Genomic DNA, 115343 nt, shown 5'->3' on the forward strand with positions numbered 1-115343 from the left:
GCCTATTTTGAAAAAAATCAAAAAACACATAACTGTTTGATTCTTATGTAACTTTTATGAACATCCCGATGGACGTCCTAAAACCCCCCCCGGAACACCTTTAGATACCCACCGGAGAGCATCCGACATGGCCGCAAAACGATGGAACCGGCTCAAAAGCTGCATCTCGGCACTAGAACCCAGTGCCACCGTTCCTGGCATTTATGGGAAACAGGGCACGGAATGACTCAAAAAGCGGCTGGTTGATTTGACACTTCTGTCATAAATATGCACATCTTCGCCCCCAGCCTGCGGGCTCGCATGAAGGAAGCGGATCACGATCGGCATGATGACGGACAAGATGATGCTCCGATCCCTCGGCAACGAGCCGCCAATCCTGGCGGATGGCCGGCGGGCACCGGATCGGCGCGAGGTCTCTCTCCGTTGGCTTTCCGGCACCTTTCTGACCGGTGTCACGTCAAGCATCCTTATGGGCGTAGCATTGTTTGCCGCACTCGACGGCCGGCAGCAGCTCGCAATCCCTGCGGAAGCCTATGCGACGGTCGATAATCATAATGCTGCCGATGATCAGGTCACGCGCGGCGGCCGACTGATTTCCACGGCGATCGCCTCGAAGCCTTCCGACCGCAATGTTCTTGAAGTGTCGACCGTTGTACGCGATGGCGACAAGGAGGTGGTGCGCCGCCAACCCTTCGCCCATGTGAAGATCGCCCTCGCCACCAACCGGATCGCCAGCGAGAGCTACCCGCCCTTCGATCCTTTGGCGATCTTTTCGACGGACGACAACATACCGCAGCCAGCCAACAAGACCGGTGCCATTTATGGATCGGACGTCGAATCCGAAGTCAGCCTGAAGACGATAGCCTTTCCTGCCAAGGACATTCCATTCCAGCTTGCCGGCTCCATGTCGCTTGATGAGGTCGAAGAGAATGTCCGTTCCAATGGCTCGGTACTGGCCGACGGCAATGCCCAGCTTTCGGCGCTCTACTATGTCGACCCGCGTCGTTTCGCCAATGACGATTCCGACGTCGACCTGACAGCGGGCCTTGCAGCTCGCATCGTAGAAGAGAACATGTCCGTCTCGGCTCCGGAAGCGGTGACTGCGCAGACGGAAGAATTTGCCGACGATATTATTCCCGTCCGCGAGAACATGCCGATTGCCGCGGCACTCATAGGCGCCGGCTACCTCAAAGCCGACGCGAATGATGTCGCAACCAAGATCCAGCCGCTCTTCGGGTCGTCCGATGTCTCCGCCGGCGACGTGCTGCGCATCGGCATCCTGCAGAAGGGCGAGCAGGCAAAAATCATCCGCGCCAGCATCTATCGCGGCACGAAACATCTGCTGACCGTTGCGCAGAACGATCATGGCGACTTCGTTGCCGGCAGCGCGCCGCCAATGCTCGATGCCATCTCGACGGCTTTCGACAATGACGCGCCCGCCCTGGCGGCCGGCCGTGACCTGCCGAGCGTCTATGACGGCATCTATCGCGCCGCCCTTTCCTACGGCATGACCAAGGAGATGGTGGCGCAGATCGTCAAGCTGCTGGCGAGCAATGTCGATTTCCAGGCACAGCTAAAGCCGACGGATTCACTGGAAGCCTTCTTCTCCGTCACTGACGACAAGGGACAGGCGACGGCCGATTCCGAGCTGCTCTACGTCAACGCCCGTTTCGGCGATAACATCACCCGTTTCTACCGCTTCGAGGATCCGACGGATCACTCGATCGATTACTTCGACGAGGCCGGCAAGAGCATCCGGCAATTCCTGCTGCGCAATCCTGTTCCCACCGGCGTCTTCAAATCCGGCTTCGGCATGCGCCGCCACCCGATCCTAGGCTTTGCCCGCATGCATACCGGCGTCGACTGGTCAGCACCGCGCGGCACGCCGATCATCGCTGCCGGCAACGGCATCGTCGAAAAGGCCAGCTGGGATTCCGGCGGTTTCGGCAATCAGACCTTGATCCGGCATGCGAACGGCTACGTCTCCTCCTACAATCACCAGAGTGCCATCGCCAAGGGCATCGTCCCTGGCGCGAAGGTCGTGCAGGGACAGGTGATCGGCTTCATCGGCTCGACAGGTCTCGCGACCGGCCCTCACCTGCACTATGAGCTGATCGTCAACGGTACGAAGGTCGACCCGCTGCGCATCCGCCTTCCCGGCGGCAAATCGCTTGAAGGCGACGCGCTCGCCAAATTCCAGGAAGAGCGCAAGCGCATCGATACACTGCTGACCGACGAGAAGACGAAGCAGATCGCCAGCAAATAGCCCGAGCCGCTCGGCCATTTCACATTGGGGCCGCGCCGCGGCCGATGGCAAAATGGCGGCCCGAAGACCGCCATCCGCATTTATTCACAGGCTATAGCTTAGGCCGCTTCGTTTACCGCCTGGCGCGGACGAAACAACAGCCGGTCTGAACCGCTGGTGACCTTGACGAGCGAACCATCCGGAATTTGACCCGAAAGGATCTGTTCGGCGAGCGGATCCTGGACGTATTTCTGGATCACCCGCTTCAGCGGCCTTGCACCATAGACCGGATCGTAACCCTTGTTGGCGAGCCAGTTGCGGGCATCGTCATCGAGTTCGAGCGTGATCTTACGTTCCGACAGCAGCTTCAGCAGCCGCTCGAGCTGAATGTCGACGATCGCGCCCATCTCATCGCGCTTCAGGCGATGGAACAGGATGATCTCGTCGATACGGTTCAGGAATTCCGGCCGGAAATGCGACCGGACGACTTCCATCACCTGCTCGCGCACCAGATCGCTATCATCGCCATCCTTCAGCTGGGTCAGATATTCGGCGCCCAGATTGGAAGTCATGATGATCATCGTGTTGCGGAAATCGACCGTGCGGCCCTGTCCGTCCGTCAACCGTCCGTCATCCAGAACCTGGAGCAGGATGTTAAAGACATCGGGATGCGCCTTTTCGATCTCGTCGAACAGCACGACCTGATAGGGCCGACGGCGGACGGCTTCGGTCAGCGCGCCGCCTTCCTCATAGCCGACATAGCCGGGAGGAGCACCGATCAGCCGGGCCACGGAGTGCTTTTCCATGTACTCGGACATGTCGATGCGCACCATCGCAGTGTCGTCGTCGAAGAGGAAGCGGGCAAGCGCCTTGGTCAGCTCCGTCTTGCCGACACCGGTCGGGCCGAGGAAGATGAACGAGCCGATCGGCCGGTTCGGATCCTGCAGGCCGGCGCGAGAGCGGCGAACGGCGCGCGAGACGGCCTGAACGGCATCGCCCTGGCCGACGACCCACTTTGCCAACTCGTCTTCCATCCTGAGCAGCTTGTCGCGCTCGCCTTCCAGCATCTTGTCCACGGGAATCCCGGTCCAGCGGGAAACGACTTGGGCGATATTGTCGGCGGTGACGACCTCCTGCACCATGGAATCACGGGCACTATCCTGCTCTTCCGCGGCGTGGAGTTCCTTCTCGAGATTGGGGATCACGCCATAGGCAAGCTCGCCGGCGCGCTGGAACTCACCCTTGCGCTGGGCAATGGCAAGTTCGTTGCGGGCATCGTCGAGCTGCTTCTTCAGGTCGGCGGCAAGACCAAGCTTCTGCTTTTCGGCCTGCCAGCGCGCAGTCAGCGCATCGGCTTCCTCTTCCAGAGACGTAAGATCTGTCTCCAGCCGCTTCAGCCGGTCAGCCGAGGCCTGGTCGGTTTCCTTCTTCAATGCCTCGCGTTCGATCTTCAGCTGAATGATGCGGCGATCGAGTTCGTCGAGCTCTTCCGGCTTGGAATCCACCTGCATGCGCAGACGCGCCGCGGCTTCGTCCATCAGGTCGATGGCCTTATCCGGCAGGAAGCGGTCGGTGATGTAGCGGTTCGATAGGGTTGCGGCAGCCACCAGCGCGGCATCGGCGATGCGCACCTTGTGATGCTGCTCATACTTTTCCTTCAAGCCGCGCAGGATCGAGATCGTGTCTTCAACCGTCGGCTCCTCGACCATGACGGGCTGGAAACGACGCGCAAGGGCCGGATCCTTCTCGACATGCTTGCGATATTCATCGAGCGTGGTTGCGCCGACGCAGTGCAGCTCGCCGCGCGCAAGCGCAGGCTTCAGCAGGTTGGACGCATCCATGGCGCCGTCAGCCTTGCCGGCACCGACGAGGGTGTGCATCTCATCGATGAACAGGATGATCTCGCCGTTTTCCGACTGCACCTCGTTGAGCACGGCTTTCAGCCGCTCTTCGAACTCGCCGCGGAATTTTGCACCGGCAATCAGCGCCCCCATGTCGAGCGCCATCAGCTTCTTATCTTTCAGCGATTCCGGCACGTCGCCATTGACGATGCGCAACGCCAGGCCTTCGACGATGGCCGTCTTGCCGACGCCAGGCTCGCCGATCAGCACAGGATTGTTCTTCGTGCGGCGCGACAGGACCTGGATCGTGCGACGGATTTCGTCGTCACGGCCGATCACAGGGTCGAGCTTACCTTCGCGGGCCTCGGCGGTGAGGTCGCGGGCATATTTCTTCAAGGAATCGAAGCCTTGCTCCGCATTGGCCGAGTCGGCCGTGCGGCCCTTGCGGATATCGTTGATGACCTGATTGAGGGCGACAGGTGTAACGCCGGCCTTCTTCAGGCTCGCCGAAGTGGAAGCCGAGGGTTCGATGGCCAAAGCCTGCAAGAGACGCTCGACGGTGACGAAACTATCGCCAGCCTTCTTTGCGGCATCTTCAGCAGTGGTAAAGACCTTGGCGAGCGGCTGTGAGAGATAGACCTGACCGTCGCCGCCGGAAACCTTCGGTAGCTTGGCAAGCGCGGCATCATTGGCAAGACGCGCAGCCTTGGCGTCACCGCCGGCGCGTTCGATCAACGAGGCAGCCATGCCCTGGTCGTCGTCCAGAAGCACCTTGAGAACATGTTCGGGGGTGAACTGCTGATTTCCTTGCGCAAGCGCATTGGTTTGGGCGGATTGCAGGAAACCGCGTACCCGCTCGGAGTATTTTTCAATATTCATATGAGACCTCCATGAATCGCTCTGCCCGGACCCGGCACAGACCGATGATTGAGATTGAGCCCCCTCTAGAGGCAGGCCCCGCCTTTCCGCCATTGAGATTTGCGGCAAGACAACTGGAGAGAATATGGGAGGATATTCGAAGAGTTTAAAGGGTCGCGGAATGGAAAAACCGGACGGAGTGGCTCCATTTGCTTCGGCAATCGAAGAAGCGCCGGTTAGTCCAGAAAGGGACTACCCGCCATACAAAAAGGAATGGCGGCTTTCGCCGCCATTCCTGCATTCTCGCTTTATTAACTCGTTCACTCCAGCGGAGCGACTTATTCCGAGGTAGCGTCCGCCAAAGCCGGAGCTTCGCTCGACCCGGCTTCACCCTGGTCTTCGCCCTCGGCTGCAGCACTGCGGCGCGGCTGGCGGCGCGGACGATTGCCGCCTGCACTGCGACGGCGCGGCTGGCGCTCGGTGGCAGCGACTGCCGGAGTTTCCTCTTCGATCGCCACTTCGGCCGGAATGCCTTCGATCACCGGCTGCGGGCCGGTACCGTTGATGGCTTCGGGCTCACTGGCCGGAGCAGCAGCAACGGCTGGAGCAGCCTGCTGCTGGCGAACGTGAGGTTGAGCCATCTGCGGCTGATCGTCGATTTCCTGCGCGTCCATATCGTCGATGTCACGCTCGGCATTATCGCGGTCATTGTAGTTGTGATGATCGTCGCGCTGGTAGCGCTCCTGCATCTGCGCCTGAGCGCTGGCAATGATCCGATTGTAGTGTTCGGCATGCTGCAGGTAATTTTCCGCCATGACGCGGTCGCCGGAGCTTTGAGCATCGCGAGCCAAGGCCGCGTACTTCTCGGCGATATGCTGTGCGGTTCCGCGGATTTTCACGTCGGGACCAGAGCTGTCGTAAGTCCTGGTCAGCGGGTTCGAGCCCTTGCGGTTGAAATTGTTGTTGTTATTTCCGCCGCCGCCGTTGTTGTTACCACGCCCCCGACCGCGCTTGTTCTGCTGTCCTGGCCTCATAGATCCTTCACCTGAATTCTCTTCGTTGGGATAAAATTATACACGACACCTGCCGCCGCGGTTCGGACACTGCCAAACCAGGGCTTTCGTGCCGCAAGCAAACTGCGCTTTAGCGCCGGTCTGCCGCTCGACTACGTCAGATTAAACTGATCACGCATTGGGTTATCTTCAACCTTTGACACTCTTACCAGAGAGCGGTTCCCCGAGGCTGTCCAAGATAAGCGAATCGTCTCGCTCATTCCCAGCCGCCCAACGCGTGAGCGCAACCTATATTGCTTCCTCAGGAAATCCAAGCTTTTTCTTTGCGATAGCAACGGGGTCTCACAAATCCGCTGAAAACGTCGCATTAATGTTGAAATTCAAACACAAGAACCCGGTCATTCTGCCCGTAGTCACGGACCGCCTCGACGAGGGAAAATCCTGCTCCTTCAAAAATTGAAGTCACCGTTTCACGCTGATCGTAGCCGATCTCCACCCCTATCATACCGTCCGGATGCAGGAACCGAGCCGCGTCCTTCGCGATCGCCCTGTAAGCATCCAGCCCATCAAGGCCCCCGTCAAGGGCCGCGGGAGGATCGAAATCCTTTACTTCTGGAGCGAGAATGGAAATGACATTGGACGCAATATAGGGCGGATTTGAGACAATCACATGAAAACATTCGTGGATGGCGTCAAACCAGCTTCCATGCGCGGTCATGAACCGCTCTGCCAGGCCATTTCGCTCAGCATTCCCGCGAGCCGTTTCCAGCGCTTCGCTGGAAATATCGGAACCGACACCCGTCGCCTGCGGGCTTTCATGGAGCAGAGCCAAACAGATGGCCCCGGTACCCGTTCCAATGTCCAGTATATGGATATTGCCGATCTTGGATTCAAGACGCCTGATATGCGGCAGCATCGTATCGACGAGAATTTCCGTATCAGGCCGTGGCTCGAGCGTCGCCGGCGACAGCCGCAGGGAGAGACCATAAAACTCGCGTTCGCCGAGAATGCGATGGACCGGCTCATGATTGAGCCGCCGGGCAATCGCAGCCCGTACCGTCGCGGCATCATCTGCGGACACAGGCTCGGAACCGCGCGTCACCAGCCCGGCCGCGGAAAGGCGAAGAAGGCCACCGACAAGAATGCGGGCTTCCGTGGCGGGATCGTCGAGATCGACCTCGGCAAAACGCGAGCGCACCTCTTGCAGGAGCCCGGATATGGTCGGCCCCTGCTCGCCGCTCATGCCTGTTCGCCGAGCTGGGCGAGCTGGCTCGCCTGATAATCCGCCAAAAGCGCATCGACCACCTCGTCGATCTCGCCTTCCATCATCCGGTCGAGCTTGTAGAGCGTCAGGTTGATGCGGTGATCGGTGACGCGCCCTTGCGGGAAGTTATAGGTGCGGATGCGCTCGGAGCGATCGCCGGAGCCAACCTGGCTTTTGCGGTCGGCGGAACGCTCACTGTCGGCGCGTTGGCGCTCCATGTCAAAGAGGCGCGACCGCAGGACCTGCATGGCCTTGGCGCGGTTCTGGTGCTGCGACTTTTCCGAGCTCGTGACGACGATGCCGGAGGGAAGATGCGTGATGCGCACGGCCGAGTCCGTCGTGTTGACGTGCTGGCCGCCGGCGCCGGATGAGCGCATGGTGTCGATGCGGATATCCTCGGGCCGGATTTCGATATCGATCTCCTCGGCCTCCGGCAGAACGGCAACGGTCGCCGCCGAGGTGTGGATGCGCCCGCCCGCCTCGGTTTCCGGCACGCGCTGCACGCGATGGACGCCGGATTCGAACTTCAGCCGGGAAAACACGCCCTTGCCGCTGATGGTGGCGATGATTTCCTTGAAACCACCGGCTTCGCCGTCACTCGCCGAAAGCACCTCCACCTTCCAGCCGTTGCTGGCGGCGAAACGCTCATACATCCGGAAGAGGTCACCGGCAAAAAGCGCCGCCTCGGAACCGCCGGTGCCAGCGCGGATTTCCAGGATCGCGCTTTTCTCGTCGGCCGCGTCCTTCGGCAAAAGCTCGACCTGGATATCCTTTTCCAGCGCCTCGATGCGCTCCTTAACCTCGGGCAGCTCCATCTCGGCAAGATCGCGCATCTCGCGATCGACCGATTTGTCGGAGAGCATGGCTTCAAGATCGGCAGCCTCGGCTAGAGCGCGCTCATAATCGCGGATCTTGGTCACGACCGGCTGCAATTCGGAATATTCAGAAGCAAGCTTCACATAGACATCCGCGGCCGGGCCAGCGGACATGCGCGCCTCGATCTCGCCGAAGCGACGTTCCAACTCGCGCATTTTTTCAACGGGGAGCTTCGCCACCCTCTACTCCAATTCTTCTTATTATCTCTGCTTTGATGTTGTGATGCGCATGATCCTGCCTGCAAACCGCTTCGTGCTTTTCAGGATCGGGCGCTAAAGCGGAATATTGTGGCTCTCGGCAAAGCGCACAAGGATATCCCGCATGGAACTCGTCGGCTGCCTGTCATCGAGCGCGGCCTCCATGACCTCGGATAAGGCCTTGAGGTCGAGCCCGAGCAGCATTGCCTTGACCGGGCCGATCGAGGCCGGCGACATCGAAACCGAGCGGAAACCGATTCCGAGCAGGGCCATAGCCGAAACCGTCTTGCCCGCCAGTTCGCCGCAAAGCGTCACCGGCGTCTTGTTGCGTTCGCCAGCGCGCACAATATCGCGCAGGATACGCAGGAACGGCCGCTCGAGCGGATCGAAACGATCCGAAACGCGGGCATTGCCGCGATCGACCGCCATCGAGAACTGGAACAGGTCGTTGGAGCCGACCGAGACGAAATCGACTTCCGCCATCAGCTCGTCCAGCTGCCACAGCAGCGCGGGCACCTCGAGCATTGCGCCGAACTGCAGCTTGCGCGGCAGGCTGTGCCCGAAGCGCGAGAGGTGCTGCACTTCCTTCTGCAGAAGCTCGCGCACGGCCCTGATCTCGGAGACTTCCGTGACCATCGGCACCATCATCTTCAATTCGTTGTCGGCCGCCGCCTTGAGCATTGCCCTGAGCTGCGTGCGCAATAGGCCGGGACGATCGAGCGAGAGGCGGATGGCACGCCAGCCGAGCGCGGGGTTTTCTTCCTCATGCGCGCGGAAATAAGGAACCACCTTATCGCCGCCGATGTCGAGCGTGCGGAACGTGACGACACGGCCGCCCGCCTGCTTCAGAACATTGCGATAGAAGGCTTCCTGCTCATCCGCCTTCGGCATGGTCGAGGCGATCATGAACTGCAGCTCGGTGCGGAACAGGCCGATACCCTCGGCCCCTGATTCCGCAAGTTGCGGCAGGTCCACCAGTAGGCCGGCATTCATCAACAGCGAAATGCGCTGCCCGTCCTTGGTGACCGGCTCGACGGAGCGCAGAGCCCGGAACTGCTCCTGCCTGCGGGCACGAAACCGGACCTTCTCCTCATAGGAGCGCTGATGATCGGCCATAGGCCGAAGGTGAACATGGCCGCCATCGCCATCGATGATGACCGAATCGCCGTTTTCCGCCAGCGCGACGATGCCTGCCGCCTGCCCGACGACCGGAATGCCCATGGCGCGCGCCACGATGACGACATGACTCGTGACAGCGCCCTCTTCCAGCACCAGGCCGCGAATATTGGCGCGCGGATAATCGAGCAGTTCCGCCGCACCCATCGCACGCGCAAAGATGACCGCGTCGTTCGGAAAGCCTTCAGCACTGGTACGCCCGGAATGTCCGATGAGCTGCCGCAAAAGCCGGTTGGCCAGATCCTCGAAATCATGCATGCGTTCGCGCAGATAGGGATCTGTCAGGCGCATCATGCGCGCCTTGGTGTCGCTCTGCACCTTTTCGACGGCGGCTTCAGCGGTCAAGCCATTGCGGACGGCTTCCTCCAGCTTGCGCACCCAGCCCTGATCGTGCGCGAACATGCGGTAGGTTTCAAGAACCTCGCGATGTTCGCCTTCCATGGAAACGTCGCGGCGCGAGAGCATGTCGTCGATCGAAATGCGCAGCGATCCCATCGCTTCAGCGAGACGGCCGATTTCCTTGTCGGTATCCTCGTTCAAGAGGTTGGTGACGACGATGCGCGGCTCGTGCAGCACGACATAGCCGAGACCGATCCCTTCATTGTAGCTGTCGCCATCAATCGTGACGGAGCGTGTGAGGTCAAGCTCCAGACCCGGCTTGGTGATCTTCTTCAGCTCGCCGGTGGCGATCATCTCGGCCAGCACCATGGCCGTCGTTTCGAGCGCCTCCAGCTCTTCCTCGCGATAATTGCGGCTCGCCTTGTTCTGGACGACGAGAACGCCGAGCGAACGGCCGGTGCGCAGAATCGGCACGCCGAGGAAGGAATGATAAATCTCTTCGCCGGTTTCCGGCAGGTAGCGATAGGCGGGATGCGATTGCGCGTCTGAAAGATTGAGCGGCTGGGCGGAGGCGGCAATCGTGCCGACGAGGCCTTGCCCCATCTTCAATTGCGAAAGGTGGACGGCCTCTTTATTCAGGCCCTCGGTGGCATAAAGCTCGAGGACACCGTCGGCGCGCAGCACATAGACCGAGCAAACCTCGGCAACCATGTTGCTGGCAATCTGGCGGACGATCCGGTCAAGGCGCTCCTGCGGCTCCAGCGGCTCCGCCATCAATTCGCGTAGCCGCTTGAGCAGAACGCGTGGACCGCCGGATAGGTCTCTCATTGCGCCACTAGCTCCCGAATCAAGATGTCATGCTCGTCTTGCCCACGTCAGGGCCGGCCGAAACTCGCCTCCGTCACGGTCCGTCGTCAGCAGTCGTGACTCAACTCTTATCCAGACCGTAGCAGGAATGCAAAGTCCTGACTGCGAGTTCTGCATAAGGACCGTCGATCAGGATGGAAATCTTGATTTCTGACGTCGTAATAGCCTTGATGTTGATGCCTTTTTCGGCAAGTGCCCTGAAAGCGGTCGCGGCCACGCCTGCATGCGAGCGCATGCCGATGCCGATGACCGAAACCTTGACCAGACCTGATTCGCTCTGGACGACATCGTAGCCGATCTTTTCCTTGTTCTCGCCAAGGACGCGCAGCGCCTTCTCGACATCGCCGGACGGAACCGTGAAGGTCATGTCGGTCTTCGAGCCGTCCTCGGAAATGTTCTGGACGATCATGTCGACATTGATGTGGTTTTCGGCCAGCGGCCCGAAGATCGCGGCGGAAACACCCGGCCGGTCGGCAAGACGGCGCAGCGAGATCTGGGCCTCATCCTTGGCATAGGCAATGCCGGTGACTACTTCCTGTTCCACGATTTCTTCCTCGTCACAAATCAGCGTTCCGGGCGGGTTAAGCAGATCGCCCATGCCCGGAGCATCGGGATCCTCGAAAGAAGAGCGTACGAAGGTGCGAACCTTGAACACCATGGCGAGCTCGACCGAACGCACCTGCAGCACCTTCGCGCCGAGAGAGGCCATTTCGAGCATTTCTTCGAAGGCGATCTTCTTCAGGCGACGTGCCTTGGGCTCGATGCGCGGGTCTGTCGTATAGACGCCATCGACGTCGGTATAGATGTCGCAGCGGTCGGCCTTCACGGCGGCGGCGATCGCAACGGCCGAGGTGTCGGAACCGCCGCGGCCGAGCGTCGAGAGGCGGTTGTCGGGGCCGAGCCCCTGAAAGCCGGCGATGACGGCGACCTGGCCCTCACCCATGCGGCGGATGATGTCCTCGCCCTCGATCTCGAGAATGCGGGCCGCGCCATGGGCGTTGTCGGTGCGGATCGGGATCTGCCAGCCCTGCCAGGAACGGGCGTTGATGCCCATGGCCTGCAGCGCAATTGCCAGAAGGCCTGATGTGACCTGCTCGCCCGAAGCCACGACGGCATCATATTCGCGCGCATCATAGATCGAGTGGTTGGCGCCGGAGACTTTCGGCATGTTCTGGACCCAGCCGACCAGTTCGTTGGTCTTGCCGGACATGGCGGAAACGACCACAGCCACTTCGTGTCCGGCATCGACCTCGCGTTTCACATGGCGTGCGACATTCTTGATACGGTCCAGATCCGCGACGGAGGTCCCGCCGAATTTCATCACGATGCGTGCCATGTGCCTCTACCAGTACCCTGCGCCGGGCGGCTGAACGCGATAAGCCCGACATGCAAAATCGCCCTCCCGGTTCGGTAGCCGGAAAAGCGTGATCTCAATGGGGCCGTCTCTTAGCGAGTTTGTCGGGCAGGTGCAATAGCGCTGGATACCTCGGCAGCTAAAAGCTTACTCTAAAAATCAACTTTTAAGGTCGACCAGAGCTTGTCGAGAATGCCCTCTTCCCTGGGCAGGTTTTCCCTGTTGAGGAAGGTGGCGACAAGCACCCCGCCTTCCGGCCGGCCGGTCGCGACGATCTCATACTCCATGACGTCGCCGTCCGTGGTCGTCTCAGCCTTGATGCCCTTCAATACGGTACCGCTCGGCAATGTGCGCTGGGTTGGCCGCTTGCTGATCTTGGCGCCGCCATTGAGGCTCTCCTGCACCATCTGCTGCAGGACGACATCGGTATAGCTCGACGGATTGAGACCTTTATAGACCTGCACGATGATGCCCGTGCCGATCGGCGTCATCAGCGCATATTGCTGCACGCCGTCTCCGAGATCCGTCTTTGCGACCGTGAATTTGCCATCATGATCGAAGGAGAATTTGCCGCCCGTGAACGTCACCGTTTCGCTGCGCTGCAGCTCCACCGGCACCTTGCTGCCGTCCTTCATGGTAACTTCGAGCGTATCGCCGGGATTGATGCCGACGCTAATGCCGTCGATCGTCAGGCGAAACCCCTTGCCGTCCCCGGCATTTGCATGGCTGGCCGCAAGCCAGCCCATGGCGATGGCCGTCGCGAGACGGAATGGTCTCATGAGGAACTCCTCTACAAGCCGGTCGACCGCAATCGATCCCGGTCCCGAAAGTCCATTTCACAGCCCCGCGGATTGATCGGCCATAAGATACCTCCATGTCAACCTTCGCATCGCAATTCGCGACTCCTGATCGGGATAGCCCACAGCTGATCGAAGGTCGCAGGCCCTTGACATCGCGCATCGATCGTCCGACTTCACCCTACGGGATAGAATTATTGCGTGCGGTCGTCCGAACCTTCGAACGACGCAAATCACGGAGCAAGCCATGAACGAAACGGCAAAGAGCACGATCGACCAGAGCGAAGTGGACCGTTTCTCCGCCATGGCGGCCGAGTGGTGGAGCCCCACTGGCAAGTTCAAGCCGCTGCACAAGTTCAATCCTGTGCGCCTTGCCTATATCCGCGACCGCGCCTGCGAGAATTTCGACCGCGACCCGAAGAGCAGCAGGCCGCTTGAGGGTCTGCGTGTGCTCGACATCGGCTGCGGCGGCGGCCTCCTGTCCGAGCCGGTCGCGCGCATGGGCGCCACCGTCATTGGCGCCGACCCTTCCGAAAAGAATATCGGCATCGCCTCGACGCACGCAAAAGCCTCCGGCGTTCCCGTCGACTACCGCGCCGTCACGGCCGAGCAACTGGCCGAAGCCGGCGAAACCTTCGATATCGTACTGAACATGGAAGTGGTGGAGCATGTCGCCGACGTCGAATTCTTCCTATCGACCTGCGCGAAAATGGTGCGCCCCGGCGGCCTGATGTTCGTCGCGACCATCAATCGCACCATGAAGGCAGCAGCGCTTGCCATTTTCGCGGCGGAAAACGTGCTGCGCTGGCTGCCGCGCGGCACCCATCAATACGAAAAGCTCGTACGTCCTGAAGAGATCGAAAAGCCGCTTGCCGCAAGCGGTCTCGAGATCACCGCCCGCACGGGCGTCTTCTATTCGCCGCTGCAGGACCGCTGGAACCTATCGAAAGATATGGACGTCAATTATATGCTGTTGGCCAAGCGGGTCGCGTGAGATCTTCACGCCCACAGCACCGCGAATGCTGAAGCTCCGATACCCCCCTCTGTCACTTCGTGACATCTCCCCCACAAGGGGGGAGATCGGTAGCGCGTGGTAACTTCTCGCACCAAACAAGTATCGCATCCACTTATGCTTGAATTTATCGGCTTAGCAGAGAGCGCCGCAAACTCCCAACAATCTCCCCCCTTGTGGGGGAGATGTCCCGAAAGGGACAGAGGGGGGTGAAAAGGTTCTCCGCCCGTACCGGCATCAGTTGATATCGTCGGGGAGTATGGGAATGGCGGCGATCTCGATGCCTTCCTCGACGAGTGCCTGTGCCTCGTCCGGCGTCGCTTTACCGATGATCCCGCGCGCATCTGCTTCGCCGTAATGAATCTTGCGGGCTTCCTCGGGAAACTTCGTGCCAACATCCTCGGCATTGGCCTTGATGGCGTCGACCGCTTCCTTGAGTTTCACCAAGGCCTGCTTGCGCGCTGCGTCCATCGCGAGCGTCTGCAACTCATCCTTCTTGCGCGCCGTCGAAACCGAAGGCGCCATCAGGAGCTTGGAGATCGCACCCGAATTGCAGACAGGACAGGTAAGGAAACCGCTTGCGACCTGGCGATCGAAATCGGCGCTTTCGGAAAACCAGCCCTCGAACTCATGGGCATTGTCACAGGTAAGCGAATAACGGATCAAGCAGCGACGCCTCCAGCCGCCGGCGTCGCGATCTTCTCCAGCGAAAATTCACGCGCATTCTTCAGGTTCGGTATCTTGTCATGGGCTGATTTGACGGCAGCAGTATCAATCTCGGCGATGACGACGGCCTCGCCCGTGCCGCCGGCGGATGCCAGCACCTTGCCCCAAGGATCGATGATCATCGAATGGCCGAAGGTCTCGCGGCCGTCCTCATGCTTGCCGGCCTGGGCGGCGGCGATGACGAACATGCCGTTTTCGATGGCGCGGGCGCGCAGCAGGATTTCCCAATGCGCTTCGCCGGTCTGTTTTGTGAAGGCGGCAGGCACCGTCATCACCTCGGCGCCGGCAACGGCCTGGGCGCGGAAGAGCTGCGGAAAGCGGACATCGTAGCAGATAGAAAAGCCGAGTTGAGCAAACGGCAGCGACGCGATGCGCGCTTCCGATCCCGGCCGGTAGACGGCGCTTTCACGCCAACTCTCGCCATTGTCGAGATCGACATCGAACATATGGATCTTGTCGTAGCGATTGATGAGCTTGCCGTCAGGACCGAAGAGGAAACCGCGATTGGCGATCTTGCCGTCATCGAGCGCAATGGCCGTCGAGCCGATGTGAAGATAGATGCCGAGTTCCTTCGCCAGCTCGGAGGCCGTCTTGACGATGATATCGTTCGGCTCGTCTCGCAGCACAGCGCGCAGACCCGGGCGATCCTTTTGTACGGCACCGGTCATCTCCGGCGTCTGCACGTAGATTGCCCCCTGCGAGGCGGCGTCACGCACCAGACGGGCCATATCAGCCGCGTTCTTCACCGGATCGACGCCGGAACACATCTGGATGGCAGCGGCCTTGAAGCTCATCGGTCTCTCCCTCGTCATATGGATCAGGCAGCCAGCATCGGATCGAGCTTGCCGGCCCGGTCGAGTGCGTGGATGTCGTCACAGCCGCCGACATGCTGACCATTGATGAAAATCTGCGGGAAGGTCGAGGCGCCATTCGCCTTGGCGATCATCTCCTGCCGCATCTCGGGCGAATAGGTGGCGTTATGCTCGACATAATCGACGCCCTTGGATTCGAGCAGGGATTTCGCGCGGGCGCAATAGCCGCAGAATTCACGTGTATAGATAACGACGGATGCCATGATCCACTCCGGAAAAGCCTATATTGACTGTCATATAAGATGGCCGACGACCCTTGCAAAGGTCAAAACAGTGACATCGGCAGCACCTGCTTTCTTCAGCGCGCGCGTGGCCGCGGCAACCGTGGCGCCGGTCGTATAAACGTCGTCGACAAGAACGATGCGCCGCCCGAATATATCGGCGGCCCGATGCTCGGAAACGGCGAATGCGCCGCGCACATTATCCTGCCGCGCCTTGGCTCCGAGGCCCACCTGCTGGCTCGTGCGTTTGACGCGCAAAAGCGTTGCTGCCAGCAACGGCTTGCCCGAAAGGCGGGCGATATGTCGGGCAAGCTCGGCGGCCTGATTGTACTTGCGCGCAAACAGCCGCGCCCGGTGCAGCGGCACCGGAATGATTGCATCGCAATCCGCAATCGTGCCGTCGCTGGCGCGCAGCATCCAGCCCGCCATCATCGGCGCGAGATCGGTGCGATCGCGATATTTCAGGCTGAGAACGAGATCGCGCACGATCCCGTCGTGAACGGCGGCGGAGCGCAGACGGTCGAAGACAGGCGGATCGGCGATTGCCTCGGCACTCAGAATGCCGGCCCCAAGATCATGAGAAAATGGGCTGCCCAGAACCTCGCAATAAGGTCGCTCGATGAAGCGAATACCGGACCAGCATGCGGGGCAAAGACCACGATGCGCGCCGACCGAAACCCCACAGCCCGGACATGCGGGCGGATAGACCAGATCCGCGAGCGCCACCCACGGCCTTTTCAGCCCGGCGCCCAGCATCGATAAGGTGATTTCGCGTCCCATCATTCCCATATGATTGAGACTAGCAATTCCAGGAAAAGTGTATAGCGGTTTTCCGCCCGGAATTGCGCGAGAAAAACGCGCGTGCCCGGCATGCCCAGCCGAATTGATGATAGTGCAGGAAACCACCATGGAAATCGTATTCGACCAATCGCTGCTTTCGGCCCGCAAACGCCGGGCGCTAAAACAAGGTGATACGAAAGCGGCTTTCCTGCTCGATATTGCCGCCAGCGAACTAGCGGAACGGCTCGCCGTCACCGAACGCCATTTCGACGACGCGGTCGAGCTGCACGGCGCGACAGGCATTGCCGCGCGCCTCGCTCTGGCGACAGGCAAGATCGGTCACCTGAAACGGATTGAAAGCGAGAAGGGTTTTGCCGCTCCCGGCGAGACCATTATCGAGGCGCCGCCGGAGGAGCTGCCGCTCGCGCCGGAATCGGTTAACCTCGTGCTTTCCCCGCTCAGCCTGCATGTCACCAACGACACGCCCGGCGTCTTCATCCAGATCCGCCGGGCGCTGAAAGCTGACGGTCTTTTTCTGGCGGCGATCCCCGGCTCGGGAACCCTGCAGGAACTGCGTGACGTGCTGCTCGCGACCGAAATAGAGCTGACGGGCGGCGCAAGCCCACGCGTCATCCCCTTTGCCGATGTCCGCGATGTCGGCGGTCTCCTTCAGCGTGCAGGCTTTACACTGCCCGTCATCGACGCCGAAAACTACACCGTGCGCTACGACAATCTGTTTGCCTTGATGCGCGATCTGCGCGCCATGGGCATGACCAATCCGCTGGTCGATCGCAGCCGCAAGCCGCTGACGCGTGCCTTCTTTCTGCGTGCGGCGGAGCTTTACGCCGAACGCTATTCCGATCCGGACGGGCGGATCAGGGCGACATTTTCGATCATCTACGTCTCAGGCTGGACGCCGCACGAAAGCCAGCAGAAGCCACTGCGACCGGGCTCCGCCAAGGCGCGCTTGGCGGATGCGCTCAAGGTTGAGGAGCACAAGCTCAAACAATAGCCAAAGATTTTCCGACCGCGTCAGTTCTGGGATGCCGCCGAATTCTGGATCGTATCGGACAGAAGATTGAATGTGTTTGAAAGGCTGCCGCCGAAGGCGCCGACACCGCTGATGATTGCGGCTGACAACAAGGCAGCAATCAGACCGTATTCAATGACCGTGGCACCGGTCTTATCAGTGAAAATACGCCGAACGGAACGCATAAGCTCGAAGCTCCCAGCATTGGAAAACTGAAGAATCCGATGCTCGTCATGGCATCCGGCAGGCTATGCTCATGCACTATAGCATTTCCGCTTTTCTTCGATGCGCGAAAACGCTCTATTTTTTTCCTTACGCATTCCGGACGGAAAACCGCTGCGCACTTTTCCTGGAAATGCGCTATTGGCAGCCGGTATCGGCACCATAACCCTGGACGATGCAGACCGAACCCGGTTCCTGCTGCAGAACGCTACGGCGGATCGTATACCGCTTGCCATTTTCCGTCTGCGGGATCGAACCCGTAGCAATATTGTCGATATCCGGCGCGCTTGCAAGCACGCGCGACTTGGATTTGTCAGAGAGCATGGGGGTCAGAATAAGCGAAAGCGCGACCGCCGCCGTACCGAACAGCAAAGCGATATTCAACGCGCCCGTCCTGCGCGACGTGGAATAGGACTGCTCTTTTTCCTGAACAGCTTTCCAGAAATCGTCGTCCATTATGTCAAGCCTTCTCTAACGCACCCAACAACCCGCTTGATTGAGAGAATTGAATGCCAGAAGGTCATAAACGATCCCTTAATATCCACATGCAAATTAATGAGACGTAAAATTCCGGGACAATGGCCGAATCAGGCTATAGATCTGATTTTAAATGGCTAATTATCGTTAACCATAAATTCGATGCGCCGCCTTAACGCATTCCAAACCGTCTCTGCGTAAACGCGAAAGAGATCCGCCCCGCTACGGGACATCAAATTCGCTGCGCAGATGCACGTATTGACAGAATATTTCTTCGATACACCAAATAATAGAGATTGACATTTGCGCTATGATATAGCGCCAAGCTATCTTTTATTATCTTGGGTTGCGGGAATTTACACATGGCAGGTTTGCTCAAGGCGGTTGGCGGTTTGGTGATTGGTATTGCGATCCTGTTCGGGATTGCGACGTTGTTTAGTGGAAGTGCAGCCGGCGTAGCGGCTGGGCTGATAGGCGCCCTTTCCTACGCTTTTAGCGGCGCCGTGATTTTTGCCCTTGGACTGATGCTCGAACATCTTGAGGCAATTCGCCACGAATGTAACAGGCAATCTGACATGCTGACGGATTTGCTCCGCAAAATGCCGAAGACGGATGCGTCCCCTAGAGGACCGGGCGTCTCCCAGCTCGATCAGCTCGCAAAATCAACTTTCAAATTCAAGGATATCTAGACATGGCACGACGCCGCCGGAAGGCAGCGCTGTCTCAGCCCTTGCCATAGAAGCTAAAGCAGATCCTGCAGGAACGGGATCAGCGGCTCGTCGGCCGGCGGCATGGGATAGTCACGCAGGGCTTGCGGCCGCACCCATTTGATCGCCTGCCCTTCCCGGCCATGCGGGATTCCCTCATAGCGCCGGCAGATGTAAAGCGGCATCAGTAGATGAAAGGTTTCATAGGTGTGGCTGGCGAAGGTCAGCGGCGCAAGACAGGCGATCTTCGTCTGGATGCCAAGCTCTTCCTGAAGCTCGCGCACCAGGGTCTCCTCCGGCGTCTCGCCGGCCTCGACTTTGCCGCCGGGAAATTCCCAAAGGCCGGCGAGGGATTTCCCTTCGGGACGCTGCGCCAACAGGATGCGGCCATCCGTGTCGATAAGCGCGCAGGCGGCGACGAGAACGATCTTGCGGCCAGCCTCGCTCATGCAGCCCCCGGCGGTTGCCAATAGCAATAGCGATAGGCTTCGCGGAAGCCGAAACGGACGTAGAGCGCCAGAGCCGGAGCATTGTCGGCGCTGACCTGAAGCCAGGCAGTCTTGGCGCTGCGCATGCGTGCCCAGCGGAGCGCCGATGTCAGAATCTCGGCTCCTAGACCCTTGCGCCGATGCTGTACGGAAACGGCGACAGACATGATGCCGGCAAGATCATTATCCTGCACGCACAGCGTGGTCGCCACCGGTCCGGCATTGTCATTTTCGATGACGAAGAGTCCCGATGGCGGCTTGATGCTGCTCACCACCTCCGCCAGCGCAGGCTTCAGGGCGGGATCAGCCCCATCAACCAGCAGGCTGGCATCAACATAGCGGCCGACATCGTGGCTCGGAAGATGATCCAGCATGTCAGGCAGTTCGAGATCGACGAGATTGGCGGTCATGACGATCGTCTCGTCGAAGCACGTCCAGCCGCGCTCCCGAAGGAGATCGATGAGCTTCGGCGAGGCAAGAGGGGTCTCACGCACGACCATCGGCCTGCCATAGGCCTCGAATTTGCGCTGCGCCTTCGTCAACCGTATTTCGAGATCGCGATGATCAGAAGGATCGAGCGGCACGACAGAATTCAGCCGCTTGGACGGATGACCCGCCGTTAGCCGGATCTGCCAGCTGCCATCATATTGCACCGACGAGGCAGGCCAGGCCCTAAAGCCAACGGCTTCGAGCCTGCGCACCAGGGGCAGCTTGTTTATCGTGGACTGCGCATGCATCAGCGAGGTATCAGCTCCGGTAGTCGCCATTGATGGCAACATATTCCTTGGTGAGGTCGCAGGTCCAGACCGTTGCGCGGCCATTGCCGAGGCCGAGATCGACCTTCACGGGAATATCCTGCTGCTTCATGACATTCGAGGCGGCGTCTTCCGAATAGGAAGCGTCACGCTCGCCGTTGACGGCAACGCGGACATCGCCGAACCAGATGGCGAGCTTGTCGCGATCCGCCATTTCGCCGGCCTTGCCGACCGCCATGACGACGCGGCCCCAATTGGCGTCTTCGCCGGCGGCCGCGGTCTTGACCAGCGGCGAATTGGCGATCGAAAGGGCGATGCGCTTGGCAGCTGCGTCATTTTCGGCGCCGGTCACGGTGATTTCGAGCATCTTGGTCGCGCCTTCGCCATCACGCACGACCTGGATGGCAAGATCCTTCAGCAGCTCGTTGAGTGCTACGCGGAAACCGGCAAGCTTCGGATCGTCGGCCCGATCGATATGCGCCTGTCCGTCGGCAGCAGCAGCGCCAGTGGCAAAGAGCATCAGCGTGTCCGAGGTCGAAGTATCGCTGTCGACGGTCATGGAGTTGAAGCTCGGACCGACCCCCTCGGACAGCAGCGTCTGCAACGCGGCAGAGGAAATATCGGCATCGGTGACCACGAAGGAGAGCATCGTCGCCATGTCGGGCGCGATCATGCCGGCGCCCTTGGCAATGCCGTTGATGGTCACCTTGACGCCGCCGATCTCGGCGATACGGGTCGCGACCTTCGGATAAGTATCCGTAGTCATGATCGCCTTGGCGGCTTCGAACCAGAAATCGCTTGTCGCATCCTTCGCCATCGTGTCGAGCACCCCGGCAAACTTGGTGGCGTCGAGCGGCTCGCCGATGACGCCGGTGGAGGCAAGATAGACTTCGTTTTCACCGCAGCCGACGGCGGCCGCCGCGGACTTGGCGGTCAGTTCCGTCGCCTGGCGTCCCTTCAGACCGGTGAAGGCATTGGCATTGCCTGAATTGACGACGACGGCGCGCGCGCTGCCGTGTGCAAGGTTCTTGCGGCAGAAATCGACCGGAGCCGAAGGGCACTTCGAACGCGTAAAGACGCCGGCAACGGCGGCCGGCTTGTCGAAGACCATCAACAGGACATCGGTCCGGTTCTTGTACTTGATGCCGGCGGATGCCGTGGTCATGCGCACGCCGCGAAGGGCGGGCATGGACGCAAAGGATTTGGGAGCGAGCGGAGAGACGGAACCGGACATGAGACCCACCTGGACGAGCATGATGCCGAAAAGTGTAGGCAGTTTTCGGATTACATCATGCTCTGCTTTTTAATTCTGGAGCGGATTCAGATTCTAGGTCGTATCGACCTAAAATCATCCGGCTCTAGTGAAGAGCCCGGAAAAAACCGGGCCCCGATTGTTTGACTGCTGTGACTTACTGCTGCGGCTGCGCGTCGGGCGCTGCTGCACCATCAGCAGGCGCAACGGCATCATCGGCCGGTGCCGCGTCCTGCTGCTTCTGCGCATCGTCATAGGCCTTGCTGAGCGCCGGGTCGTTGATGACGACCTTGGTATCCTGCTTGGCCTTGTTCAGAAGCTCAAGATACTTGTCGCGCATGACGAGCTGACGAACCTGGTCCTTGACCTGATCGAACGGCGGAGGAGGAGCATTGCGCTTGTCCTCGACCTTGATGATGTGCCAGCCGAAATCGGTCTTGACCGGGGTCTTCGTATAGGTGCCGACCGGCAGCGCGAAAGCCGCGTCTTCGAATTCCTTGACCATACGGCCATGGCCGAAATAACCCAGATCGCCGCCGTCAGCCTTATTCGGATCGGTCGACTTTTCCTTGGCAAGTGCGGCAAAATCCTTGCCGGCATCGAGTTCCTTGATGATCGCCTTGGCTTCATCCTCGGTCTTCACGAGAATGTGGCGGGCATGAACTTCTTCCTGCTTCGGCAGGGCTGCGACTTCCTTGTCGTAGCGAGCCTTGACTTCATCATCCTTGATGGCGTCGGCGACATGTGCCTTGAAGAAAGCATTGTGCAGCTCGCGGTCGCGCAGATAGGCCATATGAGCCTGGAAATCCGGCGTCTGGTCGAGCTTCTCGGCAGCGGCCTTCTGCGACAAGAGCTTCACATCGACCGAGGCCGAAAGTGCCGCGACCTTCTTCTGGTCATCCGGAAGCTGGCCGAGCTGCGGATCGAGATTGGCGATCGCGAGATTGAGTTCGGATTGATGGATTTCGACATCGCCGACCTTGGCGACAACGGGATCCTTGGCATCGGCCGCGAAGACCGGAGCCTGGAAGGTAACGATTGTCGCGAAAGCAACCGCAGCAAGCTTGTTATACTTCAACATAAAATAACCCTTCGGTGATCTCAACCGGCTCGACAGATGTGAATCCGGCGTGAAAAAGCCTTCAGCAGGAGAATGTGGCCTTTCTGTATCGGCCAAATCCCGTTGACATCAATCGACCCCCCTCTTATCTGTCACGCAACCTCGCGTCCAGAACAGTTTCCGGCCGTTTTGTGCTATACTCCCGTTTTTTTCGGGAAGGGATAAAGCAGGAAACGGCGGGATGAAATCTCAGAAAGGACCAGTCACATGGTCAGCCTAGGTGGAATTGCCCGCAAGTTGTTCGGCTCGTCCAACGACCGCCGGGTCAAATCGTTCCAGCCGCAAGTAGCCGCAATCAATGCGCTCGAGCCGGAGATGCGCGCGCTGTCCGATGAAGCTCTGGCCGCCAAGACGGTTGAGTTCCGCCAGCAGCTCGCGGAGGGCAAGACGCTGGATGATATCCTCGTGCCAGCCTTCGCTGTTGCGCGTGAAGCGTCGCGCCGCGTTCTCGGCATGCGACCTTTCGATGTGCAGCTCATCGGCGGCATGATCCTTCATTCCAATGCGATCGCCGAAATGAAGACCGGCGAAGGTAAAACCCTGGTCGCAACCCTGCCGGTCTATTTGAACGCGCTGGCCGGCAAGGGCGTGCATGTCGTTACAGTCAACGATTACCTGGCGCAGCGCGACAGCGGCACCATGGGACGCCTGTATAGCTTCCTCGGCCTGACGACTGGTGTCATCGTCCACGGCCTGTCCGATGAACAGCGCCATGACGCCTATGCCTGCGATATCACATACGCCACCAACAACGAGCTCGGTTTCGACTATCTGCGCGACAACATGAAGTATGAGCGCGCCCAGATGGTTCAGCGCGGTCATAGCTTCGCGATCGTCGACGAAGTGGACTCGATCCTCGTCGACGAAGCGCGCACGCCGCTGATCATCTCCGGTCCGCTCGACGACCGCTCTGATCTTTATGTCACCATCGACGCCTTCATTCCCCGCCTGGCGAAGGAAGACTACGAAATCGATGAAAAACAGCGCTCGGCAAACTTCTCCGAAGAAGGCACCGAGAAGCTGGAAAACATGCTGCGCGAAGCCGGCCTGTTGAAGGGTGAATCGCTCTACGACGTCGAGAACGTCGCGATCGTCCACCACATCAACAATGCGCTCAAGGCGCATAAGCTGTTCCAGCGCGACAAGGACTATATCGTCCGCAACGGCGAAGTCGTCATCATCGACGAATTCACCGGCCGCATGATGCCGGGCCGCCGTTATTCGGACGGTCAGCACCAGGCACTGGAAGCCAAGGAACATGTGCAGATCCAGCCGGAAAACCAGACACTGGCGCAGATCACCTTCCAGAACTACTTCCGCATGTACGACAAGCTCGCCGGCATGACCGGTACGGCTTCGACGGAAGCGGAGGAATTCGGCAACATCTACGGCCTTGACGTGATCGAGGTGCCGACCAATCTGCCGATCCAGCGTATCGATGAGGACGACGAGGTCTATCGTACGCATGCCGAGAAATATAACGCCATCATCAACGAGATCCTCGACGCGCACAAGCGCGGCCAGCCCGTGCTGGTCGGCACGACGTCTATCGAGAAGTCCGAACTTCTCGCCGATCTCATGCGCAAGCGCGGCTTTTCCAATTTCCAGGTTCTGAACGCCCGCTATCACGAGCAGGAAGCCTACATCGTCGCCCAGGCCGGCGTTCCCGGCGCGGTGACAATCGCCACCAACATGGCCGGCCGCGGCACCGACATCCAGCTCGGCGGTAATCTGGAAATGCGGGTCGAGCGCGATTTGGACGAGATGGAGCCAGGTCCGGAACGCGACGCGGCCATTGCCCGCATTGCCGAAGAGATCAAGGAGCTCAAGCAGAAATCGATCGCTGCCGGCGGCCTCTACGTCATCGCCTCGGAGCGCCATGAAAGCCGCCGTATCGACAACCAGCTGCGTGGCCGTTCCGGCCGCCAGGGCGACCCTGGCCGCTCGAAATTCTACCTGTCGCTCCAGGACGACCTGATGCGCATCTTCGGCTCCGACCGCATGGACGGCATGCTGCAGAAGCTCGGCCTCAAGGAAGGCGAAGCGATCGTCCACCCCTGGATCAACAAGGCGGTTGAACGCGCTCAGAAGAAGGTCGAGGCCCGCAACTTCGACATCCGCAAGAACGTTCTGAAGTACGACGACGTGCTGAACGATCAGCGCAAGGTCATCTTCGACCAGCGCGTCGAACTGATGGAATCGAAGGACCTCTCCGAATTCGTCGGTGATATGCGCCACGACGTCATCGAGGATCTCGTCGCCAGACATATTCCCGAACGCGCCTATGCCGAACAGTGGGATGCTGACGGCCTGAAGACGGCTGTTGCCAACTTCTTCGATCTCGACCTGCCCATTCATGACTGGGTCAAGGAAGAAGGCATCGCTGAAGACGATATCCGCGCCCGCCTGACGGAAGCGGCGGAAAAGGCTGCGGCCGAAAAGGCCGAACGCTTCGGCCCCGAGATCATGACCTATGTCGAGCGCTCCATCGTGCTGCAGACGCTGGACAATCTCTGGCGCGAGCACATCGTCAACCTCGATCATCTGCGCTCGGTCATCGGCTTCCGCGGCTATGCGCAGCGCGATCCGCTGCAGGAATACAAGGCCGAGGCTTTCGAGCTGTTCCAGGCGCTGTTGAACAATCTGCGCCAGGCCGTGACCGCGCAGCTTTCGCGCGTCGAACTGGTGCAGCAGCCGGCCGAACCGGAAACACCGCCGATGCAGGCCCGTCATATCGACGCGACGACCGGCGAGGACGAATTCGCCCCGTTCGCGCTTGCAAGCGAAAGCTTCATATCTCCGGAAAATCGCGATCCACTCAATCCGGCAACGTGGGGCCGCGTCGGCCGTAACGAGGCCTGCCCCTGCGGCTCCGGCAAGAAGTACAAGCACTGCCACGGCGCCTTCGAAAGCAGCGAAGTGGTCTAAGCCTCGCAAACCGATAGCAACGAACAGAATGCCGCCTTTAGGGCGGCATTTTTGTTTGCAACGATCGGAGATCACAGCAATTGTCGTCGACACGCGCAGCCGGCAAGCGTCACCAGCACGTCTACCGTATTCAAATAGCGGAATGCGGATCCTCACTGTAGAGATGGACCGGGTAGCCTGGCCCGATGACATCAAGCACCCGATCGAACCAGGCCGTAAGCGCCGGGTAATCAGCGAGATCGAAGCCGCAATCCGCTGCCTTATGGGCATAGGCGTAAACGGCTATGTCCGCGATCGAAAACTCGCCACCGACGAGAAATGGCGTATTCTTCAGCCCACGCTCAAGCGCTGCAAGGGCACGAAGGCCGGCTGAGCGCTTGGCCTCGGCCATAACTGCATTGAGCTCGAGCCGTCCCGTCAGCGTCCAGAAGCGCAGCGTGCCGATGACCGGTTCGACATGATACTGCTCGAAGAACAGCCATTGCATGACCTTGGCGTGCAAATAGCGATCCGCCGGAAGAAACCGAGTGCCTTCGGCCACATAGATGAGAATAGCGTTCGATTCCGCTATCGTTCGCCCATCCTCCAGTTCGAGAACGGGAATGCCGCCTGCCGGATTGAGATCGAGAAAGGCGTCCGTGCGCCCCTCACCCTCGAAGATGGACACCAGGCGAGTCTGGTAGGGAATATCGAGCAATCCGAACAGAACCCTGGCCTTCCAGCCATTCTGCGACGGCAAATAATCGTGAAGTGTGAGCATGAAATCCTCCTCCGATAGACCCTGGATTCTACATACCGACCGAACCGTCGCCACCCGTTTCCTGTGCAGCGGCATGGCGCAGCAGCCCAAGGGCAACTTGCGTCTCATGGTTGCTTTCCGGCATGCTTGATAAGCAACCCTCCATTTCGGCAAAGCCACTTTTACGTGTCGCAAGAACCGATTCTTAACTCTCCTCTGCCAAGACTAACGCGAGTTTGGGATCATACTTAAAGTATTGCGTATCGATCATGGCGGTCTTTCAAACAGCGGAAAGAATGTTGCCGTCCGCCTTGCGGGCCGCCCTATCACCGTATCTGCGCAAGATTAGCATCCTGCTTGCCGGTCACGACGAGAGAGCTGCGTCGCAGCGCATGGCGCTGATCGCCTTCACGATCCGCGTTGCAGGCGCCGCGCTCGCCTTTCTCTCGCAGATCATTCTTGCTCGCCTGATGGGCCGGTTCGAATACGGCATTTTCGTCTTCGTCTGGGTGCTGATGATCCTGTTCGGCAATCTTGCCTGCCTGGGCTTCCCCACGGCCATCATCCGCTTCCTGCCGCAGTATGATGCCAGCGGCAATCATGATGCCATTCGCGGTCTGAACACGACGGCACGCCTGTTCGTGGTTGCCGTCTCGGGCACGCTGGCGCTGATTGGGGCGCTCCTGCTTTTTGCCTTTCGCGGCATGATCGAGCACTATTACGTCATGCCGGTTTTCCTTGGCCTGATTGCGGTGCCGATGATTGCGCTCGGAGACGTTCTGGACGGTACGGCCCGCGCCAAGCACTGGCCGGTCATGGCACTCAGCCCGACCTTCCTCATCCGCCCGACGCTGATCCTTCTCTTCATGCTGGCCGCGATCCTCGCCGGCGCACCGCGTGATGCCGTCACCGCTATGGCCGCAGCTCTCGCCGGCGCTTTCACCAGTGTCCTGCTGCAATATCTCGCGGTGACGCTCCGTCTGCGCCGCCATTATCCAAGCGGCCCGAAAGCCACTGAATTCCGCGCCTGGACAGCCGTCGCCCTGCCGATCTTCCTGGTCGAAGGCGTGGGCTACCTACTCACCAATTCGGACGTCATCGTCGTCGGCATTTTCCTCGATCCGGATGAAGTCGCCGTCTATTTCGCAGCGGCAAAAACGATGGCCCTGGTGCTCTTCGTCTCCTTCGCCGTCAGGGCGGCCATCGGACCGCGCTTTGCCGCCATTCTTGCCGAAGGCGACCGGAGCAAGCTCGCGGCCTTTGCCACAGAGGCCACACGCTGGTCCTTCTTTCCAGCACTTGCCCTCGGCCTCGTGGTGCTGGCGGCGGGGCAGCTCCTGCTTTCGCTGTTCGGCGCCGCCTTCACGGAGGGACAGATCGTGATGGCGATCCTGCTTGCCGGCATTCTTGCGAGAGCGCTCGTCGGCCCTGCCGAAGTGCTCCTGACCATGGCGGACAAGCAGATGCTCTGCGTCTATCTCTATGCTGTAGCGCTCGTTGCCAATGTCGGGCTCAATGTCGCGCTCATCCCGCATTTCGGCATCGAAGGAGCGGCGATTGCCGGCGCCACTGCCATGGCAATCGAGGCCTTGCTCCTGCACGTGGCCGTCCGCCGCGCGCTTGGCATCAAACTATTCGCCCTCCTCCGGCGTTCGTCGGCGTCATCGGCAACGAGGGTCTTCTGATCATGGCACGTCCCCCCTACACCGAAACCACCGACAGCCAAGTGAACGCTCTGACCCATACGCTCGCAGCACTGCATTTCGAAACGCCGAAAGCGGAAGCCCGGGTCGAGGTCGGCCGCGCCGGACGCGAACTCTGCCTCTATCCAGGCAAGCTCGGCTATGAGCTGCAGGACGAACTGGACTTCCTGTCCAATCGCGCCATGGAGCCGAATGTCTTCTTCTCGGGCCGCTTCCTGGCGCCCGCCATGCCGCGCCTTGAGGATCGGCAGGTGCGTCTGGCGCTGATGCGCGATATCAACAGCACGCGCAGCCGCATGCGTCTGCTGATGCCCTTCACGGTCGACAAGCCGGGCTTCGCCATCGGCCCGTCGATCATCCGCGTCTGGTCGAACTCCTTCGGCCCGCTCGGCACGCCCCTGCTAGACGCCGAGGATGCCGGCGAAACGCTCGATAACCTCTTCGAGGCACTCTCCCGGCCGGAGCTGCATCTCCCGACCACGCTCGTATTGCCGGATGTCCGGCTCAACGGCCGTTTCGTCCAGATGGCCAAGGTCATTGCGATCGGCCGAAACCTGCCGATCGCCATCGCCAACCCATTCCAGCGCCCGATGCTCCAAAGCAACGACGACGCGCTCACCTATCTCAGGCGAACGATTTCCAACGCGCATTTGCGCGAAATGCGCCGCCAATGGCGACTTTTGGAAAACCACGGCGAGGTCAGCTACAACGTCGCCCGTCAGCCCCGCGATATTCACGGGCGCATGGAAGAATTCCTGGCGCTGGAGGCAAGCGGCTGGAAGGGCAAGAAGCGCTCGGCGCTCGTCACCGATCGCCATCATGCCGCCTTTGCCCGCGAAGCGATTTCCAACCTTGCCGCCATCGACGCGGTGCGCATTCACTCAATCGATCTTAATGGCAAGGCCGTCGCCTCGATGATCGTGTTGATCATGGGCGGGGAGGCCTATACGTGGAAGACGGCCTTTGACGAAGCCTATGCCCGCTATTCGCCAGGCAAGCTCTTGATGGGCGAACTGACGGAATGGCATCTCGACGACGCCAACGTCGTCCGCTCCGATTCCTGCGCCGTACCCGATCATCCGATCATGAGCCGCTTCTGGCACGAGCGCGAGGACATGGGCACGCTCATCATCGGCCTGACCCCGAACGGCGACCGCGACGTCCGTCAGGTCACCACCCAGCTGCACATGTATCGCAGCACCCGCAACATGGCGAAGCTGCTGCGAGAAAAGATCCTGTCGCTTACGAAGCGCTAGAACCGCGAGTTTCGGCGATCGCCCGCTCGCGCAGCAGGCGACGAATCACCTTGCCCGAGGTCGTCAGTGGCAGAGCGTCGACGAATTCGATCTCGCGCGGATATTCGTGCATGGAAAGCCGCGTCTTGACCCATTCTCGGATCTCGATCGCCAGTTTGTCACTCGGCTCGCGACCGGGCACGAGGACGACATAGGCCTTGACGATTTCCGTTCGGACCGCATCCGGCTTTCCCACCGCCGCAGCAAGCTGCACGGCCGGATGGCCGCCGAGGCAATCCTCGATCTCGCTCGGCCCGATGCGATAGCCCGACGAGGTGATGACGTCGTCGTCGCGGCCGACGAAGGAAATATAGTCATCCGCGTCCTGCCGGCCGATATCGCCGGTCAGCAGCCAGTCATTGGCGAATTTCGCCTCCGTCGCCGCCTCGTTCCGCCAATAGCCGAGAAACATCACCGGATCGGGCCGCTTGATGGCAATTTGCCCGCTCTCGCCTACGGGAACCTCGATACCCTCGGCATCGACGATCGCGACGCGATGGCCAGGAACAGGCTTGCCGGTTGCGCCTGCACGGCTGACGCCAAAGGCTTCACTGGAGGAGAGCACGAAATTGCATTCCGTCTGGCCGAAGAATTCGTTGACGCTGACACCAAGCGCGGATCGCGCCCATTCAAAGGTTTCGCGGCCGAGCGCCTCGCCGGCCGAACCGATGGTGCGAAGCTTGAGATCATAATGGGCGCGCGGATTGTCCACGGCCTTCAAAAGCCGCAGCGCCGTCGGCGGGATGAAGGCATTGCGCACCTCCATCTCGGCCATGATGCGGAAGGCCATATGCGGATCGAATTTTTGCGCCGGCGAGGAAACGACGGGAACGCCGAGCATCAGGCTCGGCAAAAGCGCGTTCAGAAGGCCGCCGGCCCAGGCCCAGTCCGACGGCGTCCAGAGCCGGTCACCGGCCTTGGGAAAGCCTTCATGGGCGAATTGCATGCCCGGAATATGTCCGGGCAACACGCGATGGCCATGCAGCGCGCCCTTGGGCGGCCCGGTCGTGCCCGAGGTGAAGATCATCAGAGCCGGATCGTCCGGACCAGTATCCGCCACCTCGAACAGCGGCGGGTGCGCGGCCTCCAGATCGGCAAAGCCTGCAACGCCCTCCTCAGCACCATCGATGCTGATCACCTGCGCCAGTTCCGGCAGCCGGTCCCGGATCGGACGCAGCCGCTCGAGACCGAACCGATTGGTGACGATTGCCGACGCACCTGATGTCTTCAGCCGATATTCCAGCGCCTCGGCGCCGAACAGCAAGGCCAACGGCAGGGCGATCGCCCCCATCTTGTAGATCGCCACATGCGCGACGACCGTCTCGAAACCCTGCGGCAATAGTAGCGCCACCCGATCTCCCGCTTGCACGCCGAGCGAAACAAGCGCGTTGGCAAAGGAGGCGGAACGATCGCGCAACTCACCATAGGTCATGGAAAAGTGATTGCCGTCCGGATTGAAATGCTGAAGGCAGATCCGGTCGGGCTCGCGTTCGGCCCAGGCATCGCAAACAGCATGTCCCATGTTGAATCTCGCCGGAATCTCCCAACGAAAGTCGCGATAGAGGGCTTCATAAGTATCAAGCGGGGGCAATTTCATGCGCAGTTCCAGAAAATTGTGCAGTGCAGCTAACACCTGTCGCCTCTGGGGTTCAAGGAAACATTTGAAATCGCCGTCTTCTCTGCCGGACGAATTGCCTTATTTATTGAAGAATACTTCGAAGCTCTTCACGAACTGATGCGTCGTCCGGCGACGATCTTGCCCGCCGATTTGCTTTCGCGACGCACATATTCCACCGCTCTTCCGGCGGTGGTCCTCATTGCGCCGAACAATCGAATGGACGGAGAATAGCGATGGAATACGTAAAGCTCGGCAGGACCGGCCTTGAAGTCTCACGCATCTGCCTGGGTTGCATGACCTATGGCGACCCCAACAAAGGCACGCATGCTTGGTCGCTGAAAGAGGACGAGAGTCGCCCGCTGCTGCGGCAGGCGATCGAGGCCGGCATCAACTTCCTCGATACGGCCAATACCTACTCCAACGGCTCGTCGGAAGAGATCGTCGGCCGCGCCATCAAGGATTTCGCCAAGCGCGACGATATCGTGCTCGCCACCAAGGTTTTCAACCGCATGCGCCCAGGCCCGAATGGCGCCGGTCTGTCGCGCAAGGCGATCTTCGACGAGATCGACAACAGCCTGCGCCGCCTCGGCACCGATTACGTCGATCTCTACCAGATCCACCGCTGGGACTATACGACGCCGATCGAGGAAACGCTGGAAGCGCTGCATGATGTCGTCAAGGCCGGCAAGGCCCGCTACATCGGCGCTTCCTCCATGTATGCCTGGCAATTCGCGAAGGCGATTTATACCTCCCGCCTCAACGGCTGGACGGAGTTCGTCAGCATGCAGGACCACCTGAACCTGCTCTACCGCGAGGAAGAGCGCGAGATGCTGCCCTTCTGCGAGGATCAGAAGATCGCCGTCATCCCCTGGAGCCCGCTCGCCCGCGGCCGGCTTACCCGCGATTGGGACGAGGCGACGGCCCGCACCGAGTCCGACGAATTCGGCAAGACGCTCTATACCCAGGCGCTCGAAGCCGACCGCAAGATCGTCGATGCCGTCGGAACGATCGCCAAGGCGCGCGGCATCCCGCGCGCGCAGGTCGCGACCGCCTGGATCCTGCAGAAGAGCGCCGTCACCGCCCCGATCATCGGCGCCTCCAAGCCCGGCCACATCACCGATGCGGTCGCCTCCCTGGAGGTCAAATTGACGCCGGAGGAAATCGAGACGCTGGAAAGCCCCTATGTTCCGCATGGGGTTGCGGGGTTTAAGTGATCGCGGATTTTACGGCTGATCAGGTTACGCTGGTGATGCCGCACCAGCTTGCCTGGCCCCTCACCCCGACCCTCTCCCCGCTTGCGGGGAGAGGGGGTTTTCCTGCCGAATCCAAGTTCCGTCCATACGGTGACCGCCAGTGTTTTGTTCGATCGTCCCCTCTCCCCGCGAGCGGGGAGAGGGCTAGGGTGAGGGGCATTCACACCCTCTGAAGTCGATTGACCATACGGCAAATCGCGCAAAAGTGACTTCACGAGCAGGTCATAGTTGGGGCTTAACAGATCGAGGTTCCTTTCCCCCGAGGATGATATCCAATGATTACAGTTCCCTTCGAGGCGCGGCGCTTTCAATCGACCGCGGCCTATTACCTGCGCTACCGCATCCCCTATCCGGATAGGCTGATTACCCGCGTCGCGGAGCGCAGCGGCCTCAAGCCCGGCGACCATGTGCTCGATCTCGGCTGCGGTCCCGGCCAGCTCGGCATCGCCTTCGCCCGGCTGCAGGGCGCCGCCGTCACCGCTATGGATCCGGAGCCGGAAATGCTTGCCGAAGCCGCGCTCGGTGCGAAGACAGCCGGCGTCGATATCAACATCCGGCAAGGGTCTTCCTATGATCTCGCCCCTGATATCGGCAGGCTGCACCTCTGCGTCATGGGCCGCTCCTTCCACTGGATGGACAGGCCGGCAACGCTTCAAGCACTTGATAAGCTCATCGAGCCGGGCGGCGCCGTCGTGCTCTTCCACGATAAAGGCATTCTGGCGGAGCCGAACTGGCGCGGCATCCTAGAACCACTGATGGAAACCTATTCACCCGAGCGTAGCGCGGAACGGCAGATGCGCCGGAGCAAGGAATGGGCGCCGCATGAAGCCATGCTGCTCGCCTCCCCCTTCCGCAATCTCGAACGGATCGGCATCATCTCGGAATATACAAGGGATATCGAAGAGATCGTCGGCCGCATCTTCTCGATGTCGTCGACCTCGCCGCAGGCACTCGGAGACAAGGCAGCCGATTTCGAAGCGGCTCTGCGCGCCGAGCTGCTGGCGGTCGCGCCCGACGGCAAATTCAGGGAGGTCGTCGAGGCGAACGGGCTGCTCGCCTTCCGCGATTAGACGAAGGTCAACCGTTGCTTTCACCCGGCAGCGGCGACAGCTCCTGCCGGGTCGCCGACAGGAATTCCTGCGACAGCTCAGCGCTATCCATTGCGCGCGCCAGAATAACGGCACCGACCATGGCCGAGAGGCTGGCAAAGGCCCTGCGCCGGCGATCCTCCGGCGTTTCGCCGGGAACGATTTCTTCCAGCACCTCGACCAGCCCCATCAGGCCGCCGGTGAAGGTGGACTGCATCTTGGGGCCATGGCGGCTGACCTCCTGCGTCAGCGCCGCGAAGACGCAGCCGGTCGCATGCTCAACAACGTTGCGATGCGAGAGATAATGGGCGAGCAGCGCTTCCAGCGGCTGTTCGGGCGAGCTTGCCGCCACCTCTTTCCAGCGCTCCAGCGAGCGGGCCACCAACGCCTTGCTCGCCTCGCAGGCAAGCTCGTCCTTCGAATCGAAATGGCCGTAGAAGCCGCCATGCGTCAGGCCCGCCGCCTTCATGATCTCGGCGACGCCGATGCCGTCGAAACCCTTCTCGCGAAAGAGCTCGCCCGCCACGGCAAGGATCTTCTCGCGATTCTCGGCGAATTTCTCCCGGCTCACTCTCATCAATAAACTCCATCAGAGCATCAATAAATCTGTATTGACAATTTATATGATGGCCATCATCAATAAGCAACAAATATGATAACAATCATGTAAATGCCTTTGCACAAACGTTCAAGCCCGGAGAACGGCAGGGCGCTAGACGTGGTACGGTACCCCCGACTGTCCGCGATCCGGCGTTTTCGCAAGTCCGGCCTGGCGGCACGATACCCAACCTGATTGGAACGCAGCTCATGGTTTCCACTACCCTTGCCTCGACGCTCGCCCGGCGCAACATCCATTACGGATGGGTCGTCGTCGCCGCCACCTTTCTCACCATGCTGGTCACGGCCGGCGCCATGGGCGCGCCCGGCGTGCTTATCAAGCCGCTGGAGGACGAATTCGGCTGGAGCACCTCCTCGATTTCGTCCGCGCTTGCCGTCCGGTTGGTGCTGTTCGGCCTGATGGGTCCTTTCGCTGCAGCCTTCATGAACCATTTCGGCGTGCGCAAGGTCATCGTCTTCGCGCTGGGCACCATATGCGTCGGCTTCATCGGCTCGCTCTATATGACGCAGGTCTGGCAACTGCTTTTGTGCTGGGGCATCATCATCGGCTTCGGCACCGGCCTCACCGCCATGGTGCTGGCGGCGACCGTATCGACGCGCTGGTTCACCAAGCATCGCGGCCTCGTCATCGGCATGCTTTCGGCAAGCTCAGCCACGGGACAGCTGGTCTTCCTCCCGCTGATGGCGGAGCTGACGACGCGCTACGGCTGGCGCACCACCGTGCTCTTCGTCTGCGGCATGATCGTCGTCGCCGCCTTCATCGTGCTGCTGCTGATGCGCGACCGTCCCTCGGACGTCAATCTGCCGCTGGTCGGCGAGGTCCACATCACGCCCCCGCCGGCGGCCACCAGGAACCTGAAGGCAGCGCTCGCCTCGCCGATCGCGATCCTGCGGGAAGTCTCCACCACCTCGACCTTCTGGATCCTGTTCGCCACCTTCTTCATCTGCGGCCTGTCCACCAACGGCCTGATACAGACGCATTTCGTCACCCTCTGCGGCGATTTCGGCATCGTGCCTGTCGCGGCCGCCAGCGTACTCGCCGTCATGGGCATCTTCGATTTCTTCGGCACGATCGGCTCCGGCTGGCTCTCCGACCGTTTCGACAATCGCTGGCTGCTTTTCTGGTATTACGGCCTGCGCGGCCTGTCGCTGGTCTATCTGCCCTTCAGCGATTTCACCTTCTACGGCCTGTCGATCTTCGCCGTTTTTTATGGCCTCGACTGGATCGCCACCGTACCGCCGACCGTCAAGATCGCCGCCGACCGCTTCGGCCGCGAGAAGGCCGGCCTCGTCTTCGGCTGGGTCTTCGCCGGCCACCAGCTCGGTGCCGCCACCGCCGCCTATGGCGCTGGCCTCACCCGAACCGAACTCAACACCTACCTGCCCGCCTTCTTCGTCGCCGGCGCCTTCTGCCTGCTCGCCGCAATCCTGGCAATCACCTTGCAAAAATCCGGCTCCACCAGCAAAGGCCCGGCCATGGCTCACTGAGCCTCAAACGACAAAAAGCCCATGGCGTCCACCCACGCCATGGGCCAAACCGCAACCCTGCGGAAACGCTCGCAATATCTGCCGCACCCGGCTTGCGCGCCGAGCCGATCACATGCTAGACAGCCGCCTCGTCAGTACCCCGTTGCCCCATTGGCGGAATTGGTAGACGCGCTCGACTCAAAATCGAGTTTCGAAAGAAGTGCTGGTTCGACTCCGGCATGGGGCACCACAAAATCTCATGACCATTGTTTTTCATGCATTAATCAATATTTCCTCTTGATTGCTACTTTTGCGCGATCATTAATAATGATACATCCTGTTCGAATTGTTCTTCCAGCAAAATATTGGTCACCATAAAATTTAAAAGGCGAAAAATTGTCTGAGATTGCCACCACTTCCACCCGCATCGGTCGGCTCAAATGCTCGTTCAGCGTGGCTGAATCGATCGGCAGCGTGATTCTCTGGATCATATTGACGATCGTGACGCTCGGCCTCGCACTGATCGTCTTCCCCTACTACCTCAACCGCGCCGTATTGAACAAAACCGAGCTGCTGGATGGCTCCGGCCGCCCCGTCGGCCGCCTCAATTGCACCTTCAATATCGGTCACTCGATAGGACATGTAGTTCTCTGGGTCCTTCTGATTATCGTGACCCTTGGCCTTGCCAGCTTCCTCTATGCTTATCGCGTGATCCGCGTCGTCCTGAACGAAACGCGAGTTGAATATTACTGAGAAGGTCTGGTGACGGCTTCGACATCGCCACATCACCCCACACCATCACGAAAAATTTTGCCTTTCCGCCACTTCCGTCAGTCCCCGACCATTTACAGCCATAATCCTGCCCCCTAAAGGTTTGCAACGCAGCAAAAAGGGGCCCTCATGCTTCGTAGACTTTACGACTGGACCATGTCGCTTGCCGGCCGCAAATCGGCGGAAATCTGGTTGGCCGTTATCGCCTTCGTCGAAAGCTCGATCTTTCTCGTTCCGGCCGACGTACTTTTCCTGCCGATGTCGCTGGCGAAGCCTGAGCGCGCCTGGCGCTATGCGCTGACGGCGACGGTTGCCTCCGTGCTTGGCGGCATTGCCGGTTGGGCGCTCGGCTATTATGCCTTCGAGACCATCGCCAAGCCGATCCTCGAATTCTACGGCAAGCTTGACGCCTTCAACCAGATGAGCGCCGGCGTCACCTATGAATGGATCCTGCTCCTGCTGGTCACATCGGGTCTCGCGCATCTGCCGCCGATCAAGGTGGTGACGATCCTCTCCGGCGTCGCGCATATCGATCTCGGCCTGTTTATCGTCTCGGCCATCGTCGCCCGTGGCGCCCGCTTTTTCCTCCTGGCCTTCCTGCTTCGCCGCTATGGCGAATCCATCCGCCATTTCATCGAGAAGCGCCTCGGCCAGATCACAATGGCCGCTGCCGCCGTTCTCATCGCCCTCTATGCCGTCTTCCATTTTGCCCTGGCGAGCTGACCAAGGAGCCCCCAACGCATGTCCACGACTTCGCCTTCCTCCCGCGCCGGCCTCGGCTATGGCGCCCTGCTGACGATCGGTATGATCGTCGTCATCGGCTCGGCACTCGGCTTTCAATATATCGGCGGCTATATCCCCTGCGCGCTCTGCCTGGAGCAGCGCCAACCCTATTATTATGGCATCCCGGTCGCCATCATTGCCGTGCTGACGGCAGTTGCCGGCCTGCCCTCCTGGATCACCCGCGGGCTCCTCATCATCGCCGGCCTGATGATGTTGGTCGGCGGCGGTATCGGCGTCTATCACGCCGGCGTCGAATGGCATTTCTGGGAAGGCCCGACCACCTGCTCGACGACGGCAAGCAGCGTCACGCAGAATGCGGGCGACCTGCTCGGCCAGCTGAACACCATCAAGGGGCCGTCCTGCACGGAAGCGGCGCTGCGCATCCTCGGCCTATCCATGGCCGGCTGGAATGTAATCGCAAGCGTGATATTGGCGGCTATTGCTTTTGTAGGGGCGAAGAAGGCGGGTTGAATCTTTGGGCGAGCGGCCGTGATCTCTCGTATGTCGCGGCTCTGATACCCCCCTCTGTCACTTCGTGACATCTCCCCCACAAGGGGGGAGATTGGTGGGAGTATGCCGCTGGCCATCCCCATAAAGCAACAAACGGTAATAGCAGCTCACTCGACGCCCGCCTGGAGTGAGGAAGTGCAGCGGGTTACCGATCTCCCCCCTTGTGGGGGAGATGTCCCGAAAGGGACAGAGGGGGGTGCCGCACTTACCTCAAACTCAGACCCAAAGAAGCGCGCCCTTACGGCTGCAGTTCCGAATCCCAGTAGAGATAGTCGAGCCAGCTGTCATGCAGATAGTTCGGCGGGAACAGGCGGCCGTTATTGTGCAGGTCCTGCACGGTCGGCTGGTATGGTTTCTGCGCCGGAAACATGCCGGCCTGCTTCGGCAGCTTGCTGCCTTTGCGCAGGTTGCACGGCGAACAGGCGGCCACGACGTTCTCCCAGGTGGTCTCGCCGCCATGGGCGCGCGGGATGACGTGGTCGAAGGTCAGGTCGTCATGGGAGCCGCAATACTGGCATTCGAACTTGTCGCGCAGGAAGACGTTGAAGCGGGTGAAGGCGGGATTGCGGGACGGCTGCACATATGTCTTCAGACACACGACGCTCGGCAGCCGCATCGAGAAGCTCGGTGACGACACGCACTGATCGTATTCTGCGATGATGTTCACACGGTCAAGAAAAACCGCCTTGATCGCGTCCTGCCAGGACCAGAGCGACAAGGGATAGTAACTCAGCGGTCTGTAGTCAGCGTTCAGCACGAGCGCCGGCAAGGACTGCGGGGAAACTGCAATCGTCAAGGAACCCTCCTGATCGATTCGGCATCTGCACCTGTATATTAGGCCGGTTGTTACAGGATTGTGAAGTCCAATAAATTCAGTGCATAAAGGCAATTTCAGGGAGACGGCCGATTAAACGATAGGCAGCGCGTCCCGGCGTGTTTTCACGGCATAATAGGCCCAGAAGAGTCGGGCCGCGACCGAGCGCCAGGGCGCCCAAACCGCGGCTTCCCGGGCAATTGCCTTGGCCAAGGGCCTGACTTCATGGCCGAAAGCCATCCCGACGGCCGCCTGCAGCGCCACATCGCCCGCCGGAAACACATCTGCGTGACCGCCGCAGAACATCAGATAGACTTCCGCCGTCCAGGGGCCGATTCCCTTGATGGAGGTCAGTTCGGCAAGCGCCTTTTCATGTGATTCGGCGCTGAGCGCATGGAGATCGAGGCTGCCGCCGGCAACGGCATCCGCCACGCGGGCCAATGTGTCGTGCTTGATTCGCGACAGGCCGAAGCTCCGCCATGCCTCCGGCTCCAGCCCGGCATAGCCCTCAGCGGTCACCTGCCCCATTCCGGCAATCATCTTCCCCCAGATCGCATCGGCGCTGGCGCGCGAGACGACCTGCGACACGATGATATGGGCAAGCCCTTCGAAGCCCGGCTCGCGCAGGCGTAGCGGCAAGGTGCCCGCCTCTGCGGCAACGGGCCGCAGGCGCGGATCGAGTTCCAGCAGGGCAGCAAGCCCCCGTTCGATATCGCGCTCGTCGCGAATGATCTGCATGACGTCTCGTAGTCCCCGGTTAAAATTCGTGGCAGAAGAAAGCATGATCGAGATTCCCCGTCAAAAGCCGAAATTCCGTTTTGCCCCGAGCCCGAACGGCCCGCTGCATCTCGGCCATGCGCTGTCGGCCATCCTCAATTACGACATGGCGCAGAAAACCGGCGGCGATTTCCTGCTGCGCATCGAAGACATAGATCAGGCGCGCTGCACACCCGATTTCGAAGAGGGCATCTATAGAGATCTCTTCTGGCTCGGCCTCAGCTGGCAGCAGCCGGTGCGCCGGCAGTCCGAGCACTTTCCGGCCTATCAGCAGGCGTTGCAGACGCTTATCAAGCGCGGCCTCGTTTATCCCGCCTTCCTGACCCGCGGCGAGGTCAAATCGCGCGTCGCCGCTTTCGAGGCGGGTGGCAAATCCTGGCCACGCGACCCGGACGGCACGCCGCTATATCCACCCGACGATCGCGAGCGCAGCGATGCCGAGCGGCAGCGCCTGCTGGCATCGGGCATGAAACATGCCTGGCGTCTCGACATGGAGAGGGCATTGGCGGCTTCGGACCAACCATTGCACTGGCGGGAGAGCGGCGACGGCGAGAGGGGTATTATTTCGGCCGATTCCGCCGCCTGGGGCGATGTCGTGCTATCGCGCTCCGATGCGCCTTCGAGCTACCATCTTTCCGTTGTGGTCGACGATGCCGTGCAAGGCATCACCCATGTGGTGCGTGGGCTCGATCTCTTCCATGCTACGTCGATCCACCGCCTGCTGCAGACGCTGCTCGGCCTGCCGGAGCCGCTCTATCATCATCACTGCCTCGTCCTCGGAGAGGACGGCAAAAAACTCTCCAAGAGCATGGGCGATACCGGCATTGCCGAATGGCGCCGGCGGGGCCTCTCACCGGCGGAGCTTCGCCGCCGCATCGGCCTCTGATTTTGCTCCTGGTTCGGCCCGTGGTTCAGAGAGCATCTTTTCCGAAGCTACCTCGGCGGCCGCGCGGCTCGCCACCTTGCCGAACAGCAGCCGTCGCACGCGGAATTTCATCAGCGCCGCATTGACCTCCGCCCCCATGATGAAGATCACGGCGAGCATATAGAGAAAAATCAGCACGATCATCACGGACGCCAGACCGGCATAGGTGGCGGTATAGTTCGCGAAGGTCGAGAGATAATAAGCAAAGAGCACTGCGCCGATCGACCAGAAGACCAGCGTCAGGATCACGCCGGGGATCACGTCGAACACCCGCCTGCGCCCAGCCGCCAGCCACAGATGCAGGATCATCAGGCCCGCCAGCAGTAGAAAGATCGTGCCGTAGATCCGCCAGCTGAAGACGATGTCGAGGATATCGGCGAGCTTGGGCAGCCACTGCCTGGTGTAATTCAGCGCGAGCGGCACGGCGACAAGCAGGATGCTGAGAATGGCGAAGATCAGCACAGCAATGAGCACATAGCCGAGGCTGGCGAGACGGTTGAAATACCACGGCCGTGTCTCAGGCACGCGATAGGCGCGGTTCAGCGATATGCGCAGCGCCTCGACACCATTCGACGCGAAATAGGCCGCCGCAAGCACGGAAATCGTCAAAAGCCCGCCGCGCGGAATGGTCAGCACCTGCACGACCTGGTCGGCGAGCGGCTTGGCGATCGCCTCCGGCCAGGTATCGAAAATCAGGTGTACAGCCGTCGATGAAAACTGGCTGGCACCAAGAAAGCTCGCGAGCGCCGTGCCAAAGATCAGGAAGGGAAAAACCGCCAGCAGCGTCGACAGTGCCACATGGCTTGCCATGGCAAACCCGTCATCCTCGACGAAATGGAACACTGCGTCGTAGATCACCTTGTAAATCGTCCGCAGGGCTGTCGGCATTCCATCTCCGCTCGGCGTCGACATTCATCCCGGCGATACCGCCGGTTGTCGATTGTATCGGGTTCCTGAATATGGGAAACGAGTTTCGGTTTGTACAGGAATCATCTTCCCATGACGGAACAACGCACGATACTCGTCACTGGTTGCTCCTCCGGCATCGGCGCTTATTGCGCGCGGGCACTGAAGGCCGACGGATGGCGCGTATTTGCAACCGTGCGTAAACAGGAAGATCTCGCTTCGCTCGAAGCCGACGGCATCGAAGCGCTACTCCTTGACTACACAAAGCCCGAGACCATTTCCGCGACGGTGGCGACACTACGCGAGCGCACAGGCGACCGCATCGATGCCCTCTTCAACAATGGCGCCTACGGGCAGCCGGGCGCCGTCGAGGACCTGACGACCGATGTGCTGCGCGAACAGTTCGAAACCAACTTCTTCGGCTGGCACGAGCTGACGCGCCAGATCCTGCCGCTAATGCGCAAACAGGGCCATGGCCGCATCGTCAATTGCTCCTCCATTCTGGGACTCATCCCCTACCGTTTCCGCGGCGCCTACACGGCCTCGAAATTTGCGCTGGAAGGGCTGACGATCACGCTCAGAATGGAACTGCAGGATAGCGGCATCCATGTAAGCCTCATCGAGCCCGGCCCAATCGCGACGAAGTTTACCGCCAATGCACTCGCCAAGATCAACGAGCATATCGACCTCGAAGGCTCGCCCCATGCGGTGGAATACCGCAGGCAGCTCAGGCGGCTTGATGGATCAGGCCCGATCAGTAAACATAAATTAGGCCCGGAAGCGGTCTATGATGTGCTAAAATCAGCTTTGAACGTTAGAAATCCGCGCCCGCACTATTTGGTAACGACACCGGCCAAGCAGGGCGTGCTTTTGAAAAGGCTATTGCCGGCTAACCTTTTCTATCGTCTGATGCGCCGGCTGGATTAGAGCAATCCCACGAAAGGGCAAAGCGCCTTTTCCGCTTGAGAGTGCTTAAAAGAAGACAAGGATGGAGGAGCCATGTCTACCGTTACTTATGTTGCCGCCATCATTGTCATGGGACTTGTCGCGATCGTTCTCATTCGCGGCCTGCTGAACATGATGAAAGGCGACAACCCGAACCTTTCGAACCGGCTGATGCAGCTGCGTGTGCTGCTGCAGGCAGTGGCGGTGATCCTGATCATGCTGACGCTCTGGCTGACCGGCGGCGGCCGCCCGGCCTAGAGCCGGATGATTTTAGGTCTGTTCGACCTAAAATCTGAAACCGCTCACACTTTTCGGCATCATGCTCGAAAGCTATTCTGAGAAAAGTGCGAAGCGGTTTTCCGTCCGGAATTGCGTAAAACAAAGGGTTAGAGCATTTCGCGATCCCAAGAAAAGCGAAAGGCTCTAACCACAGGAACACGATGGTCAAGCTCAACAAGATCTATACCAAGACCGGCGACGATGGCACGACGGGCCTTGCCGCAGGTCCCAGGCGGCTCAAACACGATCTGCGCGTCGAAAGTTATGGCACTGTCGACGAAACCAATTCCGCCATCGGCGTCGCCCGGCTGCACATGTCAGACATGCCCGAGATCGACGCGATGCTGATGCGCATCCAGAACGATCTCTTCGATCTGGGCGCCGATCTTTCGACGCCCGAAACGGACGAGCCCCTACCCTATGAACCCTTGCGCATCACCGACCATCAGGTCGAAGGCCTGGAACATGATATCGATTTGCTCAATGCCGATCTCGAGCCGCTGAAATCCTTCGTTCTGCCGGCCGGAAACGCCGCATCTGCGCATCTGCACCTCGCCCGCACCATTGCCAGACGTGCCGAGCGACTGATGGTGGCACTGTCACGTGAGCAAGGCGAACGCGTCAGCCCGGCGGCGCTGAAATACGTCAACCGCCTCTCCGATTTGCTTTTCGTTACGGCGCGCTACGCGAACGATAAGGGCCGAGGCGATGTGCTCTGGGTTCCCGGCAAGAATCGATAGCGGCCCATGCCAATCGCCGGGGCACACATATTGACGTTAACGTAAACGTTATTTATGCCTTTCAAGCAATTCGTCTCTCGGCGGCCTGGAAGCGTTGTAATTGGGAAAAAAACGCGTATCCATGTCGCCATTCGACAAATGGAATGGCGCTAAACAGCGCATGTTCTCGGGCGATCATGTTGAAGGAAGGATTCCATGAAGATTCTCGTCCCCGTCAAGCGGGTTGTTGACTACAACGTCAAGATTCGCGTGAAGCCGGATGGTTCCGGCGTTGAGCTTTCGAACGTGAAGATGTCGATGAACCCGTTCGACGAGATCTCGGTCGAGGAGGCGCTGCGCCTGAAGGAAGCCGGCAAGGCCGAGGAAGTGGTGGTCGTATCGATCGGACCTGCCAAGGCTGAAGAAACGCTGCGCACGGCGCTCGCCATGGGCGCGGATCGCGCCATCCTGGTCGAGACCGACGATGCGGTGGAGCCGCTCGCCGTCGCCAAGATCCTGAAAGGCGTGGCCGAGGCCGAACAGCCGGGCCTCATCATCGTCGGCAAGCAGGCGATCGATGACGACTCGAACCAGACCGGCCAGATGCTGGCAGCCTTGTTGGGCGCCGCCCAGGCCACCTTCGCCTCGAAGATCGAGATCGGCGATGGCAAAGCCCAGGTCACCCGCGAAGTCGATGGCGGCCTGCAGACGATCGAGGTCAAGCTGCCGGCGGTCGTCACATCAGACCTGCGTCTGAACGAACCGCGCTATGCCTCGCTGCCGAACATCATGAAGGCCAAGAAGAAGCCGCTCGACAAGAAATCGCCTGCCGATTTCGGCGTCTCGACCGAGCCGCGCCTGAAGGTGCTGAAGACGGAAGAGCCCGGCGGTCGTAAGGCAGGCGTCAAGGTCGGCTCGGTTGCCGAGCTGGTCGAAAAGCTCAAGACCGAAGCCGGCGTGCTTTAACCCAGTCCGAACGAGGAGTTAGACATATGGCCATTCTTCTTCTGGCTGATCACGACAATGCCCACCTCTCCGACCAGACCGCCAAGGCGCTGACGGCGGCCGCAAAGATCGGCGGCGACATTCATGTGCTGGTCGCCGGCGCCGGCGCCAAGGCTGCGGCCGAACAGGCCGCCAAACTGGCCGGCGTCTCCAAGGTGCTGGTTGCCGAGGATGCAAGCCTCGCCAACAATCTCGCAGAACCGCTGGCAGCCCTCATCGTATCGCTTTCCGGCTCCTACGACGTGATCATCGGCGCTGCGACCTCGGTCGGCAAGAACGTGCTGCCGCGCGTTGCCGCCCTGCTCGATGTCGCCCAGGTCTCCGAAATCATCGAAGTGGTCTCCGCAGACACCTTCAAGCGCCCAATCTATGCCGGCAATGCCATCCAGACGGTGCAGTCGACCGACGCCAAGAAGGTGATCACCGTGCGAACGGCTTCGTTCGCGTCTGCTGCCGAAGGAGGCTCGGCGGCGATCGAGACGGTGTCAGCCGCAGCCAATCCCGGCCTTTCCACCTTCGTCGGCGATGCGCTGTCGAGCTCGGATCGTCCGGAGCTAACCTCCGCCAAGATCATCATCTCGGGCGGCCGTGCACTCGGCTCTGCCGAGAAGTTCCGCGAAGTCATCCTGCCGGTTGCCGACAAGCTCGGTGCTGCCGTCGGCGCCTCCCGCGCTGCCGTCGATGCCGGCTATGCGCCGAACGACTGGCAGGTCGGACAGACCGGCAAGGTGGTCGCACCGCAGCTCTATATCGCCTGCGGCATTTCCGGTGCCATTCAGCATCTGGCCGGCATGAAGGATTCGAAGGTCATCGTCGCCATCAACAAGGACGAGGAAGCCCCGATCTTCCAGATCGCCGACTACGGCCTCGTCGCCGACCTCTTCGAGGCACTGCCGGAACTCCAGAAGGCGCTTTGATCGCACCCACCGGCCTTCTCGCAGTTGCGAGAGACTGGAAAATCGTCTCTTATAGGTCTATCAATCTTTGCCGGGCTAGAAATGGCCCGGCAAATTTGAGTTAAAAGCATAGCGCATCGCCAGGAGCGCGCCGGGGAGTTGGCAATGAGTTCGCTGAAGACGATCGGTATTATCGGCGCGGGCCAGATGGGCTGCGGCATTGCCCATGTGTCCGCCATGGCCGGCTACAAGGTTCATATCTATGATCTCGCGCAGGACCGCATCGAAAGCGGGCTAGCCACCATCAACGGCAACCTCGCCCGCCAGGTCGCATCCGGCAAGACGACCGACGAGGAACGCAAGGCAGCCCTTGCCCGCATCACCGGCTCCGCCGATCTCAACGATCTCGCCCAGGTCGATCTCGCCATTGAGGCTGCGACGGAAGACGAAAGCGTCAAGCGCAAGATCTATGCGCAGGTGTGTCCGGTGCTGAAGCCCGAAGCGCTGCTCGCAACGAATACCTCGTCGCTGTCGATCACCCGCCTTGCCTCCGCCACCGACCGTCCCGAGCGCTTCATGGGCATCCACTTCATGAATCCGGTTCCGGTCATGAAGCTGGTGGAACTGGTGCGCGGTATCGCCACAGACGAATCGACCTTCTCCACCGCCAAGGACTATGTTTCTTCGCTGGAAAAGACGATCACCGTCGCCGAGGATTTCCCCGCCTTCATCGTCAATCGCATCCTGCTGCCGATGATCAACGAGGCGATCTATACGCTCTATGAAGGCGTCGGCACCGTCGATGCCATCGATACCGCCATGCGGCTGGGCGCCAACCATCCGATGGGCCCGCTGCAGCTTGCCGATTTCATCGGCCTCGACACCTGCCTTTCGATCATGCAGGTGCTGCATGATGGGCTCGCCGACTCCAAGTATCGCCCCTGCCCGCTACTGGTGAAATATGTCGAAGCCGGCTGGCTCGGCCGCAAATCGGGCCGCGGCTTCTATGACTACCGCGGCGAAACGCCAATTCCGACTCGATAAAGCACCTTCTCCCCGAGGGGAGAAGGAGGAAAATCAAATCCCCGCAGCCGCCTTCACCAGGTTCTTCGCATCCTCGCTGTCCCAAGCCGCCGGACCGTTCATCGCTGACAGCAGGCAGCCCTTGTCGTCGATGAGCAGCGTCACCGGCAGGCCAAAGGCCAGGCCTTGTTTCTTCAGCGCATTGAACACGCCCATGGTGTTGTCGCGGTAGTAGCCGAGCTTGTCGATCGCATATTCCGCACGAAAGGCCTTGGTCTTTTCATCGTCGCCGGTATCGATATTGACGGCAACCACTTCGAACTTGTCGCTGCCGGCGCTCTTCTCAAGCGCGTTCAGTGCCGGCATTTCCTCGCGGCACGGCACGCACCATGTCGCCCAGACGTTCAAGAGCACGGTCTTGCCGGCGAAATTGCTGATCGACAGCGACTGCCCGTCAGCCCCCTTGAAGGAAACACCCTGGAGCGAGATCGGCGCCGGCGGCACGCTCATGGCGGCGACCTGCCCCTTGGTGAAAGGCGTCAGGGCAGCGGCACGATCCCTGGCAGTCCCGCATTGATCGGCCGAGGCCGTTTCACCAATGCCATTGCCATACCCCGCCTCCTTCACGTATACCGCTGCCGCACCGGCAATAACCCCGGCGACGGCGGCAAGCATAACAAGTTTCATGGACGGCAGACCGAACGGCTTCTTTGCTGTCATTACATTCTCCAGGTGGGCATCTCATGACTGACGGCACGGACACCAAATCCTCCAACCAGATGTGGGGCGGGCGTTTCGCTTCCGGCCCCGCGGCAATCATGGAGGAGATAAATGCCTCGATCGATTTCGACAAGAAGCTGTTTGCCCAGGACATCCGCGGCTCAATCGCGCATGCGAGCATGCTCGCCAATCAAGGCATCATTTCAACCGAGGATAAAGACAAGATCGTTCACGGGTTGAACACGATCCTGTCAGAGATCGAAAGCGGCAATTTCGAATTCTCACGCCGCCTCGAAGACATCCACATGAACGTCGAGGCGCGGCTTGCGACCTTGATCGGCCCGGCTGCCGGCCGTCTGCACACCGCCCGCTCGCGCAACGACCAGGTGGCGCTCGATTTCCGCCTCTGGGTGAAGGAAGAGCTGCAGAAGTGCGAGCAGGCGCTGACCGAGCTCATCTCTGCCTTCCTCGACCGTGCCGAGGAACATGCTGACAGCGTCATGCCTGGCTTTACGCATCTGCAAACGGCACAGCCCGTCACCTTCGGCCATCACTGCATGGCCTATGTCGAGATGTTCGGCCGCGACCGCTCGCGCGTGCGTCACGCCATCGAGCACATGGACGAATCGCCGATCGGCGCCGCAGCCCTTGCCGGCACCGGCTTTCCGATCGATCGCCACATGACAGCCAAGGCGCTCGGCTTCCGCGAGCCGACCCGCAACTCGATCGATACGGTCTCCGACCGCGATTTTGCCCTGGAATTCCTTTCGATTGCAGCGATCGCCGGCATGCATCTATCGCGCCTTGCCGAAGAGATCGTCATCTGGTCCACGCCGCAATTCGGCTTCGTGCGCCTCTCCGATGCCTTCTCCACCGGTTCCTCCATCATGCCGCAGAAGAAGAACCCGGATGCCGCCGAACTCGTGCGCGCCAAGACCGGCCGCATCAACGGCTCGCTGGTGGCGCTGCTGACGATCATGAAGGGCCTGCCCCTCGCCTATTCCAAGGACATGCAGGAAGACAAGGAACAGGTCTTCGACGCTGCCGAAAGCCTGGAACTCGCCATTGCCGCCATGACCGGCATGATGCGCGACATGACGATCAACACCGCCCGCATGAAGGCCGCCGCCGGATCCGGCTATTCCACCGCCACCGATCTCGCCGATTGGCTGGTGCGCGAAGCCGGCCTGCCGTTCCGCGATGCCCACCATGTGACGGGCCGCGCCGTGGCGCTTGCCGAAAGCAAATCCTGCGAGCTGGCAGAACTCTCGCTTGCAGACCTGCAGGCGATCCACCCGGATATCACCGACAAGATCTTCGATGTCTTGACGGTCGAGGCCTCGGTCGCCAGCCGCAAGAGCTTCGGCGGCACGGCGCCTTCGGAAGTGCGCAAGCAGATCGCCTTCTGGCGTGCTCGCAACTGAGAAAATCGCCGAAAGTCATAACCAACAATCAGGGTGCACAAGGCTCGGAAACTTCGCTATGAAGGACTGCTTTCGCGTTTGCCGCCCAAGAGGATTTCGATGCAGATCAACATGCCGCACATCATCCGCCTGACCGTCGTGCTTTCGGTCATCGGCCTAGCCGTTGTCGGATGTGGCCGCAAAGGCCCTCTCGATCCGCCGAGTGCGCACGCGACCAAGGGCGGCGACGTCTCCAAGCCGACGAAGGAGCCGGGCACGGAGGACAAGAAGTTCTTCCTCGACCCGCTTCTCTAATTAGGCAACGACCGTGAACCACTTTGAGTATCGCGACGGCATCCTCTACGCCGAGGATGTACCGGTTTCGGAGATCGCCAAGGCGGTCGGTACCCCCTTCTACGTCTATTCGACGGCTACGTTGGAACGCCACTACCGCGTCTTCGCGGAAGCTTTCGGCGATGTCGATGCCATGGTCTGCTATGCCATGAAGGCCAATTCCAACCAGGCGGTGCTGAAGACGCTCGGCCATCTCGGCGCCGGCGTCGATGTCGTCTCTGTCGGTGAGCTGCGTCGAGCACTGGCCGCAGGCATTCCCGCAAGCCGCATCATGTTCTCCGGCGTCGGCAAGACGGCGCAGGAAATGGACGCGGCGCTCGAAGCCGGCATCTACTGCTTCAACGTCGAATCCGAACCGGAGCTGGAAGTGCTGAACCAGCGCGCCGTCCGCGCCGGCAAGGTGGCGCCCGTCTCCTTCCGCATCAACCCGGATGTCGATGCGCGCACGCATGCGAAAATCTCGACGGGCAAGAAGGAAAACAAGTTCGGCATTTCATGGCAGCGCGCTCGCGCTGTCTATGAACGCGCCGCCAGCCTGCCTGGGATCAAGGTCACCGGCATCGATATGCACATTGGCAGCCAGATCATCGAGCTGCAGCCCTTCGACGACGCTTTCAAGCTGCTGCGCGACCTCGTGGAAACGCTGCGCGGCGATGGTCACGATATCCATCATGTCGATATCGGCGGCGGCCTCGGCATTCCCTATCGCGACGACAACAATCCGCCGCCGCTGCCGGATGCCTATGCCGAGATCGTCAAGAACCAGCTGCGTGGCCTCAACTGCCGGATCGTCACCGAGCCCGGCCGCCTGATCGTCGGCAATGCCGGCATTCTGGTGACCGAAGTCATCTATGTGAAGGATGGCGGCGACAAGAGCTTCGTCATCGTCGACGGCGCCATGAACGACCTCATTCGTCCGACGCTCTACGAAGCCTATCACGAGATCAGGCCGGTTGCTGTCGGCGATGTGAGCACGCCGCGCATCAAGGCCGATGTCGTCGGCCCGGTCTGCGAAACCGGCGATTATCTGGCGCTCGACCGCGAGATGGCGCTGCCGAAACCCGGCGATCTCCTCGCGGTCGGCTCGGCCGGTGCCTATGGTGCCGTGCAGGCCGGCACCTACAACAGCCGGCTTCTGGTTCCCGAAGTGCTGGTCAAGGGCAACGAATTCCACGTCATCCGCCCGCGCGCGACCTACGAAGAGCTGATCGGCCTGGATTCGATCCCGGCCTGGCTTGAGGGATAATCGGCCTCAATCCATGATTTCGGGGGGCAGTGGAATAGCCGTCCTGCCCGATCACGTTTCGGCGAAGTCCGGTGAAAAAACAGCCTTTCATGCCCGTTGCCCTCGTCTTCGCCACAAAGAATGTTATCTTTGATTGAATGGTGTCTCGCCGGGCACCGCGTGCGCGAGCGTGTGGGACGCCGCGCCACCCAAACGGGCTACTAGCCAACGTCAGATCGGGAGAAGACCGGACCGATGACCAGCCCCAGCAACCCTAAGAAGGGCGCTTTCGCCACCCATCCGGCGCTGGCGCGCATGGTTGCGGTCAAGCGTCTCTTTGCTCGGCTGGTTCTGGTCAGCGAACAGCTTCTGCCACGGCTGCTGTTGCCGGCATCCATTCTGGCCCTTTTCCTCTCCGTCGCCTGGTTCGGCATTTTTCGCATGGCGCCGGATACTCTGCGCTTTCTGCTGCTTGCCGTCTTCGCGGTCGGCTTCGCCATCTCCCTCTATCCGCTGCGCCGCCTGCACTGGCCGAACACCACAGCGGCGGACCGACTGCTGGAAGAGCGCAACGGCCTCGCCCACCAGCCCGTTACGGTGCAGGAAGAAGAGCCGGCGCTCGACACCCCCTTTGCCCGCGCGCTCTGGCGCGAGCACCAGACGCGTATGGCCGAACGCATCGCCGCCCTGGATGCCGGCCTGCCCAGGCCGGATATCACACGTTACGACCGCTTTGCATTGCGCGCAGTCCCTGCATTGCTGCTGGTAACGGCCTTCAGCTTCTCCATGTCCAACAGCGGCGGCTCGCTCAGTGATGCCTTCACGGCATCGACCTCCACCTCGAGCAATCCGGATGTCCGCGTCGATGCCTGGGTCACCCCGCCCTATTACACCGGCGAGCCTCCAGTCTATCTGACCAGCAATGTCGATAATGCCGGCAATAGCCTGAGCGTGCCGCAATTCTCCGAACTCACCGTGCGTGTTTCGGGTGCTGCGACGGATGAGAAAGTGCTGTTCCAGGCGACTGGCGCGGAAAAAGGCGCCGAAATTCCCGAGCAGGCCGCTGATGCCGACAAGCAGGGTCCGGCGGGCGCGAGACCTGCAACGCCTCCCGCCGTGCCGCCTGCAGCAAACGGCACCGGCAATATCCCGGCCGCGGACGGGATGGTCGCCCGCACGCACGTCCTGAAGCTTGAAAAGGGTGGCGAACTCACCGTCAACGGCAAGTCCTGGTCCTTCAATGTGGTCGTCGATAAGCCGCCGGAGATCACCTTCGACGGCGTTCCGCATGCGACGGCCAGCGGTGCGCTGGAACTCGGCTTCAAGGTTAGGGATGATTACGGCGTCGAGGAAGCCCGTGCCGAGATCGTGCCCGTGGAATCCGATCCTGCCGCGACGCCGCTTTATGGCTTGCCGGAATTCAAGCTCGAAATGCCGCGTCGCGACCGCCGCAATGGCAAGGGTCTGGCAAGCCATGATCTGACTCAGGATCCGCTGGCCGGTAAGCGCGTGCGCATCACCCTCGTCGCCAAGGACGGTGCCGGCCAGACGGGACGCAGCTCACCTTACGAGATGGTATTGCCGTCCCGCAATTTCAGCCAGCCGCTCGCTGCCGCCGTGGCCGAAGAACGTCAGGTCTTCGCGCTCGATACGCGCAAGATGCCGGAAGCGATCGAACTCAACAAGTCTCTGACCATACGGCCCGAAGAAACAATCCCCGATCTTGGCAACTATCTAGCGCTCAAGTCGGCGCTCACGCGCATGAAGCTCGCGAGCAACGAGACCTCGCTGAAGGATACGGCCGATTATCTCTGGCAGATCGCGCTCGGCATGGAAGATGCGCAGCTGACGGACGCGGAAAAGGCCCTGCGCGACGCCCAGCAGAAGCTCTCCGATGCGCTTCAGCGCAACGCCCCCGACGCCGAGATCAAGAAGCTGACTGACGAGCTGCGCAAGGCGATGGACGCCTATATGAAGGAGCTGGCCGAGCGCATGCGCAACATGCCGGCCCAGCCAAACCAGCGTTCCGCCAATATCCTGCGCCAGCAGGATCTGCAGCGCATGATGGATCAGATCGAGAATCTCGCCCGCTCTGGCAATCGCCAGGCCGCACAGCAGATGCTTTCCGAACTGCAGCAGCTGATGAACAGCCTGCAGGCCGGCAAACCGCAGCAGGGGCAGCAGCAGAACCAGGCCAACGACAAGATGCGCGAGCAGATGGACAAGCTCGGCCGCATCATGCGCGATCAGCAGAAGCTGATGGATCAGACCTTCAAGCTCGATCAGGCCATGCGTGACCGCATGCAGCGCGGCGATTCCAATGAGGATGGCGACGGCTTGATGGATCAGCCCATGCCCGGCCTCAACGACCCGATGCGCCCGGATATGGGCCAGCGCAGCCAAGGCCAGCAGGATCAGCAGCAAGGCCAGAACCAGCAGAGCGACAAGGGCAAGGATCCCACCGATGGCATGACGGCCGATCAGCTCCGCGACGCGCTGAAGCAACTGCGCCAGCAGCAGGAGGATCTCGGCAAACAGCTTGGCGAACTCCAGAAAAACCTTGGCTCACTGGGCATGAAGCCGAATCAGAATTACGGCAAGGCACAGCAGGAAATGAAGGGCGCGTCCGGTCAGCTTGCCGAGGGCAACGGTGAAGGCGCGGTGCAGGGCCAGGGACGCGCGCTGGACGCCCTGCGCAAGGGCACGCGCGAAATGATGAACCAGCTTATGGCCCAGATGCAGCAGGGACAAGGCCAGGGGCAGGGTCAGGGACAGATGCCGGGGCAGATGGGACAAGGCGGTCAAAACGGCCGCGATCCGCTCGGCCGGTCGCGCAACGAGGGTGGTTTCTCGGACAACCCTAACGACAACATGGTGCCTGATATCATCAACGCAGAGCGCGCCCGCCAAATTCTCGACGCCATTCGCGAGCGGCTGAGCAACAATCCCACGCTCAGCGAAGAACGGCGCTATCTGGAACGTCTGCTGAATTTGGGTCAGTGAGGCAGCTTCGGGCTACCGTCCATCACGAGAATGGAGCCAGCACGAGGACGCCCGTGCTGACCAGAAATCAACGTCAGGCAGCCAAAGCCCGCGCGACAGCCTTTCGGATGTCTGGCAGCGCAAATGGCTTGGCAACGACGTCGACGATCTTTTCCATAAGATCGTCAGCGCGCTCGCGCTGCTCCGCATAGCCGGTCATCAGCAGGATTTTCATCCCCGGGCACGTCGAATGTGCCTGATGCGCGAGCTCAATGCCGTCCATCACCGGCATGCGGATATCGGAGAGAAGCAGATCATAGCCGCCCTCTTTCAGCTTTTCCAAGCCTTCCGCGCCGTCTGCCGCCTCTTCGGTCTCGTGGCCGTCCAAGCGCAGCGCGCGGGCGACGAAGCTGCGCAGCGAGTCCTCGTCTTCCGTGATCAGAATTTTTGCCATGGTCCGTGCTCCTGGTCCGTCATGTTCCGCGACCGAAATCACCAGAATTCCGTTTGCGATAGGTAAACAGCGGACAGGCGATCAAGCTCCGTGGTTAACGGTTCGTCATCGCTGGAGCAGAATGGCACAGGCGGACATGCCGCCTGCATTAACTCAAGATCAGGCCTCGGCGTCGCCCGTGACGACACCGACGAAGGGCAATTCGCGGAAGGCGTAGGCGACATCCATGCCGTAGCCGACAACGAAATAATCGGGGCATTCGAAGCCGACATAATCGGCCTCCAGCTCTTCCTGGCGCTTGACGCTCTTATCGAGCAGGACGGCCAGCGTGACATTACGGGCGCCGCGCTCATAGAGCAGCTCCTTGGCGAAACGCAGCGTGCGGCCCGATTCCAGAATGTCGTCGATAAGCAGCACGTCCCGATCCTTGACGTCGCTATCGATGTCCTTGACGATGCGCACGCCCTGCGACGTCGTGCCGGCGCCGTAGCTCGAAAGCGTGATGAACTCGACCTCCGGGGCAAGCCCGGTCTCATGCAGAGCACGGAGCAAATCGGCTGCGAAGATAAATGAGCCCTTGAGGATGGCTATGACGAGGAGGTCCTTCGTCGGCCCCTTGGCGATTTCCTTCGCCAAGGCATGATTGCGCTCGGCAATCTGCTCGGCAGTGAAAAGCGGCTCGATATTCTTCCCGCGTACGACAGGCATTGATTGGCATGCTCCATGGCTAAGCGGCCCCTGGCCGCCGATCAAGCTCTACAGCGCCGCGTGTCACATAGGACGCGCAAAGGTCGCTGTAGCACTCTAAAGCAGTAGCCCCTAGCACAATCGGCAAGCCCGACACACCCCCTACGGCATGAAGGAAAGCCGGACATCCGGCGTTTTTCCACCGGGATGCTGCAATCGCGTCGAAAATCCGCGGCTTTCATGCGGCCCGAGGCGATCGACGGGCGTATCCACAACGATGCTCCTGACCAGCTGGCCGCCTGCAAAAAGATCGGCGCGCACCTGCGGAACCGAAAGCGTGGCACCGCTGACATTCTCGATGACGCCGTTCAATCTCAAGACGGGCAGCCCGCTCTCATCCCGTGGCGTCAGTGTCACATGCGAGAACTGCAGCGGATCGGACGTCGCCTTGGCGGGCGCGTTGGAGAGACCGGAAAAACCGCCGGAAAGACCGAAAATCAAGATTGCGAGGCAAACGATGAGCGCGACGAAGCTGCGCCGCGATGCCTGCTGCAGAACCTCCTCGACACCGCGCAAGACGGACAGGATGCGTGAGAAGGTGGTCTTGCGCGTCACGGGTTGCGGTTTTGGTCTGGTATGCCCGCCATAGCGCATGTTAACGCCGGACACAGTCCGTCCGCGTGCAGCGGCAACGGTCACGAATTCGGCATCGACGATATCGGGCTTCGGCATGACGTAATGCGCCTGGCCCGACCCCGCTCCTCGTTCGGGCGGAATGAGGTCATAAACCAGCCCCGCCTGCTGTTGACGGTGGCGAAAAGCGCCCATGATGGCCTCCCGTTGCGGTGATCCACATGGTTTCGACGCCCATTGCCAATCTGGGCATTGAAACGAATCCTGCCCAGTCGTAAATTTTATTGGTTAATGCTTCGCAAAGATCGCCATGAATAGGGCGCCTTTCCAGAAAAATTTACCGGCTGTTAATGCCATTGGTTAACAAGTCGCCTGATTGAACCCTGCGGAAGACTGGACTGCCCGTTGATTCATTTTGAGAACGTCGGTTTGCGCTATGGCATGGGTCCGGAAATCCTCCGCGACCTGAGCTTCGACATACCGAGGAAATCGTTCCAGTTCCTGACCGGCCCCTCCGGCGCCGGCAAGACGACACTGTTGCGGCTGCTCTTCATGTCGCTGCAGCCGACGCGTGGGCTGATCCGCATGTTCGACCGGGAGATCTCCTCGATCCCGCGCAACGAACTGCCGCTGCTGCGCCGCCGTGTCGGCATCGTCTTCCAGGATTTCCGGCTGCTCGAGCATCTGACGACCTATGAAAATGTCGCCCTACCGCTCCGCGTGCGCGGCAAGGACGAAAGCTCCTATCGCACCGACGTCCTCGAACTTTTGAAATGGGTGGGGCTCGGCGAGCGCATCAACGTGCTGCCGCCCGTGCTTTCGGGCGGCGAGAAACAGCGCGCGGCCATCGCGCGAGCCCTCATCGACCGCCCGGAAATCCTGCTTGCCGACGAGCCCACGGGCAATGTCGATCCGCCGATGGCGCGCCGCCTGCTCAATCTCTTTCTCGAGCTTAACCGGCTCGGGACTGCTGTGGTCATTGCTACGCACGATCTCGCTTTGATGGACCAGATCGAGGCGAGACGCATGATCCTATCGGGGGGGCATCTCGATATCTATGACTGACCCCCGCCCCCGCAGGACAGCCCCGAATGCCCGGGCACCGCAGGCACGGCAAGCGCCCGCGGCACCGATAGAACGCAAGCGCCCGGAGATGCGCGTTCGCCCGACGGGACCGATCGTGCCGTCCTCCAACATTCAGGGCAATGCGCTCATCGTCGTCATTGCCATCATGGCCTTTCTCGCCTGCCTGACGCTCGGTGCGGTCAGCATGGTGCGCTCGACGGCGGCAAGTTGGGAAAGCCAGATTTCCCGCGAGATCACCATACAGATCAAGCCGGATGACAATCTCGACATGGAAAAGGCGCTCGCGAGCGCCCGCGATATCGCGCTCAGCTTCGTCGGCACCAAATCGGGCCAGATTGTCGACGAGGCGGCGACCGCGCGCCTGCTCGAACCGTGGCTCGGCGCCGGCCTCGATATCAAGGAATTGCCCATTCCGCGCCTGGTCATCATCACCATCGACGAGACGCATCCGCCTGACTTCGAGGCGATGCGCGCATTGCTCAAGGCGCAGATCCCGCAGGCAACGCTCGACGACCATCGCACCTGGGTCGACCGGCTCGTGTCGATGGCGCATACCACCGTTCTCATCGGTACCGGCGTCCTGCTGCTGGTCTTCACCGCTATGGTTCTGACTGTGGTTTTCGCTACGCGCGGCGCATTGTCGGGCAACCGCCATATTGTCGAAGTCCTGCATTTCGTCGGCGCCGAAAGCACCTTCGTCGCCAATGAATTCCAGAAGCATTTCCTGAAGATCAGCCTCAAAGGCTCGGGAGCGGGCAGCGCCCTTGCCGCGCTTTTCTTCGCGACAGCCGGCCTCCTGCAGAGCCATACGATCGCTACACCGCAGACCGATCAGGCAACCGCATTGTTCGGGACTTTCTCCGTCGGCGCGCTCGGCTATATCGGCATTCTCGCCACCATGATCATCATCGCGCTGCTGACGACGCTGACGGCACGTTTCACCGTCATGCACACGATCTATGAGATCGATCTGGTTCGTTCCGATCCCGGGCGGACGGATAGCGTACCGAATTGACGCTTCAGCGATGTTTTTTTACCGTGTGCCAGCCCGTTCCTTGCCGCAATTGGCGTATAATAGCGAATCATGAGCATGGATCTGACGACTCGCAAGACCATAAGTTTGCAGTCGCTGCGGACACGCCCCAGCGGCGATAGACCCGTGCGCCGTAGCCTGTTCCGGCGTCTCTTGCGCTGGGGCGGCTTCGCCTTCATCTTCCTCGCGGCCATCGTTTTCGGCGGCTTCCTGCATTTTGCCGATTCGATCACTACCTTGAAACCGCCGCTCGAGCCGAAGGCCGATGCCATCGTCGTGCTGACCGGCGGCTATCAGCGGATCGATCAGGCGGTGGAGCTGCTACGGACCGGCGCCGGAAACCGTCTCCTGATCTCGGGCGCACATCCGACCACCACGCCGACGCAGATTCGCAAATTGACGCAGAGTTCCGCCAGCCTGTTCAGCTGCTGTGTCGACATCGGCTACGACGCGCTCGATACGATCGGCAATGCCCGCGAAGCGGCAAAGTGGATTCACGCCAGGGGCTACAAGAGCGTTCTCGTTGTCACGAACAACTACCATATGCCCCGCAGCCTCGCCGAACTGAAATATGTCGACCCCTCGACCGATTTCATTCCCTATCCGGTCGTCAACTCGGATCTGAAGAGCAAGAACTGGTTCACGGACCCGAATGCGCTGCGGACGATGATCTCCGAATATGCGAAGGTCCTCCTCGCCGGTGCCCGCAACCTGACCGGCCTCGGCCGGCCGGTAGGCTTGCGCTCGCGGCAGCCGGCTGAAGACGACGACTGAGGCTCGCAGCAAAGGGCGAATCTCGGAGGGGCAACGCGCTTGAAGGCGCGAAACCATGCAAAGACCGACTTTTTATTGACGCTGTAATCGTGTAGGCAAACCTTCGGATGCCGGCGCAAGCCGGTGCATTGGAAAAGCCTCGATGATTATCTTGCGTTCGATCCTGTTCAACACGGCCTTTTATGCCAATCTGATCATTCGCATGATCGTGTTGACGCCGATTTACTTCCTCATGCCGCGCAAGGCGGCCTACGCGATCCCGAAGGCATGGGCGAAATCCAGCACCTGGCTGATGGAGAAGATCGTCGGCACCACCTTCGAGATCGAGGGCCTTGAAAATCTCCCCAAGGGCAGCTTCATCTTCGCGCCAAAGCACCAATCCTTCTGGGATACATTCGCGCTGCTGCCCTATCTCGACGATCCGGTCTATATCCTGAAGCGCGAGCTTTTGTGGATCCCGCTGTTCGGCTGGTATGCGAAGAAGCAACGCATGATCCCCGTGGATCGCAGCGCCCGCGGCAAGGTGATGTTCGACGTCCTGAAGCGCACGCGCGAAGAGCTCGCCACCGGCCGCCAGCTCATCATCTATCCCGAGGGTACACGCCGCCCGCCGGGCGCCGAGCCAGTCTACAAATACGGCATTGCCCGCATGTATCGCGATCTTGGAATTCCCGTGGTCTCGGTCGCCATGCATCCCGGCCTTTTCTGGCCGCGCCGCACCTTCCGCAAGTATCCCGGCCATCTCAAGGTGCGCATCCTGCCGCCGATCGAGCCCGGCATGGACCCGGATGCCTTCTTCGCGCGCCTGATCGAGGAAACGGAAAGAGCAAGCGACGAGTTGCTGGTCGAAACCGTCGCCAACAATCCGCATCTGCCGCTTCCTCCGACCGCAGTCCAGCGCCTGGCCGAAATCGGCAAGACAAAGCCGGTCACCGCCGCGGTCTGAGCGAGCTCTCGATTCTATGCGATAGGTTCAGGATACCTTTCGCATCCGCTCCACCTCGCCGGCGACCTGTTCGAGCCAGTGATCGCGAATACCCATGTCCCGCAGATGCGTCAGCGTATTGAAGAGATAGGCATCGTTCGGGCCGGAGCGGCCGTTGGCAGCTTCCACCACATTCGCTGCCTCGACGGCATCCAGCGAGCCGGCATATTGCCTGTGGTTGCGATCGACGACATAGGCTACGGCGTTTACGCGCCGCCCGTCAGCGAGCCGAATCGGCAGGGTCTTTTCCAGATAGACGTTGGTGACGAGCTCGCGTTCGCGCAGATAGGTCAGCACCTCGTCCCACTCGGAGGCGGGGACCCGGAAGGCCATGCCGCGGCAGGAACCGCCGCGATCGAGGCCGAGGACGAGGCCAGGGTTTTCTTCCGTGCCGCGATGGACCCAGGAACGGACGCAGAGCGAGCGACGATAACCGAAAATCAGGGCCTCGGCCCGCTCGTCATAACCAAAGCCCGGATTCCACATGAGGGATCCGTAGCCAAACACCCAAAATTCGTCCATATCCAACGCCAAATCACTGTGAAGCTTCAGTTCAACCATTGGAGAACAACATGGCAGCGTCAAGCCAGAGCGTAACGACCAGTCGAGGCAAACGTCTGTGGCTCATCCTTTTTGGGCTGGTGGTGGTTCTGGCCGGTCTTTACACCGGCGGTTGGTACTATGCGACCGGTTTCGTCAGGAGCAATGTCCTGAAGGCGCTCGGCCAGCAGAACAGCGCCGGCGTTGCTGGCAAATGCGAGAACATGGCCTTCAACGGCTTTCCGTTCTCCATCGGCCTGACCTGCGACACCGTGACGGTCGACAACCAGACGCGGGGCGTCTCCACCAGTTTCGACAGGCTCAGCGCCTCCGCGCCGGTCTTCCAGCCCAACCATGTGAGCTGGAGCCTGAAATCTCCTGCCGCGTTGCGGACGACGGAGGGCCTGGCCGTATCGGCAGAATGGGCCGACCTGCAATCGAACCTCGTCGCCAAGGGCCGCGGCGTGGCGCAGACCCAGACTGTTATCAATGGGCTGAAGGCAGGCATCGTCTCCTCCGTCACCGGCCAGAGTGTCAATGTCACAGCCGCCCGCACGGAGATGCATGCTAGCCAGAACGGCAGCGATCTGGATTTCGCGATCGGCGTCGAAAATGCCAATGCCGTGATCAAGGATTTCCCCCAGGTCCTGCCGACCGCATCCACGAGCGCTAATGTCACACTATCAGGCAAGGCCGGCCTGCTCGATGGCAGCGACCGGGAGGGGCTTCGCGGCTCGGCGGGCGTGTTGCATCAGGCCGTCATCGACATCGGCGACGGCCGCATCATGACGCTTTCCGGCCCCTTCAATTTCGACGATGAGGGTTTTCTATCCGGCCAGTTCAAGCTGGAGATCAATCAGATCGGGCCTTGGGGCGATAGCCTGACCACGACGCTTCCCGCCGCCAAGAACATCATCAAGACGGCCACGAAGATGCTGAAGGCGCTTGCCAATGGCGGCGATAAGGTTTCCGTCGATCTCACCGCCGATCGCGGCCGCCTCTCGCTCAGCGGCTTCATCCCGCTCGGCAAGATCCCGCCGATCTGAGAGCCTATCCTTTGCGGATGCCGGAGATATCCTTCACAAAGAATATCTCCGGGCTCGGCTGGACGATGCGGAGGTCTATGCTGCCGGCCGCCTTGAAGCCGTTGCGGCGATGCCACGCCTGCGGCTCGGCTTCCGCCCATTCGCTCGATGTCATCAGATGCCCGGCGCCCTCTTCGATCATGGCGCGTTCCCAGGCGTGGAACATGGCTGTCCCAACGCCCTCGCGTCGGTATGATGGCAGTACGCGGATCATGTCCATATAGGGGATTTTGCCCCAGAAACGGCTGAAGCGCAGGAAGCCGACAAGCTCCCCATTCTGCTCGGCGACAAAATACTCGCCAAACTCAATGCAACGCTTGATCCAAGCTTCACTCGCGTCATCATGATGGGCGAGCCAGGGTAGATCCTCGGAGCGTCCACATCTGACGATCACGAACGCCCCTCCCTCGCGCAAGAATGCCTATTCCTTCACATCCAGCGCATGACGGCCGAAATCCGGCACGTCGACATCCTGGCCGGCTTCGACGATCGAGCGACGAATGGCGCGCGTACGGGTGAAAAGTTCGAAGATCTTGTCGCCGTCACCCCAGCGGATCGCACGCTGCAGCGATGCGAGATCCTCGGAGAAGCGCGACAGCATTTCGAGAATCGCATCGCGATTGTGCAAGCAAACGTCGCGCCACATGGTCGGATCGGACGCGGCAAGGCGGGTGAAATCGCGGAAACCGGATGCCGAATATTTGATGACTTCCGACTCGGTCACCGTCTCCAGATCATCAGCGGTGCCGACGATGTTGTAGGCGATGAGATGCGGCAGATGCGAGACGATCGCCAGCACCTTGTCGTGATGCTCAGGGTCCATCTCGTCGACACGGGAGCCCAGAGTTTCCCAGAAGGTGCGAAGCGTCTTGATCGCGGCCTCGTCGGTACCCGGAACGGGCGTGAAGATGCACCAGCGCCCTTTGAACAGCCCCGGAAAGCCCGCATCCGGGCCGGATTTCTCCGTGCCTGCCAACGGATGGCCCGGAATGAAATGCACGTTGGCGGGCATGTGCGGCTGCATCTGCGCGATGACGGAGGCCTTGGTCGAACCGACATCGGTAACGATGGCGCCCGGCTTCAGATGCGCGGCGATTTCCTTGGCGACGCTCTCCGAAGCGCCCACAGGCACGGAAACGATGACGAGATCGGCGTCTTTCACGGCTTCGGCTGAGGACGGCGTATAGCGGTCGCCCAACTTCAGCTCTTCGGCACGCTTCAGCGTCTCGGCGCTGCGTGTCGAGATCACCACTTCCTTGGCCAGTCCGAGGCGCTTGATGTCATGGGCGATGGAGGAGCCGATCAGGCCGATGCCGATCAGCGCAGCGCGATCGAACTGAATGTTGCTCATACCTTGCGTCCCATAAATTCGGCCAGAGCGTCGATGACGCCGAGATTGGCCTCTTCGGTGCCGATGCTCAAGCGCAGCGAATTCGGGAAGCCGTAGGCTCGAACGGCGCGCAGGATATAGCCGCGGCTCGTCAGGAAATCATCGGCCTCCACGGCGCGCTTGCCGTCGCTGTCAGGGAAGTGGAACAGGACGAAATTCGCAACCGACGGCGTCACCTTGAGGCCGAGAGCCTCGAGCGCAGCCGTCATCTTCTCGATCCAGAGCGTGTTATGCGCGACCGCCTTTTCCGTGAAAGCCTGATCGCGAATGGCAGCGGCTCCGGCAGCAATAGCCGCGCTGTTCAGGTTGAACGGAGCACGCACGCGGTTGATCGCATCGACGATATCGACCGGGGCATACATCCAGCCGATACGAAGGGCTGCCAGGCCGTAAACCTTGGAGAAGGTACGTGTCATGACGACATTCTGGTTTGCCGAAACGAGTTCAAGGCCAGCCTCGTAGTCGTTGCGGCGGACATATTCGGCATAGGCAGCGTCGAGAATGAGGATGACGTGCTTGGGTAGGCTCGCCTGCAGGCGGCGGATCTCGCTGACCGGCACGTAGGTACCTGTCGGATTGGCCGGATTGGCAATGAAGACCATTTTGGTCTTCTCCGTGACCGCCGCGAGGATCGCGTCGACATCGACGGTGCAATCCTTCTCCTTGACGGTGATCGGCGTCGCGCCGGCGGCCATGATCTGGATCTTGTAAACCAGGAAGCCGTGCTCGGTGATGATGCCTTCGTCACCGGTGCCGAGATAAGTGTGGCAGAGCAGCCCGAGCAGCTCGTCGGAGCCGGCGCCGCAAAGGATATTGGCCACATTCAGCCCATGCACATCGGCGATCGCCTGGCGCAATTCCTTGGCCTGTCCGTCCGGATAGCGCTCGAGATTGCCGGCAGCACCGCGGAAGGCTTCGATGGCCTTCGGGCTGGCGCCAAGCGGCGTCTCGTTCGAGGAGAGCTTGAACACGCGCGCAACGCCCGGCGCATGCTCCTTGCCCGGCACATAGGCAGCGATATCGAGAATGCCGGAACGCGGGACGGGCTTGCTCATTTCCATGCTCATGGGATCGACCTTGGGAAAGACCGGAAAATTCCGGTTTATGACATCCCGTCGCATTAAAGCGGATTGATAAATTTGTCGAGTGTCGGCGCTACGGCGAAAGCGTCACGCGCCATCGCGCGTCGTCGGTATGCCGCGCGGCGCTAGCACCGGCACGAAGACACGGCGCGAGGCGCGGACGGCAACGGGCAGGCCCTGATAAAGCCGCTTCTGCGCCTCGACGATGATGACGCCGGAAAAAGCCGGCCATAGGGTTCGGCCGATCCGCTCGAAGGCGCGGCGCAGCCGCAGCACGGTTCGCAGCTTCGAAGGCGGGAAGAACAGCGCCTCCGCGGTCGCACCGGGGGTGAAATTGGTTTCGCGCAGCAGCGAGGTGAGCTGGCCGCGCGAATAGGGCCGGCCTGAACCGAATGGCGTGTGCTCCATGCGCGCCCATACGCCGGTACGGTTCGGCACGACGATGACCAGCCGGCCGCCGGGCGCCAGAACGCGCCAAAGCTCCTTCAGCGTCTCGCGCGGGCTTTCGGCAAACTCCAGCGAATGCACCATCAGCACACGATCGATCGAACTGTCCGGCAACGGCAGTTCTTCGTCGAAGATCAGGGCCGTCGCCGAGGCTGAGCCCATAGGCCAGTTCACGGCCCCCTGTCCCGCCGGCATGAAGGCGAAGGTGCGTTCGGTATCGGCCCGAAAACGGTCGAGATAAGGAACGGCATAGCCAAGGCCGACAAGCCGCTCCTCCGGCATGCGCGCCCAGATGGAGGACAGCGCCATGGCAATCGACTGCTCCGCCAAGCGACCAAGCTCGGAATGATAAAACTGGCGAAGATCGACAATATCGGTATGCATCGAAACAAATGTTATCAGCCGAACGTTGGACTTCAAGGCCGAACGGCTTACATTCTCTACTCACGGAAAAGATGAGGAAGATTTCGATCATGAAACCATTGGAATTAGAGATTTTTATCTGCCGTTCCGACAATTACGGCGTCTTGGTCCATGATCCTGAAACCGGATTGACGGCATCGATCGACGCTCCGGAAGCAGATGCGATCCTGAATGCCGCCGATCGTCGTGGCTGGACCATCAGCCATATCCTGACCACGCATCACCATACCGATCATGTCGAGGGCAATCTGGCGTTGAAGGAACAGTTCGGCTTGGAGATCATCGGCCCCATCAACGAGGCGGTCGCCATCCCGGGCCTTGATCGCGCCGTCGCTGATGGGGATACGTTCGAGTTTGCGGGCCATACGGTCAATGTCATCGAAACGCCCGGCCACACCGCCGGACACGTCTGCTATCATTTTGCCGACGACAAGCTGCTCTTTGCCGCCGACACGCTGTTTGCGCTCGGTTGCGGCCGCCTGTTCGAACGGCCGGCAATCGATATGTGGGCCTCCCTTCAGAAGCTTGCGGTCCTGCCGGACGAAACGGCCGTCTATTTCGGCCATGAATATACGCTCTCCAACGCCCGCTTCGCACTGACCATCGACCCCGACAACGAGCGGCTGAAGGCACGCGCGGCGGATATCGAAGCCCTGCGGGCGGAAGGCAAGTTCACCATCCCGACCACATTGGCGCTGGAGAAGGAAACGAACCCGTTCCTGCGCGCTGCCGATCCCGCGATCCGCCGCAACCTGCTGATGGAAAGCCGCAGCAACGACGAGGTCTTTGCCGAGATCCGCAAGCGCAAGGATAATTTCTGATGCAGGCAAAGGAGATCATCGAAACGCTCTCCATGCAGCGGCATCCGGAAGGCGGCTGGTACGTGCAGACCTTTCGCGACGAAAATGGCGGCGCCCGCGGCCATTCCACGGCGATCTACTATCTGCTCGAAACCGGCGAACGCTCGCACTGGCACCGGGTGCAGGATGCCGCCGAAGTCTGGCACTACTATGCCGGTGCCCCGCTTGCCCTACATCGTTCCGCCGACGGCAAGACCAGCGAAACCCTTGTGCTGGGCCTCGACCTGGCAAAGGGCGAGCGTCCGCAGGCGATCATTCCGGCCAACTGGTGGCAATCAGCCGAAAGCCTCGGGCAATTCACGCTTGTCGGATGTACGGTGGCACCCGGCTTCGAATTTTCGAGCTTCGAGATGGCACCGCCAGACTGGAAGCCGGCCTCAGACTGAACCTCTTTTTACCTTTCATTGACATCACACAGGATGCGGCCAGACAGCGCGTAGCGATGGTCTTGAAAAAGCTGTGCGCTGTGTCAGCTTTACACGGGGAGAGTGAAAATTGATTCATCTGGAGGAGATTTTTTCGTGCGTTTATTGTTTCCTTTGCTCATCATGGCAGGCTGTGTCATGAGCGCCCCTGTCTTTGCCCTTGATGCACCGGCCTCGCCGCCAGCCGCCCAGCCCCTGAAAAACTTCGTGACCTCTGTCGAGAAGGATGGCTCGATCACCTTCCGCCTTTATGCTCCGGGTGCAAAAGCAGTTTCCGTCACCTTGGGCTCGCGCGATCCCATCGCCATGCAACGCGGCGACGACGGCACATGGAGTGCGAAGACGGAGGTGCTGAAGTCGGATCTCTACGAATATTACTTCAACATCGACGGTTTCCGCAGCATCGATCCCGGCACCAATGCGCCCAAGCCGCAGCGACAGGTCAATACCAGCCTGATCCTGGTGCCCGGCAGCATTCTCGATATCCGCAACGTGCCCCATGGCGACCTGCGGCTGGTGACCCTGCATTCCAAGGCGCTCGATTCGGAACGGCAGATGTATGTCTACACACCGCCCGGCTACACCGATTCCTCCAAGCCGCTGCCCGTGCTCTACCTCTATCACGGCTTCGGCGATACTGTGGGATCTTGGGTCCTCCAGGGCCGCGCACCGCAGATCCTCGACAACCTCCTTGCTGACAAGAAGATCGAGCCGATGATCGTCGTCATTCCGGATACGGAAACCGACGTGCCGAACGCGATCGCCGAGAATTTCCCCGCCGCCGATCGTCGCGCGAATTTCTATCCAGCGAACGCCGAGGCGGCAGATCGCGAACTGACCGAAGACCTTATCCCGTACATCAAGAAGCATTATCGGGTGCGGAACGAGGCGAGCGGCCGCGCCGTGGCCGGCCTGTCTCAGGGCGGCTATCAGGCTCTCGTATCCGGTCTTTCACATCTGGATACCTTCGGCTGGGTCGCCACCTTCAGCGGTGTCAGCACGACGACCGTTCCGAACAAGACCGTCGATGCCGTGCTGAACGAACCGGAGAAGATCAACAAGGCCTTGCACAACTTCACGGTAACGGTCGGAAGCAAGGACCAGGTCGTCGGCAAGGATGTCGCGGGCTTGAAGGCGACGCTCGACGACAAGAAGATCAAGCACGAATACCACCAATATCCGGATCTCCAGCATGAAATGGATGTCTGGCGGCCGTCGCTCGTGGCCTTCCTGCAAGAAGTCTTCAAGAAATAAATGGGGCAGCGAGGGCGGCGGAACTATTCCGCCGCTTCCGCCCGCGTTTGCTCTGCGTCACCCCGGCGCAGGATCATGCGATGGGCGGCCAGCACCGCACCTCCAGTCACGAGCAGGCAGGCAAGCGCTATGCCCCAACTCGGCTCGGCAAAACCGAACAGCGTCAGGATCAGCGTCGAGAGCAGCGGTGCGGCATAGCTTGCCGCGCCGAGGATCTGGATATCGCCGTTCTTGACGCCGAAGTCCCAGGCATAGAAGGCGGCCCCGACCGGGAAAAGGCCAAGACCGAGCACGGCGATCCACTGGGCCGGGTTCTCCGGCCAGATGGTTTCCTCCAGCCCCAGATGGCAAAAGAAGGAAAGGATCGAGGTCGCAAGGCAAAATATGGTGACCACATCGGTGGAAACGGCCTCGAAACGACGCGTGATCAGCGAATAACCGGACCAGGTGAAGGCGCAAAGAAATGCCGCGCCATAGCCGACAGCATAGGCGCCTTCGAAATGAAAGCCGTTGCGGCCAACAATCAAGATCGTGCCCGCAAGCCCCATCAGCGCGCCGACGATATGATACCAGCGCAGCCGCTCTCCCGGCAGCAGCGCCGAGCCGACCACGATCAGCAGCGGCCAGAGGTAGGCGATCAGCCCAGCCTCCACCGCAGGCGCGTGGCGCAATGCGGTGAAATAGAGAAAATGATAGCCGAACAGGCCGGCAATGCCTGTGATCCAGACCTGGGCGGGCTGGCGTAGAAGCTGCAAACGCTCCGGCCGTAGCAACAGCACGACGATGCCGGGAATACTGCCGATGGCAAAGCAGATGGCGAGCAGCTGAAAGGGCTGCATCTTGCCGGAGGCCACCGTCAAAAGCGCCAGGAACGACCACATCACAATGGCCGAAAAGCCCGTCAATGTCGCACGAAATTTCATCCCAGCCCCTAGCCCGTTGCTGCGGACGTCCCCTGCCCGCGAAATACCCAGCAATTTTCGTGGAATTGCGTAGAAACAACGACGGGAAGCGTCAAGCGTTCTGTGAAACAGTGGCGCGTCTAGCTGCCGTATTTTACGGCCGTGATCGTCACCGTTCCGTATTGCGTCGGGATACGGACGTACACAGGAGCGTAGACATTCATGGTATCCGCCTTGGCGAACCAGATCTCCATATCGTCGCTCTTGGCAAGATAGAGATAGTCCTTGCGCGTGCTCTTATAGCCGCTCTTCGGTGTGAAGCGCACGCCGCAGGCGATGGTCTTGCCCTTGAAACCTTCCGTCGAAAAGGGGTGGGATCCCTTCGGCGACAGCTTCAGATCCATCCGCATCTCGCCATCGAAGACGGCCAGCGTCTGATTGCAGAGATTGAGGCTGGGCGTAATCGGAAAGATCATACCCGATATAGGGTCGAGCACGGATTTCAGGTCGTTCCCCGTGACCGGGACCCAGGTGTCCGGCCGTTTCGGTTCGGGTGTGATCGTGTTCGACGTCACGTTGCCGTTGGTATAGGCAACGTCATAGGTGCGCTCCCTCTTGCCGCTCTTGTAGAAGAGCGTGTAATGAGTCGCCTGCAGCTTGCTGTCGTCGACGACGCCGGTCACGTCGGTCTTCGCATCGATAGAGGTAACGAGATCCGCAAGGCCCGCAGAGGTGATATCGCCGCGGATAGTAAACTGCTTTCCGGTAACTTCGGTCTTGAAATCCGCCCTGGCGATCGGCAGGCCGGCCAGCGAAACGCGATACCGCGTTTCATGCCGCAGCACATCGGCCATTGCCAGCGACGGCATCGACGCAACGATCGCTGAAATGAGAAGCCACTTCCGAATTTGAACCATGATCAAGGCCTTCAACGAGGATCAGGCAAGTTATATAGTTGCTTTGCTCGCCTGCTGCGAGCGTCAGACAACAGCAGCTTTTTGACGGAATTGCGGGAAAACACAAGGTTTGGCTTGACGCGGCCAGCCTCTCTGACTATAGAACCGCAACTTTCCAATTATGGCCTGTTGGATTGCGCGTCGGGTTTTGCCCGGCATGTCTATTCGATGGCCGAGAAAAACAAAAGTAGGTGTACCATGTCCCGCATGTGCGAATTGACCGGCAAGGCCGTCCTCGTGGGCAACAACGTTAGCCACGCCAACAACAAGACCAAGCGTCGGTTCCTGCCGAACCTCTGCCAGGTCACGCTGATCTCCGACGTTCTCGGCCAGCGCTACCGTCTGCGCGTTTCCGCTGCAGCGCTGCGTTCGGTCGAGCATCGCGGTGGTCTGGACGCTTTCCTTATCAAGGCAAGCGAAAACGAACTCAGCATGCGCGCTCGCCTGCTGCGTCGCCAGATCGTCAAGAAGTCCGCTGAAGCTGCCGTTGCTGCCTAAGCAGCACTAGCACTTCGCGATTTCATACCGGCTAAGAGGCTTGCACGGATCATCTCCGGACAAGCCTTTTTCCATGTCCGGTTTCTTTCAACTGGTGGCATCTCCCAGGATAAAAAAATGCTGACGATACGTCATACCCTTGTCTACGTTCTGCTGATGACGCTTGTCGTCGTCGCTTCCAACATCCTTGTGCAGTATCCGCTGCAGGCGACGCTCGCCGGCATCAATCTCGCGGATATCCTCACCTGGGGAGCCTTCACCTATCCGGTCGCCTTCCTCATCACCGATCTGACCAACCGCCAGTTCGGCCCGAAGGCCGCGCGCAAGGTCGTCTTTGCCGGCTTCGTCGTTGGTGTCGCCCTGTCGTTTTACACGGCACAGCCGCGCATCGCGATCGCCTCCGGATCGGCCTATCTCGCCGGTCAGCTTCTCGATATCTCGGTCTTCAACCGCCTGCGCCGCCTGGCCTGGTGGCGCGCGCCGCTGTTCGGCTCGCTCATCGGCTCGATGCTGGACACGCTGATCTTCTTCTCCTTCGCTTTCGCGCCCTTCTTCGTCTTCTTCGGGCCAAACGATCCCTTCGCGATCGAATGGGCACCGATCCTTGGCGCGTTCTCCACCTCGGCACCGCGCTGGATTTCCTGGGCGATCGGCGATTTCTCGGTCAAGGTGACCGTCGGCCTCGTCATGCTGCTGCCCTACGGCGCGCTGATGAACATGTTGAAGCCGATGCCTCAGGCTCCGACGGCTTGACGGCCAAATGATCCGCCGCGCGACTCAATGTGACGCGCGGCACCATTTCCCGACAAAGAAGGATGGCAGCAGCCGAGAATCAGACCGCTCGCCACTCTCAATTCTGGCTGACGATATTGTCGTCATGCAGCTTGAACTCCAGCATCAAGCTGCGTTGCAGAATGGAATGATTGTCGTCCGAGACCATGACGAGATGCAGGGAGCCGTCGGCTGCCCGGAAGACATCCAGCCCTTCCATATTGTCGATCTGATCTCCGGGCCCTGCCTCGAAGATCACCTCGCCATCTACGACCGCACCTGGCTTGATATTCGCACCGGCGATGCGGCGGATACGCACGCCGAGACCATGGATCAGCCCGAAGCGCCGCTCCAGCAGCAATAGATCCCCATCGGGCAGAAAGACGCCGTCGCTGACATTGAAGCCGCCATGGCGCCGGACGGTGAAGCAGCCATTCAACGACCCGTCCAGAATTGCGGCGAGTAGGTTGCCTTGATCGTCCAGGCTGTCTTCGGCAACGATCACCGCACTGCCGGCAAGCGGGCTCGACTGAGGCGCGATCATCAGTGCCTCGAGGCTGCGATTGGAACGCAGCTCTGATCTCGGGATGGGAATGGGCATTGTGCCATCGGGCGGGGAAATTTCAAAACCCGGATCGGGATAGGCATCGACACGGTGATATTGTTCATAGCTGACAAGGACGTGATTGCCGCGCAGCGCCAAGCCTTCGGCATCCATATCTCCTTTGCCGGCATCCGTGCCGCCATGACGGTCGATCATCGGAGTAATGCGGGCGTCGCTGACACCCTTCAGCCGGCCCTCCTTGTCGCGCTCAATGGCGCCGGTCAACCAGTGGCCGGTATCCAGCACGGAAACGAAATGCCGCTGATCGGGACGGAAGCGAATAGCGGAGATGGCGCCGAGAAGCACATTGTCCGAGCTGAGTTCAAGGCCACCGACAAATTCCAGCGCGCCGAACCGTGTTTCATTCGAACCGGGGTGAAAGGTGGAAATCACGGTCGCGCGGATATCTGCCGGGCCACCTTTCTCGCCATTATCGCCGGGGCTGCAGCCGGCAAGCAGCATTGCGAAAACTGCCGCCAATAGGACCGTCTTCGGCCGGCGCAGATCAAGGCCGAAGGAAACAGTCCCTTCCGGCAGAAAAGGCACCGGCCGCAAGGCCGATGCCAAGGGAAACCTGAGCGGGCTCAGCTGGCGCGGCGCATGCGCGAGCGCGGCATGCTCGTCTGATCCTCGAACAGCGAGGCAAGCTGCTCCGTCATGGCGCCAGCAAGCTCGTCGGCATCGACGATGGTAACGGCGCGGCGATAGTAGCGCGTCACATCATGGCCGATACCGATGGCCAGCAGTTCCACCGGCGAGCGCGTCTCGATCTGGTCGATCACGGCGCGCAAATGCCGCTCCAGATAATTGCCCGGATTGACCGACAGCGTGGAATCATCGACCGGCGCACCGTCCGAGATCATCATCAGGATGCGGCGCTGTTCGCGGCGACCGAGCAGGCGGTTATGCGCCCAGATCAGAGCCTCGCCGTCGATATTCTCCTTGAGCAGGCCTTCGCGCATCATCAGGCCAAGATTGCTGCGAGACCGCCTATAGGGCTCGTCGGCGGACTTGTAGATGATGTGGCGCAGGTCGTTCAGACGGCCCGGCGTCTGCGGCTTGCCGCTAGCGAGCCACTTCTCGCGCGCCTGTCCACCCTTCCAGGCCTTGGTGGTGAAGCCGAGGATCTCGACCTTCACGCCGCAGCGCTCGAGCGTGCGGGCCAGGATGTCGGCGCAGGAGGCGGCAACCGTGATCGGACGGCCGCGCATCGAGCCGGAATTGTCGATCAGCAGCGTCACGACCGTATCGCGGAACTGCGTGTCGCGCTCCATCTTGAAGGACAGCGCCTGCGTCGGGTCGATGATCAGGCGTGGCAGGCGGGCTGGATCAAGATAGCCCTCTTCCAGATCGAAGTCCCAGGAGCGGTTCTGCTGCGCCATCAGGCGACGCTGCAGACGGTTAGCGAGCCGGCCAACGGCGCCCTGCAGATGCGCAAGCTGCTTGTCGAGGAAGGCACGCAAACGCTCAAGCTCGGCCACATCGCACAGCTCCTGTGCGGTCGTGGTCTCGTCGAACTCCTCCGTATAGACGTGATAGTCAACCTTCTCGTTGAAATCGGCGAAGGGCGTGTTCGGGCGGCGGGTTTCGCCCGGCGTTTCCGAATCTTCCTCGCCTTCTTCGCTCATGTCATCGTCGGAAATCTCGCCACCGTCTTCGGTCGCGCCGTCTTCCATCTGCTCGTCGGAAGCTTCGCTATCCTCAGCCGGCGCGGCATCGGAGCCTTCGTCTTCCTTGACGTCGTCGTTATCCTGGTCTTCGCCGTTCGGCTTGTCCTCTTCGCTCGGCTGCTCTTCGCTGTCGGGCTCGGATTGCTCGTCGCCATATTCCTCGGCCATTTCCATGGCCGTCAGAATGTTGCGGACGACACGGGCAAAGCTTTGCTGGTCGTTGATCGACGACAACAGGTTCTCGAGCTGACCGCCGGTCTTTTCTTCGATGAAGGGGCGCCAAAGGTCGAGCACCTTGCCGGCGCTTTCCGGCGGTTTCTGACCGGTCAGCTTCTCGCGCACAATCATCGCCATGGCCTCACCGATCGGCGCATCCTCGCGCCGTTCGATGCCGGAAAAATTCGCCTTGGCGTATTTTTCCGTATTCATGGAATTGAGGTTGGCGGCAACGCCGCTCATGCGCAACGAGCCGATCGATTCGACACGCGCCTGCTCGACGGCATCGAAGATGCTGCGAGCATCGGCACCCTGGGGCGACATCACGGCGTGGACACGGGCATCATGACAGGCAAGCCGCAGGGCCATCGAATCACCGAGGCCGCGTGTCACCGCCAGCTCATGCGCCGTCGGCCGTTTTGAAAGTTCCGGCAGGCGAATGCGCTCGCCGGTCATTCCCGGGCGTTCGTTGGCAAAGGCCACCTCGACCTCGGCATCGCCGGCGATCGAACGGACACAGCCGGTGATCGCCCGGCGCAACGGCTCCATGTCCACCGGTGCACCCGGCTTCGCTTTGGAATTATCTCCGCGACCTGACATGATGTATCGGCTTTTCCCTAAAGCAATTCCAGGAAAAATGCATAGCAGTTTTCTATCCGGAATTGCGTCAAAACAAAAAGATAGAACGTTTTCGCGATTCGAAGAAAAGCGGAAATGTTCTAGGCTTCGAGCACGATGTTGGCGGCACTTTCCTTCAGCTCGACGCCAAAAGCGCGCTGATAGTGCTCGGCGACCAGCGGCCGCTCCAGCTCGTCACACTTGTTGAGGAAGGTGACGCGGAAGGCAAAGGCGACGTCGCCGAAGATTTCCGCATTTTCGGCCCAGGTGATGACGGTACGCGGGCTCATGACGGTCGACAGATCGCCGTTCATGAAGGCCGCACGCGTCAGATCGGCAACGCGAACCATCTTGGAGACAGTGTCGCGACCCTTGTCGTTGCGGAAGGACTTCACCTTCGCCAGCACGATATCGACTTCATTGTTATGCGGCAGGTAGTTCAGCGTCGTCACGATCGACCAGCGGTCCATCTGTGCCTGGTTGATCTGCTGCGTGCCGTGATAGAGGCCAGTCGTGTCGCCGAGACCGATGGTGTTGGCCGTTGCGAACAGGCGGAAGGCCGGGTGAGGACGGATGACGCGGCTCTGGTCGAGCAGCGTCAGGCGGCCCGAGGATTCCAGCACGCGCTGAATGACGAACATCACGTCCGGACGGCCGGCATCATATTCGTCGAAGACGAGCGCGACATTGTGCTGATAGGCCCAGGGCAGGATGCCGTCCTTGAATTCGGTGACCTGCAGGCCATCCTTGACGACGATGGCATCCTTGCCGACGAGGTCGATACGGCTGACATGGCTGTCGAGGTTGATACGCACGCACGGCCAGTTGAGGCGCGCAGCGACCTGCTCGATGTGGGAGGACTTGCCGGTACCGTGATAGCCCGAGATCATCACGCGGCGGTTATGAGCAAAGCCCGCGAGAATGGCGAGCGTGGTCTCGCGGTCGAAGAGGTAGTCCGTATCCAGATCGGGTACGTAGGCGCCGCCCTGGCTGTAGGCCGGAACGCGGATGTCGGAATCAATGCCGAAGACTTCACGGACCGAAACGGTGGTATCGGGGATCTCGGAAATATCAAGGTCAATCTTGCTCATCATGTCTCCAGGGCGGGTGGCTCTCACCCTGCCATATCAAACTCAGCCGATTTTTCCGAAACGCCGCAGCTTGTTGCCCGCATCCGTTCGGTCGGAACAGCGGCGATACTTCTCCGGGACTAAAGCAAAATCTCGGCGCGATATATGATCGCTTGCGAGCATCCTTGAACAGAGTCCCCGGACAAGAAACGCCGCGTCCGGAAAGTTGACCGAGGTGCAGCCAGCCAAATGCGCACCCTGCCGCGGTTGCCCGCAGCTTCAGCCGATTTGGACCATACCTGATTGAAGGCGGAGAGCAAGGACGGGAATTAACAAAAACCGTTCTGTTTCAATAATTGATAGGCCTGAATGACCGCGCGAAAACGCTCTTCCGAGCCGCGGTCGCCGCCATTGGCATCGGGATGGTGCATTTTCACCAATTCCTTGTAGCGGCGCTTGATTTCCGGGGCCGCGGCATTGGCGTCAAGGCCCATCGTATCGAAGGCCTTCGCCTCCAGCGTTTTCAGCTTGCGCTGCTGCGGGAAACGCGGTCCCCGCCCCTGCCCCTCACCTTCCCTAACGAAGCCGAATGGGTCGCGAACGCGGGAATAGGAGCCGGAGCGGATATCCGATTGAAGCGGACTGTTCTTGGCAGCCTTGTTGACACCGACCGTCCAGGTCGGACGGTGGCCGGTGATGGCTTCCTTCTGATAACGCGCAATCTCGCCATCCGAGAGGCCGGAGAAATAATTGTAGCCCTTGTTGTATTCCTTGACGTGCTCGAAGCAGAACAAAAAGAACTGCCCTTCCGCATTGCGCCCCACCGGGGCGCGATGCGTGCCGTGTTTGTCGCAGCCGTCCCACTGGCACGTCGGCGGCCCCTGTTCGGGTTCCTGCGCGCGCTTGCGGCGGGTGCGAATGCGATCGAAATATTTTGAATCAAGTCTCATGGCGTCCTAATTATGGGGCCTTGGATACCCCACAACAAGAATTGACAAACAGGAATGTTATAGGCTTTGTGGGAGCCTTTTTTCGCAAGCGAGGTCGATGCGGGAATATGGAAACGACACTGCAATCCCGCATTGAGCGGAAGCTCATCGACGCCTTCGCGCCCGAGCGCCTTGCCGTCATCAATGAAAGCCACCTTCATGCGGGCCATCAGCCTGACATGACCGGAACCGGCGAAACCCATATAAGAATTCGAATCGTATCCGCCAAGTTCTCGGGCATGCCGCGTCTTGCGCGCCACAGGGCGATCAATGAATTGCTGAAGCCCGAGCTGGATGCCGGGCTGCATGCGCTGGCGGTGGAGCCCGCCGCTCCAGGAGAGGCGGTCCGTTGGTAGGTTGGCTGCAAGCCGGAATTACTCCGGCTTTGCCTCTTCCGTTTCGGCAGGGCGGATGCGCAGCTTGGTGATGCGGTTCTTTTCCCGCTTCATGACGATGAAGCGCTTGCCATAAAAGGTGAAGGCCTGACGCTCTTCCGGGATGGTCATCGATTCGTGGATGACGAGACCCGCAATCGTCGTCGCCTCCTCGTCGGGCAAGTGCCAGTCGAGCGCGCGGTTCAAGTCGCGAATCGGTACGACGCCGTCAACGACGATCGAGCCGTCGGCCTCCTGTCGCACGCCCTGGATATCGAGGTCGTGCTCATCGGCGATATCGCCGACGATCTCCTCCAGAATGTCTTCCAGGGTGACGATGCCCTGCACCTCGCCATATTCGTCGACGACGACGGCGAAATGCTGCTTGCGGCGCAGGAAGGCGTTGAGCTGGTCTTCGAGGTTGGTACTGTCGGGCACGAACCAGGGCTTTTGCGCGATCTTGACGATATCGAGATTTTCCGGCTCGACATTGCGCTCCGCCAAGGCTCGCAGCAGGTCCTTGGCATGCACGACGCCGATGATGTTGTCGATCGTGCCGCGCCAGAGCGGCATGCGCGTATAGGGACTGTCAAGGATCGCGCGCACTACCACCTCGGGCGGGTCATCGGCATTGATGGCTCGCATCGCCGTGCGGTGCACCATGATGTCGGACAGTTCCAGCTCGCCGAGATCGAGGACGCCGCCCAGGCGATCGCGGTCGGCTTTGACGACCGAACCCTCGCGGTGGAGCAGATCGACGGCACCGCGCAGCTCCTCGTGCGCCGACAGCATCGACACCTCCTTGGAGAGGTTGATGCCGAACAGGCCAAGGATCCAGCGCACGATGGCGTTGACGAAACTCGATACGGGGCCGACGATCGCGACAAACAGCCGCACCGGCGCTGCCACATTGAGCGCAAAGCGATCCGGAGTCGAAATCGCCCAGCTCTTCGGCAGGACTTCAGCGAAGATGACGAGGATGACGGTCATGGCTGCCGTTGCCAGCGCCACGCCCGAATTGCCGAACAGACCGAGGAAAACGCTGGTCGCCAGCGAAGACGCCAAGATATTCGCGAGATTGTTGCCGATGAGCAAGGTGCCGATCAGCCGATCCCGACGCTCGATGAGGTGGCGCACGATACCGGCGCTTTCATCACCGTTGGCCTCCAGCGTATGAATGCGGGTGCGCGAGACGGCGGTGAGTGCCGTCTCCGAACCGGAAAAAAACGCCGACACCAACACGAGCACGATGATCGAGATGATCTCGGGCCAATATTCGAGCAATACAGCCAGCGTGCCCTCGACGGTCATTAGGGATGTTTTTCCTTCAGGAAACTCAGGACTTCGGAAGACGGCACATCGTCGGCAACGAAGGACTGGCCGATACCACGCGTAAGGATGAAGGTAAGCTTGCCACTCTTGACCTTCTTGTCCTGCGCGATCGCATCCATCAGCACTTCGGCCGGCGGCAGCTCGCTCGGAATATCGCCCATCCGCGTCGGCAGGCCCACGGCCCTCAGATGCGTCTCGACGCGCTTGGCATCATCCGGGCTTGCCAGATTGAGGCGCGCGGAAAATTCATGTGCCAGCACCATGCCGATCGCAACACCCTCGCCATGCACCAGCCGGCGGCTGTCATAGGCGGTTGCCGCTTCGAGCGCATGGCCGAAGGTGTGGCCGAGATTGAGCAAGGCACGCGCCCCGTTTTCACGTTCGTCCGCAACGACGACATCGGACTTTGCCTGGCAGCTTGCAGCGATAGCCTCGATGCGGGCCGCGCCACCGGCAAAAACATCCTTCCAGTTGGCCTCGAGCCAGGCGAAGAAATCCGGCTTGTCGATCAAGCCGTATTTGGCGACTTCGGCATAGCCGGCGCGGAATTCGCGCTCGCTTAGCGTATTCAGCACATCGGTATCGGCCAGCACGAGGTCGGGCTGATGGAAGACGCCGACGAGGTTCTTGCCGTGATGAGTGTTGATGCCGGTCTTGCCGCCGACGGACGAATCCACCTGCGACAGCAGCGATGTCGGCACTTGAACGAAACGGACGCCGCGGCGCACGATGCCGGCGGCAAAGCCCGAGAGATCGCCGATGACGCCACCGCCAAGCGCGATCACCGCATCATTGCGCTCCACACGCGCAGTGAGCACCGCGTCGCAAACGGTGATCAGGTGCTCGAAACTCTTGGTCTTCTCGCCGGCCGGCAAAACGAGGCTGGAAGCCTGGATGCCTGCAGCTTCCAGGCTGGCGACCAACGCACCGAGATAAAGCGGCGCCACATTTTCATCGGTGATGATGGCGGCCTTGCGGCCTTTCAGCCGCGCGGCAATCTCTTGGCCCGCACGCGCGATCAGGCCGGGACCGATCAGGATGTCATAGGCACGTTCACCGAGAGGCACGCGCACAAGACGCTCTGCGGAAGCCGGTGTCATCGCATTCATGGCATTTTGCTTTCTGTTTTCTTTCCCTCGGCGATGGCAGCAAGGACTTCCCTGACCATGATATCCTTGTTTACGTCGCGGGAGAGAACCGTGATATCGGCTTCCGCATAGATCGGATAGCGCGCATTCATCAGGTTCTCGAGGGTCTGTTTCGGATTCTCGGTCTTGAGCAGAGGGCGCGTATCGCGCTTGTTCACCCGATCCCAGAGCACATCGAGATCGGCCTTCAGCCAGACGGAAAGGCTGCCGCGCTTGACATGCAGCCGCGTGCTTTCGTTGATGAACGCACCGCCGCCCGTCGAGACGACGCGCGGGCCGCCCTTGAGCAGCCGCTTGATGACGCGCGTCTCCAACGCTCGGAACTCTTGTTCGCCGTAAGCGGCGAACAGTTCGGCGATCGTCATGCGCGACACGCGCTCGATTTCGGCATCCGTATCGACGAAGGGGAGGCCGAGCTGCTGCGCAACGGGCCGGCCAATCGAGGATTTTCCTGCTCCCATCAATCCTATAAAGACAAGATTGCGCTGACCCAGCGCTGCGCGCGCCTTGTCTCTCAAGCTCTCGGCAAGGGTCAGGACTTGTTCACTCATCGGCCCATTCACAATTTCTTTGGAAACGGTATCGTCAAATGCGCCGGTAGCGTCAAGACGCCGCTGCCGTAAACATGTCTGCAATATCCTTCGGCTAACTCTTGAAGGAATATAATTATAGCGCATCGCCGCGCCACTGAACGGCGAAGGAGAGTTTTCGAATGCCCACCCTGTTTCGCTTCCTTGTCATCTGCGCGGTCATCGCCGGATCGATATATGGAGCGATGTGGGCTCTCGTGCTCTTCGTCGATCCCCAGCCGCGCGATGTGACGATCCGCATTGCCCCCGAGCGCCTCAATCCACCGACGACGGGCGCGCTGAAACCATGAGCGCGCCAGCTGAGAATGTACGAGCGAGCAAAAGGGATCTGGGGCGAGTGCATCTGGAAGCCTTTCTGGAGATGATGAGCGCCGAGCGGGGTGCTGCCGTCAACACGCTGCAATCCTACGAGCGCGATCTCGACGATCTCCATTCATTTCTTTCCGGGCAGGGCGTCCGCTTGACGGAGGCAAGCCCCGGTGATCTGGCCGCCTATCTTTCCAACCTGTCGAGCCAGGGCTTCAAGCCATCCTCCCAGGCACGCCGCCTCTCCGCCATGCGGCAGTTCTACAAGTTCCTCTATGCCGAAGGTCTGCGCACGGACGATCCCACCGGAATTCTCGATGCGCCGAAGAAAGGCCGCGCCCTTCCGAAGACGATGGGCGTCGATGAGGTGACGAAGCTTCTGACCCAGGCGGAGCGGGAAGCGGCGGTCGAAGGGCCCGATCAGCTGCAGCGCCTGCGCATGCTGGTGCTTCTGGAAATGCTTTACGCCACCGGCATGCGCGTCAGCGAGCTCGTCTCCCTGCCGGCGAAAGTCCTGGATCAGGAAGGACGCTTCCTGATGATCCGCGGCAAAGGCAACAAGGAGCGGCTGGTGCCGCTATCGCAGACTGCCATTTCGGCCATGAAGGCATATGGGCGTCTGCAGGCCGCCATTTCAGCCAACGCCAAGCAGCCGCTACCGGAAAGCCCTTGGCTTTTCCCCGCGGCGTCCAAGCAGGGGTATCTGCCGCGGCAGGTCTTTGCACGCGATCTCAAGGATCTTGCCATCCGGGCCGGCCTGACGCCTTCGATAATCTCGCCGCATGTGATGCGCCATGCCTTCGCGAGCCATCTTCTCGCCAACGGCGCAGACCTGCGCGTGGTGCAGGAACTTCTCGGTCATTCGGACATTTCGACGACACAAATCTACACACATGTGCTGGAAGAACGCCTTCATCAGCTGGTCCAAACGCATCACCCCCTTGCCAAACAGGCAAAAAAACAGGATTAGGACCGGCATACAGGCTCAAGCCGCCATCTCTCGTCACGGGCAAAAGGATCGGAAACGCACCTCATGCACAATTATCTGGACTTCGAAAAACCCATCTCGGATCTCGAAGGCAAGATTCACGAGCTCAAGAAACTGGCGAGCGAAGACGAAAGCATCGATACGTCCGAAGAAGTCGGACGGCTTGAAGGCCGCGTCCGCGAGGCGATGGTCGACATCTATTCCAAGCTTAACGCTTGGCAGAAGACACAGGTCGCCCGCCACCCGCAGCGCCCGCATTTCGTCGACTATGCCAGTACGCTGTTTACGGAATTCACGCCGCTGGCCGGCGATCGCCAATTTTCCGAGGATGCCGCCATCCAAGCAGGTTTTGCCCGCTTCCGCGGTCAGCCGGTCGCCCTCATCGGCCAGGAAAAAGGCAACGACACCAAGAGCCGTCTGAAGCATAATTTCGGCAGCGCCCGGCCGGAAGGTTACCGCAAGGCGATCCGTATCCTCGAAATGGCCGACCGCTTCCAGTTGCCCGTCATCACCCTGGTCGACACGGCCGGCGCTTATCCGGGCGTCGGGGCGGAAGAACGCGGCCAAGCCGAAGCGATTGCGCGCTCGACCGAGATGTGTCTTGGCGTGAAGGTGCCGATCGTCTCCATCGTGATCGGTGAAGGCGGTTCGGGCGGCGCCATCGCGATTGCCGTCGGCAACCGCGTCTATATGCTCGAACACTCGATCTACAGCGTGATTTCGCCGGAAGGTGCGGCCTCGATCCTCTGGCGCGATTCAACGCGCGCCAAGGAAGCCGCCACCAACATGAAGATAACCGCCGATGATCTGAAAAGTCTCGGCGTGATCGACGGCATCATCTCCGAGCCCGTCGGCGGCGCGCATCGCGATCCGAACGCGGTGATAAGCGCGGCCGGCGAGACGATTGCGAACGCGCTTGCAGAGCTTTCCAGCCGTTCAGGTGAACAATTGCGCAACGACCGCCGCCAGAAATTCCTCAACATCGGCCGCAATCTCTAAGCTCTTTTCGGAAAAAGTGATCGCGAAAAACGGGAATGAGGCCAAACCTTGGCCACATTTCCGTTATCGAAGCTATTTATGGCAAAGAAAAGCTTGCCGACGCGCTGCGGGCACGTCATAGGCTGGTAAGGAATTTTCAAGTATAAGCCGTCTATGATTCCGTTTCATGCTTCGAGGGGAGTGGCGAAACAGATCGAGCTGCCACTCTTCGCATTTATGGACCAAGTCAGAATGCGCATTCGTCACCTTGCCTATGTTTCCCTGATGGCGCTGGCACTCGCCGGCTGCAACGACGCACTGGACACCGCGTCGATCGACCTGTCGAAGGTGAAGAACAAGGTCGAACAGCCGCTTCCGAGCCATATCCTCGCCGACATGGCAAAGAAGGGTATGGACCGCAACTCGCCGATCATGATCCGCATCTTCAAGGAAGAAGGCGTGATGGAGATCCTGAAGGCGAACCAGAGCAACCGCTTCGAAGTCATCGCGGATTACAAGATCTGCGCCTGGTCCGGCCGTCTCGGCCCGAAAGTGAAGGAAGGCGACCGGCAAGCACCGGAAGGCTTCTATATGCTGACGCCGGCCAACCTGAACCCGAATTCGAAATACTACCTCGCGATCAACACCGGCTTCCCGAACCGCTACGATGCCGCCAATGGCCGCACCGGCAACAATTTGATGATTCATGGCGCCTGCTCGTCGTCTGGTTGCTATTCGATGACTGACCAGCAGGTGCTGGAAATCTATGCCTTTGCGCGCGACGCCTTCAAGGGCGGCCAGAAGGCCGTCCAGCTCGAAGCCTTCCCCTTCCGCATGACGGCGGAAAACATGTGGAAGCACCGCCTCAGCCCCAATATCGAATTCTGGAAGATGCTGAAGGTCGGCTACGACAATTTCGAAGTCACCAAGCGCCCGCCCGAGGTCGAGGTCTGCGAGAAGAAATACGTCTTCAACCAGCAGGCCAGCGGCCCCTTCAACGCCGGCGGCAAATGCCCTGTCATGACCACCCCGCCTGCTCTGCAGATGGCGCTTGCGACCTATGACAAGCAGTACCAGGCGGATTACGCCATGGCCTCCAAGAAATTCGACGGCATGGCCTGGTACGATCCGACCGAGGCCGAGCGCAAGGCCGTCGTCGCCAAGCAGCGCAAGGGCCATGATCTCGCCTACGCTCCCACAGGCACCGCCCTTGCCGCCGGCAAGATGATGAAGGTTGCCGACCTTGAATCGATGATGTCCAACCAGTCGGCGCAACAGATTGCGCGCGGCGGCACTGTTGCCAGCCCGACTGGCAATCCGACGACGGCAAGTATCCGGGTGGCGGCAGCAAGCCCTGCGGCAGGCGCCCCGTTGGCGACCGCGCAGCAGCCCGCGGCCGGCCCGATCGTTGCTGCCAATGTTCCCGCGAACGTGCCGATCCCGGCGGCAAACCCGATGAACCCCGGCCTCAATGCGCTCGCCTACGCACCGAACCCCGCCGTCGAAACCGCACAGACCGAGGCCAAGAAGCCGCCTTTCTGGAAGTTCTGGGCGAAGAGTGAATAGCCCGGATACCGAGATCTATGATCTGCGCGGCCTGAAATGCCCCTATCCGGCGATCAAGACGGAAAAGCGCCTGCGCGCCATGGCAAGCGGCACGACCTTGACCGTGGAAACCACGGATCCGCTTGCTGTCATCGACATTCCCCATCTCTGCAATGAAAAAGGCCATGCGCTTCTCGCAAGCGAGAAGACGGAAAGCGGCCATCGCTTCGTGATCCGCAAGGGGTGATCGGCTAAATCGAGGCCATCAGCGTAAATCTAAAACTTCATCCCCGGCACGGCCAGCGGATTGTCCTCCAGGGCCGCCCTATCAGGCGTATCGACGCGCGGCTTGCTGAGAAAGGCGTCGAACAGGCCCTTCACGAAATCCTCAGGCAGATCCTTGGTGATGATGACCATGCGCGTGCGCCGGTCTTCTGGATCGGGCCAGGCTGGCAATCGCACCGGAGCATGGAAGATATTCTGCACGCCATGCAGCACGACGGGACGCTCCGGCCGGTCGGACACGGCAACGATCGCCTTCATGCGCAGGAGCTTCTCGCCATGGGCCGAACGAAGGAGATCGATGAACATTTCCAGCGCCATCGGATCGATGGGCTGCGTCTCGACGATCGAGAAGGAGCGGATCGACCCGTCATGGCGGGTGACATCATGAGCGTGCTGATGCCGGTGGCCGTGATGGTGCCCATGATGGTGATGGTGGTGCCCATGATCGCCGTGATGGTGATCATGGTCGTGGTGATCGTGTTCATCATGGTGATGGTGATGATGATCATCATCCGCTTCCAGCTCGTCCTGCAGCCAGCGGCCGACATCGGCGATCTTGGATGCGGGATCGTAAAGGCCATTGACGAGAATACTTGCGCGGCCGGCTTCATCGCTATCAGCGTTCAGGATCTGCGCGCGCGGATTGAGCGCCCTCAGCCTGCTCCCCAGCTGCGCTTCCGGCACAGCGCCGGCAATCCCGGTCTTGGAAACGATCAACCGGTCGGCAACCGCCACCTGCTTGCGCGCCTCTTCGTGATTGTCGAGCGTCTGCAGGCCATTGACCGCATCGACGACGGTGATGACACCATCGAGATCGAAATTGTTGGCGATGATCGGATTGCCCATGATCGACTGCATGACGGGAGCAGGATCGGCAAGGCCGGTCGTTTCGATGACGACGCGCTTCAGCGGCCGGATACGCCCGGTCTGCATGGCGTCCATGAGATTTGCCAGCGTATCCACCAGCTCGCCGCGCACCGTGCAGCATAGGCAGCCATCGGAAAGCTCGATGATGGAATCGCCGGAGCTTTCCACCAGCAGATGATCGATGCCGACATCGCCGAACTCATTGATGATGACGGCCGCGTCGCGCATGTCCTCGTCCTTGAGGATGCGGTTGAGCAGGGTCGATTTACCCGCACCGAGAAAACCGGTCAGGATGGCAACCGGTACTCTTTGCTGCGAAACGCTCATGATTCCTGTCCGATATTAGAAAGTGGGCCGCGGCACCGGGACCGGCACATTGGACGCGCCGCCGGAGATGGCGATCTTATTGTCCCTGGTCGCCTTGTCGCCTCTGGCCGTCGCATCGTCCTTGTCGCCCTTTACGGCCGTTGCGATGTCCTGGCCGCCGATCAGGCCGGCATAGACGAAATTGGGCTCATGATCCATTTCGTGGATATAAGGCGACTGTACCTTGGTGCGGCCGAACGGATCGCGGGTTTCGCTGCGCGCCTGCGCGCCCTTGGCGCTGCAGATCTCAGCGGTGACATCGGCGACATCGGCCGCAAGCGGCGCGTCGGGTCTCAAGGTTGCGAGCGTGTCACGGGTAGACAGCTGGTTCTGGAAGCCCTTTTCCAGAAGATTGGCAGAATCGTCGGCACGCGCCGCCAGGCTGTCGGTGCCGAGGACGACCGAGATCAGCGTGCGGCCGTTGCGCGTTGCCGAGGCGATCTGATTGAAGCCGGCCGCGCAGATGAAACCGGTCTTCATGCCGTCGGCGCCGTCGAAGCGGCCGATGAGCATATTGATGTTCGGCACCTGCTTGACGCCGTTGGTAAAGCCCTCGAGCGAGAAATAGCCGGCATATTGCGGAAACTCGCGGCGCAGCGCCACGCTGAGGATCGCAAGATCGCGCGCCGTCGTATATTGCCCCTTGCCGGGCAGGCCGTTCGGATTGATGAAATGCGAATCGCGCATGCCGAGGCGCGCGGCTTCCGCATTCATCCGCGCCACGAAGCCCTGCTGCGAGCCGCCGACGGTCTCGGCAACGGCCATGGCAAGATCGTTTGCCGATTTGACCAGCATCATCTTCAAGGCATTGTCGAGCGTCATCTTCTGCCCGGGCTTGAAGTACATCTTCGCCGGCGGCTGCGCGGCGGAGAGCTTCGACATGACGACAGGCGTATCAAGCTTGATCTGGCCGGACTGGATGGCTCGGAAAGTCACATAGGTCGTCATCAGCTTGGTGAGCGAGGCAGGATACCAGCGGCGAAACGCCTCCTGCTGGTCGAGAACGCGGCCGGTGCTGACATCGACGAGAATATGCGGATTGGCTCCGGCCGTTTGCGCGGTCGACAGGAAAAGCATGGATGCTGCTGCGGCCATAGGAACGAGCCGCAGGGCGGCATACAAACGATTCTGCTTCGTCGGCACGATCTATCCTTCAGAAGTCCGGAATTTTCTCGAAAGCTTCGTCTATTTAACCTATATGGCTAGGAGAAGGCAAAGGCGATTGACGACTTTATTTCCCGATGGCACGCCGCAAGGGCCGCGATAAGCTGGCCAAGGCTGCGCCAAGGACCCGCAGGTTGAACCAGAATCGATATTGAGCAGCAGGAAAATCAGCATATGCCGATCTTGAACAGAGCCGCAGAACTCCAGGGCGAAGTGACCGAGTGGCGCCGCCATATCCATGCGCATCCCGAACTCCTCTATGCCGTTGAGAATACGGCCGCCTTCGTGGCCGAGAAGCTGCGCGCCTTCGGCGTCGACGAAGTCGTGACCGGCATTGGCCGCACCGGCGTCGTCGGCCTGATCCGCGGCAAGGGAGAGGGCCGCACGGTCGGCCTGCGTGCCGACATGGACGCCCTGCCGCTGACAGAAATCACCGGCAAGCCTTATGCATCCCGGACTGCCGGGAAGATGCATGCCTGCGGCCATGACGGGCACACCGCCATGCTGCTGGGTGCTGCGAAATACCTCGCCGAAAACCGCAATTTCAACGGCAACATAGCCGTCATCTTCCAGCCGGCAGAAGAAGGCGGCGCCGGCGGCGACGCCATGGTCAAGGACGGCATGATGGAGCGCTTCCAGATCGCCGAGGTCTATGGCATGCACAACATGCCGGGCCTGCCGGTCGGCCACTTCGCCATCCGCAAGGGCGCGATCATGGCGGCGACGGATGAATTCACCGTCTCCATCAAGGGTGTCGGCGGCCATGCCGCCATGCCGCACAAGACGATCGACCCGATCGCCATCGGCGCGCAGATCGTCTCCAACCTGCAGCTCATCGCCTCGCGCAGCGCTAACCCGCTGAAATCGGTGGTGGTTTCCGTCACCAAGTTCAACGGCGGCAACGCGCATAACGTCATCCCGAACGATGCAAGCTTCGGCGGCACGGTGCGCACGCTTGACCCCGAAATACGCGACCTTGCCGAGCAGCGCTTCAAACAGATTGTGACAGGCATCGCGACGAGCCACGGCGCGGAAGTCGAGATCGAATTCCACCGAAACTACCCGGTCACCTTCAATCATGCCGACGAGACCGACCACGCGATCGCTGTCGCGGAGGAGATCGCCGGCGCAGGCAATGTCATCCCGAATATCGACCCGATGATGGGCGGCGAGGATTTCTCCTACATGCTGCTAGCCCGCCCCGGCGCCTTCATCTTCGTCGGCAACGGCGACAGCGCCGGCCTGCACAACCCGGCCTACGACTTCAACGACGAAGCCATCGCCCACGGCATCTCCTATTGGGTGCGCCTCGCCGAACAGCGCCTCAACGCCTGAGACTTCTCAATGATGTCCCGCGCAGCCTTCAAAGCCGCGCGGGGCACACGCTCAAGACAGATTGTCTCCACGACGCAAAAGGGCTTGGCTTCGAGCCTTTGCTTTTGTATGGATCATGCCAAGTGGTCTCGTAGCTCAGCAGGATAGAGCATCAGATTCCTAATCTGAGGGTCACGCGTTCGAATCGCGTCGAGATCACCATTTTCCCTTATCCACGATTCCAGCGTCCTAGCGTGGGCGAGTGACTGACGGCGAGCTGAATATCCTTCAGCTTTGCAAGACCTTGAAAAAAGATCGACTTATCAATTCCAAAAGCAGGCCAGTATATTGATAATTATGTACTTGGATATGGAATTTGCAGAGCGAATGTCTTAGCTTCAAATTCTCTACGCTATCAATACAATTGAACGCAAAGTAATCATGGACTTGAGCGAACAAAAATTAGAGAAGAAATCGATGTTTAACGTCTCTCTTGCGACCGCTAATTTCTGGTTTGACGCTTCAAATCTTTCGCTTTTGGTAGGAGCGATTTTTGTATGCTTGGGCACATTCGGCGTATTTAAGTTTGGCGCAATAAAGGAAAAATTCGCTGACGAGCGTATATCCTACAATGAAAGTGAAACAGCCAAGGCTAACGAAAACGCCGAGATCGTCCGGAAATCGAATTTGGTGCTTCAATCGGATCTTGAGCGAGAGAGGGCAGCTCGATTGAAGCTTGAGAACAAGGTAGCTCCTCGCCACCTTCGGGCAGAGCAAGCTAAGGTTATCATCGACACGCTCAAACCCTTCCAAGGTCAGCAGATACTAGTAACATCTCCAATGGGCGACGCGGAAGCGGAAACATATGCCATCGAATTTATCCGCATGTTTCGGGAGGCGGGCTGGAACCCAGGAGCTTCCAATCAACCTGATTTGGCTTTATTTACCCCTAGCCCAGTCGGAGTTTTACTCTTCATTAACAGTGAAGATGCAGCCACACCTCCCCCAGGCGCAAATCCACTATTCGATGTATTCAAAAGCCTTGGCATCTTAACCGCTGGCACAACAGACTCGAAGGTAGCTAAAGGATCAATATCGTTAATAGTCGGCACCAAACCGAATGGCGACTAGCAGACATTTCTCGATCTATCTGCCAACTCACTTGTAATCAAACGCATCTGGATGGTTCCCCAAGCTGCCCGTCAGCGCCGCATATAAAATCGCCCTCCCATCGACCGATTCAATGCCGCCGCCGAGGTTCATCCATGTCAGCCTTTCGGCCCTGGTCTCGGAATTGGCGACCAGCAGCAAACCGTACATAACCTTCTTGCCGGGATCGTACATCACGGCGATCTGTTCCGAGCCGCAGTCGTGCTGCTTGCAGGCGCTCATGACATAGACCTTGTCTCCGCCGAACATGACCTCGTGACCCCGGGACTCAACCGTCTTGCCGTGGATCCAATCCGGTAGCCGATGCCCTTGTGCCATTGCCTTGAAGGCGGCGCTTGCGGCCGGGTGCGAGGCTATTTCGCGAAATGTCGTGGGATGATCTTGCGCGGATGCGATTGTTGCGGCCGAAAAGAGGCTGGCGAAGGCTGCCGCGATCAGGAGCTTTTTCATGCGTCTCCCCAAAGATGGAAATGCAGGTTGACCCCTGTCGAACGCAGCAGGAACGAGGGCTGAAGCTTGTGCTCACCCCACCGCAATCCTGTTCCTCACCAACCGCACACCGGGAATGGACTCGGCGACCGCGGTTGCCCGCTTCACCTCCTGATAGGTCGCGACCGAACCGTGCAGGCGGATTTCTTGGCCTGCCGCGATCACGGTGACATCGGAAGCATCGATTCCGCCGGCAACGGCGAGCGCATTGGCAACCGCGGATTCCAGCGCCGAGCGCCTGGCCTGCTCGTTTTCCAGATAGAGCTCCATGCCGTGAAACGTTGCCGCCTTGAAAACCATTCGTCACCCTCCGCACTCAGGTGGTCGGGAAACGCAGCAGTTTGCATTTGGTTCAATGGAGATTGAAAAAAATATGACTAATTGCACGCTCGCTTTTCGCGTGCGCCGCCAGCGGTGCGGTTGCATGGCTCCGGACTTGCCGCTCCCGGCAATCCCCTGTAGAGCCATGGGAAGCAGCAGCAAATGCGGATACCTGAATGAACACCGCCAGCAAGGCGCGCCGGCGCCTGACGATATTGGGTTCGACCGGCTCCATCGGCCAGAATACGCTCGACGTCATCGCCCAGCTTGGCGGACGAGACGCCTTCGATATCGCCGCCATCACCGGGCATGACAATATCGAGCTTTTGGCCGAGCAGGCCAAGGCCTGCGGCGCCGCTTTTGCGGTGACGGCCAAGGAAGAGCGCTATCAGGATTTGAAGGATGCGCTTGCAGGCACCGGCATTGCCGTCGGCGCCGGCAAGAATGCCTTGATCGAAGCCGCTTCCATGCCTTCGGACTGGGCGATGGCGGCGATCGTTGGCACCGCCGGTCTTGCGCCGACGCTGGCAGCCGCCCGCCGTGGCGCCGATATCGCGCTTGCCAACAAGGAATGCCTCGTCTCCGCCGGCGATCTCTTCGTGCGCGCCGTTACTGAGGGCGGCGGCCGGCTGATCCCCGTCGACAGTGAACACAGCGCCATTTTCCAGGCATTGGAAGACGACCAGCAGCATGCGGTCGAACGCATTATCCTGACCGCATCCGGCGGCCCCTTCCGCACCTGGACGCGGGAGCAGATGGCCAATGTCACGCCGGCGATCGCGCGCGCCCATCCCAACTGGTCGATGGGCTTCAAGATCTCGATCGGCAGCGCCTCCATGTTCAACAAGGCGCTGGAGATGATCGAGGCCAAGCACCTGTTCAACGTGCGCCCCGATCAGATCGAAGTCGTGGTCCACCCGCAATCCGTCATTCATTCCATGGTCGGTTACACGGATGGCTCCATTCTGGCGCAGCTCGGCTGTCCCGACATGCGTACCGCCATCGGCTATGCGCTGACCTACCCCGCCCGCACGAAGCTCAGCGTCGACCGGCTGGATTTCGCCAAGCTCGCCCGGCTCGATTTCGAGGCGCCGGACGAGGTTCGCTTCCCGGCACTGCGCCTTGCCCGCACCGCGCTGGAACGCGGCGGCCTTCAGGGCGCGATCATGAATGCGGCCGAGGAAATCGCCTTCCACGCCTTCGTGGATGGCCGCATCGGCTTCCTCGAAATGGCCGATATCGCCGAAGCCGTCATGGACGAGATGATCGCAACCGGCAGCGCCGACACCATGGATGCCGTCTTTGCCGCCGACGCCGAGGCGCGCAGCCGCGCCGCAGTGCTCGTCGCCCAGCGAGAGAAAGCAGCGTAAAACGTAAGTAGAAACTTACAATATTGAGCGGCTTGGCAGTAGGTCTGACTCAGCAGCTGTTCGATTCTTGGCATAAGGCCATAATGGCCTGGCCGAACGCGGAAGCCGTTCCTTACGCAACGGCCCTTGCGAGCGCACAGCGAGACCAAAGCGCGTGCAGCGCACCGACCAGCTGCTCGATATCACCATCCGAATGCAGCGGCGTCGGCGTGATGCGCAGGCGCTCGGTCTTCTTCGGCACGGTGGGATAATTGATCGGCTGCACATAGACGCCGGCATCGAGCAGTAGATCGGAAATCCACTTGCACTTGGCCGCATCACCGACCATGACCGGCACCACATGGCTCGGGTTCGGCATGTGCGGAATGCCGGCCGCATCCAGCTGCGCACGCAGCTTACGCACGCGATCCTGATGACGCATGCGTTCGAACTGGCTGACCTTGAGGTGCTGGATCGAGGCGACGGCACCGGCGGCCAGAGCCGGCGGCAGCGACGTCGTGAAGATGAAGCCTGACGCAAACGAGCGGATGAAATCACAGAGCGCGGTCGAAGCGGCAATATAGCCACCCATGACGCCGAAGGCCTTGCCAAGCGTGCCTTCGATGACGGTCAGGCGATCCATCAATCCCTCGCGCTCAGCAATGCCGCCACCGCGCGGACCGTACATGCCGACGGCATGCACTTCGTCGAGATAGGTCATCGCGCCATACTTGTCAGCGAGATCGCAGATCTCCTTGATGGGAGCGATATCGCCATCCATGGAATAGACGCTCTCGAAGGCGATCAACTTCGGCGCCTTCGGATCGGCAGCCTTCAGCTTGGCTTCGAGATCGTGCAGGTCGTTGTGCTTCCAGATGACCTTCTCGCACTTCGCATAGCGAATGCCTTCGATCATCGATGCATGGTTGAGCGCATCCGAGAAGATGATGAGGCCGGGAATGCGCGCGCCGAGCGTACCGAGCGTCGCCCAATTGGAGATGTAGCCCGAGGTGAAGATCAGCGCGGATTCCTTGCCGTGGAGATCGGCAAGCTCCTGCTCGAGCAGGACATGGTAGTGGTTGGTGCCAGAAATATTCCGGGTGCCTCCCGCACCCGCGCCACAGTGATCGATCGCTTGCTTCATCGCCTCGATCACTTTCGGATGCTGGCCCATGCCGAGATAGTCGTTGGAGCACCAGACGGTCACTTCCTGCGGGCCGTTCGGGGTATGCCTGATAGCGCGGGGGAAATTGCCACTGCGGCGTTCCAGATCTGCGAAGATCCGGTAACGGCCTTCATTGTGAAGACCTTCCAGCTCGCCCTTAAAAAATGCTTCGAAATCCATCATATGCTCCAGTACCGTGCGATCGTTTTCGAGAATGCCGGATCACACGTCAACCCCTCCGCATTGCTTTCGCGCCCGCTGCGGCAAATGGCCCCTAATTTTGAACAATTCCAGACAAGAATAGCCAATCACATCAATTTGACAATCGAAACCATGCTGGAAACACTCTCTCCGGAGCGGAGGGTAAACTCCGCCGCTCCGGGCTTGTTCATGGTGAATCTACGCGGCAGCCACGGCGCGCTTTGCCATGACCTTAACCAGGTTGGCGCGATATTCCGCCGTTGCATGCAGGTCGGAAAGCAACGATGACGGATCGACCGTTACGCCCGTAACCGCATCCGGCAGCCAGTTCGCCGCAAGCGCCTGCTCCAGTTCGGCATGGCGGAACACGCCGTCCGCACCGGCACCGGTGACGGCAACGCGCACCCCACCTGCCCCCTTGGCGACGAAGACCCCCGTCATCGCATAGCGTGAGGCGGGGTTGGGGAACTTGGCATAGCCTGCCCGCTCCGGCGCGTCGAAAGCGATGGAGGTAATGAGCTCCGCCCCTTCCAGCGCCGTCTCGAACAGACCCTGGAAGAAGTCGTCGGCCGCGATTTGGCGCCGGTCGGTGACGATGGTGGCGTTCAGCGCCAACATCGCCGAGGGGTAATCCGCCGCCGGATCATTGTTGGCGATGGAGCCGCCGATCGTCCCCATATGCCGGACATGAGGATCGCCGATCATGCCGGCAAGGTCGCAGAGCGCCGGACAGACCGCGCGGATGGCGGCCGAGGAGGCAACCTCCGCATGGGTGGTCGCCGCTCCGATCGTGACCCTGCGGCCATCGACGCGGATCCCCTTGATCGAAGGGATATGCCTGAGATCGACGAGATCGCTCGGCGATGCCAGACGCTGTTTCATGGTGGCGATCAGCGTCATACCGCCGGAGACATATTTACCTTCATCGGTGTTGGACAGAAGCTTGACGGCTTCGTCGACCGAGGAGGCGCGATGGTAATTCGTTGCATACATAGTCCTATCCTCCTCTCGTTTCAGGCCGTGGCCCGCGCCGCTTCCCACACCTTGAGCGGGGTCGCCGGCATGTTCAGCCTGTTGTTACCGATGGCATCGGTAATGGCGTTGATCAGCGCCGGCGGCGAGCCGATGGCGCCCGCCTCGCCGCATCCCTTGATCCCTAGGGGATTGTTCGGACACGGCGTGTTCTGATGCGAAAGCTGGAAGGACGGCAGATCATCGGCGCGCGGCATGGTGTAGTCCATGAAGCTCGCGGTCAGCAGCTGGCCGCTCTCGTCATAATGCACGCCCTCGAGCAGCGCCTGGCCGATGCCCTGCGCGATGCCGCCATGCACCTGTCCCTCGACGATCATCGGATTGATGATATTGCCGAAGTCGTCGGCCGCGACGAACTGCACGATCTCCGTCTTGCCGGTTTCCGGGTCCACCTCGACCTCGCAGATGTAGCAGCCTGCCGGGAAGGTGAAGTTCGCCGGATCGTAAAAGGCGGTTTCCTTGAGGCCCGGCTCCATGCCGGCGGGCAGATTGTGCGCGGTATAGGAGGCGAGGGCCACCTGGAACCAGGGCAGCGTCTTGTCGGTGCCCGCGACCTTCAACTCGCCGTTCTCGATGACGATATCGCTTTCGTCGGCCTCCATCAGGTGAGCGGCGATCTTCTTTGCCTTCGCCTCCACCTTGTCGAGCGCCTTGACGACGGCGGACATGCCGACGGCGCCCGAGCGGGAACCATAGGTTCCCATGCCCATCTGCACCTTGTCGGTATCGCCATGGACGATGGAGACGCTGTCGATCGGCACACCGAGGCGATCGGCGACCAATTGCGCGAACGTCGTCTCATGCCCCTGACCGTGACTGTGCGATCCGGTGAGCACCTCGATGGTTCCGACCGCATTGACCCGCACCTCGGCCGATTCCCAGAGGCCGACGCCTGCCCCGAGCGATCCCACCGCCTGCGAGGGCGCGATGCCGCAAGCTTCGATGTAGCAGCTCATGCCGATGCCGCGCTTCATGCCGCGACGGGCGGCTTCCGCCTTGCGGGCCGGAAAGCCGGCCCAATCAGCCTGCTGCATGGCGGCGTTGAGCGAAGCCTCGTAATCGCCGGCGTCATAATTCATGATCACGGGCGTCTGGTAGGGGAACGAGCGTATGAAGTTGATCCGCCGGAGTTCCGCCGGCGAGACGCCGAGTTCGCGCGCCGCCGTTTCCACCGTGCGCTCCAGCAGATAGGTCGCCTCCGGCCGCCCTGCCCCGCGATAGGCATCGACGGGCACGGTATTGGTATAAACCGTGCGGACATTGGCGTGGATCGCCGAAATGGCATATTGCCCCGACAGCAGCGTCGCATAGAGATAGGTCGGCACCGCCGAGGAAAAGAGCGACATATAGGCGCCGAGATTGGCGATCGTGTCGACCTTCAGGGCCGTCATGCGATTTTGCGCATCGAAGGCCATCTTGACCTTGGAAACATGGTCGCGGCCATGCGCATCGGTGAGGAAGGCTTCCGTGCGATCGGCTGTCCATTTCACAGGCACGCCGGTCTTCTTCGACGCCCAGAGACAGACGATCTCTTCCGGATAGATATAGATCTTCGAGCCGAAGCCGCCCCCGACATCCGGCGCGATGACGCGCAGCTTGTTTTCCGGCGCGACATTATAGAAGGCGCTCATGACGAGCCGGGCCACATGCGGGTTCTGGCTTGTGGTGTAGCAGGTATAATGGTCCTCGGCCGCATCGTAGATACCGAGCGTGGCGCGCGGCTCCATGGCATTCGGCGAAAGCCTGTTGTTGTAGATCTCGATTTCCGTGACATGGGCTGCCTCGGCGATTGCCTTGTCGGTCGCTGCCGCGTCGCCAAGCTCCCAGTCGAAAATCAGGTTGTTTGCCGCCTCCGGATGGATCTGCGGTGCGCCGGCTTTCAGCGCGTCAACCGCCTCGACGACGGCAGGCAGCTCCTCATAATCGACCGCTACGGCTTCAGCCGCATCGCGTGCCTCGCCAAGACTGTCGGCAACGACGATCGCGACGGCATCACCGACATAGCGGACGGTATCGACCGCCAGCGGCCGCCAGGCGCCCATCTTCATCGGCGAGCCGTCGCGGGAATGGATCATCCAGCCGCAGATCAGATTGCCGATGCCATCATCAAGCAATTGCTTGCCATCAAGTACCCCGATCACGCCTGGCATGGAAAGAGCCGCCGACGCATCGATGCTCTTGATCTTCGCATGTGCATGCGGGCTGCGAACGAAATAGGCGTATTTCATTCCCGGCGTCACCATGTCGTCGGTGTAGCGCCCCTTGCCCGTCAGAAATCGCTTGTCTTCCTTGCGCGCCACGCGCGCACCAATGCCTTCAACGCCCATCACATCCTCCATTGGGGTTCCGGGCCCGGCAATCCGCCAAGATCACAGTCCAGGCGTTTAGCCAGACGATCTCGGTGGAATTTATTCAGCCGCCTGCTGGGCGGCGTTCATTGCGGCATTGGCTGAAAGCACCGCCTTGACGATGTTGTGATAGCCGGTGCATCGACAGATATTGCCTTCGAGCTCGCTGCGCACCGTCTTCTCGTCCAGCTTGCCGCCATGGCGGTTGATCATGTCGACCGATGCCATCACCATGCCCGGCGTGCAGAAGCCGCATTGCAGGCCATGATGCTCCTTGAAGGCGGCCTGAACCGGATGCAGCTCGCCATTGGCGGCGAGACCCTCGATGGTTGTGATCTTGGAGCCGGAAGCCTGAACGGCCAGGATCGAACAGCTCTTCACCGACTTGCCATCCATATGGATGACACAGGCACCGCACTGGCTGGTATCGCAGCCGACATGGGTTCCGGTCAGGCCGAGTTTTTCCCTGATGAAATGGACAAGCAGCGTGCGATCCTCGCACTCGCCGCTGACCGAACGGCCGTTCACCGTCAAAGTCACCTTTGCCATATTTTCCTCCTCGCCTCTCCTCCAGAGGCAAGGAGCATCATTTGACTTTTTCGCAATCCAATCAACCTCTACTTTAGAGAGGGAGCGGATTTTCTGCTCTTTGCGGACGGTTTTACTCTCCAGACGCGAGACCGCCTTTGTTCAGCATGAAAAAAACTACGACGTACCAATAGACAATCATATTTTGCACGATATTTTCTGTTGTTGCAGGACTGTAAAGACAGCCCATCGTGGTGGAGCTGAAGAATGGGGACGACGTTGGCCGAGGTTCGGCTTAACTAACGTTGGAGAGAATAAATGAAGAAAGTTCTTATGCTCGCATTGGTCGGCTTGTCTATCGCAAGCTGCACGCCGACCGAACAGGGCGCAGGCATCGGCGCGGCAGGCGGCGCGATCATCGGCGGAGCCGTGACCGGTAACGTTCGCGGCGCAGCTGTTGGTGCCGCAATTGGCGGCCTTTCCGGTGCAGTCATCGGCAGCGTCCGGGAACAGCCCGGCCAGTGCTACTATCGTGATCGCTACGGTCGTCGCTACATCGACGATTGCCCGCGCGGCGGCTATCGCGGTGGTTATGGCGGCGGCTACGGCGGCTATTGATCGATTTTTCATCGCATTTCGAAGGTCCCGGGCTACAGCCCGGGATTTTTTTATTCGGGCGACAGAGGGTTCGACGTCCGCACAGCAGCCAGACCGGCGCCCGCAAGGACAACTCCGATGTGCCATTCTTCAACCGGCCCGGATATGTGGAATCCCGCCTTGAAATGCGGGCTTTTCACCCGCAAGAGGTTATCTTTTCCCCGTTTTTGACTCCAAAACGGTACACCTGAGGGACTTTTGCCTCTATGGTGGCCGCGCGTTAACTCCCGGGAAACGTCAAACTGAGTAAGTTCTCATGTAACCGTAAAGCGGCGTATGCATAAAAGAACTGAACCGAAAAAGAGTATTGCGTATCGGCAGGCAGGAACCGTGGCAGCGGTTGCGGCAGTGCTGGCGCTCGGTCCAGTGTGCGCCCAAAATGCCTTTGCATTCAAGCTCTTCGGCATCAAGCTCTGGGGCGAAGACGAAACGGCGGATCAGGTGTCCGATCCCGTCCGCTACACGGTCGATTTCCAGGCCGACAATCTCGACAAGGATCTGAAGGAAGCGTTGAACGACAGCTCGATGCTGATTTCCGACAAGGACAAGCCGGTCTCCGGCGACCTCGGCGTCGTCGTGAAGGCGCGTGACGATCGTGATCGCCTGATAGCCACACTTTACGAGAAGGCCCGTTATGGCGGCGTGGTCACCATCACCATCAACGGCACCGCCCTCGATGCCTTGCCGCCGACACCGACCTTCAGCCGCGCCAAGCCCGTTATCGTCACGATCAGCGTCGATCCCGGCCCGGTCTTCAAACTTGGGAAGATCAACCTGCTCGGCGACGCCGCCAGGCTGGATCCGGCCAATTATGGCCTCGTGCGCGGCGGCGATGCCGGCTCGCTGACCATTCTGAAGGCGGGCGACAAGATGGTCGCCGACTTCAAGAACGAGGGTCACCCGCTCGCCAAGCTCGACAAGCGCGATGTCGTCGCCGATCACTCGACCAATACCGTCGACGTATCGCTGAAGGTCGAAAGCGGCCCCGTCGCTCCTTTCGGCAATGTCGGCGTCACCGGCCAGAAGTCGGTCGATCCGGATTTCATCAAGCGCTATGCCCGCATCAACGAAGGCAAGCCCTACTCGCCCGACGAGCTGAAGAAGGCGTCGGATCGCCTGAGAAAGCTCGGCGTCTTTTCCAGCGTCACCATCCGCGAAGCCGATAAGCTGGCGCCGGATGGCAGCATCCCGACGACCATCGAGGTGTCGGAAGGCAAGCAGCGCTTCTTCGGTGTCGGCGCACAATATTCCACCATCGACGGCTTCGGCCTTCAGGGCTATTGGGGGCACCGCAATCTGACCGGACGCGCGGATTCGCTGCGCATCGAAGGGTCGGTATCGCGCATCGGCGAGACCACGGATGTCGGTCAACTCGACTACACCGCCGGCATCACCTATGTCAGGCCGGCTACCTTCTACCCTTCGGCAACCTTCACGGCCGGCCTCAAGATGCAAAGCCTGCATCCGGACGCCTATGACGCCAATACCGTCACGGCGAGCGGCGGTCTTGCCTATGAAATCAACGATCAGGATACGGTATCCGCCGGCGGCGAGGTGTCCTATGAATCCGATACTACCGATGCTTTCGGAAAACATAATTACCTGACGGTGGCGATCCCGCTCGAATACGTCCGGGACACGCGTGACAACAAGTTGGACCCGACGGAAGGCTTTCGTGCCTCCATCAGCGCCAAGCCGAGCTATGAGGCAATGGGCGGCACGGTTTTCAGCTCCTTCGAGGGCTCGATAACCGGTTACAAGGGCATAGGCGCCAACAACAACGTGGTCTTCGCCGGCAAGCTGGCTGCGGGCTCGCTGCTGGGTGCGAACAGCATTGAGGACATTCCTGCCACCCGGCGTTTCTATGCCGGTGGCGGCGGCTCGGTGCGCGGTTACAGCTATCAGGAAATCTCGCCCTATAACTCGCACGGTGACGAAACCGGCGGGCGCTCCTACGTGACCGCCTCCTTCGAAGCGCGGGTGAAGATCACCGATACGATCGGTGTCGTACCCTTCGTCGATATGGGCAGCGTCACCGACAGTGTCTTGCCCGACGGGTCCGACCTGCGCATTGGTGCCGGCGTGGGCTTGCGCTACGCTACGCCCTTCGGCCCGATCAGGCTCGATGTTGCCGTGCCGTTGAAGAAATATGACAATGGCACATCTTATGGCATCTATGCCGGTATCGGCCAGGCCTTCTGACAGACTGTATAGTTGTCGCGGGCCTTTCAGCACACGGTTACAAAGTTGAGGTTACTGTCGCTTTCATGAGCATATTGATTCGAATCCTCGGGAAACTGGTGCGCTGGATCGCCTATGCGGTCGTGGCAATCCTCTTGCTCGTGATCGCGGCTGTGCTCGTCGTCGGCCTGGTACCCTCCGCAACCGGCTACGCCGTCGATCAGGTGGCAAAGATCGCCTCGACGCCGGATCGCACCATCGCGATCGCCGCGCCATCGGGACTGTTGAACGGCAATCTGAGGGTCGGCTCGATCACTGTGTCCGACACGAAAGGCCCCTATGCCAAGGTGCAGAGCCTTGCCATCGACTGGTCTCCGCTGTCCTTGCTGACTGGCACCTTCCATGCCGATCGCGTCGCAGCCGATGTCGTCGATTTCGAACGGCTGCCGGTATCGACGGTCGCACCCGCGCCAGCAACGCAGTCGACGGGCGGCAGCGGCTTCTCCCTGCCCATTGCCGTCGATATCGGCGCCATCGCCCTGCCTGATCTTCGCGTCGGACAGGCCGTTGCCGGACAGGATTTCGTTCTGGCCGCCAACGGCAGCGTCAAGGCCAACAGCAGCAGCATGGGTCTGACACTCAATGCCTTCAGGCACGATGTGCCCGATGCCAAGCTTTCCGCCGATATCGCCTTTGCTCCGGCCGACAATCAGCTGAAGCTGAAGACGCAGATTTCCGAGCCGCGCGACGGCATGCTGGCCGGGCTGCTGCACCTGCCGGGCGGCCCGGCGGTCAATATCGATCTGTCCGGCGACGGCCCCCTCTCCAACTGGGCTGGCAAGCTGCAGGCGGCACTCGACGGTAAGCCGACGGTCGCCATCACCGGCCACCACAGCCTCTCGGCCGACGGCCTGCACCACATCGACGTCAAGGGCGGCGGCGATGTCGATTCACTCCTGCCGCCGACCATGCGGGCGCTCTTTGCCGGCCAGACGACAATCGATCTTTCCGCGGCCTTTGACGGCAAGGGCAAGATCGATATCCAGACCGGCAATCTCGCCACCGGCAGCGCCGTGCTTGCCGCATCGGGTACGCTCGATCCCGCAGGCAACAACAGCCTCAATGCCAATCTGATCGGCACCTCCGGCCCCGTCGATTTCCGGTGGCCCATGGAAAATGGCGAGGCCCGCGCCCTGATCTCGCGGGTCGACATCGCGCTGACGGGTGCGGCGCAATCGGTGAAAATCGATGCGAAAGCTGCTCTCGACAGCGCCAGCGCCCCGCAAGGCAATATCGGACAGATCAATCTCAGCGCCCGAAGCGATGCCTTCAATCTCACCGCTATGTCCGGCCCGCTGCAGCTTCGTCTGGTTGTCGGCCAGACGGCTTTCGTAAGCCCCGACCTCAACCGCCTCATCCGCGCGCCGATTGCCCTGACTGCGCCGCTGCAGCTCTCGCCCGATACGATCGGCTTCAACAATACGACATTGGAAAGCGCCAGCATCGGCGGCACCGTCAACGGCAAATATACGCTGTCGTCAAAGGCGCTGACGGGCAATTTCAAGCTCTTTGCCCTGCCAGGCGTGCTGCCCGACGGCGTATCGAACAAGTTCGAGGGCACGATCTCCCTGGAAGGCCAGGTCGCCGGCACTGTGCCGACCAAGATGACGCTCTCCAATCTTGCGGTGAAATCCAATGTCGCCGAGATCAACGGCAATGTCGCGCTCAACGACCAATCGCTGACATCGGATCTATCCGGCAAGGTGCTCGACCTTTCCAAGCTCGTCCCGAATGCGCAGGGACAGGCCGATATCGGTCTCAAGGCCAAGGGTCCGCTCTCTGCGCTTGATATCGACGCGACCGTCAAGGCCGTCAATGTCAAATTGGCGGGACGGCTGCTCGATACGCTTGATATTGGCGTGACCGGTACCGCCGATCCCAAGGCGCCACAAGCAAAGGTTCAAGCAAGCGGCGCAATCGACGGCAAGCCGATCCGCATCACTGCCGACGCCGTTTCCAAGGATGGCCACACCAGCATCCCATCGCTGGCAGCCGAAATCGGAACCAACAAGCTGCAGGGCAAGCTGGATTTGTCGCCGAGCTTCGAGCCGACGGGTGCACTGACCTTCGACTTGCCGGATCTCGGCCTGCTTGCCGCACTTGCCGGGCAGAAGGCAGAAGGCGACCTCAAGGGCTCACTCGATATCACCAGCGCCAACGGCAAGACCGGCCTGAAGGTCAACGCCAATGGCAATGGTATCCGCCGCGACGATCTCGTCATCAGCAAGCCGGCCGTGGCGCTTGCCGTCGACGATCTCAAGGCCTTCTCCGCAAACGGCAGTATCCGCGCCGATACGATCGCCTCGGGCGCCAACCGCATCGCCGATCTCAATCTGACCTTCACTCAGCAGGGCAGCCGCACGGATTTCGATCTGAAATCGGCCTATGACAACGCGCCGCTGACGACACGCGGCAGTGTCGAGACAGCCGGCGGCCAGACGACGGTCAACCTCGATTCCTTCGCCGGCGCACCGCGCACGATACCGGTGAAGCTCGCATCGCCAACAAAGATCGTCATCAAGGATGGCATCGCCTCGCTGAACGGCCTGACCCTTCAGACCGGTGGCGGTTCGGTGATTGTTGATGGCACAGCCGGGCAGGCCCTGAACATCAATGCAAAAATCGCCAACCTGCCGGCGAGCCTTGCCAATGTCTTTGCGCCAACGCTTGCGGCGGAGGGCGTGATTTCGGGCACGGTGGCGGTCACCGGCAAGGCCGCCTCGCCCGCCGTCATCTTCCAGACCAACTGGTCGGGAGCGGCGACGAGCCAGACGAAATCCGCCGGCCTCGCCGCACTCGGCATCAAGGCCGACGGAAAATTCGTCGACAATGTCGTCACCATCAACACCAACCTGACGGGCCAGAGCGGCTTGGCGCTGAATGGCGGCGGCACCGTCGCCATTGCCGGCAACAAGGCGATGGCGCTGAAGTTTTCCGGCAATGTGCCTTTCGACGCACTTGCGGGCCAGCTGGCCGCCCAGGGCCTGGTCATGACGGGTACGGCGAAGATCGACATGCAGATCGGCGGCACGACGGCGGCACCCGCCATTACCGGCTCGATCACCACCGACAGCGCCAAGCTGATCGATGTACGGCGAAACCTGACGCTCAACGGCCTTGCCGTGACCGTTACGCTCGACGGCAGGCAGGCGGTCATCTCGCGGCTGATCGGCAACCTCACCAGCGGCGGCAGCATTTCCGGCAGCGGCACGGTCGGCATTGCTCCGGATAGCGGTTTCCCTGCCGATATCCAGATGAAGTTCAACAACGCGACCTATGTCGACGGGACCCTCGTCACCGCGACGGTCAACGGCACGCTCGGCATCAAGGGACCGCTGATGACCGCACCCGTGCTGACGGGCAATCTCCGGATCAGTAAGGCGTCCATCACCGTGCCGCAAAAGCTGCCGGCATCGCTGTCGGAGATAAACATCAAGCACAAGAATGCTCCGGCTGCAGTCAAGGCGCAGTTCAAGGATCAGAAGCCGGAGGCGCCGCGCAGCAAATCGACGACTCTCGGCATCGATCTGCAGCTCGATGCTCCCTCGCAGATCTTCGTTCGTGGCCGCGGCATCGATGCCGAACTCGGCGGCAACATCACGGTTCGCGGCACGGCAGCAGAACCGGTGGTATCCGGCGGCTTCACTATGCGGCGTGGACGTTTGACCATCTTGAGCCGCCGACTGGATTTCACCGATACCAGCAAGATCACCTTCGGCGGCGACCTGACGCCAGCGCTCAACATGGAAGCGACGTCGACGGCAGGCTCCACCACCATAACGGTCGATGTCACCGGCCTGGCGACCGACCCGCAGATCGGCTTCTCGTCTTCTCCGGCTCTGCCGCAGGACGAGGTTCTGGCGCAGCTGATCTTTGGTCAATCCATGTCGAAACTTTCCGCCATGCAGATCGCCCAGCTCGCCGATGCCGCCAGCCAGCTCGCCGGCGGACGCTCCACATCGCTGTTCGAGGGGTTGCGCAGCCATCTCGGCGTCGATGATCTCGATATCTCGACGGATGCGAACGGCCAGGCACAGGTAGGCGCCGGCAAGTATATCAACAAGCGCACCTATATCGAGTTGCAGCAGGGCGCCTCAAACAACACCAAGGCCATCATCAATTTCAATGTGGGTCGCGGCGTGAAGCTGCGCGGCGCGGCGGGATCTGACGGCGCCGGGGAAGCGGGCGTCGTCTACGAGCATGAATATTGAGGAACACCTCTTCCGCGAGAACAGGCTATCGTCGAGTGGTTTGCCGAGCACCTCGCCGCGGCAAGAGAAAACGGAGATGTGCGCATTGTTGCGCAGCGCAAGCTCGCATGAAGATTGTCCGCTGGCTTATCATTCTGCGCAATTGGATTGATCAATCTGTCGAAAGCCGGTTGATTCTGGACAATTTTCCATCTTTTTGCTGTCATCCAGACAATTGATAATGCAAGCCAACATAATGCAGATCGGTCGGCTCTTCATGGCCTCGATCTGATCCATGCCGTTGTTTTTACCCCGTTCCGGAAAGCCGCTGCTGGCTTTTCCGGGATCGCTCTAACCCTCGGAGCAATGCCGATGAATACGCAATCCACTCCCGTTACCCTGATCGGCGTTCCCCTGGAAGAAGGATCCGGTCGCCGCGGCGCCGGCATGGGTCCGACGGCGCTCCGCATCGCCGGCATCGAAACCACGCTGACCGAACTTGGCCATCGCGTCACGGATAGCGGCGACCTGCATCCCGTTCCAGCAGCGGACCTTCCGGACCATCCCCACGCTCACAATCTGAAGATTGTCGGCGCCTTCACGCGCGCACTGGAAGCAAAGGTCTATGATGTCGCATCGTCCGGCGGCTTCCCGCTGATCCTGGGCGGCGACCACAGCCTCTCCATGGGCAGCGTCTCCGGTATGGCCCGCCACGCGGCGGAAGTTGGTCGCCCCCTCTTCGTGCTCTGGCTCGACGCTCACTCCGATTTCAATTCCCCCGCCACCTCGCCCTCAGGCAATATTCACGGCATGCCCGTTGCATTCTTCTGCGGCGAAGCTGAGATCGACGGCGTTCTGCCGGCCGGGCGGCCGCTGGTCGATCCGACGAAGGTCTTCCAGGTCGGTATCCGCTCCGTCGATCCGCGTGAACGTGAGGAAATCCGCGAACACGGCGTCAACGTCTTCGACATGCGCTCCCTCGACGAGCAAGGCGTCGCCGCCATCATGCGCAAGGTGCTCGATACCGTCAGCGAAGCCAATGGCCTGCTGCATGTCAGCTTCGATGTCGATTTCCTCGATCCGGATATCGCACCGGGTGTCGGAACCACCGTGCCGGGCGGCGCGACCTATCGCGAAGCGCATCTGATCATGGAAATGCTCTCCGACAGCAACCTCGTCTCATCGCTTGATCTCGTCGAGCTGAACCCCTTCCTCGACGATCGCGGCAAGAGCGCCCGTGTTCTCGTGGAAATGGCGGCAAGCCTCTTCGGCCGGCGCATCTTCGATCGCCCGACACGAGCTGCTTAAAAGGGCTCCATTCCTTTCCGGGGCTACCCCTTTCCCGACATCATACCGCGTAAGACTATCCAGTCGAAACTGCTTGTATAGATTTAGGTTTAAGCAATGTTCTTGCTCTATCGTGCCAATAACACGTCGAATTGGGCGTGACGGTTCAATGGGAAGAGCGTTCATGGCCACGATCAATTCCACCAGCTTCAGCGGCGAAACTCTGGAGATCATTGCCTTCCGGCTGCATGATCAGGAATTCTGCGTCAAAACCACCACGATCCGCGAAATTCGCGGCTGGGCGCCGTCGACGCCGATCCCGCATGCGCCGGCCGATGTCATCGGCGTCATGAACCTGCGCGGCTCGGTGATCCCGATCATCGACCTTGCCTACAAGCTCGGCATGCAGAGCACGGTCGCCAACGAGCGCAGCGCCATTGTCGTCGCCGAAGTGCATAGCATGGTCATCGGCATGCTGGTCGACCGCGTCTCCGACATACTGACGATTGCTTCCAGTCAGGTACAGCCGGTTCCGGAAGTGACCGCCTCCTTCGATCGCGCCTATTGCGAAGGCATCATCGCCACAGAGAACGGAATGATCTGCTTCCTGAACCTCGCCAAGATGTTCAAGGAAAACGAAACCGACGAACTCGCCGCATAACTTCGCAGGTCGATTTTTTAAGAAGCCGCTCCGGCCTTTCGGGGCGGCTTCGTCATTTTCCGGAATCGTTTAGCCGAACAGAGCGTAGGTGCTTTTGATCGTCACCCAGACACCCCAGAGGAGCGGAATGCCGACGAGCGCCCAGGCGATCAGTGCCTTGCCATCGAAACCGCCCGTGCCGATGCCAAAAGAGCCAGTGGGACCCGCATTGGCAGCAGCGGTCTTCGCCTGCAGTGCCGCGACCTCTTCATCCGACATGAACCATTTGTCCGAGAGCGGCTTGACCAGCGAATTGGCGATCAAGCCCAGAGCCAGCATGACCGCAAGAATATACATGGTGAAGGTGTAGAGCTGTGCGCCTTCCACGCCCGCCGCCTTCTGCGCCTCACGGATGTAATTGACCACGACAGGCCCGATGATCCCCGCCGTCGCCCAGGCCGTCAGCAGCCGCCCATGGATGGCGCCAACGAATTGCGTGCCGAAGATGTCGGCGAGATAGGCGGGAACGGTAGCGAAACCGCCGCCATACATCGACAGGATGATGCAAAGCGCGCCCACGAACAGCACCTTGCTATGAATGCCTGCCGCCCAAGGAGCCAGGACATAGAGCGCGATGCCGATCACGAAGAAGCAATAGTAGGTATTCTTGCGACCGATCTTGTCGGACAGCGATGCCCAGAAGAAGCGTCCGCCGATATTGAAGAGCGACAGCAACCCGGCAAAGCCGGCAGCGATGGCCGCCACTGCCGCGATCTGGTCCTTGCTGAGATCGGCGAATTTCAGGTCCGGCAGGCCGATCAAGGCGCCGCCGAAGATTTCCTGCAGCATCGGGGAGGCCATGCCGATAACGCCGATACCGGCCGAGACGTTGAGACACAATACCGCCCAGATCAGCCAGAATTGCGGGGTTTTGTGGGCATTGCGAAGATGCACATGCTTTGTCGTGATCATCGAGCTCTTGGCGGCAGGGGCCGCCCAGCCCTCAGGACGCCAGCCGGCCGGCGGCAGACGATAGCCGAAGGCACCGCCCATCATGAAAACGAAATAGATCGCTGCCATGACGATGAAGGTCTGCCAGACACCGGCGGAGCCATCCATGCGAAAGTGGTTCATCAGCAAGCTCGCAAGCGGCGCGCCGATCATCGCACCTCCGCCGAAGCCCATGATGGCCATGCCGGTCGCCATGCCGCGCCGGTCGGGAAACCATTTGATCAGCGTCGACACTGGCGAGATGTAGCCGAGCCCAAGCCCGATACCGCCAATGATGCCGGCGCCTATCCACATGATCCAGAGCTGATGGAAGATCACGCCGATCGCCGCAATCAGGATACCGCCGCACCAGCAGCAGGCAGCGACCACGCCGGCCTTGCGCGGCCCCGCTTTCTCGAGCCACCCGCCCCATATGGCCGCGGAAGAGCCGAGCAACACGAAGAAGAGCGTATAGATCCAGCCGAGATCACTGACGCGCCAATCGCAGCTTGTCGTGAACAGGGCAGTCAGAAGATTGAGGCTGGCGCATTCTGCAGGAGCTGGAGTCGGAGTGCCGAGCGCCTTGGAAAGCGGTAGCCAGAACACGCTGAAGCCATAGGCCATGCCGATGCAGAGATGGATCGCCAATGCCGCCGGCGGCACAAGCCACCGGTTGAAGCCGGGCCTGGCAATGATGCGTTCACGATCGAGCAAACCCGCCGTCGTCGTTCCTCGGGAAATATTCGTATCCGCAGCCGTCATGAACAACTCCTCCTCACTGCAAAAATCTAGAGCGCTTCCCTGAATGGGAGCCTCTTTGCGGGAGGAGACTCCTCTCTCCATCCCGATACATCGCCAGTACTGGTTATTAAGCCGACTTAACGTCCTCGGCCGGCGCGGGCCTGTGGATCAGCGAGGCTGCTTCCAGCACCAAAGGGCTGAGCCCGCTGTCTCCTTGATCGATGATGGTGAAAAGCTGGCGCCGCATGCGCGGCTCCCAGAATTTGTTGATGTGGGTGGCAACACCCTGCGCGGCTTCGTTTGCCGGCTGCGTTTTGAAGAAGGTGGCGATCTGGTTCGCCATATAGATGAGCTTGGTTTCGGTCTTGCCGTGCGGCGTTTCCTCAGGCGACATCGGCGATGCTCCCCGTGATAATGCGATGCGGATGGGTGAAAATCTCGAAATCGTCGCCGCGCACCAGCGCCACCAGCGTCATACCGGCCTCCTCGGCCGTGCGAATGGCGAGCGCCGTCGGCGCGGAGATGGCGACCAGCACGGAACTGCCCAATATCGCCGCCTTCTGCACCATCTCGACGGACAGGCGGCTGGTGACGGCGACCACCCCTTCCCCGCCCTTATGACCGGAGCGGATGACGGCACCGCAGAGCTTGTCGAGCGCATTGTGCCTTCCGACATCCTCGCGCACGGCAAGCAGCCCTTCGGACGGGATATAGAAGCCCGCACCATGCACAGCATGCGTCTCGCGATGCAGCGGCTGCGCATCGTTGAGCAGCGCGACCGCGCGGACGACGTCCTTTTGTGTCAGCTTTAAAGCAACGTTCGAGACATCCGGTACCTTACGCACCGCCTGCTCGATCGATTCGATGCCGCAGAGGCCACAGCCGACCGGACCTGCCATATGGCGGCGGCGCAACCGCAGCGCGTCGGCCACATCGTCGACCAGAGCGATCTGCACATCGATCCCCTGCTCGTCTTCGATCGGCTCGATCGCGGCGATCTCACTTATATCGATGATGATGCCCTCGGTCAGGCTGAAGCCGACGGCGAAATCCTCGATATCGGCGGGAGTGCCCATCATCACCGCATGTGACGTGCCGCCATAGGAAAATGCGATCGGCACTTCCTCGGGGACAATGCGAGAGCCGGACCGCACCAGGCCGTTGCGGCGTGCGGTTTCGGGGACGGTGGTGGTGGGGGTGAATTTGGTCATTGGATGACGGGGCGCGGAATACCCCCCTCTGTCACTTCGTGACATCTCCCCCACAAGGGGGGAGATTGGTAAAGCGCAGGAGCCTCTTGCCTCAAGCGAGCATCCAGTCTGCTGAAATCGCTGCCTGTTGTCTTGCTGATGACAAGCGACAAACTCCCAACAATCTCCCCCCTTGTGGGGGAGATGTCGCGAAAGCGACAGAGGGGGGTATATTTCCCCACGCTCCGGCTCACTCAGCAGCCTCCATCTTCCCGGCAATGCGCCGCGACTGCCGGGCCTGCTCATCATAGTCGACCTGCCACTGCGACGGGCCATTTGACGGCGAGACCTGCACGGCCGTTACCTTGTATTCCGGGCAGTTCGTCGCCCAGTCAGTGTAGTCAGTGGTGATGACGTTCGCCTGCGTATCCGGATGATGGAAGGTCGTGTAGACGACGCCGGGGGCGACGCGATCGGTGATCAAGGCTCTGAGCGTCGTGTCGCCGGAGCGGCTACTGAGCCGGATCCAGTCGCCCTCGCGGATGCCGCGCTGCTCTGCATCATGCGGATGGATTTCCAGCCGATCCTCGGCGTGCCAGACGACATTCTCCGTGCGCCGCGTCTGCGCCCCGACATTGTACTGGCTGAGAATGCGCCCGGTCGTCAGCAGCAGCGGGAAACGCGGACCAGTGCGTTCGTCGGTCGGGACATATTCGGTGCGGATGAACTTGCCCTTGCCGCGCACGAAGCCGTCGACATGCATGATCGGCGAACCGAGCGGGGTCTTCTCATTGCAGGGCCACTGCACGGAGCCCATCTTCTCGAGATAGTCGTAGGAAACGAGCGCGAAGCTCGGCGTCGTTGCGGCTATTTCGTCCATGATTTCGGAGGGATGCGTGTAGTTCCAGCCGAGACCCATGGCCTGCGCCATCTTCTGCGTCACTTCCCAGTCGGCATAGCCGTTGCGCGGAGTCATGACCTTGCGCACGCGATTGATGCGGCGCTCGGCATTGGTGAAGGTGCCGTCCTTTTCGAGGAAGGTCGAACCGGGCAGGAAGACATGCGCGTAGTTAGCCGTCTCGTTCAGAAAGAGGTCGTGGACGACGACGCATTCCATCGCGGCGAGGCCGGCGGCCACATGCTTGGTATCCGGATCGGACTGAAGGATATCCTCGCCCTGAATGTAGATACCCTTGAACGTGCCTTCGACAGCGGCATCCAGCATGTTCGGGATGCGCAGACCCGGTTCGTTGTTGAGCTTCACGCCCCAGAGCTTTTCGAAGATATCGCGGGTCGCATCGTCGGAGATGTGGCGATAGCCCGGCAGCTCGTGCGGGAAGGAGCCCATGTCACAGGAGCCCTGCACATTGTTCTGTCCGCGCAGCGGGTTCACGCCGACGCCCGGACGGCCGATATTGCCCGTCACCATGGCGAGGTTGGCGATCGCCATGACGGTGGTTGAACCCTGGCTGTGTTCGGTAACGCCGAGGCCGTAATAGATCGCGCCGTTGCCGCCCTTGGCAAAGAGACGAGCGGCTTCGCGTACGAGTTCCGGAGAAACGCCGGTATATTTTTCGGTTTCCTCCGGGCTATGCTGTGGCTCGGAAACGAAAGCTGCCCAGTCCTCGAATTCGGACCAGTCGCAGCGTTCGCGGATGAATTTCTCGTCGAACAGGCCTTCGGTGACGATCACGTGCGCCAGCGCCGTCATCATGGCGACGTTGGTGCCGGGCTTCAGCGGCAGGTGATAGCTCGCCTCGACATGCGGCGTGCGCACCAGATCGATGCGGCGCGGATCGATGACGATGAGCTTGGCGCCCTGGCGCAGCCGCTTTTTCAGGCGCGAGGCGAAGACCGGGTGACCATCCGTCGGATTGGCGCCGATGACGATGACGACATCGGTATGCTCGACGCTGTCGAAATTCTGCGTGCCGGCCGAAGTACCGAAGGCCTGGCCGAGGCCATAGCCTGTCGGAGAATGGCAGACGCGGGCGCAGGTATCGACATTGTTGTTGCCGAAGCCTGCACGCACCAGCTTCTGCACCAGATAGGTTTCCTCATTGGTGCAGCGCGAGGAGGTGATACCGCCGATGGAATCGCGGCCGTACTGATATTGCAGCCGCTTGAACTCGGTGGCGATATGGGCAAAGGCCTCGTCCCAGGTCACTTCGCGCCAAGGATCGGTCACCTTCTCGCGGACCATCGGGTTGAGAATGCGGTCCTTATGGGTCGAATAGCCATAGGCGAAGCGGCCCTTGACGCAGGAATGACCGCGATTGGCCTGGCCCTCCTTCCAGGGCACCATGCGCACCAGCTCCTCACCGCGCATTTCCGCCTTGAAGGAACAGCCGACGCCGCAATAGGCGCAGGTGGTGACGACCGAATGCTCCGGCTGACCGATCGATATGACAGACTTTTCGGTCAGCGTCGCCGTCGGGCAGGCCTGCACGCAGGCGCCACAGGAAACGCACTCGCTGTCGATGAAACTCTCATGCATGCCGGGCGAGACGCGTGAGCCGAAGCCGCGGCCCTCGATGGTCAGAGCGAACGTACCCTGCACTTCCTCGCAGGCGCGCACGCAACGCGAACAGACGATGCACTTCGAAGGATCATAGGTGAAATAAGGATTGGACTCGTCCTTCGGCATCCATTTCAGATTGATGTCGCCGTTGTTGCGCGCTTTGACGTGATTGTCGCCCTCATAGCCATAGCGCACATCGCGCAGGCCGACGGCGCCTGCCATGTCCTGCAGCTCGCAATCGCCATTGGCGGCGCAGGTCAGACAGTCGAGCGGATGGTCGGAGATATAGAGTTCCATCACGCCGCGACGGATATCCTTCAACCGGCCGGTCTGCGTGTGGACGACGAGGCCGGGGGCAACCGGCGTCGTGCATGAGGCCGGCGTGCCATTGCGGCCTTCGATCTCGACGAGGCAGAGGCGGCAGGAGCCAAAGGCATCGACCATGTCGGTGGCGCAGAGCTTCGGCACCTGAATGCCGGCTTCCATGGAAGCGCGCATGATCGAGGTGCCCTCAGGCACCGTGATCTGGTGGCCGTCGATGGTCAGCGTCACCATGGTTTCGGAGGTGGAGGCCGGCGTGCCGTAATCGATTTCTGGAACGAGGGACATGGATCTTACTCCGCCGCTTCAATCAAGGGAGCCGGAGAAAAATCCTCCGGGAAATGGGTCATCGCGCTCATGACGGGATAGGGCGTGAAGCCGCCGAGCGCGCAAAGCGAACCGAACTTCATCGTGTTGCAGAGATCGGCAAGCAGCACCCGGTTCTTCTCGGGCTCGATCCCTTGTGCGATCTTGTCGGCCGTCTCGACGCCACGTGTCGAGCCGATGCGGCAGGGCGTGCACTTGCCGCAGCTTTCGACCGCGCAGAATTCCATGGCGAAGCGCGCCTGCTTCAGCATGTCGGCGGTATCGTCGAAGACGACGATGCCGGCATGGCCTATCAGGCCGTCCTTGGCCGCAAAGGCTTCATAGTCGAACGGTGTGTCGAACAGAGCGCGCGGGAAATAGGCCCCAAGCGGCCCACCCACCTGCACCGCCTTGACCGGCCGCCCCGTCGCCGTGCCGCCGCCGATCCTGTCGACGATATCGCCGAGCGAAAGGCCGAAGGCTGTCTCATAGAGACCGCCATGCTTGACGTTGCCGGCAATCTGCAGCGGGATCGTGCCGCGCGACCGGCCCATGCCGAAATCCCGATAGAAGGCAGCTCCCTTGTCCATGATGACGGGGACCGAGGCGAGCGAGATAACGTTGTTGATGACGGTGGGACAGTTGAACAGGCCCTTATGCGCCGGCAGCGGCGGCTTGGCGCGCACTATGCCGCGTTTGCCCTCGAGGCTGTTCAGGAGCGCGGTTTCTTCGCCACAGACATAGGCGCCGGCGCCGGTGCGGATTTCCATATCGAACGCCTTGCCGGAACCAAGCACCGATGCACCAAGAATGCCGGCCTTGCGCGCGATTTCGACCGCCTCCGTCATTGCGGCAATCGCATGCGGATATTCCGAACGCGTATAGACAAAGCCCTTGGTCGCCCCCGTCGCCAGCCCAGCGATCGCCATGCCCTCGATCAGCACGAAGGGATCGCCTTCCATGATCATCCGGTCGGCAAAAGTGCCGCTATCGCCCTCGTCGGCATTGCAGACGATATATTTGCGGTCACCCGACGCATCGAGCACCGTCTTCCATTTGATACCGGTCGGGAAGCCCGCGCCGCCACGGCCGCGCAGGCCGGAATCGGTGACTTCCTTGACGATGTCGCCAGCCGCCATGTCGATCGCGCGGCGCAGACCTTTCAGGCCACCATGGGCTTCATAATCCTGCAGCGAAAGCGGGTCGGTAATGCCGCAACGGGCAAAGGTCAGGCGGGTCTGTTCTTTCAGGAATGGGAGGCTTTCGACCTCCCCAAGACAGAGCGGATGCTCGCCGCCTTCGGCGAGCCCGGCGTCGAAGAGTGCGGGAACATCCTTGGCCTTCACCGGCCCATAGCCGATGCGCTTGCCGCCGATCTCGACTTCGACCAGGGGCTCAAGCCAGAACATGCCGCGCGAGCCGTTGCGCACAATGCGCGCATCGAGCCCGCGTTTGGCGATTTCCTGCGCGACCGATTTCGCCACTTTTTCCGCACCAAGCGAAAGGGCGGCCGCATCGCGGGGAATATAGATGGTGAGCGTCATTGGCGCGCCTCCTTCACGAGGTCGTCGGCGCTTGCATCGTCGAGCCGTCCATAGAGTTCGCCGTCGAGCATCGCAGCCGGCGCGCAGGCGCAAAGCCCGAGACAATAGACCGGCTCCAACGTCACGCTGCCATCGAGCGTGGTCTGATGGAAATCGATGCCCAGGAGCTGCTTGATACGCTCGGCAAGCGCATCGCCTCCCATCGACTGACAGGCCTCGGCACGACAGAGCTTCAGGACATGCCGGCCGGCGGGATGATCGCGATAGTCATGATAAAAGGTCATGACGCCGTGCACTTCAGCGCGCGAGAGGTTCAACGCCTTGGCGATTAGCGGCAGCGCATCCTGCGGTACATAGCCAAACTCGTCCTGGATCCCGTGCAGGATCGGCAAAAGCGGCCCTTCCATCGATTTCATGCTATCGATGATGGCTCCGGCGCGGATTGCGACATCGCCCGCGGCCTGATTCAAACTCATTAGCAGCCTCCCGCGCATAGCTCCGAAGATCGAAGGCGAATCTTCGGAAAAGACCTATGCGGCATTTCCTCCTGGCGCGCGATCGGCACGCCGCAAGGATAAGCTCGCAGGGAGACGACAAAGGATCAATAAGGCAGTCTCGTTGCTCGATAGAAAATTTCTATCGATTCTCGTCTTCTTCTGCGAGCAATCTCGCTTCGTGCAACAAGGCGGAGACGAGCGGCGTGAAGGGTTCGCGGTGGGTGGCGACCAGGCCGACAAGATGCTCGGCGTCAGGCTCCGTGATCGGGATCTTATGAATATCCGCCGGAAAACCGAAGGAATCGGCAATATTCTTCGGCATAATGCTCGCCCAGCGCCCGGTCTGCACATGCGAAAACAGCACGATCATCGAATTGGATTCCAGCGTCGGCCTGGCCGTTGCGCCCGCCTCGGCAAGATGCCGATTGATGATGCGCCGGTTCTGCATGTCGGCAGTCAATAGACAAAGCCGAAGATCGCCGACCTCCTTCCAGGTCACCGTCTCGCGCTCGGAAAATGGGCTGCCTGCCGCGGTGATGAGGTGATAGCGCTCGGCATAGAGCGGCACGCTGGTGACGCGGCCGAGCGGCTCGTTTTCCAGATAGGTAATGCCGGCATCGATCTCGAGATTTTCGAGAAGGCTCAGAACCTGCAGCGAATTACGCGATAAAATGGAGAAGGTAACGTCCGGGTGTCTTTCCTGGAAAGGCGTGGTGATTTTCTGCACCATGGCAAGCGCTGTCGGAATGGCGGCGATCCGGATGTGGCCGGCAAGGCCCTTGCGCGCAGCCCGCATCTCCTCGCGCATCGTGCGGCTGTCGCCGACGATGCGGCGCGCCCATTCCAGCACGCGCTGCCCCTCGGGCGTCAGACCCTGAAAGCGAGAACCACGGCTGACAAGCATCACGCCGAGCTGGTCCTCCAGCTGGCGGATCGCCGCCGACAAGGTCGGCTGCGTCACCCCGCATTCCTCGGCCGCGCGCCCGAAATGCTTCTGATTCGCCAGCGCGATGAAGAATTCCAGCTTGTCGATCATCCCGCTCTCCCGAAGTGAAAGGGTTAGACCGACAGCCGGGTGAACGCAACATGCAAGGCTGCTTCGGACCTCAACATTCGCGCTGACAGAATGCCTTCTGCAGCGAATCGACCACGGCGCAGATTTCCGACCGCGCGACGGCATAGTGGATGAGCCGCCCTTCGCGGCGCGTATCGACGAGCTTATCGAGGCGAAGACGCGCCAAATGCTGCGACACGACAGCCTGCGGCAGATCAAGAAGAGCCTCGAGCTCCATCACCGTTTTCTCGTTCTTGGCCAGCATGAAGAGAATCGCCAGGCGCGTCTCATGCGATAGTGCTTTCAGCAGGGCGCTCGACTTTCGCGCCCTGTCAGTCATTTCCTCAATATCACGTTCCGCTGCACCGCCCTGCGGTAGAGACGACGACATATCACAGCCTCTAATAAGAATCCCCAGGGAATGTTTATAATATTATCAAATCAGAAGCTGATTCAAAAAAGACGCGGAAAACCAAAAAAGGTCCGTTTTATCAGCAGATAAGCTGCCCGCCGTTGATCTCAATTACCTGCCCGGTGATGTAGCCGGAAAGCAGCGGGGCTGCGAGAAAGAGATAGGCGGGCGCGCAATCTTCGGGGGTGCCTAGTCGCTGAAGCGGGATCGATTTGCGCGTCTGCTCCAGCTTCTCTCTCGACGAATAACGCTCATGAAAATCGGTCGCTATCGTGCCGGGGGAGACGCAATTCACCCGGATGCCGTCAGGCGCCAGCTCACGCGCCAACCCTTTCGAGTAGGTCGCGACAAAGGCCTTCGAGGCGGAATAAATCGCCGATCCTGGGCTGCCGCCGGTCAGCGCCGAAATCGAAACAGTGTTGACGATCGCGGCCTGCCCGGCTGCCCGCAGCAGCGGCAACAGCCCTCTCGTCACTTCCACGACGGAAGTTTGATTGAGATGAACGATCTGCTCGTATTGCTCGTCGGTCAGTTCGCCGGCAGGAAATCGCCCGACCATGGTGCCGGCATTGTTGACCAGCACGTCGATGCGGTCGAAGCGCTCCCCGGCAGCGCTGACGAAATCGCGCGTGCCGTTGGCGGCTGCGAAATCGCCGGCAATCAGGAAGGCGCGACGGTCGGCCTCTGCCTCCATCAGGAAATCAGGCAAATCGCGCCCGGTATCGCGGCCGATATGGACAAGGACATGGGCGCCGCAATCGAGAAACTGTCGCGCGACCTCCAGCCCGATGCCGCGGCCGGCGCCGGTGACCACGACATTGCGATTTTCGAATAGCTTCGGATGAAACACGAAATCCTCCCAAATCGCACAATTCGCGCGTCAGTAATTGCGGAATTTTCACTTTACCATATGATGACGAAAAAACGAAAGAAAGGGAGCGAAAACCATGTTCCTATCCGGACGTCAGACCGAGATTCTCGACATCGCCAAGGCGGAAGGACGAGTACTCGTAGAGGAGCTAGCGTTGCGCTTCTCGGTCACGCCGCAAACCATCCGCAAGGATCTGAACGATCTCTGCGACGGCCGCGTTCTATCGCGCGTGCATGGCGGCGCAATCTTTCCCGGCGGAACCGAGAACGTGAAATATGAGGCGAGACGGTCTATTGCCGCACCCGAAAAGCAGGCGATCGGCCGTGCAGCGGCGAGCCTGATCCCCAACAATAGCTCGCTTTTCATCAATATCGGCACGACCACGGAAGCCGTCGGCGAAGCGCTTCTTGGCCATCACGAATTGATGGTCATTACCAATAATATCAACGTTGCCAACAAGTTGCGCATTTTCCCCTCCATCGAGGTCGTCATTTCCGGTGGTGTCGTGCGCGGCTCGGATGGCGGCATCGTCGGCGAGGCTGCCGTCGATTTCATCAAGCAGTTCAAGGTGGATTATGCCGTCATCGGCGCCTCGGCGATCGATCCCGACGGCGCGCTCCTGGATTTCGACTTTCGCGAAGTGAAAGTGGCACAGGCCATCATCGCCAATGCCCGGCACGTCATACTCGTTGCCGACAGCACCAAGTTCGAACGAACCGCCCCGGTTCGCATTGGTCATCTCTCGCAAGTCCACACCTTCGTCACCGACGAATGCAGTATCGAATCCGTGCGCTCCATCGCAGCGGAACATGACGTCCATCTCGTTGAAACCACTCGCAGATCGGCCTGACCGGCGCACTTTCCGTCAAGAAACGTTCGTTTGACATTCGTATCTGTTTCGCTTTAGATGGATTAGTTTCGATTTTCCATCTTCAGGGGATGGCTGACCTTTGCGGAGGGGCGGGTGAGCGAGCAGGTCTACGACATTTTCGTTATCGGCGGCGGCATCAATGGCTGCGGCATCGCCCGCGACGCCACGGGGCGTGGCTACAAGGTCGCGCTTGCCGAGATGAACGACTTCGCCTCCGGCACGTCGTCAGGTGCCACAAAGCTCATTCATGGCGGCCTGCGCTACCTCGAACATTACGAATTCCGTCTCGTGCGCGAATCACTGATGGAGCGCGAAGTGCTCTGGGCCATGGCGCCGCACATCATCTGGCCGATGCGTTTCGTCCTGCCTTACCATAAGGGCGGCATCCGTCCGGCCTGGCTGATCCGCCTCGGCCTTTTCCTCTACGATCACCTCGGCGGACGAAAGCTGCTGCCCCCGACCGCGACGCTGGACATGAAGAAGGATCCTGCGGGCAAGCCGCTGAAGGCGCTCTTCACCAAGGCTTTCGAATATTCCGACGGCTGGGTCGACGATGCCCGCATGGTCGTATTGAATGCCCGCGATGCGGCAGACCGCGGTGCGACGATCATGCCTCGGACGAAGGTGGTCTCCGCCCGGCGCGAAGGCGCAGTCTGGGCGATCGAAACGGAAAATACGATCAGCGGCGAGAAACGTCAGTTTCGCGCTCGCATGCTGGTCAATGCAGCAGGTCCCTGGGTCGATCAGGTGCTGTCCGGTACGTTCGGCAAGAACAAGGTGCACAATGTCCGTCTCGTTCAGGGCAGCCATATCGTCGTGCGCAAGAAGTTCGATGACCCGCGCGCCTATTTCTTCCAGAACCCGGACAACCGCATCATCTTCGCCATTCCCTACGAGCAGGATTTCACGCTGATCGGCACCACGGATCGCGACTACAAGGACGATCCGAAGGATGTGAAAATCACCGAGGGGGAAACCACCTATCTCTGCAATGCCGCCAGCGAATATTTCAAGGAGCCGGTCCGGCCCGAGGATATCGTCTGGACCTATTCGGCCGTGCGCCCGCTCTATGACGATGGCGCATCGAAAGCGCAGGAAGCCACGCGCGACTACGTTCTCAAGGTCGAGGGAGAAGAAGGCCAGGCGCCGCTGCTCAACGTCTTCGGCGGCAAGCTCACCACCTATCGCCGCCTGGGCGAACATGCCTTGGAAAAGATTGGCGAAGCCATCGGCCTCAAGGGTAAACCCTGGACTGCCGGCAGCTCGCTCCCCGGCGGCGATTTTCCGGTTCGCGGCTATGAGGCCGAAGTCACCAAGCTCAAGTCGCGTTACCCCTTCCTTGCCGATCCGCATGCCCGCCGGCTCATCCGCCGCTACGGCACGCGCGCTGCCATGATCCTGGGCAACGCCAAGACGATCGCCGATCTCGGCCGGTGTTTCGGAAGCGATCTCTATGAAGCGGA

The 115343-nt window shown here is 60.5% G+C and carries 108 protein-coding genes and 2 tRNA genes (1 of these 110 running past the window's edge); 52 read left to right on the top strand and 58 right to left on the bottom strand.

Annotated elements, in window-relative coordinates; translation table 11 throughout:
* Positions 1-325 precede the first annotated feature (325 nt).
* Entirely contained in the window at positions 326-2266 is a 1941-nt protein-coding gene (locus AC13QE_RS26890) for a M23 family metallopeptidase (protein WP_488486019.1), read from the top strand.
* Positions 2267-2364: 98 nt separating this feature from the next.
* On the opposite strand, the gene clpB is transcribed toward AC13QE_RS26890, so the two are convergent.
* From clpB to AC13QE_RS26925, 7 genes are all read right to left on the bottom strand, one after another.
* Positions 2365-4965: an ATP-dependent chaperone ClpB gene (gene clpB, locus AC13QE_RS26895; RefSeq protein WP_112336481.1), complete on the bottom strand. Its 2601-nt coding sequence runs from the start codon at positions 4963-4965 to the stop codon at positions 2365-2367.
* A gap of 317 nt (positions 4966-5282) precedes the next feature.
* Complete coding sequence (locus AC13QE_RS26900; protein WP_488486020.1) at positions 5283-5978, bottom strand: DUF4167 domain-containing protein; 696 nt, start codon at positions 5976-5978, stop codon at positions 5283-5285.
* Positions 5979-6324: 346 nt separating this feature from the next.
* Complete coding sequence (gene prmC, locus AC13QE_RS26905) at positions 6325-7200, bottom strand: peptide chain release factor N(5)-glutamine methyltransferase (protein WP_488486021.1); 876 nt, start codon at positions 7198-7200, stop codon at positions 6325-6327.
* Entirely contained in the window at positions 7197-8276 is a 1080-nt protein-coding gene (gene prfA, locus AC13QE_RS26910; protein WP_488486022.1) for a peptide chain release factor 1, read from the bottom strand. Before prfA ends, prmC begins: the two co-directional genes overlap by 4 nt.
* A gap of 93 nt (positions 8277-8369) precedes the next feature.
* Positions 8370-10637 (bottom strand): phosphoenolpyruvate--protein phosphotransferase, encoded by a 2268-nt coding sequence (ptsP, locus tag AC13QE_RS26915; protein ID WP_488486023.1) that lies wholly within the window; start codon positions 10635-10637, stop codon positions 8370-8372.
* Positions 10638-10737: 100 nt separating this feature from the next.
* The gene (locus tag AC13QE_RS26920; protein ID WP_015341275.1) at positions 10738-12012 is read right to left on the bottom strand and encodes an aspartate kinase; all 1275 of its coding nucleotides are present in this window, start codon (positions 12010-12012) and stop codon (positions 10738-10740) included.
* Positions 12013-12182: 170 nt separating this feature from the next.
* Positions 12183-12809 (bottom strand): hypothetical protein, encoded by a 627-nt coding sequence (locus AC13QE_RS26925; RefSeq protein WP_488486024.1) that lies wholly within the window; start codon positions 12807-12809, stop codon positions 12183-12185.
* A gap of 265 nt (positions 12810-13074) precedes the next feature.
* Between AC13QE_RS26925 and ubiG the strand changes: the two genes are divergently transcribed.
* A complete protein-coding gene (gene ubiG / locus AC13QE_RS26930; protein WP_488486025.1) occupies positions 13075-13821 on the top strand; it encodes a bifunctional 2-polyprenyl-6-hydroxyphenol methylase/3-demethylubiquinol 3-O-methyltransferase UbiG in 747 nt (248 codons plus the stop codon).
* A gap of 255 nt (positions 13822-14076) precedes the next feature.
* On the opposite strand, the gene AC13QE_RS26935 is transcribed toward ubiG, so the two are convergent.
* Genes AC13QE_RS26935 through AC13QE_RS26950 form a run of 4 tightly spaced genes read right to left on the bottom strand, consistent with a single transcriptional unit; the run spans position 14077 to position 16447 of the window.
* Positions 14077-14505, bottom strand: a complete 429-nt coding sequence (locus AC13QE_RS26935) for a DUF1178 family protein (RefSeq protein WP_488486026.1) — start codon at positions 14503-14505, stop codon at positions 14077-14079.
* On the bottom strand, positions 14502-15359 hold the full coding sequence (locus AC13QE_RS26940) for a carbon-nitrogen hydrolase family protein (protein WP_488486027.1): 858 nt from the start codon (positions 15357-15359) through the stop codon (positions 14502-14504). Before AC13QE_RS26940 ends, AC13QE_RS26935 begins: the two co-directional genes overlap by 4 nt.
* Positions 15360-15382: 23 nt before the next feature.
* Entirely contained in the window at positions 15383-15640 is a 258-nt protein-coding gene (gene grxC / locus AC13QE_RS26945) for a glutaredoxin 3 (protein WP_112607655.1), read from the bottom strand.
* A gap of 30 nt (positions 15641-15670) precedes the next feature.
* On the bottom strand, positions 15671-16447 hold the full coding sequence (locus AC13QE_RS26950; RefSeq protein ID WP_132720720.1) for a ComF family protein: 777 nt from the start codon (positions 16445-16447) through the stop codon (positions 15671-15673).
* 118 nt (positions 16448-16565) lie between these two features.
* Between AC13QE_RS26950 and AC13QE_RS26955 the strand changes: the two genes are divergently transcribed.
* Positions 16566-17450, top strand: coding sequence for a class I SAM-dependent methyltransferase (locus AC13QE_RS26955; protein WP_488486028.1), 885 nt, complete (start codon positions 16566-16568; stop codon positions 17448-17450).
* A gap of 20 nt (positions 17451-17470) precedes the next feature.
* On the opposite strand, the gene AC13QE_RS26960 is transcribed toward AC13QE_RS26955, so the two are convergent.
* Together AC13QE_RS26960 and AC13QE_RS26965 are read right to left on the bottom strand one after the other, a co-directional pair.
* On the bottom strand, positions 17471-17653 hold the full coding sequence (locus tag AC13QE_RS26960; RefSeq protein ID WP_132720718.1) for a Flp family type IVb pilin: 183 nt from the start codon (positions 17651-17653) through the stop codon (positions 17471-17473).
* A gap of 175 nt (positions 17654-17828) precedes the next feature.
* Positions 17829-18146: a hypothetical protein gene (locus AC13QE_RS26965; protein ID WP_015341285.1), complete on the bottom strand. Its 318-nt coding sequence runs from the start codon at positions 18144-18146 to the stop codon at positions 17829-17831.
* 383 nt (positions 18147-18529) lie between these two features.
* On the opposite strand from AC13QE_RS26965, the gene AC13QE_RS26970 reads away from it, so the two are divergent.
* Complete coding sequence (locus tag AC13QE_RS26970; RefSeq protein ID WP_488486029.1) at positions 18530-18856, top strand: hypothetical protein; 327 nt, start codon at positions 18530-18532, stop codon at positions 18854-18856.
* Positions 18857-18909: 53 nt separating this feature from the next.
* Here AC13QE_RS26970 and mutT read toward each other — a convergent pair whose 3' ends face one another.
* From mutT to AC13QE_RS26990, 4 genes are all read right to left on the bottom strand, one after another.
* The gene (gene mutT, locus AC13QE_RS26975; protein WP_075857087.1) at positions 18910-19323 is read right to left on the bottom strand and encodes an 8-oxo-dGTP diphosphatase MutT; all 414 of its coding nucleotides are present in this window, start codon (positions 19321-19323) and stop codon (positions 18910-18912) included.
* Positions 19320-20129 carry a GNAT family N-acetyltransferase gene (locus AC13QE_RS26980; RefSeq protein WP_488486030.1) on the bottom strand — a complete coding sequence of 270 codons (810 nt, stop codon included), beginning with the start codon at positions 20127-20129 and terminating at the stop codon, positions 19320-19322. Before AC13QE_RS26980 ends, mutT begins: the two co-directional genes overlap by 4 nt.
* The gene (argJ, locus tag AC13QE_RS26985; RefSeq protein ID WP_488486031.1) at positions 20110-21351 is read right to left on the bottom strand and encodes a bifunctional glutamate N-acetyltransferase/amino-acid acetyltransferase ArgJ; all 1242 of its coding nucleotides are present in this window, start codon (positions 21349-21351) and stop codon (positions 20110-20112) included. The genes AC13QE_RS26980 and argJ overlap by 20 nt, the downstream gene beginning before the upstream one ends.
* Positions 21352-21526: 175 nt before the next feature.
* The gene (locus AC13QE_RS26990; RefSeq protein ID WP_488486032.1) at positions 21527-22450 is read right to left on the bottom strand and encodes a peptidylprolyl isomerase; all 924 of its coding nucleotides are present in this window, start codon (positions 22448-22450) and stop codon (positions 21527-21529) included.
* A 246-nt stretch (positions 22451-22696) separates the two neighbouring features.
* On the opposite strand from AC13QE_RS26990, the gene secA reads away from it, so the two are divergent.
* The gene (gene secA, locus AC13QE_RS26995) at positions 22697-25417 is read left to right on the top strand and encodes a preprotein translocase subunit SecA (protein ID WP_488486033.1); all 2721 of its coding nucleotides are present in this window, start codon (positions 22697-22699) and stop codon (positions 25415-25417) included.
* Positions 25418-25547: 130 nt separating this feature from the next.
* Here secA and AC13QE_RS27000 read toward each other — a convergent pair whose 3' ends face one another.
* Positions 25548-26177 (bottom strand): glutathione S-transferase family protein, encoded by a 630-nt coding sequence (locus AC13QE_RS27000; RefSeq protein WP_488486034.1) that lies wholly within the window; start codon positions 26175-26177, stop codon positions 25548-25550.
* Positions 26178-26425: 248 nt separating this feature from the next.
* Here AC13QE_RS27000 and AC13QE_RS27005 point away from each other — a divergent pair, with 248 nt between their 5' ends.
* On the top strand, positions 26426-27841 hold the full coding sequence (locus AC13QE_RS27005) for an oligosaccharide flippase family protein (RefSeq protein WP_488486035.1): 1416 nt from the start codon (positions 26426-26428) through the stop codon (positions 27839-27841).
* Between the two features lie 2 nt (positions 27842-27843).
* A complete protein-coding gene (locus AC13QE_RS27010) occupies positions 27844-29115 on the top strand; it encodes a GNAT family N-acetyltransferase (protein ID WP_112336461.1) in 1272 nt (423 codons plus the stop codon).
* Here AC13QE_RS27010 and AC13QE_RS27015 read toward each other — a convergent pair.
* The gene (locus AC13QE_RS27015; protein WP_488486036.1) at positions 29102-30751 is read right to left on the bottom strand and encodes an AMP-binding protein; all 1650 of its coding nucleotides are present in this window, start codon (positions 30749-30751) and stop codon (positions 29102-29104) included. The genes AC13QE_RS27010 and AC13QE_RS27015 overlap by 14 nt on opposite strands.
* Before the next feature lie 254 nt (positions 30752-31005).
* On the opposite strand from AC13QE_RS27015, the gene AC13QE_RS27020 reads away from it, so the two are divergent.
* Positions 31006-31986: an aldo/keto reductase gene (locus tag AC13QE_RS27020; RefSeq protein ID WP_488486037.1), complete on the top strand. Its 981-nt coding sequence runs from the start codon at positions 31006-31008 to the stop codon at positions 31984-31986.
* 314 nt (positions 31987-32300) lie between these two features.
* Positions 32301-33095 (top strand): class I SAM-dependent methyltransferase, encoded by a 795-nt coding sequence (locus AC13QE_RS27025; protein WP_488486038.1) that lies wholly within the window; start codon positions 32301-32303, stop codon positions 33093-33095.
* Positions 33096-33102: 7 nt separating this feature from the next.
* Here AC13QE_RS27025 and AC13QE_RS27030 read toward each other — a convergent pair whose 3' ends face one another.
* Positions 33103-33690, bottom strand: a complete 588-nt coding sequence (locus AC13QE_RS27030; RefSeq protein WP_488486039.1) for a TetR/AcrR family transcriptional regulator — start codon at positions 33688-33690, stop codon at positions 33103-33105.
* A gap of 230 nt (positions 33691-33920) precedes the next feature.
* Here AC13QE_RS27030 and AC13QE_RS27035 point away from each other — a divergent pair, with 230 nt between their 5' ends.
* The 5 genes from AC13QE_RS27035 to AC13QE_RS27055 all read left to right on the top strand — a co-directional run bounded on the left by AC13QE_RS27035 (position 33921) and on the right by AC13QE_RS27055 (position 37223).
* Positions 33921-35219: an MFS transporter gene (locus tag AC13QE_RS27035; protein WP_374822700.1), complete on the top strand. Its 1299-nt coding sequence runs from the start codon at positions 33921-33923 to the stop codon at positions 35217-35219.
* 144 nt (positions 35220-35363) lie between these two features.
* Positions 35364-35448: transfer RNA gene (locus tag AC13QE_RS27040), tRNA-Leu, on the top strand.
* Between the two features lie 146 nt (positions 35449-35594).
* Positions 35595-35951: a DUF6693 family protein gene (locus AC13QE_RS27045; RefSeq protein ID WP_488486040.1), complete on the top strand. Its 357-nt coding sequence runs from the start codon at positions 35595-35597 to the stop codon at positions 35949-35951.
* Between the two features lie 147 nt (positions 35952-36098).
* On the top strand, positions 36099-36692 hold the full coding sequence (locus AC13QE_RS27050; RefSeq protein WP_488486041.1) for a YqaA family protein: 594 nt from the start codon (positions 36099-36101) through the stop codon (positions 36690-36692).
* 18 nt (positions 36693-36710) lie between these two features.
* Complete coding sequence (locus AC13QE_RS27055; protein WP_184372289.1) at positions 36711-37223, top strand: disulfide bond formation protein B; 513 nt, start codon at positions 36711-36713, stop codon at positions 37221-37223.
* A gap of 277 nt (positions 37224-37500) precedes the next feature.
* Here AC13QE_RS27055 and AC13QE_RS27060 read toward each other — a convergent pair whose 3' ends face one another.
* Positions 37501-38058, bottom strand: coding sequence for an HNH endonuclease (locus AC13QE_RS27060; RefSeq protein WP_015341304.1), 558 nt, complete (start codon positions 38056-38058; stop codon positions 37501-37503).
* 111 nt (positions 38059-38169) lie between these two features.
* Positions 38170-38814, bottom strand: coding sequence for a DNA-3-methyladenine glycosylase family protein (locus tag AC13QE_RS27065; RefSeq protein WP_488486042.1), 645 nt, complete (start codon positions 38812-38814; stop codon positions 38170-38172).
* Between the two features lie 43 nt (positions 38815-38857).
* On the opposite strand from AC13QE_RS27065, the gene gluQRS reads away from it, so the two are divergent.
* On the top strand, positions 38858-39739 hold the full coding sequence (gene gluQRS, locus AC13QE_RS27070) for a tRNA glutamyl-Q(34) synthetase GluQRS (RefSeq protein WP_488486043.1): 882 nt from the start codon (positions 38858-38860) through the stop codon (positions 39737-39739).
* Here the strand turns inward: gluQRS and AC13QE_RS27075 are convergent.
* Positions 39704-40666 (bottom strand): YihY/virulence factor BrkB family protein, encoded by a 963-nt coding sequence (locus AC13QE_RS27075; RefSeq protein WP_112400559.1) that lies wholly within the window; start codon positions 40664-40666, stop codon positions 39704-39706. The genes gluQRS and AC13QE_RS27075 overlap by 36 nt on opposite strands.
* Positions 40667-40777: 111 nt before the next feature.
* On the opposite strand from AC13QE_RS27075, the gene AC13QE_RS27080 reads away from it, so the two are divergent.
* The 6 genes from AC13QE_RS27080 (at position 40778) to AC13QE_RS27105 (ending at position 45572) form a co-directional block, all read left to right on the top strand.
* Positions 40778-41611: an SDR family oxidoreductase gene (locus AC13QE_RS27080; RefSeq protein ID WP_488486044.1), complete on the top strand. Its 834-nt coding sequence runs from the start codon at positions 40778-40780 to the stop codon at positions 41609-41611.
* Positions 41612-41683: 72 nt separating this feature from the next.
* Positions 41684-41887 (top strand): twin transmembrane helix small protein, encoded by a 204-nt coding sequence (locus AC13QE_RS27085; RefSeq protein ID WP_015341309.1) that lies wholly within the window; start codon positions 41684-41686, stop codon positions 41885-41887.
* A 182-nt stretch (positions 41888-42069) separates the two neighbouring features.
* On the top strand, positions 42070-42648 hold the full coding sequence (locus AC13QE_RS27090) for a cob(I)yrinic acid a,c-diamide adenosyltransferase (protein ID WP_488486045.1): 579 nt from the start codon (positions 42070-42072) through the stop codon (positions 42646-42648).
* A gap of 195 nt (positions 42649-42843) precedes the next feature.
* Positions 42844-43593, top strand: a complete 750-nt coding sequence (locus AC13QE_RS27095) for an electron transfer flavoprotein subunit beta/FixA family protein (RefSeq protein ID WP_488486046.1) — start codon at positions 42844-42846, stop codon at positions 43591-43593.
* Between the two features lie 26 nt (positions 43594-43619).
* The gene (locus AC13QE_RS27100) at positions 43620-44549 is read left to right on the top strand and encodes an electron transfer flavoprotein subunit alpha/FixB family protein (RefSeq protein ID WP_488486047.1); all 930 of its coding nucleotides are present in this window, start codon (positions 43620-43622) and stop codon (positions 44547-44549) included.
* Between the two features lie 144 nt (positions 44550-44693).
* A complete protein-coding gene (locus AC13QE_RS27105; protein WP_488486048.1) occupies positions 44694-45572 on the top strand; it encodes a 3-hydroxybutyryl-CoA dehydrogenase in 879 nt (292 codons plus the stop codon).
* 33 nt (positions 45573-45605) lie between these two features.
* Here the strand turns inward: AC13QE_RS27105 and tlpA are convergent, their stop codons facing one another.
* On the bottom strand, positions 45606-46271 hold the full coding sequence (gene tlpA, locus AC13QE_RS27110; protein ID WP_488486049.1) for a thiol:disulfide interchange protein TlpA: 666 nt from the start codon (positions 46269-46271) through the stop codon (positions 45606-45608).
* A gap of 23 nt (positions 46272-46294) precedes the next feature.
* Here tlpA and argH point away from each other — a divergent pair, with 23 nt between their 5' ends.
* The 4 genes from argH to AC13QE_RS27130 all read left to right on the top strand — a co-directional run bounded on the left by argH (position 46295) and on the right by AC13QE_RS27130 (position 52256).
* Positions 46295-47695, top strand: coding sequence for an argininosuccinate lyase (argH, locus tag AC13QE_RS27115; protein WP_015341315.1), 1401 nt, complete (start codon positions 46295-46297; stop codon positions 47693-47695).
* Between the two features lie 99 nt (positions 47696-47794).
* Positions 47795-47989 carry an LPS translocon maturation chaperone LptM gene (gene lptM, locus AC13QE_RS27120; RefSeq protein ID WP_183874558.1) on the top strand — a complete coding sequence of 65 codons (195 nt, stop codon included), beginning with the start codon at positions 47795-47797 and terminating at the stop codon, positions 47987-47989.
* Between the two features lie 13 nt (positions 47990-48002).
* Positions 48003-49274: a diaminopimelate decarboxylase gene (gene lysA / locus AC13QE_RS27125; protein WP_488486050.1), complete on the top strand. Its 1272-nt coding sequence runs from the start codon at positions 48003-48005 to the stop codon at positions 49272-49274.
* Between the two features lie 234 nt (positions 49275-49508).
* Complete coding sequence (locus AC13QE_RS27130) at positions 49509-52256, top strand: TIGR02302 family protein (protein ID WP_488486051.1); 2748 nt, start codon at positions 49509-49511, stop codon at positions 52254-52256.
* A gap of 73 nt (positions 52257-52329) precedes the next feature.
* Here the strand turns inward: AC13QE_RS27130 and AC13QE_RS27135 are convergent, their stop codons facing one another.
* The 3 genes from AC13QE_RS27135 to AC13QE_RS27145 all read right to left on the bottom strand — a co-directional run bounded on the left by AC13QE_RS27135 (position 52330) and on the right by AC13QE_RS27145 (position 54204).
* Positions 52330-52689 carry a response regulator gene (locus tag AC13QE_RS27135; RefSeq protein WP_106999186.1) on the bottom strand — a complete coding sequence of 120 codons (360 nt, stop codon included), beginning with the start codon at positions 52687-52689 and terminating at the stop codon, positions 52330-52332.
* A 159-nt stretch (positions 52690-52848) separates the two neighbouring features.
* Positions 52849-53397, bottom strand: coding sequence for a hypoxanthine phosphoribosyltransferase (gene hpt, locus AC13QE_RS27140; protein ID WP_132720689.1), 549 nt, complete (start codon positions 53395-53397; stop codon positions 52849-52851).
* 141 nt (positions 53398-53538) lie between these two features.
* The gene (locus AC13QE_RS27145) at positions 53539-54204 is read right to left on the bottom strand and encodes a hypothetical protein (RefSeq protein ID WP_488486052.1); all 666 of its coding nucleotides are present in this window, start codon (positions 54202-54204) and stop codon (positions 53539-53541) included.
* A gap of 210 nt (positions 54205-54414) precedes the next feature.
* Here AC13QE_RS27145 and ftsE point away from each other — a divergent pair, with 210 nt between their 5' ends.
* From ftsE to AC13QE_RS27165, 4 genes are all read left to right on the top strand, one after another.
* Entirely contained in the window at positions 54415-55074 is a 660-nt protein-coding gene (ftsE, locus tag AC13QE_RS27150) for a cell division ATP-binding protein FtsE (protein WP_015341323.1), read from the top strand.
* An 88-nt stretch (positions 55075-55162) separates the two neighbouring features.
* Positions 55163-56110: a cell division protein FtsX gene (locus tag AC13QE_RS27155; protein ID WP_488486101.1), complete on the top strand. Its 948-nt coding sequence runs from the start codon at positions 55163-55165 to the stop codon at positions 56108-56110.
* Between the two features lie 69 nt (positions 56111-56179).
* The gene (locus AC13QE_RS27160; protein ID WP_184372320.1) at positions 56180-56902 is read left to right on the top strand and encodes a YdcF family protein; all 723 of its coding nucleotides are present in this window, start codon (positions 56180-56182) and stop codon (positions 56900-56902) included.
* 142 nt (positions 56903-57044) lie between these two features.
* Positions 57045-57848 carry a lysophospholipid acyltransferase family protein gene (locus AC13QE_RS27165; RefSeq protein ID WP_132720686.1) on the top strand — a complete coding sequence of 268 codons (804 nt, stop codon included), beginning with the start codon at positions 57045-57047 and terminating at the stop codon, positions 57846-57848.
* 27 nt (positions 57849-57875) lie between these two features.
* On the opposite strand, the gene AC13QE_RS27170 is transcribed toward AC13QE_RS27165, so the two are convergent.
* On the bottom strand, positions 57876-58448 hold the full coding sequence (locus AC13QE_RS27170; RefSeq protein WP_488486053.1) for a gamma-glutamylcyclotransferase: 573 nt from the start codon (positions 58446-58448) through the stop codon (positions 57876-57878).
* 11 nt (positions 58449-58459) lie between these two features.
* Between AC13QE_RS27170 and AC13QE_RS27175 the strand changes: the two genes are divergently transcribed.
* Positions 58460-59473, top strand: coding sequence for a DUF2125 domain-containing protein (locus tag AC13QE_RS27175; RefSeq protein WP_488486054.1), 1014 nt, complete (start codon positions 58460-58462; stop codon positions 59471-59473).
* Between the two features lie 4 nt (positions 59474-59477).
* On the opposite strand, the gene AC13QE_RS27180 is transcribed toward AC13QE_RS27175, so the two are convergent.
* From AC13QE_RS27180 to AC13QE_RS27195, 4 genes are all read right to left on the bottom strand, one after another.
* On the bottom strand, positions 59478-59906 hold the full coding sequence (locus AC13QE_RS27180) for a GNAT family N-acetyltransferase (RefSeq protein WP_488486055.1): 429 nt from the start codon (positions 59904-59906) through the stop codon (positions 59478-59480).
* A 27-nt stretch (positions 59907-59933) separates the two neighbouring features.
* Positions 59934-60863 (bottom strand): prephenate/arogenate dehydrogenase family protein, encoded by a 930-nt coding sequence (locus AC13QE_RS27185; protein WP_488486056.1) that lies wholly within the window; start codon positions 60861-60863, stop codon positions 59934-59936.
* On the bottom strand, positions 60860-61969 hold the full coding sequence (hisC, locus tag AC13QE_RS27190) for a histidinol-phosphate transaminase (protein ID WP_488486057.1): 1110 nt from the start codon (positions 61967-61969) through the stop codon (positions 60860-60862). The genes AC13QE_RS27185 and hisC overlap by 4 nt, the downstream gene beginning before the upstream one ends.
* Positions 61970-62071: 102 nt before the next feature.
* The gene (locus tag AC13QE_RS27195) at positions 62072-62851 is read right to left on the bottom strand and encodes a class I SAM-dependent methyltransferase (RefSeq protein WP_041677690.1); all 780 of its coding nucleotides are present in this window, start codon (positions 62849-62851) and stop codon (positions 62072-62074) included.
* A 53-nt stretch (positions 62852-62904) separates the two neighbouring features.
* Here AC13QE_RS27195 and gloB point away from each other — a divergent pair, with 53 nt between their 5' ends.
* The 3 genes from gloB to AC13QE_RS27210 all read left to right on the top strand — a co-directional run bounded on the left by gloB (position 62905) and on the right by AC13QE_RS27210 (position 65393).
* On the top strand, positions 62905-63675 hold the full coding sequence (gene gloB / locus AC13QE_RS27200; RefSeq protein WP_488486058.1) for a hydroxyacylglutathione hydrolase: 771 nt from the start codon (positions 62905-62907) through the stop codon (positions 63673-63675).
* Complete coding sequence (locus AC13QE_RS27205; RefSeq protein WP_488486059.1) at positions 63675-64100, top strand: cupin domain-containing protein; 426 nt, start codon at positions 63675-63677, stop codon at positions 64098-64100. Before gloB ends, AC13QE_RS27205 begins: the two co-directional genes overlap by 1 nt.
* A 135-nt stretch (positions 64101-64235) precedes the next feature.
* Positions 64236-65393, top strand: a complete 1158-nt coding sequence (locus AC13QE_RS27210) for an esterase (protein WP_488486060.1) — start codon at positions 64236-64238, stop codon at positions 65391-65393.
* A 23-nt stretch (positions 65394-65416) separates the two neighbouring features.
* Here the strand turns inward: AC13QE_RS27210 and yddG are convergent, their stop codons facing one another.
* Entirely contained in the window at positions 65417-66316 is a 900-nt protein-coding gene (gene yddG, locus AC13QE_RS27215) for an aromatic amino acid exporter YddG (RefSeq protein ID WP_488486061.1), read from the bottom strand.
* Positions 66317-66435: 119 nt separating this feature from the next.
* Entirely contained in the window at positions 66436-67212 is a 777-nt protein-coding gene (locus tag AC13QE_RS27220) for a DUF3108 domain-containing protein (RefSeq protein ID WP_488486062.1), read from the bottom strand.
* Positions 67213-67449: 237 nt separating this feature from the next.
* Between AC13QE_RS27220 and rpmB the strand changes: the two genes are divergently transcribed.
* A complete protein-coding gene (gene rpmB, locus AC13QE_RS27225; RefSeq protein ID WP_004107717.1) occupies positions 67450-67749 on the top strand; it encodes a 50S ribosomal protein L28 in 300 nt (99 codons plus the stop codon).
* A 117-nt stretch (positions 67750-67866) separates the two neighbouring features.
* Positions 67867-68502 carry a queuosine precursor transporter gene (locus tag AC13QE_RS27230; RefSeq protein WP_488486063.1) on the top strand — a complete coding sequence of 212 codons (636 nt, stop codon included), beginning with the start codon at positions 67867-67869 and terminating at the stop codon, positions 68500-68502.
* 97 nt (positions 68503-68599) lie between these two features.
* Here the strand turns inward: AC13QE_RS27230 and AC13QE_RS27235 are convergent, their stop codons facing one another.
* The 4 genes from AC13QE_RS27235 to AC13QE_RS27250 all read right to left on the bottom strand — a co-directional run bounded on the left by AC13QE_RS27235 (position 68600) and on the right by AC13QE_RS27250 (position 73648).
* Positions 68600-69586 carry an esterase-like activity of phytase family protein gene (locus AC13QE_RS27235; RefSeq protein WP_488486102.1) on the bottom strand — a complete coding sequence of 329 codons (987 nt, stop codon included), beginning with the start codon at positions 69584-69586 and terminating at the stop codon, positions 68600-68602.
* A 122-nt stretch (positions 69587-69708) separates the two neighbouring features.
* Positions 69709-71610 carry a cobaltochelatase subunit CobT gene (gene cobT, locus AC13QE_RS27240; RefSeq protein WP_183874577.1) on the bottom strand — a complete coding sequence of 634 codons (1902 nt, stop codon included), beginning with the start codon at positions 71608-71610 and terminating at the stop codon, positions 69709-69711.
* Positions 71611-71729: 119 nt separating this feature from the next.
* Positions 71730-72719 carry a cobaltochelatase subunit CobS gene (gene cobS, locus AC13QE_RS27245; RefSeq protein ID WP_015341341.1) on the bottom strand — a complete coding sequence of 330 codons (990 nt, stop codon included), beginning with the start codon at positions 72717-72719 and terminating at the stop codon, positions 71730-71732.
* 308 nt (positions 72720-73027) lie between these two features.
* Positions 73028-73648: a J domain-containing protein gene (locus AC13QE_RS27250; protein ID WP_015341342.1), complete on the bottom strand. Its 621-nt coding sequence runs from the start codon at positions 73646-73648 to the stop codon at positions 73028-73030.
* 107 nt (positions 73649-73755) lie between these two features.
* Between AC13QE_RS27250 and AC13QE_RS27255 the strand changes: the two genes are divergently transcribed.
* The gene (locus AC13QE_RS27255) at positions 73756-74043 is read left to right on the top strand and encodes a BolA family protein (protein WP_112421194.1); all 288 of its coding nucleotides are present in this window, start codon (positions 73756-73758) and stop codon (positions 74041-74043) included.
* Between the two features lie 18 nt (positions 74044-74061).
* Here the strand turns inward: AC13QE_RS27255 and AC13QE_RS27260 are convergent, their stop codons facing one another.
* The 3 genes from AC13QE_RS27260 to AC13QE_RS27270 are packed head-to-tail and all read right to left on the bottom strand — an operon-like array spanning position 74062 to position 77092.
* The gene (locus AC13QE_RS27260; protein WP_015341344.1) at positions 74062-75372 is read right to left on the bottom strand and encodes an HlyC/CorC family transporter; all 1311 of its coding nucleotides are present in this window, start codon (positions 75370-75372) and stop codon (positions 74062-74064) included.
* Positions 75372-76502, bottom strand: coding sequence for a 3-dehydroquinate synthase (aroB, locus tag AC13QE_RS27265; RefSeq protein WP_488486064.1), 1131 nt, complete (start codon positions 76500-76502; stop codon positions 75372-75374). The genes AC13QE_RS27260 and aroB overlap by 1 nt, the downstream gene beginning before the upstream one ends.
* Positions 76499-77092: a shikimate kinase gene (locus AC13QE_RS27270; protein ID WP_132720671.1), complete on the bottom strand. Its 594-nt coding sequence runs from the start codon at positions 77090-77092 to the stop codon at positions 76499-76501. Before AC13QE_RS27270 ends, aroB begins: the two co-directional genes overlap by 4 nt.
* A gap of 161 nt (positions 77093-77253) precedes the next feature.
* Between AC13QE_RS27270 and AC13QE_RS27275 the strand changes: the two genes are divergently transcribed.
* The 5 genes from AC13QE_RS27275 (at position 77254) to AC13QE_RS27295 (ending at position 81195) form a co-directional block, all read left to right on the top strand.
* The gene (locus AC13QE_RS27275) at positions 77254-77421 is read left to right on the top strand and encodes a hypothetical protein (RefSeq protein ID WP_015341347.1); all 168 of its coding nucleotides are present in this window, start codon (positions 77254-77256) and stop codon (positions 77419-77421) included.
* Positions 77418-78407 carry a site-specific tyrosine recombinase XerD gene (gene xerD, locus AC13QE_RS27280; RefSeq protein WP_488486065.1) on the top strand — a complete coding sequence of 330 codons (990 nt, stop codon included), beginning with the start codon at positions 77418-77420 and terminating at the stop codon, positions 78405-78407. Before AC13QE_RS27275 ends, xerD begins: the two co-directional genes overlap by 4 nt.
* 63 nt (positions 78408-78470) lie before the next feature.
* Positions 78471-79424 (top strand): acetyl-CoA carboxylase carboxyltransferase subunit alpha, encoded by a 954-nt coding sequence (locus AC13QE_RS27285; RefSeq protein WP_132720669.1) that lies wholly within the window; start codon positions 78471-78473, stop codon positions 79422-79424.
* A 231-nt stretch (positions 79425-79655) separates the two neighbouring features.
* Positions 79656-80969, top strand: coding sequence for a L,D-transpeptidase family protein (locus AC13QE_RS27290; protein ID WP_488486066.1), 1314 nt, complete (start codon positions 79656-79658; stop codon positions 80967-80969).
* Positions 80962-81195 carry a sulfurtransferase TusA family protein gene (locus AC13QE_RS27295; protein WP_488486067.1) on the top strand — a complete coding sequence of 78 codons (234 nt, stop codon included), beginning with the start codon at positions 80962-80964 and terminating at the stop codon, positions 81193-81195. Before AC13QE_RS27290 ends, AC13QE_RS27295 begins: the two co-directional genes overlap by 8 nt.
* A 29-nt stretch (positions 81196-81224) precedes the next feature.
* On the opposite strand, the gene AC13QE_RS27300 is transcribed toward AC13QE_RS27295, so the two are convergent.
* Both AC13QE_RS27300 and AC13QE_RS27305 read right to left on the bottom strand, forming a co-directional pair.
* Positions 81225-82427 carry a CobW family GTP-binding protein gene (locus tag AC13QE_RS27300; RefSeq protein WP_488486068.1) on the bottom strand — a complete coding sequence of 401 codons (1203 nt, stop codon included), beginning with the start codon at positions 82425-82427 and terminating at the stop codon, positions 81225-81227.
* A 15-nt stretch (positions 82428-82442) separates the two neighbouring features.
* Positions 82443-83609, bottom strand: coding sequence for a D-alanyl-D-alanine carboxypeptidase family protein (locus tag AC13QE_RS27305; protein WP_488486069.1), 1167 nt, complete (start codon positions 83607-83609; stop codon positions 82443-82445).
* 195 nt (positions 83610-83804) lie between these two features.
* On the opposite strand from AC13QE_RS27305, the gene AC13QE_RS27310 reads away from it, so the two are divergent.
* The 3 genes from AC13QE_RS27310 (at position 83805) to AC13QE_RS27320 (ending at position 86075) form a co-directional block, all read left to right on the top strand.
* A complete protein-coding gene (locus AC13QE_RS27310) occupies positions 83805-84965 on the top strand; it encodes a M20 aminoacylase family protein (RefSeq protein ID WP_488486070.1) in 1161 nt (386 codons plus the stop codon).
* Positions 84966-85089: 124 nt separating this feature from the next.
* Positions 85090-85166 (top strand) — tRNA-Arg (locus tag AC13QE_RS27315).
* A gap of 219 nt (positions 85167-85385) precedes the next feature.
* A complete protein-coding gene (locus tag AC13QE_RS27320; RefSeq protein WP_488486071.1) occupies positions 85386-86075 on the top strand; it encodes a hypothetical protein in 690 nt (229 codons plus the stop codon).
* A 27-nt stretch (positions 86076-86102) separates the two neighbouring features.
* On the opposite strand, the gene AC13QE_RS27325 is transcribed toward AC13QE_RS27320, so the two are convergent.
* A complete protein-coding gene (locus AC13QE_RS27325; RefSeq protein WP_488486072.1) occupies positions 86103-86564 on the bottom strand; it encodes an Ivy family c-type lysozyme inhibitor in 462 nt (153 codons plus the stop codon).
* A gap of 72 nt (positions 86565-86636) precedes the next feature.
* Positions 86637-86903: a BON domain-containing protein gene (locus AC13QE_RS27330; RefSeq protein WP_015341356.1), complete on the bottom strand. Its 267-nt coding sequence runs from the start codon at positions 86901-86903 to the stop codon at positions 86637-86639.
* A 197-nt stretch (positions 86904-87100) separates the two neighbouring features.
* Here AC13QE_RS27330 and dxr point away from each other — a divergent pair, with 197 nt between their 5' ends.
* On the top strand, positions 87101-88294 hold the full coding sequence (gene dxr / locus AC13QE_RS27335) for a 1-deoxy-D-xylulose-5-phosphate reductoisomerase (RefSeq protein ID WP_488486073.1): 1194 nt from the start codon (positions 87101-87103) through the stop codon (positions 88292-88294).
* Positions 88295-88406: 112 nt separating this feature from the next.
* On the opposite strand, the gene hemA is transcribed toward dxr, so the two are convergent.
* From hemA to AC13QE_RS27355, 4 genes are all read right to left on the bottom strand, one after another.
* Complete coding sequence (gene hemA, locus AC13QE_RS27340; protein ID WP_488486074.1) at positions 88407-89618, bottom strand: 5-aminolevulinate synthase; 1212 nt, start codon at positions 89616-89618, stop codon at positions 88407-88409.
* A 219-nt stretch (positions 89619-89837) separates the two neighbouring features.
* Positions 89838-90632 carry an FAD binding domain-containing protein gene (locus AC13QE_RS27345; protein WP_488486075.1) on the bottom strand — a complete coding sequence of 265 codons (795 nt, stop codon included), beginning with the start codon at positions 90630-90632 and terminating at the stop codon, positions 89838-89840.
* A 20-nt stretch (positions 90633-90652) separates the two neighbouring features.
* On the bottom strand, positions 90653-92998 hold the full coding sequence (locus AC13QE_RS27350) for a xanthine dehydrogenase family protein molybdopterin-binding subunit (protein ID WP_488486076.1): 2346 nt from the start codon (positions 92996-92998) through the stop codon (positions 90653-90655).
* An 81-nt stretch (positions 92999-93079) separates the two neighbouring features.
* Complete coding sequence (locus AC13QE_RS27355; RefSeq protein WP_112336411.1) at positions 93080-93568, bottom strand: (2Fe-2S)-binding protein; 489 nt, start codon at positions 93566-93568, stop codon at positions 93080-93082.
* A gap of 297 nt (positions 93569-93865) precedes the next feature.
* Between AC13QE_RS27355 and AC13QE_RS27360 the strand changes: the two genes are divergently transcribed.
* From AC13QE_RS27360 to AC13QE_RS27380, 5 genes are all read left to right on the top strand, one after another.
* On the top strand, positions 93866-94165 hold the full coding sequence (locus AC13QE_RS27360; RefSeq protein WP_112336410.1) for a YMGG-like glycine zipper-containing protein: 300 nt from the start codon (positions 93866-93868) through the stop codon (positions 94163-94165).
* A 315-nt stretch (positions 94166-94480) separates the two neighbouring features.
* Positions 94481-96406: an autotransporter assembly complex protein TamA gene (locus tag AC13QE_RS27365; RefSeq protein ID WP_132720657.1), complete on the top strand. Its 1926-nt coding sequence runs from the start codon at positions 94481-94483 to the stop codon at positions 96404-96406.
* A gap of 65 nt (positions 96407-96471) precedes the next feature.
* The gene (locus AC13QE_RS27370) at positions 96472-100656 is read left to right on the top strand and encodes a translocation/assembly module TamB domain-containing protein (protein WP_488486077.1); all 4185 of its coding nucleotides are present in this window, start codon (positions 96472-96474) and stop codon (positions 100654-100656) included.
* Between the two features lie 351 nt (positions 100657-101007).
* Complete coding sequence (rocF, locus tag AC13QE_RS27375) at positions 101008-101943, top strand: arginase (protein WP_488486078.1); 936 nt, start codon at positions 101008-101010, stop codon at positions 101941-101943.
* A gap of 163 nt (positions 101944-102106) precedes the next feature.
* Positions 102107-102583 (top strand): chemotaxis protein CheW, encoded by a 477-nt coding sequence (locus AC13QE_RS27380; RefSeq protein WP_106999223.1) that lies wholly within the window; start codon positions 102107-102109, stop codon positions 102581-102583.
* Positions 102584-102652: 69 nt separating this feature from the next.
* On the opposite strand, the gene AC13QE_RS27385 is transcribed toward AC13QE_RS27380, so the two are convergent.
* From AC13QE_RS27385 to AC13QE_RS27425, 9 genes are all read right to left on the bottom strand, one after another.
* Entirely contained in the window at positions 102653-104314 is a 1662-nt protein-coding gene (locus AC13QE_RS27385) for an OFA family MFS transporter (RefSeq protein WP_488486079.1), read from the bottom strand.
* 106 nt (positions 104315-104420) lie between these two features.
* Positions 104421-104687 (bottom strand): formate dehydrogenase subunit delta, encoded by a 267-nt coding sequence (locus tag AC13QE_RS27390; RefSeq protein ID WP_488486080.1) that lies wholly within the window; start codon positions 104685-104687, stop codon positions 104421-104423.
* Positions 104677-105504 (bottom strand): formate dehydrogenase accessory sulfurtransferase FdhD, encoded by an 828-nt coding sequence (fdhD, locus tag AC13QE_RS27395; RefSeq protein ID WP_488486081.1) that lies wholly within the window; start codon positions 105502-105504, stop codon positions 104677-104679. Before fdhD ends, AC13QE_RS27390 begins: the two co-directional genes overlap by 11 nt.
* 229 nt (positions 105505-105733) lie before the next feature.
* Positions 105734-108613 carry a formate dehydrogenase subunit alpha gene (fdhF, locus tag AC13QE_RS27400; protein ID WP_488486082.1) on the bottom strand — a complete coding sequence of 960 codons (2880 nt, stop codon included), beginning with the start codon at positions 108611-108613 and terminating at the stop codon, positions 105734-105736.
* 5 nt (positions 108614-108618) lie between these two features.
* The gene (locus AC13QE_RS27405) at positions 108619-110175 is read right to left on the bottom strand and encodes a formate dehydrogenase beta subunit (protein ID WP_488486083.1); all 1557 of its coding nucleotides are present in this window, start codon (positions 110173-110175) and stop codon (positions 108619-108621) included.
* Entirely contained in the window at positions 110172-110651 is a 480-nt protein-coding gene (locus tag AC13QE_RS27410; protein ID WP_488486084.1) for a formate dehydrogenase subunit gamma, read from the bottom strand. The genes AC13QE_RS27405 and AC13QE_RS27410 overlap by 4 nt, the downstream gene beginning before the upstream one ends.
* 160 nt (positions 110652-110811) lie before the next feature.
* Positions 110812-111708, bottom strand: coding sequence for a LysR family transcriptional regulator (locus AC13QE_RS27415; RefSeq protein ID WP_015341374.1), 897 nt, complete (start codon positions 111706-111708; stop codon positions 110812-110814).
* 70 nt (positions 111709-111778) lie between these two features.
* Complete coding sequence (locus tag AC13QE_RS27420; protein ID WP_132720647.1) at positions 111779-112117, bottom strand: metalloregulator ArsR/SmtB family transcription factor; 339 nt, start codon at positions 112115-112117, stop codon at positions 111779-111781.
* A 100-nt stretch (positions 112118-112217) separates the two neighbouring features.
* Positions 112218-112988 (bottom strand): SDR family NAD(P)-dependent oxidoreductase, encoded by a 771-nt coding sequence (locus AC13QE_RS27425; protein ID WP_488486085.1) that lies wholly within the window; start codon positions 112986-112988, stop codon positions 112218-112220.
* A 97-nt stretch (positions 112989-113085) separates the two neighbouring features.
* Between AC13QE_RS27425 and AC13QE_RS27430 the strand changes: the two genes are divergently transcribed.
* On the top strand, positions 113086-113859 hold the full coding sequence (locus AC13QE_RS27430; protein WP_132720645.1) for a DeoR/GlpR family DNA-binding transcription regulator: 774 nt from the start codon (positions 113086-113088) through the stop codon (positions 113857-113859).
* Positions 113860-113973: 114 nt separating this feature from the next.
* On the top strand, positions 113974-115343 hold the 5' portion of the coding sequence (gene glpD / locus AC13QE_RS27435) for a glycerol-3-phosphate dehydrogenase (RefSeq protein WP_488486086.1). The gene runs 142 nt beyond the window's last position; only the first 1370 of its 1512 coding nucleotides appear in the window; it begins with the start codon at positions 113974-113976; its stop codon lies off the right edge, out of view.

It is taken from the genome of Martinezella sp. CNPSo 3957 (assembly GCF_057784395.1).

Coding starts and splice junctions, on each gene's coding strand:
- AC13QE_RS27170 (WP_488486053.1), bottom strand. CDS start 58,448: ATGGTTGAACTGAAGCTTCACAGTGATTTGGCGTTGGATATGGACGAA.
- AC13QE_RS27105 (WP_488486048.1), top strand. CDS start 44,694: ATGAGTTCGCTGAAGACGATCGGTATTATCGGCGCGGGCCAGATGGGC.
- AC13QE_RS27050 (WP_488486041.1), top strand. CDS start 36,099: ATGCTTCGTAGACTTTACGACTGGACCATGTCGCTTGCCGGCCGCAAA.
- AC13QE_RS27360 (WP_112336410.1), top strand. CDS start 93,866: ATGAAGAAAGTTCTTATGCTCGCATTGGTCGGCTTGTCTATCGCAAGC.
- AC13QE_RS27205 (WP_488486059.1), top strand. CDS start 63,675: ATGCAGGCAAAGGAGATCATCGAAACGCTCTCCATGCAGCGGCATCCG.
- AC13QE_RS27350 (WP_488486076.1), bottom strand. CDS start 92,998: ATGGGCGTTGAAGGCATTGGTGCGCGCGTGGCGCGCAAGGAAGACAAG.
- AC13QE_RS27155 (WP_488486101.1), top strand. CDS start 55,163: ATGCGCGTTCGCCCGACGGGACCGATCGTGCCGTCCTCCAACATTCAG.
- AC13QE_RS27330 (WP_015341356.1), bottom strand. CDS start 86,903: ATGGTTTTCAAGGCGGCAACGTTTCACGGCATGGAGCTCTATCTGGAA.
- AC13QE_RS26955 (WP_488486028.1), top strand. CDS start 16,566: ATGGAAATCGTATTCGACCAATCGCTGCTTTCGGCCCGCAAACGCCGG.
- AC13QE_RS27370 (WP_488486077.1), top strand. CDS start 96,472: ATGAGCATATTGATTCGAATCCTCGGGAAACTGGTGCGCTGGATCGCC.
- AC13QE_RS27250 (WP_015341342.1), bottom strand. CDS start 73,648: ATGAGACTTGATTCAAAATATTTCGATCGCATTCGCACCCGCCGCAAG.
- yddG (WP_488486061.1), bottom strand. CDS start 66,316: ATGAAATTTCGTGCGACATTGACGGGCTTTTCGGCCATTGTGATGTGG.
- AC13QE_RS27300 (WP_488486068.1), bottom strand. CDS start 82,427: ATGAGCGTTTCGCAGCAAAGAGTACCGGTTGCCATCCTGACCGGTTTT.
- AC13QE_RS27100 (WP_488486047.1), top strand. CDS start 43,620: ATGGCCATTCTTCTTCTGGCTGATCACGACAATGCCCACCTCTCCGAC.
- cobT (WP_183874577.1), bottom strand. CDS start 71,610: ATGTCAGGTCGCGGAGATAATTCCAAAGCGAAGCCGGGTGCACCGGTG.
- AC13QE_RS27220 (WP_488486062.1), bottom strand. CDS start 67,212: ATGGTTCAAATTCGGAAGTGGCTTCTCATTTCAGCGATCGTTGCGTCG.
- AC13QE_RS26900 (WP_488486020.1), bottom strand. CDS start 5,978: ATGAGGCCAGGACAGCAGAACAAGCGCGGTCGGGGGCGTGGTAACAAC.
- AC13QE_RS27320 (WP_488486071.1), top strand. CDS start 85,386: ATGGACTTGAGCGAACAAAAATTAGAGAAGAAATCGATGTTTAACGTC.
- AC13QE_RS27185 (WP_488486056.1), bottom strand. CDS start 60,863: ATGAGCAACATTCAGTTCGATCGCGCTGCGCTGATCGGCATCGGCCTG.
- AC13QE_RS27355 (WP_112336411.1), bottom strand. CDS start 93,568: ATGGCAAAGGTGACTTTGACGGTGAACGGCCGTTCGGTCAGCGGCGAG.
- dxr (WP_488486073.1), top strand. CDS start 87,101: ATGAACACCGCCAGCAAGGCGCGCCGGCGCCTGACGATATTGGGTTCG.
- AC13QE_RS27135 (WP_106999186.1), bottom strand. CDS start 52,689: ATGGCAAAAATTCTGATCACGGAAGACGAGGACTCGCTGCGCAGCTTC.
- AC13QE_RS27030 (WP_488486039.1), bottom strand. CDS start 33,690: ATGAGAGTGAGCCGGGAGAAATTCGCCGAGAATCGCGAGAAGATCCTT.
- AC13QE_RS27080 (WP_488486044.1), top strand. CDS start 40,778: ATGACGGAACAACGCACGATACTCGTCACTGGTTGCTCCTCCGGCATC.
- ptsP (WP_488486023.1), bottom strand. CDS start 10,637: ATGAGAGACCTATCCGGCGGTCCACGCGTTCTGCTCAAGCGGCTACGC.
- AC13QE_RS27130 (WP_488486051.1), top strand. CDS start 49,509: ATGACCAGCCCCAGCAACCCTAAGAAGGGCGCTTTCGCCACCCATCCG.
- AC13QE_RS26940 (WP_488486027.1), bottom strand. CDS start 15,359: ATGAGCTTCAAGGCCGCTGCCATCCAGATGTGTTCCGGCGTCGATCCG.
- AC13QE_RS27010 (WP_112336461.1), top strand. CDS start 27,844: ATGGCACGTCCCCCCTACACCGAAACCACCGACAGCCAAGTGAACGCT.
- hpt (WP_132720689.1), bottom strand. CDS start 53,397: ATGCCTGTCGTACGCGGGAAGAATATCGAGCCGCTTTTCACTGCCGAG.
- AC13QE_RS27275 (WP_015341347.1), top strand. CDS start 77,254: ATGCCCACCCTGTTTCGCTTCCTTGTCATCTGCGCGGTCATCGCCGGA.
- hisC (WP_488486057.1), bottom strand. CDS start 61,969: ATGAGCATGGAAATGAGCAAGCCCGTCCCGCGTTCCGGCATTCTCGAT.
- AC13QE_RS27385 (WP_488486079.1), bottom strand. CDS start 104,314: ATGACGGCTGCGGATACGAATATTTCCCGAGGAACGACGACGGCGGGT.
- AC13QE_RS26980 (WP_488486030.1), bottom strand. CDS start 20,129: ATGGCGACTACCGGAGCTGATACCTCGCTGATGCATGCGCAGTCCACG.
- gluQRS (WP_488486043.1), top strand. CDS start 38,858: ATGATCGAGATTCCCCGTCAAAAGCCGAAATTCCGTTTTGCCCCGAGC.
- AC13QE_RS27380 (WP_106999223.1), top strand. CDS start 102,107: ATGGCCACGATCAATTCCACCAGCTTCAGCGGCGAAACTCTGGAGATC.
- AC13QE_RS27420 (WP_132720647.1), bottom strand. CDS start 112,117: ATGTCGTCGTCTCTACCGCAGGGCGGTGCAGCGGAACGTGATATTGAG.
- AC13QE_RS27260 (WP_015341344.1), bottom strand. CDS start 75,372: ATGACCGTCGAGGGCACGCTGGCTGTATTGCTCGAATATTGGCCCGAG.
- AC13QE_RS27085 (WP_015341309.1), top strand. CDS start 41,684: ATGTCTACCGTTACTTATGTTGCCGCCATCATTGTCATGGGACTTGTC.
- AC13QE_RS27430 (WP_132720645.1), top strand. CDS start 113,086: ATGTTCCTATCCGGACGTCAGACCGAGATTCTCGACATCGCCAAGGCG.
- fdhF (WP_488486082.1), bottom strand. CDS start 108,613: ATGTCCCTCGTTCCAGAAATCGATTACGGCACGCCGGCCTCCACCTCC.
- AC13QE_RS27090 (WP_488486045.1), top strand. CDS start 42,070: ATGGTCAAGCTCAACAAGATCTATACCAAGACCGGCGACGATGGCACG.
- AC13QE_RS27065 (WP_488486042.1), bottom strand. CDS start 38,814: ATGCAGATCATTCGCGACGAGCGCGATATCGAACGGGGGCTTGCTGCC.
- AC13QE_RS27160 (WP_184372320.1), top strand. CDS start 56,180: ATGAGCATGGATCTGACGACTCGCAAGACCATAAGTTTGCAGTCGCTG.
- AC13QE_RS27415 (WP_015341374.1), bottom strand. CDS start 111,708: ATGATCGACAAGCTGGAATTCTTCATCGCGCTGGCGAATCAGAAGCAT.
- AC13QE_RS27095 (WP_488486046.1), top strand. CDS start 42,844: ATGAAGATTCTCGTCCCCGTCAAGCGGGTTGTTGACTACAACGTCAAG.
- AC13QE_RS27310 (WP_488486070.1), top strand. CDS start 83,805: ATGCCGATCTTGAACAGAGCCGCAGAACTCCAGGGCGAAGTGACCGAG.
- AC13QE_RS27325 (WP_488486072.1), bottom strand. CDS start 86,564: ATGAAAAAGCTCCTGATCGCGGCAGCCTTCGCCAGCCTCTTTTCGGCC.
- aroB (WP_488486064.1), bottom strand. CDS start 76,502: ATGAATGCGATGACACCGGCTTCCGCAGAGCGTCTTGTGCGCGTGCCT.
- AC13QE_RS27055 (WP_184372289.1), top strand. CDS start 36,711: ATGTCCACGACTTCGCCTTCCTCCCGCGCCGGCCTCGGCTATGGCGCC.
- AC13QE_RS27285 (WP_132720669.1), top strand. CDS start 78,471: ATGCACAATTATCTGGACTTCGAAAAACCCATCTCGGATCTCGAAGGC.
- AC13QE_RS27025 (WP_488486038.1), top strand. CDS start 32,301: ATGATTACAGTTCCCTTCGAGGCGCGGCGCTTTCAATCGACCGCGGCC.
- AC13QE_RS27175 (WP_488486054.1), top strand. CDS start 58,460: ATGGCAGCGTCAAGCCAGAGCGTAACGACCAGTCGAGGCAAACGTCTG.
- grxC (WP_112607655.1), bottom strand. CDS start 15,640: ATGGCATCCGTCGTTATCTATACACGTGAATTCTGCGGCTATTGCGCC.
- AC13QE_RS27365 (WP_132720657.1), top strand. CDS start 94,481: ATGCATAAAAGAACTGAACCGAAAAAGAGTATTGCGTATCGGCAGGCA.
- AC13QE_RS26965 (WP_015341285.1), bottom strand. CDS start 18,146: ATGGACGACGATTTCTGGAAAGCTGTTCAGGAAAAAGAGCAGTCCTAT.
- AC13QE_RS27230 (WP_488486063.1), top strand. CDS start 67,867: ATGCTGACGATACGTCATACCCTTGTCTACGTTCTGCTGATGACGCTT.
- AC13QE_RS27145 (WP_488486052.1), bottom strand. CDS start 54,204: ATGGGCGCTTTTCGCCACCGTCAACAGCAGGCGGGGCTGGTTTATGAC.
- AC13QE_RS26960 (WP_132720718.1), bottom strand. CDS start 17,653: ATGCGTTCCGTTCGGCGTATTTTCACTGATAAGACCGGTGCCACGGTC.
- xerD (WP_488486065.1), top strand. CDS start 77,418: ATGAGCGCGCCAGCTGAGAATGTACGAGCGAGCAAAAGGGATCTGGGG.
- AC13QE_RS26990 (WP_488486032.1), bottom strand. CDS start 22,450: ATGTTGAAGTATAACAAGCTTGCTGCGGTTGCTTTCGCGACAATCGTT.
- AC13QE_RS27015 (WP_488486036.1), bottom strand. CDS start 30,751: ATGAAATTGCCCCCGCTTGATACTTATGAAGCCCTCTATCGCGACTTT.
- AC13QE_RS26920 (WP_015341275.1), bottom strand. CDS start 12,012: ATGGCACGCATCGTGATGAAATTCGGCGGGACCTCCGTCGCGGATCTG.
- AC13QE_RS27345 (WP_488486075.1), bottom strand. CDS start 90,632: ATGTATGCAACGAATTACCATCGCGCCTCCTCGGTCGACGAAGCCGTC.
- fdhD (WP_488486081.1), bottom strand. CDS start 105,504: ATGACCAAATTCACCCCCACCACCACCGTCCCCGAAACCGCACGCCGC.
- AC13QE_RS27255 (WP_112421194.1), top strand. CDS start 73,756: ATGGAAACGACACTGCAATCCCGCATTGAGCGGAAGCTCATCGACGCC.
- AC13QE_RS27075 (WP_112400559.1), bottom strand. CDS start 40,666: ATGCCGACAGCCCTGCGGACGATTTACAAGGTGATCTACGACGCAGTG.
- lptM (WP_183874558.1), top strand. CDS start 47,795: ATGCAGATCAACATGCCGCACATCATCCGCCTGACCGTCGTGCTTTCG.
- AC13QE_RS27235 (WP_488486102.1), bottom strand. CDS start 69,586: ATGCTGCTTGCCGGCTGCAGCCCCGGCGATAATGGCGAGAAAGGTGGC.
- AC13QE_RS26925 (WP_488486024.1), bottom strand. CDS start 12,809: ATGAGACCATTCCGTCTCGCGACGGCCATCGCCATGGGCTGGCTTGCG.
- secA (WP_488486033.1), top strand. CDS start 22,697: ATGGTCAGCCTAGGTGGAATTGCCCGCAAGTTGTTCGGCTCGTCCAAC.
- AC13QE_RS27270 (WP_132720671.1), bottom strand. CDS start 77,092: ATGAGTGAACAAGTCCTGACCCTTGCCGAGAGCTTGAGAGACAAGGCG.
- ubiG (WP_488486025.1), top strand. CDS start 13,075: ATGAACGAAACGGCAAAGAGCACGATCGACCAGAGCGAAGTGGACCGT.
- AC13QE_RS27390 (WP_488486080.1), bottom strand. CDS start 104,687: ATGTCGCCTGAGGAAACGCCGCACGGCAAGACCGAAACCAAGCTCATC.
- AC13QE_RS27165 (WP_132720686.1), top strand. CDS start 57,045: ATGATTATCTTGCGTTCGATCCTGTTCAACACGGCCTTTTATGCCAAT.
- clpB (WP_112336481.1), bottom strand. CDS start 4,965: ATGAATATTGAAAAATACTCCGAGCGGGTACGCGGTTTCCTGCAATCC.
- AC13QE_RS27405 (WP_488486083.1), bottom strand. CDS start 110,175: ATGACGCTCACCATCTATATTCCCCGCGATGCGGCCGCCCTTTCGCTT.
- AC13QE_RS26950 (WP_132720720.1), bottom strand. CDS start 16,447: ATGGGAATGATGGGACGCGAAATCACCTTATCGATGCTGGGCGCCGGG.
- AC13QE_RS26890 (WP_488486019.1), top strand. CDS start 326: ATGATGACGGACAAGATGATGCTCCGATCCCTCGGCAACGAGCCGCCA.
- tlpA (WP_488486049.1), bottom strand. CDS start 46,271: ATGACAGCAAAGAAGCCGTTCGGTCTGCCGTCCATGAAACTTGTTATG.
- argJ (WP_488486031.1), bottom strand. CDS start 21,351: ATGTCCGGTTCCGTCTCTCCGCTCGCTCCCAAATCCTTTGCGTCCATG.
- AC13QE_RS27035 (WP_374822700.1), top strand. CDS start 33,921: ATGGTTTCCACTACCCTTGCCTCGACGCTCGCCCGGCGCAACATCCAT.
- rocF (WP_488486078.1), top strand. CDS start 101,008: ATGAATACGCAATCCACTCCCGTTACCCTGATCGGCGTTCCCCTGGAA.
- AC13QE_RS27000 (WP_488486034.1), bottom strand. CDS start 26,177: ATGCTCACACTTCACGATTATTTGCCGTCGCAGAATGGCTGGAAGGCC.
- gloB (WP_488486058.1), top strand. CDS start 62,905: ATGAAACCATTGGAATTAGAGATTTTTATCTGCCGTTCCGACAATTAC.
- cobS (WP_015341341.1), bottom strand. CDS start 72,719: ATGAGCAAGATTGACCTTGATATTTCCGAGATCCCCGATACCACCGTT.
- argH (WP_015341315.1), top strand. CDS start 46,295: ATGACTGACGGCACGGACACCAAATCCTCCAACCAGATGTGGGGCGGG.
- rpmB (WP_004107717.1), top strand. CDS start 67,450: ATGTCCCGCATGTGCGAATTGACCGGCAAGGCCGTCCTCGTGGGCAAC.
- AC13QE_RS27410 (WP_488486084.1), bottom strand. CDS start 110,651: ATGAGTTTGAATCAGGCCGCGGGCGATGTCGCAATCCGCGCCGGAGCC.
- AC13QE_RS27005 (WP_488486035.1), top strand. CDS start 26,426: ATGGCGGTCTTTCAAACAGCGGAAAGAATGTTGCCGTCCGCCTTGCGG.
- AC13QE_RS27290 (WP_488486066.1), top strand. CDS start 79,656: ATGCGCATTCGTCACCTTGCCTATGTTTCCCTGATGGCGCTGGCACTC.
- prmC (WP_488486021.1), bottom strand. CDS start 7,200: ATGAGCGGCGAGCAGGGGCCGACCATATCCGGGCTCCTGCAAGAGGTG.
- mutT (WP_075857087.1), bottom strand. CDS start 19,323: ATGAGCGAGGCTGGCCGCAAGATCGTTCTCGTCGCCGCCTGCGCGCTT.
- AC13QE_RS27020 (WP_488486037.1), top strand. CDS start 31,006: ATGGAATACGTAAAGCTCGGCAGGACCGGCCTTGAAGTCTCACGCATC.
- AC13QE_RS26970 (WP_488486029.1), top strand. CDS start 18,530: ATGGCAGGTTTGCTCAAGGCGGTTGGCGGTTTGGTGATTGGTATTGCG.
- hemA (WP_488486074.1), bottom strand. CDS start 89,618: ATGGATTTCGAAGCATTTTTTAAGGGCGAGCTGGAAGGTCTTCACAAT.